Consider the following 115,343-nt stretch of genomic DNA (forward strand, 5'->3'; position numbering starts at 1 on the left):
TGCGCAAAGTATCCTTAATCATATTGAAAAGTATCACTCAGATGATTCTATCCTAGATGAATCTAGATAATCTTGATTCGACAAGTATTGTTCAATATTGATCAAAATTTCCCTGAGATAGCGAATCGTCTGGTTTTTGATTTTCAATAACTCATCTGCGCTTTTGCTTTTTCCTATTTCTGCAAAGGATTTAAAACCATGTGCTAAATCATTCCGATTTGATTTTATTATTAACAAATCAGTGCCGTTACCAGTCTTTTGAGGGTTTGTTCTCCATGAAAATCCATATTCTTCTGCTGTTGATTTAACTTTCTTTCCATCCAGATTACCGGAGAATAAACTCTGTTTATCAAAACCAGCATTAATAATATCTAGAGAAATGGCTTTTATACTTGAAAAAATTTTATCGGGGTTGCGCTTTTTCAAGTTGCTAAGAACTATTTTTTTTAGTTCAGGTCTAATGTTATCATAGGATACTTGCTTAATTTTTAATTCATCAAAAATCGTTTCAATGGCATTGCGCATAGTCGCTTCTACGAGATTATATAGTAAGAGAAAATCACTTGCTTTTAGGGTTTTTAATAACTCTAAATCAATGGTTCTAGTCTTAGCTTTGTTCTGATATCCGTACATGGTTAATTGAGTCGTTTTCTGTTCCAGATTTTTCAAAAACATAAAATACTTGCTAACTTCTCTAGACCGTTCGTTGAAATCTTGGAATAACAAGCTAGTCATAATAAAAAATGGTGAACTGAAAAGACAATGAAAATAATTCAGTCTCTACCCAGTAGTTGATCACGCACATATTCAATGCGTTTAATCACTTTCGGCCGAGAGTTGCTTGCATCTGAAGTCGTATATTCTTTAAATTCTGGGGATTCTAGCCAGTCAACTGTTTTCACGTCAAGATTAGGATTTTCCCTGAGTGCTAGTGCAACGCCGACGGAAATTGCTTCAAAACGAATCCTGGGCGTTTTAACATGACCTTTAGCTTTACTAAATCCATTGGGAAAATATTTTTCAACAAAATCCAACATTCTGTTAAATTCCATCCTCATCTCCTGTTGATCAAGGTTAGAATTGTTGTTTTGTTCTAGGTATTCATTGAGAAATAAATTAACCTGCCTCTGAAAATTTTTATAGTTATTCAAATAAGCAAAAAAACGCAGAACAAATTCTTCAGGTTCTCGTTTACGAACCAGTGTTTCTGAAATGGGACATAATTCAATAAATTTTGGTGTCTTCGCTAATTTTTCAATAAGTTTCATCAAAGGGCCATCAGATATTCCTCTACGTTTCTCCATATCATTCAGTTGAACACTTCCAGTGTTAATCCGTTCAAACATATCTCGCCTTGTCTCTTCATCGGCTTTTTCTGTTAATACAATCATGCGGATGGTAGCACGTTTGAAACGCCTTTGTCTGGCTAAGGGTAAGTCGCTGAATTTGAAGTTATTAAGCCGGGTTAGCTTTTGCAGTCCACAGAGGGTTAACTTATTATTCAAAAATCTGTGTATTGTCCGAATTCGTTGAGTACCATCAATAATTTCTAATCGTCCCAAATCTTCTTGATCCTCTTCTTGTTTAGGGGCTAAATCAGCTACAAAAATATAGGGAATGGGCAATCCTAAAAACAGAGACTCAATAAACTTAGATTGTCGAACGTCTTCCCAGACTAAATCCCTTTGGTAATCTGGGATGTATAACTCGTTAATATCATTTTCTAAGCCTTCTTGATATTTACTCACTAATACTTCTACGGGATATTCTTTAGTATCATAGTCAACGACTTTTTGTTTTTCTCGAATTTGTATTTCTGCGGCTTCCCGCCACTCATCGGTAATTTCTTCTGACGTAAGCGGCTTAGAGACTTCTGTTGTAGAATTGTTAACCATTGTCGCCTCTGATTAAATTTAAACTTTACTACTTATTCTGTAGTACCCCATTAACGCCTAATATAGATCGGAAAGATTGCCCTGTAAATTCCCGTAAAATAACCCTAGGGACCATTTTGAGCCTGTGGAGTGAGATTCAATGCCTCTCTCGAAAGTAGGGCTTATTTCTTGACATCTGCCCCACCGTAAACGGACGGGGATTCCATCTATCTTTGGGAAAGTTCCTTAATATTAGGTTTTTTGTTACCTGCACGGTATTGTTCCCCAAAATTTCCGATAAATTCTCAGCCTCCTGTTTTATGATGATGGGAGGTCTTTTAACAAAACTTTACATCACGATGGTTGCTATACAAAAAACGAACACCCTCGGGACTTTAGAAAAACATCCTTGGATTTGGCAGGGATACAAGACTTGCTACACGGTCCAAGGGGAGGGACAACCGTTAGTATTGATTCATGGCTTTGGGGCCTCGGTGGGACATTGGCGGAAAAATATTCCGGTGTTGGCCGCCCAAGGATATCGGGTGTTTGCTGTGGATTTGTTGGGGTTTGGGGATTCGGAAAAACCTGTGCTGGACTATAGCCTAGAGTTGTGGGAAGAACAACTGCGGGATTTTTGGCAGGAGTTTATTCAGGTGCCGACGGTGTGGGTGGGGAATTCTATTGGGGGATTACTCAGCCTGATGTTGTTAACCCATCATCCTGAAATGGGACGGGGAGGGGTTTTAATTAATTGTGCCGGAGGCCTCAATCATCGCCCGGATGAGTTGAATTTTCCCTTACGGGTGATTATGGGAACCTTTACTAAGGTTGTGAATTCTCAAATCACTGGGCCGTTTTTGTTTAATATGATTCGCCAAAAGTCAAGGATTCGTAATACTTTGTATCAAGTCTATTGCGATCGCGCCGCCGTCACCGATGAGTTAGTAGAAATGCTCTATTATCCCTCCTGTGACCCCAATGCACAAAAGGTTTTCGCCTCTATCCTCAGCGCCCCCCCTGGCCCCTCTCCCCAGGACTTACTCCCCCACCTGACTCACCCCTTGCTGGTGTTGTGGGGGGAAAATGACCCCTGGACTCCCATTCAAGGGGCGAAAATCTATCAACAGTTGGCAGAACGTCAAGATTCTGTGACATTCCGCAGCATTCCCCGAGCCGGCCACTGTCCCCATGATGAAAAACCAGAACAGGTGAATCATTTTATTAGCCAATGGCTTCAGGAATTGCCAGAAAGTTAGATTTTGTTGGCCAAATCTTGATCCCCAAGGGTTGAGGGCGTGGTGTTGTGGAAAAATTCCCCAGTTTTTCCACAGCTTTTCCACAAACTCAACCACAATTGTTAAATTTTGCTAAAGTGGATCAAAGCGTAATACTTTGAAACATTTTTGGCGCTCGGCGCGACTGTTGCACTAGCGTTAAAAAGAAGGAACTAACGATCACTTGAGGATTTATGGCACTCTATACGGCTTCAGCCTTGGCTTTTACGCCGCTAGCGTCTCAAGACCGCCTAGCGATTAAACAAGCTTGGCAAACGATTGGGCCCGATAGTTGCCCTCACGTTTACAACTTCCATATGCACACCACCTCCTCGGACGGGAAGTTACAACCGGAGCAGGTGATGGAACAAGCGGTGCAAATTGGTTTAAAGGGCATGGCGATCACCGATCACCATACCGTGCGGGGCTACTATGGGGCTCAAGATTGGCTGAATCGAATGATTTGTAGTGATCACCCTTTAACCTTACCCCATTTGTGGACGGGGATTGAAATTACAGCGCAATTGTTAGGGACGGATGTACATATCTTAGGCTATGCCTTTGATCCCACGGATCCCCGCCTCAACCCCTACTTGCAAGGCAGCGCACCGACGGGAGAAATGGCGGAAGCGGGGCGGGTGATTGGGGCGATTCAACAGGCCGGGGGATTAGTGGTGTTGGCGCACCCGGAACGCTATCGGTTGAGTGGGGATCAACTGATTCCGGCGGCGGTAGAATTGGGCATTGATGGGGTAGAAACCTATTATGCTTATCGGTCTACTAACCCTTGGCAACCGACACCGGACACGACGGAACGGGTTAAGGGGTTAAGCGATCGCTATGGTTTATTTAATACCTGTGGCACGGATACCCACGGGACGAATCTACTCCTACGGATTTAAAGTCAACCATCAAGAGTTCTGAATGAGTTTAGAGGATCGGGCGTTGGGTTGTGTGTTGGGGGCTTTGGTGGGGGATGCGGCCGGGGCAACCTTGGAGTTTTTGGGACATCAGCCCTCGGTTGAGGAGTGCGATCGCGCCCTCACGTTGCCCGGTGGTGGGGTTTTAAGTCTCGCCCCCGGACAGATTACCGATGATGGGGAACTCACCCTCTGTTTAGCCCAAGGATTAGCCACTAGCCCCCATTTTGACCTCGCGACTATTATTCAAGAGTATCTACGCTGGTATGATTCCCACCCCTTCGATATTGGATACACCACAGCCACCGCTTTAAGGGCTTATCAGGGGGTAGCGCTGGAAGATTATCCCCGTATCCGGGCGGAAGTGGTCGCTCAGGTCTGTTCTGAGTCCAAAGCCAATGGTAGCCTAATGCGGGCGACTCCTTTGGCGGTTTGGGGGTATAGTTTAGAGGATGAAGTGTTAGCCGATTATGCGATCGCCGATTCCGCCATTACCCACCCCCATCCTAGCTGTGGTTATGGAGTCGCTTGTTATTGTTTGGCGATCGCCCACTTGCTAAAACAAGACGGAGATCCCCAGGGAGCCTTCCACCGTGCGAAACAATGGCTAAACACCCCCAAACCCCACCCCAACGCCCAACAAGAAGTTCTAAGCTGGCTCAACGATGCCCAAAATAATCACAACATCCCCTATTCCCCCCAGATTGGTTTTATTAAAATTGCCTTTACCCATGCCTTCCGTCACCTTCTCCATAGCCACAGCTATCTAGAAGCCATCCGTGAAACCTTACAAGGAGGCGGAGACACCGACACTAACGCCTGTATTGTTGGGGGAATGATGGGGGCATTATACGGCGCATCTTCCATTCCTGAGCCTCTAAAATATGGGGTTTTAACCAGTGATTCACGTCAGGGAAATTCTCCGCGCCCCTCATTTTTACATCCCCAACAAATCCACGACTTAGTAACTCAATTACTCACCATTCATTGTGCATCTACTTGATCATGACTCCCGCAGAAATCCGTGACCGTATCCACCAAGCCGCCGCCGCTTGTATAGCCCAAGATGGGCAAGCCTTCGCCGCCCTCTTTCACCCCCACGGAGAGTTAATTTTACCCGGTTCTCGCATTGTGGGCAAAGAAGCAATCGAGCAAGTAACAACCAAATATTTAGGCACTTGTGAAAACATTAAAATTCAGATTCAGCGTGTGATAGTAGAGGGTCTGCAAGCAGTGGTTGAATGGTTATGGTTAGATGAGAAAAAATCCGGTCAATTTAGTTATGCTGAAAATGCTATTGTTGTAGATTTTAAAGCAGGTTTAATTGTCCGTTGGCGGGAATACACCGATACAAAAACCCAGTTTTGTCCTTTAGAAAACATTTCCTAGAGTAATTTGGGGGGAAAAGTGTAACCCAACATTGATGATATTTTATTGGGTTTCCTGCTCCACTGCACCCAACCTAGGACTAACTATGTTTATAATGAAATCTGAATGTGACTCATTGAGAGAGGTTTCCGCTTTGATTGCTGCTGCTGCCTTATCCTCCCCCACTACATCTCAGACCCAATGGCACTGGAAAACTTGGGAAGGTTTACCTTACCTGACCTGTGAACTGTTAAAAGACTGGTCACATGGTTTTTTTACCCAAGGCTTTTATCCCCATACACCTGAAACCTTAGTCGGTATTTTACAACCCGAAGCTACCCCTTATCGACTCAAACAAGTTCACGGTAATCGAGTGTTAACACCTAGTGAAATTGAACGGGAAAAACAACAATTAACTGAGCAAGAATTCCCCTCCGCCGATGGGAGTTTAACGGAAAGGGAAAACCAAGCGGTTTGGGTGGCCAGCGCCGATTGTACTCCGGTGTTAATTGGGGATGTGGCCACAGGACGGACGGCGGCACTCCATGCGGGATGGCGGGGAACCGCGCAAAAGATTGTCCCTGAAGCTGTCTCCCGTTTTCTCGCCTCGGGGAGCCAGTTAGATGATTTGCGAGTGGCACTGGGGCCAGCCATTGCTGGGGAAGTTTATCAGGTGACGGAAGGGGTGGCGGCAGAGGTTGGCTCTAGTTTAATCAAAAATGGGGAAACAGAGGCATTAGAGGGGATTATAGAGCAGTTACAGAGCCTTTCTAGCCCCCCCATCCATCCCGATCCTGAGCCGGGACGGGTGCGTTTAGATGTGCGGCGGGTCAATGCCTTGCAATTAGAGCAGTTAGGGTTCACTCCGGAGCAAGTGGCGATCGCACCCTGTTGTACCTATCAACAACCCGATTACTTTTTCTCCTACCGTCGCACGAACCAGAAAAAGGTGCAGTGGTCAGGCATTGTCAGCCGTTAGCCCCGAGACGGGAAGCCCCGCGCTCTATAGGTAGGGCTTGCTGAATAAGTCCGAGAGTTGGGGAATCGGGAGTCGGGAGTCGGGAGTCGGGAGTCGGGAGTCGGGAATCGGGAGATTGCCTCTCCCCTGCTCCCCTGCTCCCCCTCCCCCGTTCCCTGTTTTCCACCCAGAGTCGAGTTATTCAGCAAGCCCTAGGTAACTCATGAGCGTCGGGGGTACGTCCCAAGATTAGAACAAATGGTCAAACTATGTTTAGAAATGTGTCAGATTTGAGAGAGGATGCAGAGGATTAAGGGAAAACGTGATACCTTCTAGGGCAGTTGGTTTATCATTCAATCTTAGGAGGACAAAGACCTTGGCTGCGAATGTTTCTGAAAACACTCCCGATATGTTCCAAGAGGATCTGAGTGAGTATGTGGCTCATCTACAACTTCACATGGCGTTACAAGCACGCAACTTAGTTCCTTCCTTGAATCCCTCTCTCCATTCCCTAGAAGATAGTCGCCAGCAATTACTCCACGAAACTCAAGCCAATTTTGAGAAACTCATCTCTCGTCAAACTGCCTAGTAATCCCGTTTTGTTGATCCCGGTTTGTCAAGCTCTCTGAATTGGACAAGATTGGGAGATAACCTACAATCAAACTAGATTTTGTAAGTTTTGAGCAGCTTCGTTGAGTTGCTGTGTGCTAATTTTTGTTTGTGCGATGCCACTGACGGTCTGGACAGTGGCTTCATTAATGCTGTTGGTTGCCTTAACCACTTGTTGAATAGCAATAGACTGTTGAACGGTAGTTGAGGAAATATGTTGATTGCTCACCACAATATTTTCCACCGCGTCTGCTACTTTAATAAAAACGGTAGCGGTTTCTTCCCCCAAATCAACCCCAGTGTCGATTGTTTGTACTCCTTGATTCATCACAATAATGGTTGAACTGATGGATCCTTGAATCTTTGTGGCAAGGGTATTAATTTTAGCGGCCGACTGCTTACTTTGATCCGCCAGTTTGCGAATTTCTGAAGCCACCACATTAAAGCCTTTGCCATACTCCCCAGCGCGCACAGCTTCCACCGAAGCATTTAAGGCTAACATATTGGTTTGAGCGGCGATATTTGTCACCACTCCGGCTATATTACTGATTTGATCCGTGTTCTCTTTTAATTGTTCAATTTGTGCAGTAATCGTAGCAATTTGTTGTTGTAATTGACTCATACTCAGGCGGTTTTTTTGTACTACTTCTTTCCCTTGTGCGGCAAGGTTAAGGGTTTGTTTTGCTTCACTTAAGGCATTGTCGGCTTGTTCGGCACATTTGCGCGCTGAAGCGCTTAACTCATCAATAGTCGCTGTAGTTTCGTGAATAGAACTCGCTTGGTGATTGGCGAGGGATTCATGTTGAGCGGCGGCTGTAGCGATTTCGGCCGATGAACTGGCGATCGCACCTGTTACCTCTTCAATAGGTCGCATAATTACCTTACTCACAGTCCAAGATACCCAAGAACCCACCCCAATAGTTAAAAACATCCCAAACCAATTCATGAAGTTAATCCAGAATTCTATTCGTTTTACGGTTTCTTCTCGCTGGGCTAAAAGTTCGTCTTCAACGGTTGCCATTTCTGCAATTTTTGCCCGAATCTGTTCCATAATTTGGTTGCCTATTCCAGAGGAAATATGATTAATCAGCACGTCTTCCTGACCAGCTTGTTTGAATTGAATTGTTTTTCTTAGATCCTCAAATTTAGAGTTTTGTAGCACTCGTAACTCTGATAATCGCTGCACCTGATCCGGAATAGTTGCCATGTTACTTTCGAGGTTTCTAAAATATTCTGGAGCCAGCACTTGAGCTTGATAGTAAGGTTCAAGAAAGCTTTCGTTTCCCGTTAATAAAAAACCCCGTTCCCCCGTTTGCGCATCTACCAGATTTTTTTCAAGCAATCTTAAGTTCAATTTAACTTCATAGGTATGAATAACCCAATCTCTCGCTTCTTTAGAAATCCTGTTTCCCCATTCCTCCGCGATGGCGTTGATGCTGACTAAGACAAACACTAAGCTAAAGCCTAAAGGGACAACCTGTTTAATTTTCATGGTGCATTATTCCAATATATTGGAGTTTGGTCATGTTTTAAGCTCATGACCTTTAAATCGTAGTATAAGACTCTTTACTAAATGAGAAATTAAATATGCTTTTTTTTTAAGTTTCTTCTGGCTTTAAAAAAACTTTTAACAAGTGCGTCAAGCTTTACGAAAAATTGATTGAGTGTTTTCTCTGAGTTTTTGTAAAGATTAAACGATCCCAAATCTAGTAAAAATACTGTTTAACCGACTCATCAGATCAAATTTTTTAGGTCACGAATTATAATCAAATGATGGAGAGAAGTGTTATGAGAAATGGCTCATTTTTCTCAGACAATTGACTTAAGTTGCCCTTTTGTTCACCAAGTCCTAAGCTAAAATGGGGACTAGACCATTCTTTTCTTGATCTATATATTAACGGTGATCCAAACCTTCCTAAAACGCCAGCAAGGTCTGCAATTTATCGCTTTTATATTTTTTGGGCTATGTTTAGCATTAGGGCTGTTCCTGCTTCAAATAGCCGCCTCTAGTACAACAATTAACAGCCCCTTCACCCCCAAAATTCATCCCCTACCGCCCTCCTTAGCGCAATGGTCAGATCCCGAGGGCAGTGGGGATTATTTTGAGGAAATCGAACGAACTCCGGCCGGGTATTTGGTCTGGTCACGGTTTCCTGTCAGGGTGTATCTTGAACCTGTACCGGAGAAGGGGGATGATCAAGGTCAAAAGTGGATTGATGCCATTCATCAGGCAATGGAGGAGTGGGGGGAATACTTGCCTTTAGTGGAGGTGGAGGAGCGGGACCAGGCGGATATTGTTTGGTTGCGATCGCGCCCTCCCATTCGCCCCACCCTTGACCGAGACAACCGCCGTCTAATCATCCCCCACAGCCGGAACGCCGAGGCTACCTATGAATTCGACTTTCAGGACAACACCCTGATTCATCGCTTCATCATCCAACTCACCCCCCACCAAAGCCCCCATCTCACCCTTGGCACGGCCCGTCATGAATTAGGCCACGCCCTGGGCATTTGGGGTCACAGTCCCCTCGAAGGGGATGCTCTCTATAGCACCCAAGTCCGCACCCCTCCCCCCATTTCTCCTCGGGATGTGAACACCTTAAAAAAAATCTATCAACAACCCACCTTATTAGGTTGGAGACTGGAAGAATTAGGCTAAGGAATAGGGAATAGACATCTCCCCCTCTCCCCTGCTCCCGACTCCCCCCTCTAGCCTGAATTAATCAGCCTTAGTTCAGACCATATTTTTCAACGACTGGGCCGCCTCATTGAGTTGCTGAGTCCCTAACTTGGTTTGACTAATCCCAGAAGCAGTTTCTTTCGCGCCTTGATTAATGGTGTTCATGGCCTCAATAACCTGTTGAATAGCTACAGACTGCTGCTTGATGTTGAGGGAAATTTGCTGATTGCTTAACACTACATTATTCACCGCTTGGGCAACTCCGGCAAAAGCATCGGCGGTGCTTTGGGTGATTTGTACCCCACTTTCTACGGTGCGAGTGCCTTCGTCGGTGACTATGACGGTGGAGTTGATGGAATTTTGAATCTCTCGCACTAAATCATTAATTTTTCCGGCGGATTGCTTACTCTGATCCGCTAGTTTACGGATTTCTGTGGCCACGACGGAAAATCCTCGACCATGTTCTCCCGCACGCACAGCCTCTACTGCCGCGTTGAGGGCTAACATATTGGTCTGATTGGCTAAATCCGATACCAGTTGGGAAATTGAGCCAATTTGGGTGGTCTGTTCACTCAGACGAAGAATTTGCTCCGCGATCGCTTCTACTTTTGTCCGCAACAAGTGCATCCGTTCTAAAGTCTGATCCACAGCTTGGGTTCCCCCATCCGACAACTGCAACGCCTGACGAGCCGCACTGGTAGCGGCTTCCGCCTGTTCAGAAGACTGGCGAGCCGATACCCCTAATTCATCCATCGTGGTAGTGGTTTGATTTACTGAGGCCGCCTGTTGACTAGCGGTTCTTTCTTGTTGCTCAATGGTTGAAGCAATTTCACTGGTGGAACTAGCCAGACTGTTGGCGGTGGAGTTCATCCTTTGGGAAATAGTATGAATGACCCACCCCGCAACCCCAACAGCAATCACAACCGATAAAATCGTGGCCGCTAGAACGATAGTCACCAGTAAATTTAAACTTTGTTCACTAGAGCGAGCATTTTCTTGAAGAATCTCCTGTTCACGAGCTTTTAAACGATTCAAGAGGTTCGTAATGGCTTCTGATTGGCTGCGTCCCTGGTCAGTACGCCAGCGTTCAATGGCTTCTGGGGTTCTCCCCTGATCGACTAAAACAATTAAATTATTGTTAATCTGTTCTAAAGCTGTGAGTTCTGCGCGAATTTGAGCAAAGGTTTGTTGTTGCTGAGGATCTAGCATGATGCGATTTAGGGTTTGTATCTCCTGTTGCGCCAAACTTTGAGCCGTTCGGTAGGAACTGAGGGAAATACTATTGCGATCCAATAAATATCCCCGCACGGCTCTAGACATGACTTGTACATTAAAGCCAAAATTGCCAATGGCTGATTCGATCTGAGTTCGCGCTACAAGGTCATTAGAATTTCTCTGGACAACTTGTGCTTGTGCCACAATCAGAATCGCTGAAATAATCCAGAGAAACAATGGAATGGAATAGCCTAGAATAATCCAATTGCGTAGTCGGAAGTCGGAAAAGTTTTGTGACAGTATAAAACTACTGGGTAAATTGAGATGATGAGATTTATCTTGCATTTTTAACTCCTATGGTTGCCGTTTCCCCTGAATCGAATTTTGGCAACGACTTATAACTGTTTATTGAATTCTGATTCGAGTTTTGGCAGAATTACTGAATGGTTTCATCAACGACTAAGTTTCCTTTGAGTAACATTTTTTCTAGGTCTAAAATGCTCATCATTTTGTCTTGATATACCGCAGCACCTAGCAGATATTCGTCATTGATGGAGTGAATGGCTGTGGGAACTGTAGTAATATTACGGGGATCGAGTAATAAGACATCATAAATCCCTTCGACTAACACACCAATCACTAATTCCCCGGCTTCAATCACCATAGCTTGTTTCGCGTCTTCCCAAGGAATGGCTGGTAAATTGAGAACTTGTGCCACATCGAGTAAGGTGACAATTTCCCCTCTCAGGTTGATATTCCCGACGAAATAAGGCGGACAACAAGGAATGGGGGTAACTTGATCAATTTCTGTAAACTCACGCACAATTTTCAAGTCAATACCAAAGAATTCTTTACCGAAACTAATCACCGCTAAAGGTTTAAATCCTTTAAGATTTTCGGTGGTAGCAACTTGTCTTAAGTGTTCTGCCCTCTCCTGAAAAATTTGGCGTATTTCAGGGGTGGCACTAGGACAGAAAACCCGCCATTCTAAGAGTCTGCCTTCTTGATCTCGTCCTGCCATTTCGTCGAGTTCTTCGGCATTAAGGGACAAGGTTTTTTGTATAACTTGAGTGGGATGAGCTTCTAAGCTATGCACCAATATCTCGACATTGAGTAAACTAATAATGTCATTTCTGCTATGAGCAATGCCTTTATATAAAGGGATACTTTCTTCTGCTAAATCTTCAGTAGAGTAGCTCAATTTTTGGGTGATTTCTGCCGGAGGAATCGCCCGAACTTCTAGGACTTGATTAACAATAATCCCTAAACGTAATTTATGAAATTTTAAGATGATTAAACTGTCCGTGAGTTGGTACTCTGGGGGATGATACCCAAAGCGTAAATGAAGATCCATCACGGGAATAATATCTTCGCGCAAATTAATCACCCCGACAATTTCTCTGGGAGTATCGGTAATCGGGGTTAATTCTGGCAAGAAAAAAATCTCTTCAACAAGACTTGTTTCAATTCCATATAAAGATTGATTCAAACGAAAGAGTAAATAACTTTGTTCGAGGAGATCGACTGGTACAGATTCTAAGGTGTTAATCATGGCTACTTAAGGGTAATGATTACAGACCAACTGTTTTGGCTATCCATCCATTAAGGATGAGGGTTCAGGATTGAGAGGATCAAGATTAGCTGACCAATTTGTTAAAAAGGTATCGGTCAAAAAGTCAGATGAGGACATCTGGTTAAGATCGGAGTCTAAGGAATGGGAGGGGGAGGTGAGAGGAGTGGAGAACTGTTTTTGTAAGTTCAATGCGGTTTTATACATTTTTCGCGCCCGTTTTTGATCTCCCTCTTGTTGATAGAGATGACTAAGTTGATAATAGGCATTGATGGCGTTTGGATCCAAATAGATAATCCGTTTATATAAATACTTTGCTTCTTCAGTATCCCCTTTTTCTTCAGAGATGTGGGATAGGAGGTAATAAAATGCAACAGAAAGGGGATCTTTTTCTAAGGCTTGTTGACAAAAGTAACAAGCTTGATCATATTGCCCCGTATTAGCATGAATATGGGCTAAAAGATAATAAGCGAGGAGGTTATCTGGATATTTTTCCAAGACTTGATTGGCTTTTTCTATGGCCAGAGGATACTGTTTTTCTTGGAAAAGTTGATGGGCTTGTTGAAGGAGTTCCTGGGGTGAAATGATGGGGGGTTGGGTTGGAGGGGGTGGGTTAACGGGATTCACCACATAGCCATTGGGTGGGGTGGGATTAGTAATGGGGGTGATGAGGGGAGGCGGTAAGAGGGGAGGGATCAGGATTTCTTCCCTTGGGCTGTGGCTGTAGGGTTGTTTCTGGTAGAGGATGGATTCGGAGAAAATGTGGCTCTGAAATCCGGTCATGTTTTGACCATAGAGTTCTGCATGACCTGTAAGCAGGTATCCCCCGGGTTTCAGGGCTTTGTGGAATCGTTTCAGGACTTGGGCGATCGCATCGGGCTGAAAATAAATAAAAACATTGCGACAAATAATCAGATCAATATCTCCAGAAAATTCAAGCTTGTTATTGGGACTGGTTTGCAGCAGATTCAAAAATTCAAATCTGACGAAAGCACGGATATCCTCACGAATTTGATAGCCTTGTTGATGGAGAGCAAAATACTCTTGTTGGATGTGAGGTTTAATCATGCGGAAAGACCAAGAGCTATACAGTCCTTCTCTCGCTCGATGCAACGCTTGATAATTAATATCTGTCCCCAAAACAAGGGCGTTCCATTGGTGGCGGTTGGGTAATAGTTGATCCAAAAGGATGGCGAGGGAGTAGGGTTCTTCTCCGGTAGAACACCCAGCACTCCAAATTTTCAGGGTTCGGTTGTGGTGATTCTGTCGAAGGAGTTGGGGGATAATTTGCTTTTCTAGCAGGGAAAATTGACCCTGATCTCGAAAAAAATAACTTTCAGTGTTGGTTAATAAAACAGCGAGTTCTTGCCATTCCTGAAACGCATTGACGTTGTGTTCTAACAAGAAATGATAGTAGTCTTCCAAAAAATAAATTTTCAACTGTTCCATTCGTTGAAACAGTTTTCGGGTAAAATTGGTTTTGTCTTCGGATCTGACTTTGATTCCTGTGTAATGGGAAACTAAGTCCGTGAATTTGGTAAATAAGTCAGAACTGATGTCGCTAGAAAACGGCATTGAAACTCCTTGGATGGTCTACTTCAGTTAGGTTAGCTTAATCTATAAATTTCCTTCGCTTGGATTTCAGCTTTTACGATGGCTAAGAGGGGGTTGTATGGGAATCTGAATGACAAACTGAGTGCCTTCGTTTGGTTTAGAAATACATTCAATTCTGCCGTGATGTTTTTCTACTACAATCTGATAACTAATGGCTAGTCCTAATCCGGTTCCTTTGCCTACAGGTTTGGTCGTAAAGAAGGGATCAAAAATATGATGCACTGTTTCAGGAGACATTCCAACGCCGTTGTCGGTAATGCGGATTAAAACATCTCCGCACATTAGACCTGTTTTTAGGTCAGGATGGGGATGTTGGGGGTGGGGTATTACTTCTGTACTAATAGTAATACAATGGGGTTCAGGGCTATTTTCTAGGGCATCAATGCTATTACTGAGGATATTCATGAAGACTTGGTTTAACTGCCCGGCATAACATTCAACTTGAGGCAATTTTGCGTATTTTTTAACGACTTGGATTTCGGCTTTTTCTCCTTTGGCTTTTAATCGATTGTGTAAGATTAAGAGGGTGCTATCAATGCCTTCATGAATATCAACGGGTTTCATGTCGGCTTGATCTAAACGGGAGAAGTTCCGCAGAGAAAGCACAATCTGCCGGATGCGTTCGGCTCCAATTTGCATGGAGGCGAGGGTTTTGGGTAGGTCTTCGATGATGAATTCTAGGTCAATTTCATCGGCGAGTTCTTCGATAGTTTCATTGGGTGTAGGGTAGGTTTCTTGGTAGAGACTGACCAGTTTCAGTAAGTCTTCTACATATTCACTGGTATAGCTTAAATTCCCGGAAATGAAGTTTACGGGATTGTTAATTTCGTGGGCAATGCCTGCGATCATTTGACCCAAACTGGACATTTTTTCGGTTTGGATGAGTTGGGATTGGGTGCGTTTGAGTTCTTGGATGGTGAGTTCGAGTTGTTGGGCTTGGGTTTGGGCGGCGAGGGCGGCGGCGCGGGTTTGGGCGAAGAGTTCGGCTTGATCAATGGCGAGGGCGAGTTGATCGACGACGGCTTGTAGGAGTTCGATGTCGGGCTCACTCCAATGGCGGGAGCCGAGGTCGTTCATACAGGCGATCGCACCCAGATGATTCGACCGGGTTTTGAGGGGAATCAGCAGGATGGACTGAATATGAAAGCTTTGCAGTAGTTCGAGAAAGTCCGCGCTTTGGGTGGTGTTTTCGCCGAGCAAGAGGGGTTGATGGATGTCGTCAATCCTCAGTAGGTTAAGGCTTTCGATTTGTTGGGCAAGCCAGAGTAGTTTTTCTGGGGGACAGTTGGCGATCGCACTGGCGGGTTTATTTGTGCCTCGGGCTTCGTGGCTAACGGTGAGGCTGAGTTGATTTCCTTGACTCCAACACCAGAGATAACTACACCAGTCTACTTGTAGGAGATGGCGAATTTCCTGCACGGCCGTCCCCAAAATGGTGTCTAAATCTAAGGAGTTGCGGATTTGATTCGCTAGACGGAAGAGCAGGGCTTCCCGTCGAGAGAGCAAGGCTTGACGGGCCCAGCATCGGTCAATGGCAATGGCTAAATAGTCGGCAATGGTGGCAATGGCTTCATGGGTGATTTTATCAAGGGCTTGGTAACACCACAGGGCAATCACCCCCACGAGGCGATCTTCTACCACTAAAGGATACCCCACCAGATGGAGTTTAGCCTTAGCGTTATTCCGTCGCCCGTCCATTTGGCAAAATAGGGGGTCTGCTTTAATATCAACGTTGATTGAGGGGGTTTTAGAGTTAGTTTCCCCAAAAGGGGCAAACACCAGATCATGAATGGGCTGCCGTGACAAGGCCAGAGAACCCAGAATTGAGTTACTGGTGGGCAGGTAGGTAACGGTCAGTAGTTCATTTTGAGCCAGGGAAGGTTCTGCATCGGGGTGAAGGGTGACGGCCTGAAGTTCGAGGCTTTCCACTTGGCTGTTATAGCTCCAGATGGCCGCTCCGGCGGCGTTTAACTGCTCTACTAAGACCTCGCTGCTGAGGGTGAGGCTCTCTTTGATCGAGTGGGCATGAACCAGGGCGCGACCAATTTCGGCTTCTAAGGTGGCTAGGCGCGATCGCTCAAATAACATCGCCTCCACTTGACGGCGCTCTGTAGTATCCCGCAAACACACCGAAATCCCGTCCAAATAGGGAGCAAGCTGCACCTCCACCCAACGCCGCCCCACCGGGAAAAAAGCCTCAAAATGAGTCCCTTGATGGGTTTGAACCACTTGCCGATATTCCTGTTCAAAGGTGGTTTCTAATAATTCCGGGAAGACTTCCCAAATACACTGATTTAATAAATCTCGCTTAGTTTTGCCTAATAGTTTTTCGGCGGCACTATTTAAGGAAATAAATCGCCATGCGCCATCCAACACAAAAAAGGCATCACTAATGGTTTCTAAAATTTGGATATTCATGAAGCTTACAACCATCCCACATACTCCCGCAATTGACTGTCCCTCTGACCCCAAGTTTTTTCCCCTTGGGCGAGGAGATTAGCTACCTTAAAAATGAAATTTGGCAGATGACTCCGAATTGATTCCGACTACACATCCTGTGAATGACCCAGTTTACAAGAACCCCATCGAACACTAGCATTAAAACCCTACAATCAGAGATTACAAGTTTACCCGGCAAGATTCCCCAAAATAATAACTGTCAGTTACTATTGAACCTTGATTTACTCTCCTGAATTGTTGCATTTTATTAAGATTAGTTGACGTTGTGGTAGATTAATAGTAATGGATTAACCTAACAGGAAGAGAGAGAAAGTATAAGTTGAAGAAATTAAACGAAAGTTTAAGCCTAAGACTCAAGACAACAAGATGTGCTTTGCTCAACCAAGCGTGATCCCCTTTTGATCCTATACTTCCTATTATTCCTCATCTGCGACATGATCTCCAGCCTGATCCGAGTAGCTTAATTGAATCTTTCAGAACCTCCTAAGAAACGCCAAAAAAGTTATCCATTTTTTCATCTTGTCAGAGATAAAACCTATTGATTTGCCCAAACTGTCACAAAAAGTTACATCCCGAAGCTAAAAATAAAGTCTTGTACCTTTTTTTACAGAGAGGGGATAGAGTCATGAGACATTTGGGACAATAGAGTTATCCCCAAAAACGGATTACGAATCATAATGCAAGATCATCCTGGCTGGAGGGATTGAGATGTCTGGAACTGCAAGTTATGCTCTAACCATTTTGGCTGTTGATGACAGCCCCATTATGCGCAAAATGTTACAACAGATTCTACAAACGCAATACAACGTCGTGGTGGCAGATAATGCGGTAGATGCCCTATCTGTGATTTACCATCAAGCCGTAGATTTACTCTTGTTGGATGTCACCATGCCGGGGGTAGATGGCTTAGAACTCTGCCGTACAGTGCGCAGTTTGCCCCAATTTCAGGCTTTACCCATTATTATGCTGACAGCTAGAGACGGGACTTTTGATAAAGTACAAGGGCGTTTAGCGGGAGCAACGGAATATTTAACAAAACCTTTTGATGAGCAGGAATTGCTGAGTACCTTAAAAAAGTTTCTGGGAGAGGATAAGGAGCAAACTTAACGCCAATGAATCACACTGATGGCGTGGACATCTGACTTCATGGGGGAATGCCTGAGCTTGGACGGGTATTCTGGTTTTGGTCTTACCCAAGATTTTGGGGCTAAAGCCCCGTCCTTCCGACGATGAGCTAACTGGGGGAACGGGTGGGAGATGTGGTAGAAACAGAAGAACTACTGGGCTGATTTTTTTGGGAGAGGAGTTCTAAAATCGAGGCTTTTTCGACTAGCCCTAAAACAGTTCCTTCTGGACTGATAACAGCGAGTTGTAAGGTTTTCTGTTCTTCAATGCGCTTGACTACTTCTAGGAGCGATTCGTTGGCGAAGACCGTTTGACTCATATCGGTTGGCTGCATTAAGTCCCGGACTTGGGTTTCTGTCCAGAGGGAGGTGGGGACTGTTTTGAGTTGGTCAACGGCCAATTCTCCCATGAGTTCTCCTGCTTCGTTCGTGACGAGAAAACGACTCCAAGGATTATGACCAATGACATAGTTATTGACAAACTCCCGCAGGCTTAAGTCCGCAGAAACGACGGGACTATTGGGGGTAATGGCATCTTCGGCGGTGTAGTGGTCGAGGGTTTCTTGCACTTGGGCAGATTGGGCAGAGAGTCCGGCATTTTGCAGCAGGAATAGCCCGATTAAGAGGGTCCAGAAACTGCCATAGGAGCTAATGCCTAAAATGCCGAGTAGCCCTAAGAGGATGCCGAACATCCCCACCCCTTGACCGACGCGACTGGCGTAGAGTAGACCTTTATTGGGGTTGCCTGTGACTTGCCAGACGAGGGCTTTGAGGATGTTTCCCCCGTCGAGGGGTAGGCCGGGGATGAGGTTGAAAATCCCCAGGACGAGGTTAATACTAGCCAGAAGGGAGAGGAGTCCGGTGAGGGGGAGGGGGAGGGGTAAATAAACGCCGAGGAGGGTAAAAACCACGCACAGGAGAAAACTAACGGCGGGGCCGGCGATGGCGATGAGGAAGGCTTTCAAGGGGGTGTCGGATTCTTTTTCCAACATGGCTAAACCCCCAAAGAGGAACAGGGTAATGGAGCGCACCTGAATTCCTTGGGAGAGGGCGGCGATACTATGGCCTAATTCGTGGGCCAGGACGGAGGCGAAGAGTAAAAGGGCGGTGCTTAAACCTAAGAGCGCGGCCACTAAGCCGTTGATTTGAGGAAAGTTGGCGAATTGTTGTCCGAATAACCAAGTGCCGAGGGCAAGGACAATAAACCACGAGGGATTGATAAAGAAGGGAATCCCTAGGATGCTGCCGACTTGGATGTTGTTACTGGTGCGATTCATGCTGGTTGTTGCCTCTTTTAACGTCCCACTTCTATAGTAGCGCAAAGCTTGAGGTTGCTTTTTGCGGGATTTTGTGCTAATCAGGTTAGGAAATCACGAAAATGGCGAAAAAACGGTGAATCTTGGCAGAAATTTGGGCGGGTGTTTGGGAGTGATGGCCTCTACGGTGGTGTTGGGAGGTCCGGTGTGGGCAGAATCTCAATTATTTTTAGCCTACCCTCCCCGGCAACATCAAACCAGTGCGGCTCAAATCTTTTTTATTGGTTCCGCGCCGCCTGAAGGGACGGTGACGATTAATGGGCAAGGGGTGGAACGGAGTCCGGGAGGGCATTTTGCGCCGAGTTTCCCCTTGCGGGTGGGGGAAAATCAGTTTACGTTGCGCTACGGAAATGAAACGGTTGGGGTGACGATTACCCGGGTGCCGAGTCAGCCTGTGTTGAGTCCGGGGAGTCCTTGGGTGTCGGAGTCGTTGCGTCCGAATCAAGACCTCGCCCGTTTGCCGGGGGAGCGGGTTTGTTTGGGGGTTTTGGCTCAACCAGATTCGACGGTAGGGGCGCGTTTGGGGGGAGAAAGGTTAATTTTGACCCCCCAACCGGTTCAAAAGGATTTACCGCCTAATGCGGCGGCTCTGGTGGCACAAAATGAACCGACTCCTCTGGTGTTAACTCAGTATCAGGGCTGTTTGGAAGGCGATCGCCCGGGTTTGTTAGGTGTGCCTGTATTTGAGATTACGGTGAATGGCACCCCTACGGTACAGGAGGGGGCGGGGACGATTCGCATTTTAGACCCGGAACAGTTGCAGGTGGTGGAGGTGACGGTTCCCCAAGGGGTGGCGCGCACGGGGCCCGGAACCGATTATTCTCGCCTAACGCCCCTCCCCCAAGGCACAAGGGCGGAAGTGACGGGACAGGAGGGGGAATGGTTGCGCTTGGATTACGGGGCCTGGATTCGGGGGAGTGAGACGCGGGTGCTACCGGGGGCGATGCCGCCTCAGTCGCGGATTCGCAGTGTACGTTCTCGCCCTCTCAATGGGACCACGGAAATCCGCTTTCCCCTACAGGTGCCGGTTCCGGTTTCCGTGCAACAAGGCGATCGCACTTTCACCCTCACCCTCCACAATACCATCGCCCAAACCGACACCATCGCCGTTGATCATGACCCCCTCATCCAGCGTCTAGACTGGCAACAAATCACCCCTACCCAAGTCGCCTACACCTTCCACCTGAGAACTGACCAGCAATGGGGTTATGATTTACGCTACGAAGGCAGCACCTTAATCCTCTCCCTCCGCCATCCCCCCCAAGTCGGGGAACAACTCCAAGGAATGCGCATTCTGTTAGATCCCGGTCATGGCGGCGAAGAATTAGGCGCCCGCGGCCCCAATGGCTACCCGGAAAAATCAGTCAATCTCACCGTTTCCCTCCTCTTGCGCGAGGCCTTAGAACGGCGGGGCGCTACTGTTTATTTAACCCGAGATCAGGATGTTTTTTTAGGACTCGCCGAACGAGTGACCATGATTAACCAACTCAAACCCGATCTCGCCCTCTCCGTCCACTACAACGCCCTCCCCGATGGCGGAGATGCCCTCAATACGGCGGGGGTGGGGATGTTTTGGTATCACCCCCAAGCCCATGATCTATCGGTTTTTTTACACGACTATCTCGTTGAAACCCTAGATCGTCCCTCCTACGGCGTATTTTGGAATAACCTCGCCCTGACTCGCCCCCATACGGCCCCCTCCATCCTCTTAGAATTGGGGTTTATGATTAACCCCATCGAGTTTGAATGGATTATGGACAGTCGGGAACAGCGCCGATTAGCGGATACCTTGGCCGAAGGGATTATGACCTGGTTTCACTCTCTCGGGTCAGGGGAGGAGACTAACACAAGTCCTCAATAACTTGACGATATTCGCTTTTTGGTTTGACTCCCCGTAACTCCACCAACATTTCCTTATCCTGAAAAAACTGGACAATGGGGGTGCCGATAATCTGGGCATCATCGGCAATTTCCGGATCTACATCCACATCAATCTCGACAAAGTGGATTTTGTCCTCAAACTCATCCACGACTGAATCTAGAATCGGTTTGAGGGTACGACAGGGGCTACAGTGGGCGGCCATGTATTTGACCACTAAAAGGCGATCGCTTTCATGGAATAATCTCCGTAAAGCATAGCCCCCCACGTGCCTTGTCGCTTCCAGAGAAAAGGTGACTTGAGATGGATCAATCCCCTTTTCCTCCTCCGATTTAACATTAGATTGACTCATGCTTTCTACCTAAATCATAATAAATCTATATTGTCAGCATAGCATTTCCCGGTTTTTCCGCCTAACCTTTTGCAAACCTCAATAAACCCGATAGGATAGAAAAGGAGTTTTCAGGGGTTAATCCACCACAATGAGTGAAAATCAATCTCAACCCATAGAGCAAGAATTGCTTGATCAAGAATTAGTTGATCAGGGATTAATGGATAAAATTCGCCAACAATTTGATTTCGGTCCTTATCCCAGAGTCCCTGTAGAAGTTGACCCTAAACGTTTTCCAGAACGGCTTTATACCCACAATCTCACCACCGCTTATTATTTGCGCAATCAGCAAGTTATTTCTCCCGAAAATCAGACCATTTTAGACGTAGGCTGCGGCACAGGTTTCACCTCATTAATCCTTGCCGAAGCTAACCCCAGAGCCAAAGTCATCGGCATAGATATTTCCCCTAAATCTATTGAATTAGCGCAAAAAAGAATTGAATATCACAGCAAGCAAGACCAGTGTGAATTTCATGTTTTATCCGTCGATGAACTCGGTCAATTGCCCTATGAATTTGATTATATTAACTGTGACGAAGTTCTTTATATACTCCCTGACCAAGTAGCCGCACTAAACCAGCTAAAAGCTCAACTCAAACCCACTGGAATTATACGGTCTAACTTACACAGTAAAGCCCAGCGCTTCAGAATTTTTCAAGTGCAGAAAATGTTTAATATGATGGGCTTTATGGATAAAGAAGTAGACGACACTGATATTGATACAGTCATCGACATTATGCAATCCTTGAAAGACAATGTAATTATTAAAAATGCTACTTGGTCAGAGGACTATGCAGACGAAAGCAAAAGAAAAGAATTAGTCATCGAAAATTATCTATTTAAAGGAGATAAAGGCTATGAAATTACGGATATGTTCAACTTTTTAGAACAAGCCAATCTAGAGTTTATCAGTATGATCAACTGGCGACAATGGCAACTGAACGACCTATTTAAAGAACCGGATAACTTGCCTATATTCCTGGCATTGAGTTTACCAGAAATCACGATTCAGGAACAACTACAACTCTTTGAGGTGCTGCAACCTATTCATCGACTTTTAGACTTTTGGTGTGGTCATCCGGGGGCAGGGATTGAGTTCTTGCCTGTTTCAGAATGGAGTGACCCAGACTGGTATAATTGCCGGGTACATCTCCATCCTCAACTGAGGCGAACCGACGTTAAAGACGCTTTAAATATCTGCTGCCAAAATCAACAATCCTTTCCCCTGCATTCTCATCTTCCCATTGCAGGAAGTCAACCCATTTCCCTTGAAATTACCTTAGCCACTTGTTTATTTTCTCAACTGCTTACTGCACCCCAATCTCTCCCGGTACTCCTTGAGCAGTGGAAACGACTCCATCCCGTTGATTTAGAAACATTAGAACCCACATCCGACGAGGATAGTTTTAGCTTGATGAAAAAGACACTCACCACCTTAGAAGCTTGTGGTTATATTTTACTAGAACGAGCTTAAATAGAACTAAACCATTATATTGCAACCCCAAAAATTAGGTAAATATTCCATGACTGAAAATGATGCCAAATTGCTAGAACAACTGCGTGAACAGTTTGATTTTGGTCCCTATCCCAAAACCCCCTTAGATGTTGACCCGAAAACATTTCCCGGAAGACTGTACACCAACCATTTGACAACAGCCTATTATCTCCGCAATCAAAAGGTCATCAACTCACAAAATAAAACCATCTTAGATGTAGGATGTGGTTCAGGATTTACCTCCTTAATTTTAGCTGAAGCTAACCCAGAAGCCAAAATTATTGGCATTGATATTTCCGAAAAATCTATAGAACTTGCTAAAAAGAGAGCGGAATATTTTAATAAACAGGATCAATGCGAATTTTTCCTTGTTTCTGTGGATGATATCCCTTCCTTATCTTGGGACTTTGACTATATTAATTGTGATGAGGTTTTGTATCTTTTGCCAAACCCTTTGCAAGCTTTGAAAATATTTAAGAAAAAATTAAAACCATCAGGAATTATACGCACTAATCTACACAGTGCCGCCCAAAGAGTAGGTATGTACAACTTCCAGAAATTTTTTTCAATGCTTGGGCTTATGGATAAAAATACTAATGATGACGATATCAAATTTGCTTTAGAAATCGTTCATTGTTTGAAGGATAATGTGCCAACTAAAACAAAAACTTGGTCGCCTGACTATGATAAAGATCCGGCTTCTAGGAAAGAATTTTTTCTCTGTAACTATTTGCTGAAAGGGGATAAAGGATACAATGTTCAGGATATGTTTAACCTGTTGCACCAGTCCAATTTAGAGTTTATTAGTATGGTAAACTGGCGACAGTGGCAATGGTTGGATTTATTTAAAGAGCCGGATAATTTACCTGTTGCTTTAGGAGAGCATTTTGCTCAAAGCAGTCCAGAGGAAAAACTGAGGGTTTTCGAGTTATTAAGTCCTATCCACCGACTGTTAGATTTTTGGTGCGGACATCCGGGGGAAGGAGAACCATTTTTACCCGTTAGTCAGTGGTTAGATGAGGATTGGCAAGGGGCTAAAATTTACTTACACCCTCAATTGAATACTGAAAAAGTACGCACAGGATTAAAGAATGCTTGTCGCAGCTTACAGGATTTTACGATTAGTGAGTATCTGCCGATTGCTGGGGGTGTACCCACCTCAATTGATGTGACAATTGCGGCTTGTGTATTACCTCCTTTGTGGGAAGCACCCCAGAGTTTAAACCAACTGATTCAACGTTGGAAAACCTTAAGACCGATTAACTTAGCTACTTTAGAACCTACCACGGATTCGGAAGCGTTGACGGTGTTAAAAAGTACGTTAACGGGCTTAGAAGCCTATGGTTATGTGTTGTTAGAACGAGGATAAAAGCGAGGTGCATTTCATGGAAAATCAAGATAAAGAGCTATTGGAACGGGTACGGGAACAGTTTAATAGTTTACCCTATCCCTCTAATTCAATTGAGGCCAGTCATGAACAAGATATTCCCTTTTTATATATTCATAGCTTGGTGACGGCTTTTTATGTGCGCAATAAACAGGTGATTAATCCGGCAGATAAGGTTATTTTGGATGCTGGATGTGGTAGTGGATACAAGGCCCTGGGACTCGCACAAGCGAATCCGGGGGCGCAAATTGTGGGGGTGGATATTTCGGAACGCTCGGTAGAATTAGCGGAAAAACGCTTGCGATATCATGGCATTGATAACGCGGAGTTTGTGGCTTTGGCGTTGGAAGATTTGCCGAAGTTAGGGCGGCAGTTTGATTATATTAATTGTGATGAGACGTTCTATTTAGTCAAAGATCAAGTAGCGGCGTTAAAAGCTATGAAAGCGGTTTTAAAACCTGATGGCATTTTGCGAATTAATTTACATAGTTTGCATGGTCGAACCGTGGTTTTTCGGGCGCAGGAAGTGTTTAAGGAAATGGGGTTATTTGCAGAAAACCCGGAAGAGTTCGCCCTAGGGGTAGTGCGGGATATGATGAACGCTTTAAAGGATGATGTTTTATTGAAAAAAATTAGCTGGAAGGAGAATAGTGAGGCTATTTATGATGACTGTTCTATTATGGTCAATTATTTGTTAGTGGGCGATCGCGGTTTCACCATTCCAGAGTTGTTCAGCTTCCTGCGGGCGGCGGATTTGGAGTTTATCGAAATGGTGCGCTGGCGGGATTGGAATTTTAACGCCCTGTTCAAGGAACCGCATAATTTACCTGTGTCTCTGGAGTTGATTTTCTCGGAGGCGAGCCTTGAGGATAAACTGCATCTGTTTGAATTACTCCATCCCATAAACCGTTTACTAGATATTTGGTGTGGTCATCCCCAATCTCAGCCTCCCGTGCCACCTGTGACGGAATGGATGAGGGAAGACTGGCAAGGGGTGATAGTGCATTTACACCCCCTATTAAAGCGGGAGAGTTTCAAACAGGCACTGTTCGAGAGTATCCAGAAAATGCAGCCTTTTGATATCTATAGCCATTTCCCCCTCGGACAGCCCGAAAGTTTTATTGATAGTACCATTGCCGCTTGTGTGTTTCCGGCCTTATTAGAACAGCCTCAATCCTTAAGTGGTTTAGTCCAGCGTTGGCAAGTGCTGCACCCTGTACATCCAGCCACCCTTCAGCCAATGGGTACAGAGGAGGCAAGGGAGTTATTACAGCAGGTGTTAATCACCCTCGAAAGTGGGGGATATGTGCTACTACAACAGGGAGGCGATTGATACTGAATAAAGTATTACCAGCAACATGGGGAAAAAAGTTTGCCGGGGGGTGATAGGAAAGAGGACAAAGCTGGGTAACTTACGGTCATAAGCGGAGAAATCCAGCTAAGTCAATTGATAGGAGAGAGTCATCATGAGACCGGAATTTCAAGCGAAGTTCTTGATGCACCTGAATGGGAATAAAAAAGGGGATGAAGGTTTCACCCTGATTGAACTACTGGTTGTAATCATTATTATTGGTATTCTGGCGGCTATTGCCCTGCCTTCTTTGTTAGGCCAAGCCAACAAAGCGAAACAGTCCGAAGCCCGCCAAAACGTCGGTTCTGTGAACCGCGCTCAACAAGCCTTTGCCTTGGGGAGAACAGAATTTACCTCCAACTTAGCTGAGTTGGGCATTGGGATTAAGAGTCAAACAGATAACTACATCTATGTGCTGAAAGCCAGTACAAACAGAGATGGTGCGGCTAACTATGGTGCGGCTTACAAACCTGCACTGAAGAGTTATGTTGGGTTGAACGTTACCGCTCAAGGCGACACAGATACAGGGGAAGTTTTAACCTTAACGGGAACTTGCGAAACCATCAAACCGGCTAAAGTGACTGGTCCGACTGATGCGGCTCTTGCTGTTCCCACTAAATTGGGTCCTGATGGTGCGAAATGCGAAGAAGCTCCTAAATCTGGCGCTTTCAATGGTGGTTGGAAAGATTTGTCGGGCGGCTAATATTCAGGATGGGGTACTGGTTCAAACCGACCCCAATTATATTTAACAAAAATGTTGCTATCCATCCCCTTCCTCGCTTGCAGGGAGGGAATGGATAGCAACCCCGTAATATACTGAGCGACAGCGAATCCTTAGATAAAATCCTTAGATAATTGGTTATACTGTTATCGGCAACACTGGTTCTCGATAATGTATAAGGCTTACAAGTATCGTATCTATCCTACTGACGAGCAAAAAGTATCCCTGGCTAAGGCGTTCGGATGCTGTCGTTGGTATTGGAATTTTGCCTTAGACTTGTGCCAAAAAACCTATATCGAGACGGGGAAAGGATTGTCTCGTGGATACATTCAAAGCCTGTTACCTAAACTAAAAAAGGAATATCCTTGGCTAACAGATGCCTACTCCCAATCCTTACAGGTGGTTGCACTTAATCTTTCTACTGCCTACAAAAACTTTTTTGAGAAACGGGCGCTGTCACCCCGTTTCAAGTCAAAGCATGGTCGGCAGTCTTTAAGTTATCCTGCTAACGTTAAGTTGGAGGGGGATTACATCAAAATACCGGGAAAAATTGGGTTAGTGTATTGCCGTCGTCATCGGGAACTTGAAGGGACAATCAAAGCAGTTACTCTCTCCAAAAATCCTGACGGCAAATACTATGCTTCGGTGTTAGTGGATGACGGTAAAGATGCCATTAGCCCATCGGTTGAGGGTAAAGCTATTGGCATTGATGTTGGACTAACTCATTTTGCGATTACTAGCGATGGGTCTAAGTACGATAATCCCCGCCATTTTGCCAAACACCAAAATAACCTCAAGCGCAAACAAAAAAAGCTATCGCGTAAACAAAAAGGTAGTAAAAATCGAGCTAAGGCGAAACAAAAAGTCGCCAAAGTTCATAGTAAGATAGCCCGATGTCGTGAGGACTTTCTCCACAAAATATCCCGCAAGATAGTTAACGAAAACCAAGTGATTGCTGTAGAGAATCTGAACGTCAAAGGGATGGCAAAAAACCCTAAACTAGCCAAGGAAATTAGTGATGTGGGTTGGGGAATATTTACCACAATGCTGAAATACAAAGCCGAGTGGGAAGGCAAAACTTATATTGAAGTTGACCGCTATTTTGCGTCTTCAAAAACCTGTCACGTTTGCCTTAATCGAGTGGATAGCTTACCGTTAGAAGTGCGGCAATGGGAATGTCAAAATTGTGGCACTCACCACGACCGTGATATTAATGCAGCACAAAACATTAAAAATGAAGCCTTGCGGATATTGTCGTTGGGAACCAGCGATACGGCCTGGGGAGGGAACGTAAGACAACCTGGTAAAACTTCGGTTTTGCTAGATGCTTTTCCCGTTGAATCAGGAAGCCCCATCCTCGCCAACGGCAGGGTGGGGTAGTTCACTCCTGTCAGGGGTAGTGTAGGGAACTGCACTACTTCTTTATCGAGAATGTCGGGGTGAAGACCCTCGGGGACAGCTGCGCAACGTTTCACGAACACCGACGGGATGAAACCCCGACCCGTATAGAAACAGCACTTCGACAGGCTCAGTGACACGAAGCACGACTCAAATCTTGACAATTTGTGCTATATGGTATAGCATACAAATAGTTGTTTGGGGTCGAGAAACAATGATTGTCTTAGAGATGAAAGCTGTGCTTAAGCCTTATCAGTCATTGGCTATAGACGAAGCTATTCGTACAGTCCAATTCATCAGAAACAAAGCGTTAAAGCTTTGGATGGATGCCAAGAGAGAAGACAAAGTAGACAAATATTCTCTCAATAAATACTGTGCAGTTCTCGCCAAACAGTTCAAGTTTGTTGATACTCTAAATTCTACGGCCAGACAAGCATCTGCTGAACGAGCATGGTCTGCTATTGCTCGTTTCTATGACAATTGTAAGAAAAAGGTTAAAGGGAAAAAAGGTTATCCTAAATTCCAAAAGAATAACCGTTCTGTAGAATATAAACACTCTGGTTGGAAACTATCGGAAGACCGGAAAAAAATCACTTTCACAGATAAGAAAAACATCGGTACGGTTAAACTGAAAGGAACTAGGGACCTAAACTTTTATCCTTTAGACCAAATTAAACGAGTTAGGATTATTAAACGAGCGGATGGTTACTATGTCCAATTCTGTCTAAACGTTGATATTCGGGAATACGCTAAACCGCTAGAACCGACTAAAAGATGTGTAGGATTGGATGTAGGCTTAAAAGTGTTCTATGGGAACAGTGATGGTGAAACAGTAGAGATACCACAATACTATCGCCAGGCCGAAAAAAGATTAAACCGTCTGAATCGGCAGAAATCCAAAAAGTTTAAGAAGGGTCAACCCCAATCAAACAACTATCAAAAAGCTAGAAAGAGATATGCGAGAAAACATTTAAGAATAAGTAGGCAACGTAGAGGCTTTGCCGAAAAAGAGGCATTGCGCGTCATTAAATCTAACGATTTCATCGCCTACGAAAACTTAAATGTCGAAGGCATGGTAAAAAACTCTAGACTAGCTAAATCTATTCATGATGCGGCTTGGTCAACGTTTCGTCAATGGCTAGAGTATTTTGGCTTTAAATATGGTAAGGCTACGGTAGCAGTGCCGCCCCATAACACGAGTCAAAATTGTTCTAACTGTGGTCAAAAAGTGCCTAAATCCCTATCTACAAGAACCCATGTTTGTCCCCATTGTGGTTATACCGAAGATAGAGATGTTAATGCTGCTATCAACATTTTGAAAAGAGGACTAAGTACCGTGGGACACACGGAAACTAATACGCTTGGGGAGAGATTCCCTCTGGCTTGGTTGGATACGTCCTGTCAAGTTAAGGAAACTCGGTGAACCAAGAATCCCTCGCTTTTAGCGACAGGAGTGTCAATTTGTGTTGATTTCAAAGCAGGTTATCCCATCAAACATGGCAACTCTAGAACAGTGGCAAGAGCAAGCACAACAGGCCTATTTAGCGGGGGATTATGTTCAAGGGGCTTTTGCCTATGAACAGGCGCTACAGATTGCCCCGGAGCAGGTCACTTTGTACTGGCATTTGGGCTTAATGTTGCTGTTACAGGGAAAATCCTCAGAAGCTCAAACCACTTGGCTAATGGTGATGTTGGAGGGGGATGAGGAGACAGTAGAACGTTGGACGCTGGAGTTGGTGGGGATTTTGACTCAGGAGGCGGTGCGTCAGGAATGGTTGGGGGAGAAGGAGCAAACTTGGAGGATTCGGGAGGAAATTCGGGAGTTGGCACCGAGGGATCTCCAGAATCTCTTTGAGTTGTTGCGGTTGGCGATTCCTGATCGTTACAATGGCTCGGAACTCGAAGAGTGGGGCGTAATCCCCCTGTTACAATCGGGGCTACCCTTGGATTTTGCCCTGCTGTTAACGGTGCTACAAGCACTCTTTAGCCATGATGCCCGCAATCCGGCTTTAATCCCGCTCATGGAGGCCAGTCTTGCCTATGCTCAAGAGGACAGCCAAAAGGTGGCGGTGTTGAACTTTTGTTTAAAGGTTGGGGTAGCTTTGGGGCATTCTCAACGCCAGCCCGGAATTGCCGCCCAACTCTGTGAACTGGGGTTACGCCTCGATCCCCGTACTCCTGAACTGGTCAACCTGCTCGCCCGGTTATACCAAAACTCTAACCAATTTGATCAAGGTTTAGAAATGGCGCGCTTTTACGCCACACTGGTGGAGAACTTACCCGATCAGGTTTTTGCCAGTAAGGGGGTTTTGCGTGCCTTGATGAGTACGGGGGGGCATTGGCAAGAAGGGTTTGAGCAGTTTCTCTGTCATGAGCAGTTGATTGAACGGTTGATGACGGAACAACCGGAACTCACGCCCCTGCAAGTTTCCCGTCTGTATAGTACCTACTTCTTCGCCCCCTATTTTCGCGATCGCGCCCCAGAAAACCGCCGTCTCCAGAACCAAATCGCCCAACTCTGCCAACACAACGCCCAAATTCATCACCGGGAGTTAGTGGAAAAATACCACAACGCCAACCAAAACCCTCGCCCTCGGAATCAGCCCTTACGGATTGGCTACCTTTCCCACTGTTTGCGGACTCACTCCGTTGGCTGGTTAGCGCGATCGCTGATCAAACACCACAACCAGGAAAACTTCCAACTCTACGCCTATTTCATCACCACTGCCAACACCTACGATCCCCTTGAACAGTGGTACAGCCAACAAGTCCATCAAACCTACAAATCTACCCAAGCCCTCGAAATCACCGAACAAATCCACCACGATCAAATTGATATCCTAGTAGATTTAGACAGCCTCACCCTCGATGTTAGCTGTGCCGTCACCGCCCTAAAACCCGCCCCCATCCAAATCACTTGGTTAGGGTGGGATGCCTCGGGAATCCCCGCCATAGATTACTTTATCGCCGATCCCTACGTTTTACCCGACAACGCCCAAGACTACTATCAGGAGAAAATCTGGCGCTTACCCCATACCTACATCGCCACAGATGGCTTTGAAGTGGGGATTCCTACCCTGAATCGTCACCAGTTAAACATCCCCCCCGATGCCGTCATTTACTACAGCGTGCAACACGGTTATAAACGCCATCTCCACACGATTAACCTCCAACTGGAAATTCTCAAAGCCGTGCCGAATAGTTATTTTTTAGTCAAAGGTGCCGCCGACTCCGAAGCCGTCAAACGGGTATTTTTAACGATGGCCGAACAAACCGGAGTCGAGGCCGAACGCTTCCGCTTTCTCGACATTGACGACAGCGAAATGACCCACCGTGCTAACCTCGGCATGGCGGATATTGTTCTAGATACCTACCCCTACAACGGAGCCACCACTACCCTAGAAACCCTCTGGATGGGGATTCCTTTAGTGACTAAAGTCGGCCAACAATTTTCAGCCCGCAATAGCTACACCATGTTAAAAAATGCAGGGATTACAGAAGGGATTGCGTGGAGTGATGAGGAATATATTCAATGGGGGATTCGTTTAGGGAAAGATCCCACCTTACGGAGTACCCTTGCCGGGAAACTCAAACAAGCTCGTTATCAGGCTCCGTTATGGAATGGCAAACAGTTCACCGAGGACATGGAGGAAGCTTATCAGGGGATGTGGCAGCGCTTCCAATCTCAAGGGAATTTGGCTTAACTCACCTCACCCATCTTTCCCCCGGCAGAAGTTTTGATGCTCCCCGCGCTAAAGGGACGGGGCTTTAATTTTTCGTTTAAGATGGGTTTACAATGCAAACTGGAGCGGTTTCTCTGCTCTTGCATCCGATTCAAACAGAAGGAGTCATAACTATGGATGTCAAGCTAATTTTACTAATCTTAACCGGGTTGTTCATTGTCGCCACCTTATTTTTTGGCACCCAGAACGGGTTTTATGATTCCGACAACTATCACGGCAATGGATCCGCACATTAGAAAAAAACCGTCAATCTGCAATCTATGGGTTCCCCTCGTCTGATCTCCTCTAGCCACCAACCGGATTTAGTTTGTCTGCCCTATGGTGTTGGTCATGATAGGGAGGGAGTCTGTTTGCTGGTCAAAATGGGAGAATATCGGATTCTGCTCGATTGTGGACTGCCCGATATTTCTCCTTTACTGGAAGAGAAAGACGCTCCCGCCGATTTGGTCTTTTGCAGTCATGCCCACGGAGATCATGCCCGGGGCTTATTAGACTTACATGATTGTTTCCCCGATTTACCGATTTATGGCAGTGAAGCCACGGCGGAATTATTACACCTAAACTGGTTAGAGCAAGAACAGATTAACCCGATTCCGCGCTTTTGCCAAACCTTGCCTTGGCGATCGCCTGTTCATTTTTTCGAGAACCTGCAGGGCCAACTCTTCCCGGCCGGACACCTCCCGGGGGCAGCCGCTTTATTATTAACCTACACCACCCCCCAACGGGCTTATACCCTACTTTATACAGGGGATTTTTTCCTCTCCAACTCCCGCTTAGTGGAAGGATTATCCTTAGAAACCCTGCGGGGATCCTCCCCCGATGTTTTGATTGTGGAGGGGAGTTATGGCACCGCCCGCCATCCTCGTCGCCGCCAACTGGAAAAACAGTTAATGAGCCAAATTGATCGGGCGATCGCGGAGAATTATTCCGTCCTCCTCCCCGTGCCACCCTTGGGACTGGGACAGGAAATCTTAATGTTATTGCGATCGCACCATCAATTCACCGGACGAAACCTCGATATCTGGGTGACAGATCCCGTCGCCACCGTCTGCGATGATTACCTGAACCTCCTCCCCCATCTCCCCACCTCTGTTCAGAACTTCGCCCGTCATCAACCCCTATTTTGGGATGAGCAAGTCCTCCCCCGCGTCCGCCGTTTAGACCCAGATCACTGGCCCGAATTAGGCGAAACCCCCGCCATTGTCTTAGTGGATCAAGGGGCTCCCTGGCCAGACTATGTGAAGGAACTATCTGGCGCTTGGGTGATCTTAGTTCCCGAAAAACTGCGCCCCCATGCGACTTGGTATCAAAGCCTTCCCCCGGATCTAAGCCTTGAAACCTACCTGCTCGCCGAACACAGCGACGGACGCAACACCACCCAACTGATTCACAACATCCGCCCCCAGCACGTTCTTTTCATTCATGGCACTCCTACGGATCTCGCCGACCTCACCAGTTTAGAGGAACTGCAAAACCGTTATCACCTCCACTGTCCCAACCCCGGAACCTTAGTCGAGTTACCTGTAGGCGATCGCTTCATCCAACCTGCCGCCCCCACAGACACCCACTATGAAGGAGAAATCAACGAAATTGGGGCCACCATTAACATTAACCTCCCCGGTTCCATCACCCAAACCCCACGTTGGAACAGCTTCGCCGACACCGGATTAGTCGAGGCACGCTGGCAGGGGGAGGAATTAGTCCTGCGGGGCATTTCTCAACGGGAACTCCTCAGCCAAAGTAATAATGCCAAACTACAAGCCAGTTTAGATTGTTGTCGCAACTGCTTACACCAACGGGGACAACGCTGTTATAACCCCGCCTCCCCCCTCTACGGCTTTAAGGTGACACCGGAGGGCTATTGTCCGGTCTTTGAGACCAAACCGGAGAGCGAGGATCTCAGCACTGAATAACCCTAATTAGGGCTTACTGGTGGGGGGGAATTGGGAGTCGGGAGTCGGGAGTCGGGAATCGGGAGTCGGGAGTCGGGAGATTGCCTCTCCCCTGCCCCCCTGCTCCCCTGCCCCCCTGCCCCCCTGCTCCCCTGCTCCCCTGCTCCCCCTATTCCCCTATTCCCCGTTCCCTGTTTTCCACCCAGAGTAGAGTTATTCAGCAAGCCCTACCTATTACCTCCCCCACTGATACCAAAGATAGAACTCTAGAAATAAAGGGAAACCCCTATGAGAGAATAGAAAGCGACTTAGAACTACGCTAATTTTTTATGCAAACGTTAGAAAGCCCTCAATCTTCTACCTCAGCGGCTCCCTTGGATACCGTCATCCACCGTCGGAAAACCCGTCCTGTTCCCGTGGGTGACATTACCATTGGGGGAGGGTATCCCGTGGTCGTGCAATCCATGATTAATGAAGATACCTTAGATATTAGTGGGTCAGTTGCAGGGATTCGTCGCCTCCATGAAATTGGCTGTGAAATTGTCCGCGTCACCGTCCCCAGTATGGCCCACGCCAAAGCCTTAGCCGAGATTAAAACCCAACTAGCGCGCACCTATCGCCCCGTGCCTTTAGTGGCTGATGTTCACCACAACGGGATGAAAATTGCCCTAGAAGTCGCCAAGCACGTGGATAAAGTGCGGATTAACCCCGGTTTATATGTATTTGAAAAACCCAAAACCAACCGCACGGAATACAGCGAGAGCGAATTCCAAGAAATTGGCGACAAAATCCGGGAAACCTTGGAACCCTTAGTCATTTCCCTACGAGAACAGGGGAAAGCCATGCGGATTGGGGTAAATCATGGCTCTCTGGCGGAACGGATGTTATTTACCTATGGTGACACGCCCGAAGGGATGGTGGAGTCAGCCTTAGAATTTCTGCGCATTTGCGAGTCTTTGGACTTTAGAAACTTGGTGATTTCTCTCAAAGCGTCCCGGGTGCCTGTGATGTTGGCCGCTTACCGTTTGATGGTCAAGCGGATGGATGAATTAGGCATGGACTATCCTCTGCATTTGGGAGTAACGGAAGCGGGAGACGGAGAATATGGGCGAATTAAGTCTACGGCTGGGATTGGGACACTATTAGCGGAGGGCATTGGGGACACAATTCGCGTTTCCTTAACCGAGGCACCAGAGAAGGAAATTCCCGTCTGTTATAGCATTTTGCAGGCGTTGGGACTACGGAAGACGATGGTGGAATATGTGGCCTGTCCTTCCTGTGGTCGGACGCTGTTTAATTTGGAGGAGGTACTGCATAAGGTGCGTGAGGCGACGAAACACCTAACGGGGTTAGATATTGCGGTGATGGGTTGTATTGTCAATGGCCCGGGAGAAATGGCCGACGCGGATTATGGTTATGTGGGCAAACAACCGGGCTATATTTCCCTATATCGTGGCCGGGAGGAAATTAAACGGGTGCCCGAAGATCAGGGGGTGGCGGAGTTGATTAATTTAATTAAGGCGGATGGTCGTTGGGTAGAACCTTGACCATTTAACTTTTGTTATCTCGTCTAGGGCTTGCTGAATACCTCTGCTTCGGGTGGGGAACAGGGAACGGGGAACGGGGGGGGAGGGGGAGCGGGGGAGAATTGATAATTATTCCCTATCACCTATTCCCGACTCCCGACTCCCGATTCCCGACTCCCGATTCCCGACTCCCTCTCTTCAGGGAACAGGGAACAGGGGGGAGGGGGAGCAGGGGAGAGGTTGATTATTTTTCCCGACTCCCTATTCCCTAGTCCCTCCAAAGCCTTACTGTTCAGGCTAAATGGTGGGGGGATGTCAGAGAATCATTCGGTTGGGTGAGGCATAGCTTAGTATAGGGGAAAGTGTGATTGTCATGGGATAATCCTGTCTGCCTCTTTTTTTGACCTGCCCAGACTGGGGCTTTTGGGAATGAAATTTTGGTCAAAAAGCCTGCGAACTCGACTGGTTGCCTATTTTCTGTTGCTGTCACTGCCTACGGTGACAGGGATTGGGGCGTTGACCTTTTGGGGGGCGCGGGTGGTGATTACGCGCTTGGTGTTTGACCGTTTGCGAGTGACGGCGTTTCTCAAGGCGGATGCGTTGGCTTTGTGGTTAGGGAATCAACAGGAGGCGACGTTTTCCATTGCCCAGTTGCCGGAAATTCGGGAGTCTTTGGAAGGGTTATTAACGCAACCGGAGGATTCGGGGGAGTTTCAAGAGGCCTATCGGGTGACACAACGGGCTTTACGGTCGGCGGTGGCGAGTCGGCCGGAGTTGGCGGAGGTGTTTATTTTAAGTCGGACGGGGGGAAAGGTGATGGTTTCCACCCAGACGCTCCATGAGGGACAATATCGGGTGAAGGATACTTATTTTATTGAAGGGTTGAATGGTGCGTATGTGCAGGATGTGTATCCTTCTCCAATGACGGGACGACCGACGATTACGATTGCTACACCGTTGCGGAATGGGACTCAGGAGGTTTTGGGAGTGTTGGCGGTGCATCTGGATTTAAAACAGATGGATCGCATTGTGTCGGATAGGGTGGGATTGGGGGAAAGCGGTAAGACCTATTTGGTGGATCAGTATAATTCTTTTGTTTCGGGGAATCGGTTTGGTATGGATGATTTTCCTCGGGGAATTCATTCTCAGGGGATTAATCGGGCGATTGAAGGAGACTTAGGCGGGGAGTTATATCTGGATTATCGGGGGATTCCGGTGATTGGTTATTATATGTGGCTGGAGAATCTGAATCTGGCGCTGTTGGTGGAAATTGACCAGGTGGAGGCGTTTACTCCGGCGAGAAATTTGGCTTGGGGTATTGTGGCGTTAGGTTTGATCTCAATGGGTTTGTTAACGGGGGGAGTGTATTGGTTGGCGCAGAAAATCACTCGGCCGATTTTGGCGATTAAGGAGGCGGCCATTCAGGTGGCGGAGGGGGATTTTAATCAATTGGCTCCGGTGATGACGGAGGATGAGGTGGGGGTTTTGGCGCGCTCGTTTAACCGCATGACGGAGGAGTTACGGGAGTTATATGCGGGTTTACAGGAGAAGGTGCGACAGTTGGAGACGGCGGAGTTGTCGGTGCGTAAGAGTTTGAAGGAGTTGGAGATTGAACAGGCGAAGTCGGAACGGTTATTGTTGAATACGTTGCCCCAGGCGATCGCACGTCGTTTGAAAATTGGGGAAAGTGTCATTGCGGAGCATTATGATCAGGTGACGGTGTTGTTTGCGGATTTGGTGTCGTTTACTCGTCTCTCGGAAGAGGTTGCCCCCAAGGAGTTGGTGGAACGGTTGAATATGATTTTTTCGGCGTTTGACCAGTTGAGTGAAAAGCATGGTTTGGAGAAAATTAAGACCATTGGGGATGCTTATATGGTGGTGGGGGGACTGCCAAAACCCAAGTCAGATCATGCTGAGGCGATCGCACGGATGGCCTTAGATATGCAGGCGAGTATTACAGAGTACAACCGACGAACGGGGGAATCCTTAAGTTTACGCATCGGAATTCATTCGGGGTCGGTGGTGGCCGGGGTGATCGGAATTCGCAAATTCTCCTATGATCTTTGGGGGGATACGGTTAATGTGGCCTCGCGGATGGAATCCCAAGGTCTACCGGGGGCTATTCAAGTCACGGCCTTGACCTATGAGTTGCTCAAGGAGGATTTCCATCTAGAAAAGCGCGGCATTGTAGATGTGAAGGGCAAAGGAGAAATGATGACTTATTTACTGATTGCACCAATTTGTACTGTAGAACAATGTCAAGTGCAAGCAATGAACGGGAGTCACCAAGAACTTAGCCCGCTTTGGTCAGAGTTCACTTCTTCTGATTGATCCAGTTAACAAGATCCTTGCCCCCTGTCCCAAATTATTTGGCGAAATTGTCCCCTTCCCCCGATAATAAGCACAACCTTACTCTTTTCGTTTAATCACCTGCCATGTCCCGACGTTACTGGCTAGAAACCCTGGAATGGATTTCCCTCACTGGTTCAATTGTGGGGGCTTGTGTGGCTTATTTAACCCAACAAGTCGCTTTTGCTGTGTTCCCGATGATTGTTACATTGGGGTTAAATATGGACAACCGCCATCGGATTAATCGTCTGCGACAACAGCAACAGTTCACGGGGTTAAATCATATTAACCAGTTGGTGAATCCTTTAGAATCTCAAGTGACGGAGTTGGAGGATCTCACCCAGGCACTACAACAACAGGTGGGAGAACAACAGGAAGAGGTTAAGGAGGCTTTAGCCCAAATCCACAAGACGATTAATCCCCTTAAGCAACAGTTGGAACAAATTAAGAGTCAAACGGAAGAAATTCACACTCGTTCCCAACAACAGTTACGGGAGTTAAAGGAAAATCAGCAACAAATGACGGAGGTTTCCCTCTCTCATATTGACCAGTATCTGGAGCGAATTAAAGACCATTTGCGCCGTTTGGAACAGGTTTCCTCGGAAGGGACTCCCCAATGGGTGGAACAACTCCAAAGTACTGGGGAGGCGATCGCACAGGTTCAAGCAACCCTCACCACGGTACAAGACCGTTTAACCACCCTAGAAGCCTCGGGTAGCCCCCAAGATGCCGCCCAAGTTCAAAACGCCCTCGATGCCCTCCAAGTCCGTCTAGGGGCTTTAGAAGGTCAAGGCAGCCCCTCTCTTGATACCCTACAAGACCGTCTCGCGGCTTTAGAGGGGCAAGATGATGTTCAAGAGGCGATCGCACAATTACAAACCGCCCTCGCCACCCTCCAAGACCGTTTTAATAGCTTGTCTTTCCCCCCCTCCCCCGAACAAGGCGAAACTCTCAGCCAACTGCAACAACAACTCGAAGACTATCGCCGCCAAACCCGTGAGGAATTAGAACAGATGCTCACTTCCTTACAACAAACGATTCCCACCCCAGCCCTCCCCCCAGAACTGGCAAATTCTTTAGAAGAATTGGAAACCCTAGCCAGCGAAATCAAAGGGGTGCGAGGGGAAGTAGAACAGCTAAAAACCCTAATCCGTACCCCAGAACAACCCATCCCGGAAAAACGGGAGGAAATCGCCCCGGTGCGTGGGGGGACAACTCCCACCGGGGCAACGGTGGAAGTACCCGCCCCAGTTCTAAAAGCCGTCCCTGTGAGCGCAGTTATTCCCGAAACTCCCGCCCAGAATTGGCGGTGTTTGCACCATCTGAGCGGCCATAAAGGGGGAGTGAATGCGATCGCCATTAATCCCCACGGCAAGACCTTCGCCAGTGGCAGCGACGACAGCACCATTAAAATCTGGCAACTCGGCACCGGGCAGGAAGTCCGCACCTTGGGCAATCCAGACTCTAGCTGGTTGTCCAGGGTCAAATCCTTAGCCATTAGTCCCGACGGGCAAATCCTAGCCAGTGGCAGCGACGACAAGGTAATTCAACTCTGGCAACTCACCACCGGGAACAAATTCCAGCCCCTCACCGGACATTCTGGGGCAATTAAGTCCCTCCTTTTTAGTCCAGATGGGCAACTGTTAATCAGTGGCAGTGACGACAAGACGATTAAAGTCTGGCAATTGCGCTCGGGGACTGTTGTACAAACCTTAAGGGGTCATTCTCCTTGGTTTACCGGGGTAAAATCCCTTGCTATTAGTCCCAATGGTCAACTCCTCGCGAGTGGGAGTGATGATAAAACCATTAAACTCTGGCAACTAAGTACCGGGCAGAGTCTGAGGACGTTTAATGGTCATTTAGGCACCGTGAACGCTTTGTGTTTTACCTCTGATGGACAAACGTTAATTAGTGCCAGTGAAGACAACACCATTAAATTATGGCGGGTGGATACCGGGAGTTTAATCGCCACCTTCTCCGGTCATCAAGGGTCTGTAGATGACATTGCCCTAAGTCCCAACGGGAAAATCTTGGCTAGTGGCAGTTGGGACAGCACCATTAAACTCTGGAATCTCGCCACAGGTCAAGAAGTTAGCACCCTCCGAGGTCATTCGGCGGCGGTTGTTTCTTTAGCGTTTAGTCAAGAACGTTACGGCAACGGTGCCGATCATGTCCTGTTAGTCAGTGGGGGGAGTGATAACACGATTGGGATTTGGCAATGCGGATGATTGGGCAAGAGGGGGAATCGGGAATCTTGACAAGTTAAGATTCCCGATTCCCTATTCCTCCTCTCCCCATCTCTGAGAAGATTCCGCCACTTTCCAAACGGGAGGCGAAGAGGGAACAATTTCCAGTTGTTGGTGTTTCGGGGTGGGGCGAGATTTACGGGTTTTCGGTTTGGGGAGACTTTGCCCTTTCCGTCGTTCTGAGGTGCGTTCCTCGGCAGTGTCTTCTGTCACAACTTCATACAAAATAGCCAGTTTGTTGGCTCCGCTGCCTTTGCGTAACACTCGGCCTAAACGTTGGATATATTCTCGCATAGAGCCAGTTCCTGAGAGAATAACAGCAATCCGGGCATCGGGAACATCTACCCCCTCATTAAGGACGTGGGAGGCGACTAGCGCCTTATAACGCCCCTCTCGGAAAGCGCTTAGGATGGCATGGCGTTCCTTAACGGGGGTTTGATGGGTGAGGGCGGGGATGAGAAACTCTTGAGAGATACGGTAAACGGTGGCGTTGTCGTTGGTGAAGATGAGGAGAGATTCTGGGTAATGTTGGGCGATAAGTTCGGCTAAAACGCGCAATTTTCCCTCAGTACAGAGGGCGATTTCCTTGGCTTGACGGTGGGCTAACATGGCGCGTCTTCCTTCAGGCGATCGCGCCGAAGCTTGAACAAACAACTGCCAACCTTGTAAACTGCTTAGGGCAATCTTCGATTCTCGTAAAAATTGGTTGCGAGTTTGGATAGATTGATCATAGGTTTGTCGCTCTTTGGGGGATAATTTCACCTTAATTTGTACCACCCGATGCTCCGCCAGTGCTTGGCCAGAAAGTTCTTCGGGGGTTTTGCGATAAACTACCCCACCAATGAGACTATCTAACTCTCGGTGGGTGCCATCAGAGCGCTCCGGAGTCGCGGTTAATCCTAAACGATAGGGGGCGATCGCATATTCCGCAATCACCCGAAAAAAATCCGTCGGCAAGTGATGACACTCATCAAAAACCAACAACGCATAACGATTTCCCAAACTCTCCGCCTGAATCGCCGCGCTATTATACGTTGCAATTAAAATCGGCGTGCGATCGCGAGAACCTCCCCCCAATAACCCCAACTCCACATCCGGGAACGCCGCCTCTAGTTGAGCATACCACTGGTGCATCAAATCCAACGTCGGCACCACAATCAACGTGCTGCGCGGTGTAGACTGCATCGCCAACTGAGCCAAATAGGTCTTACCCGCCGCCGTCGGCAACACCACCACCCCCCGACGATTCGCCAACTTCCACGCCTGCAACGCCTCCTCCTGATGAGGATAAGGTTTCATCTCCATACTCGGCGACAATTCCAACGGGCTAAAATCCCGTGCCTCATCAATGAACTCAATCTCCTCCCCCTGCATCGCTTCCACCAAAGCCCGATAATGAATCGCCGGAACTCGAAACTTTTCTACCCGATCATCCCAAGTCGCATAATCAATCCACACCCGCCCTTGGGGAGGAGGATGTAACACCAAAGTCCCTCTATGGTACGTCAGCTTAGGCAAACGGGGCATAAATCGCAGTCCTTTAAGCTTGTGTGCATTTTATCGTGGACTAGGGGAGACGAAAGCCTAAGCGTACTCCAAACACATAGCCATTAATATTAATTAGAGGGTCTGAAGATCCCCCAAAGGAAGGCCCGGTAAAGATTTCGACTCGTCCATTTTCAGTAATGGAGTAGGTGAGACGGGCGAGTAATTGGTGATAGGTGTCTTGGCGATCTTGCCCGGTGAAGGTGGAAAGAACAAATTGATAGTCAAGGGAGGTTTTCCATTGGGGGGCGAAACCATACCCTAAAGACAAACGCAAGGCATTCACGACTTGAGAACGGTTGCTGGGGTTAGCATTACTCCAGCGCAGTTGATAAGAACTGTCTAGGGTGAGGTTGGGGGCTAAGGGATCTTGACGACCTAGTTCTAAATAGAGGGCATGATCATTAAGAAAGCGATCGCCTCCTGATTTACTGTAGAGTTGCTGGTTTAACCAGCCTAACTCCCCATAGGTTCGCGGCCACAGTTGCTGACGCACTCCCACATTAAAGGTCAGTTGGTTGTAATCTATCTCTGAACGTTGGCTGTAACGGATTAAATTGCCCCCCGCAGAGGCAAATACAGCCGTTTGGGGGGTGGAGTAAGGAACGGCCATTACGGTCAGTCTCGCGTTAAATAACCCGTCTTGGACAGGATCAACGAGGGAGAAAATATTGCTGCTGTTGATGTAGTCTATTCCCCCTAAGACAAAAAACTTGGGTTGAGAAGTTTTGGGGGTAGGACGTTCTATTTCTTGCAGTAAGAGGGTGCCAAGTTCCGGATCTGGGTCAGGTTGGGCAGGGGTTTGAGTCAGGGGAGAAACTTCAGGAACAATTTCAACGGAAGGATCGTCTAGGAGAAGAACCTGCTTTTTTACGGCAAAATAGGGTGAGATTACACGTTTAGCTAAAGAAGTGACAACAGCTGGATTAATCTCCCTTTGAAAGTCCAATTGTTGCCGTTTTAATGTCTCGACTTCTAGAACAACGTTTTTATTTTTTTCTGGGCGAACAAATCCCGTTGGTTCTCCCAGATGTTTTGCTTTTTCTGTCGGTCTAAGGGCGATAACATAACCCGTTATTTCTACTAAGTCTCGAACCGATGGACTTAAGGAATAACTAGGGGAAAAACCTTTATCCTGAGCGGTTTTCTCTAAATTTTCTGCTAAAGCTGCCCCTTGGGTAATTCCCACTATACCTAAACCTACCTGAACAATAGTCAGGAGTTTTAGAGGAGTTTTAGCAGATTTACAGGTAGCGATTGGTTTCATGTTTGTTGATCTCAAAATAATCTGCGTGTTTTCAACTATTTTTTAAAGATTTTATGAAAGGTTTATTAAACCGAAAAAAACTTTTTTTTGTGTCTTTTTTTGTGTTAAAGTGTAAAAAATAGGATGAATTAACATGGGGGAAAAATGCGTCCTCTTTCAAAGTTTTGTTCAGTTGTCGCCGTTTCGGGATTAACGCTAGTGGGGTTGACTTTGAGTTTAGCCCAACCCGGTCGAACTCAAACGGTTTTAACCCAGGCGGTGGTGGAATCGATGAGTAATCAGGTGCGGGTCGTTTCACAAAGTCAATCCCCGCGCTCGGCTCGGGTTTCAGATGTTATTCGTCCGGGAGATGCGATCGCCACAGCGGCCTCTTCTCGGGCAGATTTGCGCTTTAATGACCAATCCTTGGCAAGATTGGGAGCGCAATCTATTTTCCGCTTTAATCCCGGAACGCGCAATATTGATTTATCTCAAGGCACAGCTTTAGTCTTAATCCGTCCTGGTCAAGGGGGAACCACCATCCGCACCCCCAACGGAGCAGCGGGAGTTAGAGGATCTGCCTTAGTGGTACGCTACGATCCAGCTACAGACACGACCTTAGTCGCCGCGCTGACGAATTCCGGTATTGTTGTTTTTAATCAAGATGGTTCAGAAACCCTACCGATTGCAGCCGGAGAAATGGCCGTATTCATCGAAAATCAACCTGCTAAGGTCTATAAGTTTGATCTAGATACCTTTTATGCGACCAGTCCTTTAGTGGCCGGGTTAGATTTAAACAATCTGGAAGAAACCGATAGTCCCGATGGATTAGACGAAGTGCGGGAAGAAACCACCGAAGCACTGGACAGTCAAACTCCAATTGATGCTGAGGATTCAGAAACGCTCGTGAATCCTGAGTTTATCAGTATGACGGAACTAGACGATGATGGGGAATTTACGGATCTTGAAATCAGCGTGGTGGATGTGGACATTAACGACTTAGACGACGCTGATTTACTGGAGACGTTAGCTGACTCTCGCGGAGCGTTAGATGTGTGGTCTGTGGTAGTCGGTGGGGAAACGCGACAACAACAGATTCTGATGGAAACCATGATGACAGGTGGAGTGTTCCCCGGTGGTGGTGCCACAGGTGGAGTGTTCCCCGGTGGTGGTGCCACAGGTGGAGTGTTCCCCGGTGGTGGGGCTACAGGTGGGGTGTTCCCCGGTGGTGGTGCCACAGGTGGGGTGTTCCCCGGTGGTGGTGCCACAGGTGGGGTGTTCCCCGGTGGTGGTGCCACAGGTGGGGTGTTCCCCGGTGGTGGGGGAAAGCCTTAACAATTTTGACCTGAAGGCTGTGTGCATTTTGTCCAGCCTCATAGTGTGTCCAACCTCATAGGAGGACAATCAATCCCCCAAACTTTGGGGGATATTTTTAATAACATATAAAAAATTTTTTGTCAAGAGATAAAAAAGGGATAAAGTCTTGTATAGTTTTGTATAGTTTTTTAGCGCAAGATTTCCCCGAAGTAATACCTCATCCTTGTGAGTCTATTACTTGAGCGGGGGGAACCGACAAATTGCCCAATTTTGGAACAATCTCGGAAGTTTGCGGATCAAATACCCCTACTGTCTGAACAATGATTCTGAACAACCACTAAAGATTATTGAACTCACCCATGAAAAAAACACTCACACTATTTGCGTTAGGTTTGGGGCTGTCGATGGGAATGTCCCACGTGCCACTGCAAGCCCAACAAGCCCCTCTTACTTGGTCAAATCCCCATCGTCAGGCCCCCAATTTAGCCTTAGATGAGCAATTATGGGGCAGTTTAGGACAACCCGGAGATAAACAGGCGCTGATTCAATCCATTGACCACAGTTTGCGGTATTTAGACACTCCGGCCGCCGTGCGGGCTTATCAAAATTATCCCATTCGTTGGATTACTCGCGATCGCGTCCGTCGGTCCCTGCAACGCTTCCGGCATCTGGTACTCACCAGCAACAGTCCTCAAGAATTACAAGCGGCCGTTAAACGGGAATTTGTCTTTTACAAATCCGTAGGCAGTCCGCGTTACGGTGGGCAAGTCTTTTTTACAGGCTATTACGAACCCACCTATCAAGCCAGTCGTGTTCCGACGGCAGAGTATCGTTATCCCCTCTATCGTCGTCCTAGCAACTTTGAAAGCTGGAAAGCCCCTCATCCCAGTCGCGCTCAACTTGAAGGGAGCGATGGCACCGGGAAAGATAGCATTTTAGCGGGTTATGAATTGGTTTGGTTGCGCGATCGCCTGCAAGCCTTCCTCGTCCAAGTGCAAGGTTCCGCCCGTCTTCAACTAACCGATGGTACCACCATGACCGTTGGTTTTCACGGCAGCACCGATTACCCCTACATCAGCGTAGGACAGGAAATGATTAAAGATGGGCTACATCCGGCCGATGGCTTCACCCTGCCGAAAATGATCAATATTTTTCAACAAAACCCTGACCTGCTCAACGTTTATATTCCCCGGAACAACCGCTTTATTTTCTTCCGAGAAACCAACGGCGCCCCCGCCACTGGGAGCATTAGCGTCCCCGTCACCCCCGATCGTTCCATTGCCACGGATAAATCTCTGATGCCCCCGGGAGCCCTCGCCCTCATCCACACCCGCATTCCCTTCCCCGATGGTCAAGGAGGCATGATGACCCCCGAGGTGAGCCGTTTCGTGTTAGACCAAGACACCGGAAGCGCCATCACAACGCCCGGCCGAGTGGATGTGTTCATGGGAACTGGACCGGTAGCAGGCGATCGCGCTGGTGTGATGGGATATCGTGGAGCCCTATACTATCTGATGTTGAAGGAATAACTCATTGAGGATGCCAGAGGGGAGAGAAAACCGATTCCTCCCCTCCAGAGTCAGAACTCATCCTGGCCTTCCACCGACGAAGTTTTTGGGCGTAAATTTTCCAAGATTAATTGTTTCCGAGAGAATCCCCTACCATTAACATTGAGGGATAAACGGGTGCTACCTGTGAACTGATGCCCAACCAGAGTGAAGCAGCTAATGTGGTAATGCGTGATTCTTACGGTACGCTGCGCGCAAGCGCGTTCCTGTTCCTATTGTTCTCCCTGACTTTGGGAGAAGTAACCCTTGAGGCCAATCGTCTTGGGGGGATTTCTGTTGCTAGGATGGCGATCGCTCAAACCCCCAGCCCAGAAGCCAGTCCTAACCCAGATTCCGCAGAACCGGATGAGCCAAGAATTGAACCGGGGAGCGAAGGGGTAATTGTCCGAGAATTACAACAACACCTCAAAGAGTTAGGCTACTACGAAGAAGAACCCGACGGCGTTTATGGGGCTTCCACAGAAGCCGCCGTGCGAGCCTTCCAAGAAGCAGAAGGCTTGGACCCCACTGGTGTGTTTGATGTTCAAGCTTGGATTCGGATGCAGGAAATCCGCAATCCCAGACCTGAACCCCAACCCCGTCAACGAGGACGCATCAGCCGTCGGGCGTTAGCTGTAATTGCTTTGGGGGGGTTAACGACACTGATCGGGATGGCAATTGGAATTTTCTTGATCCTGAAATTCCTAGCCCAACGCGCTCAAGACCAAGAATTTGCGGTGCCAACGGAGATCGATTCAGCACGTTACCCCGATTATGAAGAGAACTCCGAAAATAATCATTCCAAATTTGTCACCTTACAGCCCGAGTCACCCCCCACTCAACCTTTGAATTTAGATCCTCCCATCCTTTCAGAATCCCTTCTAGAGGATGCTTGGTTAGCAGATTCCGTTCTCCCTGCCCCTCCAGAGAAACCAGAACCCTTAGAAGAAGTGGCCGAGGCAGAATCTCCCTTATCGGCTAATCCTCCCATCAGTGCAGCCCCTCCGGTAATGACCGTTAAACCCACCGGACGTTTAACTAAACTGGATTTAATTGAGGAATTAATCGGAGATTTGCGATCGCCCAATCTCGAAAAACGCCACAAAGCTATCTGGGAACTCGCCCAACGGGCCGACTCTCGGGCGGTTAAGCCTCTTGTGGGCTTGTTAATTGAATCGGACTCCCAACAACAAACCCTAATCCTCGAAGCCCTCTCCCAAATTGGCACCCGCACCCTCAAACCCATGAACCGTGCTTTAGCCTTATCCCTCCAAGACGATAACGCCCAAGTGCGGAAAAACGCCATCCGTGACCTTACCCGAATGTACGAATTAGTCGCTCAACTCAGTCAGTTAGTGTACTATGCCACGGATGATCCCGATCCCGAAGTGCAAGACACGGCAAAATGGGCATTGAAACAACTCAACCAGATTCGAGTTTTACCCGATGATCAACCCTCCAGTTAATTTTGTCCTCTATCGTCATTAATCTATGTCCCTGTCCAGAAAAGCTAGCTACGAACGCCAAGAACTTGATGTTCCCTTTTTCCTTGTTATTTTTGCCGCCCTTGCCCTACTCATTCTCGTTTATCTGTTAGCCTTACCCTTTCAGGATACCTATTTAGGCCGTTTGATTTACGATCGAGGTTTCACCCAACCCCTCACCCTCTTTCTCGCGGGGATGGTTATCAGTGTGGTGATCTTCAAATACCTAAAACTCGCTACAGAATACAGCGCCATCGGCAAAAATTGGATTCCTGATGGCATTGATTTAGAAGATCCTAACGGACGTTCCATTAATAACCTTATTGCCAGTTTAACCAACTCTCGGAAACTCATCGCCGTCCGTTGTTGCCGCGTTCTTTATGCCTATACTCAATCGGGGAGTCGTAAAACGGCCAGCGAATTAGCCTTAGATGATTCCGCCTTTTATCTGAGCGCTTCGGAAAGTTCCTATACTATCCCTCGGATTCTGGTCTGGGCGATTCCTCTATTGGGGTTTATTGGGACGGTAATTGGGATTAGTCAGGCGGTGAGTGGTTTTTCGGGTTTTCTGGAACAAGCCGGGGAAATTGACCAAATTCGTACAGGAATTGGTACCGTCACCAGTGGGTTAGCGGTGGCCTTTGATACCACCTTGTTAGCCTTGTTTTTAAGTGTGGTGGTGATGATTCCCTTGGTGTTGGTGGAACGCTGGGAGTCCCGTTTATTGTTGTCCATTGATGTGTATATCAATGATCGTCTGTTGCCGAAACTTAGAGATCCCGAGGCTTCTAGGGGATTTTTGGATGAAAAGGCGATCGCCCAAGCAGTAGAAAAATCCCTCAAAGAGAACCTACCCCAACCCAAAGACCTCATCGAACCTGCCCATATTTACGCCCAGAAATTAGTGGAAGCCTTAACTCAGAAGTTTGTCCAAGAAATGGGGTCAATTCAAACGGCAAATAATCAACTTATCCAACAAGTAGGTCAAGTTAATCAAGCTACCTTACAAGACCGTCAAAACTTTTTAACCGTTTTTAATCAACAACAAGAACAACAAAAAGATATTGTCCAATTAATTAAAAATACGGTGGAAGAAATTAAGCAAGGCAACTTAATTGTGGCTCACGGTTTAGCCCAACAAGCCCAAGAAATTACTCAACAACTCAATCAGGCCGCCGTTCTCTTAGGGGATCGGGTGGAAGCCTTAGAACAATCCACTTTACAGGTTTCTCAAATTATTGAACTACAAAAAAGTTTAGATCAAATGTTAAACTCTTTAGAAAAAACGGCACAACTAGAGCAATCTTTAGCTGGGTTAAGGGTTGCCTTAACTCAATTACAGCCTATCTTAACTCAGTTACAAAAGCCTCGTAAAATTATGTTATTGGAGCAAGATAATTAAAATTTTTTCCGTTCGTTTTTGGTTCGTTGTTGGGCTTTAGCCCTTAAATTCGCGCTGAAGCGCAACTACAAGCGGTTGTTCGTTCGTTTTTGGTTCGTTGTTGGGCTTTAGCCCTATAAATTCGCGCTGAAGCGCAACTACAAGCGGTTGTTCGTTCGTTTTTGGTTCGTTGTTGGGCTTTAGCCCTATAAATTCGCGCTGAAGCGCAACTACAAACAGAACTATTAATTATTGAAAATGTCCCGTCGCTCAACCTTACACCGAAAATCCTATGAAGTGGAATTATTCCCCTTCTTGTCCGTTTTAGCCTGTACCATTGGCTCCCTGATTTTACTAATTATTGTCATCACGACCCAAACCTTTAGCGAAGACAAAGAAGTAAGAATTATTGCCCGCACCGAAGACGGACAAAATCAACGGAAAATTCCCCGCTATATTGACTGTCGGGGCGATGGCATTGTCTTACATCCCCAAGAAATTTTTATCCCCGCCAGTGAAATTAATCAACGCAATCGTGAAATAGCACAATTATTGTCACAAGTCAAGGCAAATCAAGAACGAGAATATTTAATTGTTGCCGTGCGACCCAGTGGAATTCAAGTCTTTAATCAAGTACGGGATTTAGTAGAAGCACAAGGCATAGATTTAGGCTATGAACCTATCGAAGAAAACTGGACATTACGAATTGAAACACCATGAGACATAGACGCAAATTAGGGACTCGTCAAAGCCCCCAGCAAAACCTAGATTCTTTCTTAGATATCCTCACCAATACCGTTGGCGTGTTGATGTTTATTGGGCTGTTTGTGGCGTTGCTTTCGGTAGAATCAGGCAACATTATTCGCACGCCTTTAGTCTCAGCTAGTGCCAAAAATGCCCAGTTTTTTGAAGTGCGCAATAATCAGGTATTTTATCTGGATAATCCTCGGGTAGAAAATCAACTCACTTGGATGATTGAAAACTTACCGCCCTGTTACGAACCGGATCCCCCTCGCACCATGGACTCGGTAGAATTTGATTTTTATTATCGTCAACTCCAAGAATATGAGCGCTGTCAACGGTCCCGCTTACAACAACTTCAAGGCTATCAAATTAGCACGGATTACTATGAAGCCCATTTTGATATAGAGGGTTTTGTCACCATTTATCAACCCCGTCCCAATGTTACGGGATCTTCCCTCAGCGCCATTGCTAGTGATGAATCGGCATTTAAACGCACTTTAACCCGTTTAAATAGCCAACAGGACTATTTAGCATTTTTAGTGCGGCCAGATAGCTTTGCGGCCTTCCGACAAGCGCGTAAGGTGGCCTGGGAACAGGGGTTTGATGTGGGGTGGGAACCGTTATCGGAACAACGGACGATTGCTTTTGGCTCCCGAGGTCGTTCGATTGGGGTACAGTAGGGAACGGGGAATTATGTCAAAATAAGAACGGTACAGCCCTATTCTCCTGTCCATCGTTCACTCACACAAGGCCGCAGACGGGAAAACGTTGTATCCTCAAACTTGAGACGATTATAGAATCAGCATAAGTAATGGAATCACTGCTTTATGAATACGCTTGGCTCATTCCAGTGTTGCCCTTAGTGGGGGCGACGTTGGTCGGAGTTGGGTTAATTTCTGTCAACAAATTTACTAATCAACTGCGACAGTTGAACGCCGCCTTCATCATCACCCTGTTGGGGGTGTCGATGGCTATGTCTTTCGCGCTGTTGTGGAGCCAAATTCAAGGACATGGTTCCTATACCAGCACCTTTGAATGGGCAGCGGCGGGAAGTTTTCACCTGACGATGGGGTATATTATCGACCCCCTCACCGCCGTCATGTTAGTGATCGTGTGTACAGTGGCCCTTTTGGTCATGATCTACACAGACGGCTACATGGCACATGATCCGGGCTATGTCCGCTTTTATTCCTACCTCAGTATTTTTAGCTCCTCTATGTTGGGGTTAGTGATTAGCCCCAATTTAGTCCAGATTTATATTTTCTGGGAGTTGGTGGGGATGTGTTCCTACCTGTTGATCGGGTTTTGGTATGACCGCAAAGCGGCCGCCGATGCCTGTCAGAAAGCCTTTGTGGTCAACCGTGTGGGGGACTTCGGGCTGTTGTTGGGGATGTTGGGGCTCTATTGGGCGACGGGTAGCTTTGAATTTGAAATTATGGGCGATCGCCTCGCGGAATTAGTTTCCTCGGGAGCCTTGGCCGGAGGACTCGCCGCCCTATTTGGGGTTCTGGTTTTCCTCGGCCCGGTGGCCAAGTCCGCCCAGTTTCCCCTCCATGTCTGGCTACCGGACGCTATGGAAGGCCCTACCCCCATTTCTGCCCTGATTCACGCGGCCACCATGGTGGCGGCCGGGGTGTTCCTGATTGCCCGGATGTACCCGGTGTTTGAACATATCCCCGTGGCGATGGATACCATCGCTTGGACGGGGGCTTTTACGGCCTTTCTGGGGGCTTCCATTGCCATTACCCAAAACGACATCAAAAAAGGTCTGGCCTACTCCACCGTGTCCCAGTTGGGCTATATGGTGATGGCGATGGGCTGTGGCGCCTACAGTGCAGGACTCTTCCACCTGATGACCCATGCTTACTTTAAGGCGATGTTGTTCCTCTGTTCTGGGTCTGTGATTCACGGGATGGAGGGAGTCGTCGGCCATGACCCCGTATTAGCCCAAGATATGCGCCTAATGGGGGGGTTACGGAAATATATGCCCATCACGGCCTTTACGTTTTTAGTGGGCAATTTAGCCATTTGTGGGATTCCTCCCTTTGCTGGATTCTGGTCAAAAGATGAAATTTTAGGGTTAGCCTTTCAAGCCAATCCTGCCCTCTGGGGGGTAGGTTGGTTAACGGCGGGGATTACGGCCTTTTATATGTTCCGGATGTATTTCCTCACCTTTGAGGGCGAGTTCCGAGGCATGAATCAAACCATTATCGCCCAACTGAAAGCGGCGGCGGCGGGTTTAGAGGAAGAGGTGGCGCTTGGGCCGGCTTTTGGACCCGGAGCAATGGATCCCCATGAATTAGACCACGATGAGGATCATCACCACAGCAGCGAACCTCATGAGTCCCCTTGGACTATGACGTTCCCTCTGTTGGTTTTGGCGGTGCCATCTTTCCTTTTAGGTTGGATTGGGCGGCCCTGGGCGAACTCCTTTGAGGCGCTGGTTCACGCTCCGGGGGAAACGAGGGCCCAAGTGCTGGAACACGCGGCTCATTTTAACTGGACGGAGTTTGCCATCATGGGGGGAAATTCCGTCGGGATTGCCCTGATTGGGATTACAGTAGCCTCTCTGATGTATTTACAGCAAAAAATCGATGTGGGGGCGATCGCACAAAAAATTCAACCCCTCTATAATCTCTCCCTCAATAAGTGGTACTTCGACGAGATCTATGACCGTGTATTTGTCATGGGGTGCCGTCGTTTAGCCCGACAAATGCTAGAGATTGACTACCGCGTAGTAGATGGGGCGGTAAACTTCACCGGATTAGTCACTGTGGTGACAGGTCAAGGGCTGAAGTATTTTGAAAATGGGCGCGCTCAATTCTACGCCCTGATTATTTTCGCCGCCGTCCTTGGGTTTGTGGTCTTATCCAGTCTCGGATAACCCCCCACCCCCGACAATTCAAAGATTAAAGTTAAAAGGGGAAGGTCAAGGCAACTTTCCCCTTTTAATTAATAAGGATGGCACATGGGGCCTCCCCTGTGTTCCATCTTCTGATTCATGATTCAATTTGATATGACCAATTTTCCTTGGCTGACAACCGTTATTTTGTTACCCATCGTCGCCAGTCTTTTAATCCCCATTATCCCGGATAAAGACGGTAAAACCGTGCGATGGTATGCCCTGATCGTCGGGCTAATTGATTTTGTCTTGATTGTTTATGCGTTTTATAGTGGCTATGACTTAGGAAATCCTGAATTGCAACTGGTGGAAAGTTATGCCTGGATTCCCGATTTAGACCTGAAATGGTCTGTCGGGGCCGATGGTTTATCCATGCCTCTGATTCTCCTGACGGGATTTATCACCACCCTAGCGATTATGGCCGCTTGGCCCGTCACCCTGAAACCCAAACTGTTCTATTTCCTGATGTTGGCGATGTATGGCGGACAAATCGCCGTCTTTGCCGTTCAGGATATGTTACTGTTCTTTCTGGTTTGGGAATTGGAATTGGTTCCGGTCTACCTCATTCTCTCCATTTGGGGCGGGAAAAAGCGACTCTATGCGGCCACGAAGTTTATTCTCTACACCGCCGGGGGTTCTCTCTTTATTTTGGTCGCGGCCTTGACTATGGCCTTTTATGGCGATACGGTCACATTTGATATGAGTGCGATCGCCGCCAAAGATTACGCCTTTAATCTTCAACTCCTCCTCTATGCGGGCCTCCTCATTGCCTATGGCGTAAAACTGCCCATTTTCCCCCTCCATACTTGGCTCCCTGATGCCCACGGAGAAGCCACCGCCCCCGCCCATATGTTACTGGCAGGAATCCTCCTGAAAATGGGGGGTTATGCCCTAATTCGCATGAATTTGGGGATGTTACCCGATGCCCATGTGTTCTTCGCCCCCATCCTCGTAATTTTGGGCGTGGTGAACATTGTTTACGCGGCGCTCACCTCCTTTGCGCAACGCAATCTGAAGCGGAAAATCGCCTATTCTTCCATCTCCCACATGGGCTTTGTCCTGATTGGCTTAGGCTCTTTTACCAATTTAGGCCTAAGTGGGGCGGTGTTACAGATGATTTCTCATGGTTTAATCGGGGCCAGTCTCTTCTTTATGGTGGGGGCAACCTACGACCGCACCCATACCCTCATGTTGGACGAAATGGGGGGAGTGGGCAAGCAGATGAAGAAAATCTTCGCCATGTGGACTTCTTGTTCCTTGGCCTCCCTGGCCTTGCCGGGGATGAGTGGTTTTGTGGCGGAATTAATGGTCTTTGTCGGTTTTGCCACCAGTGACGCTTTTAATCCCATCTTTAAGGTGGTGGTGGTCTTACTGGCCGCCGTTGGGGTGATTTTAACTCCCATTTACCTGCTCTCAATGTTGCGGGAAATCTTCTATGGGCAGGAAAATAAAGAACTGGTGGAACATGAGGTTTTAGTGGATGCGGAACCGAGAGAAGTGTTTATTATTGCCTCGTTATTGGTGCCGATTATTGGCATTGGGCTATACCCCAAAGTGGCTACCCAGATTTATGATGCAACGGTGACACAAATCACGTCGATGATTCGTTCCCACGTTCCCGCCTTAACGGCCACGGCCCCGGAAGTGGAGAAAGTGGCGTTTTTAAAAGCCCCCGATTTGTAGGAACAGGGGGAAACGGGGAATAGGGAATAGCGAATAGGGAATAAGTCTTAATTCCTCGTCTCCCCTGCTCCCCCTCTCCCCTGCTCCCCTGCTCCCTATGGGGCTTGATTCAGGTTAAATATTTCTCAATCAGCATTAAAAGTTCCGTTTCGTCAAAGGGTTTGGTTAGATAGTCGTTGGATCCCACCAGTTTCGCCCGCACTCGATCAATAAATCCTTCTTTCCCGGTTAACATCAGGATGGGAATTTGCCGGAAAGTGTTGGAACTGCGCAACATGGCACAGAGTTCATAGCCGTCGAGTTGGGGCATAGCGATGTCGCAGAGGATCAGGTCAGGTTTGAGGAGAAAGACTTCTCGCAGGGCTTGTAGGGGATCTGTGAGGGCGGTGACTTGATAGCTGTGGGGGGTGAGCATATACTCTACACTTTTGCCAATGGTGCGGTCGTCGTCTATGCAAACAATATGAGGCTGGGTTTGGGGGGGATTCCAAGAAATGGCGCGGGTTGGGGGGAGGTTGGAGTCAAGGAGTTGAATCCAACCCCGTTGGATGTAAGGGTAGATGGCGCGGGCAATGGTCAGGAAGTCCCGGTTGAGGTAACGGGAAAGTTGGCGCAGGGAGGTTTTGCCATCTGACCAGTGTTTGAGGCTTTTATAGGCCTTGGGGGGGAGGCTGGTTTGAAGGGCTTGGGGGTTGGTAAGGGTGGGGCATTGATCGGGAGATTGAATATGGGGGTGAAATTGTTTCCACTGTTGCACTTGTTTGATGATCCGGGGGCTGAGGGAGGCAATTTCAAGGGTGGTGAGTTGAGGGGCGATCGCAGAACCAATTTCAAAGTTGAAAACCCCTTGGTGCAAGCTGAGAAGATCAAACAGGGTTTCTGTCACCATGCCCTGAATAATATTGCGGCCTTGGGCTGGGGTGAGGATTTGATTTTCTAGCAGTAACCACAAATGAGCATATTCGGGGGTGGTCATACTCATGGAAGGACTCGCAACTTCCGCTAAGGCGTTGTCAACTTTGTAGTGGCGCAAATAGTCCCGCAAACGGCCTAAGTTACTGCTGCGGGAATCGGCCGCATAGGCGATTTTCCCGTTGATAAAAAAAACAAACCAAAATAACTGATCGGGCGGACTGGGTGTGGGGGATAAGTGGGTGATTGGGGAATGGCTGCTAGAGGAAGAGGGAGAGGTGGTTTCAACGAAAAGTTCTCCGGTTCGCTGACCGAGTTCAATCAGTTGTAAGATGCTGCGAATATCAATTTCGTTTAGTGTTCCCTGCATTTGGTGAACCGTTGACTCCTCATAAGGTCGGGGCTAGGGGGGTTAGTCTCATTCTAACGAATCTGGGGTAGCGTTATAGATTGTTTTGGGGAACAGTTAATCGTTAATAATTGTTGGCGCGGAATTTGCTAAACTGGGATTGATTCAACTGGAGTCTGGCGGATCGACATTTTTACTAAGCACACAACACATCACGAGGACGATCAGCGTGTTGTATCTCGCAGAAGTACGCAAGCAGAAAGGCGGGTTCATGGCGAAGGGAGCAACAGAACTCAAGTTGCTGGCCTGCCAACGGAATGACCAGAGTTGGAGCGCTGTCCAGGGGGATGAAGTCATCACCGCAGACGAGGCCAATGCTTTTGAGCAGGGCGCTCTGGTCTTGGTGAACCTCAATAACAATCGACAAGTTCAAAGCCCCCCGGAAGCGGCAGGGGCGCAAATTGTCCGCAATTTGGAACGCCTCTCGAAGTTACAGGAGAAAATCAAAACCCAAGAGGAGGAGATTGAGGCCTGGAAGCAATCCCTGACGTTACAAGCTCAGGAGTTGAATAAGCGCGAGATGGAGTTAATGGCCGAACTCGAACAGCTTGAGGCGGCTCAAGACCAAGCCCCCAGCGCTGCTGTCCCGGAGGCCGGGGTGGGGAGTGAGGAACTCCAGAAGGCGAAGGAAGAGGCGGATCGGATTCGAGAGGAGTTTGAACGCAAAACTCAGGAGTTGGAGCAGGCTTGGGCGCATTTACGGGGAGAACAAGCCCGTTTTGAGGAGCGTAAGGGGGAATTAGCCCAGACTGGGGGTGGGGTTGGTATTGACCCGGCTCAGTTGAATCACTTGCAAGAGTTGGTGAACTATTTGGAAACGACGGTGCTTCCGACGGATGGTTTACGGCAGCAAGTACAGGAGGCGATCGCCTTATTGGACCAACAGAAAAGCACGTTGGGTGAGTATTGGGTGCAGTTGGATGAACAACGTTCTGATGCTCAACGCCAACAGACGGAGGTGGATCAACAAAGTGAGACGCTCGAAACTCGCCAACAAGAACTACAAAGCCAGTTTAATGCTCTAGAAAGCCTGAAAGACCAAGTGAGTCAACAGGAGTATCAAGTCGGTCTGAAGCAAGCCAGTCTGGAGTTATTGCACCAACAGCAAGAGCAGCAAAGGAGTTTAGAGGCCTTGGTGGCTCGTCTGGGTAGCTCGGACAGTGGGGAGAGTGAATCGAGTGGTACGGTGGATGTGGGTGCTTTGGAAACGATGGCCTTGGAGGAATTACAGAGGGTTGTTGAGGGTTTAGAACAAGACCTAGCTAAGTTGGTGCGGTTTGTGGAAGACCAAGAAGAGGAGCTAAATCTCCAACGGGAAGCGGTCGAGGAAATTCAAGAGAAACTGAAAAACGCTAATGTATATGAGGCTTCAGCTTTAGAACAGGAGTTAGCCGATGAACAGGAACAGAAAAAACTCTTGGATCAAACCTTAATCGGTCAACGGCGGACTCTGGCCGAACGTCGCTCGGTGTTGCGGCAACATTTACGAGTGTTGCGCCGCCGTCAAGGGATTCCCGATGAGGAGGTTGGAGAAACGGGTCTGGATTTAACTCCCCTGCTGGGTGAGTTGACCACTCAACAAGAGACGACGGTGAATCTGGTGCAAGCGCTGGAAGGGGAGTTAAAGGATTGTCAAGGGGCATTGGAACAGTCTCAAGGAGAATTAAACGATCAACAAGCGGCCTATGATGCTCTAAAACATGAGGTGGAGGAGTTGGAGGTTAATCTAGAGGAAACCCATGCCTCGACGGCGTTGTTGTGGGGACGGGTGAATTTGTATGAGGAAATCCTGAAACCTATGCAGGATGGTCTAGAGGGAGTCCAACAGCAGTTAGAGGCGATCGCCGCTTTACTCGACCAAACCCAAGAAACCGCCCAGTATCAACAAGAGGCGGTGGGCAATTTGCAGCAAGCTGTTAGTGAATTGGCGGGCTAAGAAGAAGCAGTCAGTTGAATATAACTCCCTTCCACTTCTGCCCACAGCCCCCCCGTTAAGCTGGATGTCCGGCTGCGGTTGGGGGCGTGAATTAACCCGGTCACGGCTTCGATCTGCTCAAAGGTGGGATGATGGGGGAGGTATTGCTGTAAAAAACGCCGTACAACCCGCCGTTTTAAGGCGAGGGGGAGTTTTTGCAGGGTTAAACGATTCAAACGGGGTAATGGGTCGTCAACGGCGGTTTTACAGGCTTCTGTGGTGAGTTGTTCGAGGTAGTCTAACTCCCCTTGTAGGATCTCGGCGGTTTGGGCAAGGGTGGTTTCTACTTGGGGGTTAAAGTGGGTTTGTAGGGCGGGGATAATCTCCTGTCGAAGCCGATTGCGGGCATATTTGAGGTTTTGGTTATAGGGATCTGACCACACCGGGAGAGCATGATGTTGGCAGAATTGCCCGGTTTCAGCGCGAGAAATATTGAGCAGGGGGCGGACTAACTGCACGAGGGGGGAAAGGGGGCGTTGCCAAGTCAGGGCGGTGAGTCCAGCCGTGCCGGACCCGCGAATGAGATTATAGAGGAGAGTTTCAGCGCGATCGCTCTGAGTATGTCCTGTCACAATCACCGGACACCCTTCCTCTTGGGCAATCTCCAATAACACCCGATAGCGCCAAGCCCTAGCCGCCGCTTCTGTTTGGGGCAAGGCCACGGCCACCGGACAAAACAGAGGCAACGGGTACTGATTCACCCAAGCCCGGACATGATCCGCCAAGCCTTGATCCCCTGGCCAACCATGATCACAATGGGCAACCCTTAACTCCCAGTGCCATTTGCGCCCCAAATCCCAGAGCAACTGTAACAAACAAAGGGAATCCTGCCCCCCCGACAGTGCCACCAGAATTTTCTGCTGGGGGGGGAGGAGAGAACGTTGTCGTAACGTTTGGTGGAAACGGGCATGGAGGGGAGTCCAGAGGGGCGAAACCATGACCGGGCTTATAGTTCCTCAATATCTTGCCAAATATCGGCAAAATCTCCGCTTTTCTTGGTTTCCCCATCCCCATCATCCAGGATTAACTGATCATCATCACTGGAAACCCCCCAATCCAAATCTTCATCAATGCTATTAAACATTTCCTCATCATCGCCTAGGGTACCGCCAAACAGATCATCGTCCTCCTCTCCAAAGGCCGCCCCTAACTCTAATTCTCCCTCCCCTTCCGACGTAAACAGAGCATCATCCGCTTCCTCTAGTTCTAGTTCACCTTCCCCCCCAAACAGGTCATCCTCAGAGGTGTCTAACTCAACGTCTCCGAGGGAATCCTCCGTGAGAAATTCTTCCGATAAATCCAATTCCGAGGCCTCATCCTCCTCCGATAAAAGATCCGGTGCATCACTAAACACCTCTTCCACCGTTTCCTCACCGAGATTTAACTCCACCTCGTCCTCATCGCCAAAATCCGGCGCATCGGCAAAGACATCCTCAACATCGGCTTCTTCGTCTAAGTCCAATTCTTCTACCGCAAAATCTACACTGGCAGAGGGTTCTTCTGTTTCCAAGTCCCCAAAGAATTCATCTTGACCCTCTGAGGTCAGGTCAGCGCCAAACATCTCCGCATCGGCGGTTTCTGCTTCTCCTAGGTCTAATTCCCCCTCATCAAACATTTCGTCGTCGGCGGTTTCTGTTTCCCCTAGGTCTAATTCTCCCTCGCCAAACATCTCCTCATCGGCGGCATCTTCTGAGGTTGTGTCCCCGAATACATCCTCAACGAGGGCGACATCTTCCTCTTCTAAGCTTTCCTCCTCGAGATCCTCAAAGAAAACGTCATCCTCTTGAGACTCAGAGGCTTCTGGGGCTAGATCAAAGGACTCAAAGGATTCTTCTTCTAGGAGTAAGTCTTCCTCCATCTCAGGAGAGGCGGCCGTTTCTTCCGCTAAGAAAGTGTCGCTCTCGTCTTCCTCGGCCAAGTCTAAGAGATCCTCATCCTCAGTAACGAGGATCTCTTCCTCTTCCTCCAGCACAGGGGGAGCAACAGGGGGCGGTGATTTCGCCACTTTAGGCTGGGCGGTCTGCTTTGGGGCGGGGGCGTCCTCCGCCTCGACAGGGCAGAATTCGAGATGGATTCTCACCTTGCCTTTTTGCCAGCCTAAAGCCCCAAAGCGTAAGACTTCACATTGAATTCCGTCATCTTCCAGCCAGCCTTCTTTGTCCGGGGTGAGTCCTCCAATCCCTTGTTTAATCAGTTCGGCTTTGAGGGCATCCCCCAATTCACTCACCCGAAAGGTACTATGGCCGATCAAAATCTGGATCGAGGGATCAACTGAGATTACTTCACCGCCCGAAAGTGGTTCAAATTTTTTATCCACGTCTGTTTTACCCCATTCGCTAGTCATGATTATGGTGAAAACTGCTGGTTCATCAAGTGTGCAGGTACAGGTTATTCTCTCGCAAAAGCTAAAGAAGAGGCGATTTTTTTAGAAATAGGATGGATTTGGGTGAGGGAAGGCTCTCTAGGGGGGGAAGGAGTGGAAATCGCCTAGGTTTAGTCTGGTCAGATCCGACCTTTAAGAATAAGCCTTAAAAAAACCACCCATAGGAGTGTAACCCTTTGCCTAATAAATTCACACCTAAATAACAAATCCAAACCACACAGAAACCTGTGGCGGCAAGAATGGCGGGTTTTCGACCTTGCCAGCCTTTGGTAATGCGGGCGTGTAGGTAGGCGGCAAAGACTAACCAAGTAATCAGCGCCCAGGTTTCTTTCGGGTCCCAACTCCAGTAAGATCCCCAAGCTTCGTTCGCCCAAACTCCTCCGGCAATAATTCCAATAGTCAGGAGGGGGAAGCCCAGACCAATAATCCGGTAACTGATGTTATCGAGGGTTTCGGCAAGGGTGAGGCGTTGGGGGGAGAGACGGGGGGCGGTGGTGAGGTTGACGGTTTGTAAAACGGTGGTGTTGCCCGAGGGGAGATCAGGGGTAGAAGCTAGGGCAACATTGGGTTCTAAGGTGAGGGAAGATTTGAGCCGATAACTGCCCGTGCCAAGGGAACTGCCTTGCAGTTGGATCTCTTGGCCGCGAGTGATGACTAAAAAGGCAATGGCTAAGAGGGAGCCGACTAATAGGGTGGCGTAACTGAGCATCATGACGCTAACGTGCATCATCAGCCAGTTGGATTTGAGGGCGGGTACGAGGGGGGCGGAGTTCTGCATTTCTGGGGGCAGGGAGAGGGCTGCAAAGGCGGTGATGCCCATAGCGAGGGGGGAGGTAAAGACTCCGGTGAGACGGGAACGACTCATGGCCTCGGCGATTAGGTGGATGGTGGTGACTCCCCAAGCGAGGAAAAAGAGGGATTCGTAAAGATTGCTCAGGGGAAAGTAGCCCGCTTCTAGCCAGCGCGCTCCTAGAAGGGCGGCCATACAGAAATTTGCGATCGCCATCCCCAAGGTGCCACAAAAGGCTAAATAGGGCAGATTGGGAAACGCCGCCCCAGACCAATAGACCAACATAGTCAAAAACAAGACGGCAAAGGACAGATTATCTAGATTGTGCTGAAGAGCAACTAAATCCATAATGATTAATGTAAGCTTCTCAAAAGGTGGGTTCCCTTGATGTCCCTAACGGTTGATCTCTAATCATGGATCTATTCTCGGGGGGGAATCCAAGGGAACAATAATATCCTACCCAGTTTAAGGCCGTTTTTGGGCAAGGACTTCCTGAGCGTTACTAATTGTAAAAAATACTTGATTTTTATTCCAATTTATGTCTAATTTAACCCTAGCCTCAGCCCGTGAAATTTTAGATCAGTACAGTTGTAAGGAAACCAAATTAGTCACTTCTAGAGAACAGAAAGCCGAATTACAGGGGGCGTTATTATTATTAGTTGAACAATCAGAGGCGGAAAATTTGGGCGTTTGTGCCGATAATTTATCTCAAGGATATCAAGCCCTAGCCAGCTATTTAAAAGCCTTTGGTTATCGAGTTCCCTTTGAAGTTGAAGAGTGTCAGTCTGAAGATGAAGCGGTTTATATTAAGTTTAATACCGGAAAAATGAGCCATTATGCAGAGAGTTATACAGGAGCTTATCGTGGGGTTTTAGTGGCTTGTCAAGCGGAAGATCAACAAGTGAACGGGATTTATGGACACCTCCCCTTAGATTTATTTGCCTAAACCCAGTAGGTAAAAAGATTTTGTAATCTTACGCACTATCTATATTTACAAATTGATACGATACCATTTTTCACGTCTCATTGAAAATCGCTATATAATTAAGATTATCTCGAATCCTAATATTTCTTCGGACATACAGAAGCCCCGGGATCAAGTAAACTCTAAACTTCAAACACAATCCGCTAGTCATGACTACAAAAGTTTCGTCAGAATCTCCTTCTAACTCAGGAGTTACGCCACAAGTTCCTAAGTATTCTAGGGTTTTGATTGCTATCTTCGTGATTTGGACTATCATCCTAGCTACCTATACCCTAGTCCAGCAACATGGCTGTAGTGCCATTATCTGGTGGCAACAGGTTGATCAGGTAAGATGTTGGCAAACCTCAGTCACACCCACATCCTTAGAACTTAGATATGAGGAAAGCGCCACAGTAAAAGCTAAAGTGACCGAGACAGGCTACTATACTCCAGAAATTCACTGGACATCGAAAAATGAAAAGATCGCCTCTTTAGATAAAGAGGAGGGAAAAGAGGTTTTAGTTACAGCAAAAAGTGCGGGGAAAACAGAAATATCCGCCAGAATTGGCTTAGAAAATAAGATGTCTGCCGAGAACTCTGTCCAGTTTCAAGTTCCCATTGAAGTTTTGCCGACTTTAAGCATTAACCCCCCAGAATTACGAATTAAAGAAGGTAGCGATAAACAAGTTGAGGTTGACTTAATCGGTATTGACAAGCCCAAGAATAAGTCTATTGATTGGCAAGCCGCCAATCCTAACCTAATCCAAGTTGATGGAAACAATCGAGTTAAAGCTCTGAAAACTGGAACCACAACCCTAAAAGCCGTTTGGACACAAGACCCTCGTGTGAGTCAGACCATTGAGGTTTCTGTGCTTGAGAATCCACCTCGAATTACCGGGATAGAATTTCTATCTAATCCCAAATCATTATCACTCTATGTTGGCGAGACGGCTCATCTGGACGCACAAGCAAGTTGTCAGGGCAATTGTACGATAGAAGATACCCGAGTTTACTGGTCTTCCAATCATCCTGATCTGGCGATGATTTCCTCTGATGGAGATATCAGAACCTTAAACGCGGGAGAAGTAACCCTAACCGCGACTTCAATTATTGATAATAGTCAGTCCCGCTCGACTAATATGAAGGTTCTCCATCCTATCGTCACTAATATTTCCGTTAAACCCTCTTCATTAAAATTTGGAGTAAATAGCCAGACCAAGCTTCAGGCAATACTTGATGGACGAGGTGATTTCAACAAAGGTGTGTCTTGGAGTTCAGAGAATGCCAACATTGCTCAAGTGGATGATGAACAGGGTATTCTGACTGGGGTGAAGAAAGGGAAAACTAAGGTTGAGGCTCGCTCAATCAGTAATCCCAATCAGGTGGCTTCGGTTAACGTGACTGTCAACTCTGGGGGATGTTCTCCTGGTGCTGCGGCGGCGATTGGGGCGGTGGTTACTGTCGGAAGCGCTGCCTTATTGGTTCCTCCTCCCATAGCGGTAGTAGCGGGAAGTGCTGCTGCTAGTGGAATTTGTTGGGTATATGATCAGGTAAATTAGAAACCTTCCTATAAATTATTGGAGCAGAACTCATGAATGGCTCAGATAAAATCTTCGGCATTCCTAAAAGTTTGGCAAAAATTATAGCGGGGTTAGCGGTATTTTTGCTAATTGCTTTTTTTCTCTCTAGCCAAGTTTGTATTTTCTCAACTTGCACAACTACTACTTCTGGAATTGTTACCCCAGAACTGGCGATTGGTGGAGTAGTGGTGTTGATTTTAATGACTATGTTTCCAGTTCCCCTGCCTTTGGCTTTATTGTCAGGTTGTGGGGTGTGGTTTTTGCTTCATAATCTAGGTTGGTTTCAGATGCCTTGATCTCATTTATCTCCTTGCTTATTGTAGGATTTATGTCATGGAAAATGCTATCAAGATTCGGAATTTGTCAAAAACTTACGTGATCAACCAACAAAAACAAAAGGTTTTAGATAACGTGAGTCTCGACATTTTATCCGGCGAGTTTATTTTGCTACGGGGTGATAATGGTTCCGGCAAAACAACGCTAGTCAACCTAATTTGTGGCTTGCAGCCTCCTGATGAGGGGTTGATTGAAATTTTTGGCAAATCTCCCGAAGACCCTCAAGCACATCTTAAACTCGGAACGATGTTGCAACGAGCGAAACCTGTGGAAGGGTTGACCGTAAAAGAGACAATTCGTCTGTTTCAAAGTTATTATCCTGAGCCATTGGGTTTAGCTGAAACTATAGAGCGATCGCGCCTAACAGGTAAGCAAAATGATTTCGCCACAACTCTGGCGGGAGGTCAGGCTCAATCCCTCTATTTTGCCCTAGCTATTGTCGGAAATCCTGATATTTTGATTCTCGACGAGCCAACTAACAATCTTAGTGTGGAAGCGCGGGCGAATTTCTGGAAACAAGTGCGGGAGTTTGAACAGCAAGGAAAAACGATTTTGGCGATTAGTCACAGTGAACAGGATTGTCAGGAAATTGCCGACTTGGTGACGCGGGAATTGCGCTTGAGTAACGAGAATGGAGATGTGGAGATCCGAGAATTTCCACGCTATCAGGAGTTCCTAAACTCTCGCACTGAATTAGAGGAGGCAGCACAACTCAAATCTGACTCAAGTTCTGAAACGGAAACGTCTTCAAAGTCTAAATCTGCTTCTAACCCCCCAAGCTTTAGTTTCAAAGCCTTTTGGGGACAACTCTATGTTGAACTGCTGCAAACCTATCGTAAAATCGACACCATTGTTATTGGCCTAGGATTGGCAATTTTTGCAGGAGTCTCCATTGAACAGAATACCCCAGACCAGTTTCAATCCCTCTTGGCGGCTTCTCTAGCGGGGTTGGTGGTTTTTCTCTGTGTGAGTCAGTTTGGGGTTAAGATTGCCTCAGAACGCGATCGCGGCTGGTTGAAGTTATTACGCATCACTCCCCTGTCCTTTACGACCTATGTCGCAGCCAAAGTGGGAAACTTCCTAGTCTTAGCCTCCTTAATGACGGGATTAGCCTTTGTGAGTGGTTGGGTTACCAGTCAGTTTAGCGAAACCAGTTTCTTTATCTGGGAACCTTGGATGTTTTACCTCAGCTTTGTCCTGGTTTTAGGGGTGATTCCCTTCGCGATTTTTAGCTTCAGCCTGGGATATCTCTTCAAAACGGAATCCTTGTCCTGGGCCGTTGTAGCCCTCCTGGTTGTGATGTTACTTGGCTCTGGCTTCAATATCTCCCCCTTACTTCCCCAACCTTGGGTTGCAGATTTAATTCTCTTCCTACCCACCTATCACTACGGCCAACTGGTGGCTTGGATGGGAGAGGTGGAACTAGAGGGGATATTCCGTTTTGATGGCTACCAGATGATTCACATTCTGTGGCTGTTGTGGTGGACAATTGTGGCGGCGATGTTGGCGCGGTGGGCGTATCGTCGGGAAAAACTATCGGGGTAGGGGGTGATTTTTCGGGGCGATATTTAGAACAATGCCATGCTGAACGCCAAGCCTATCAGATTTTATCCCGACCCGATATCCGTAATTTACGATCATCGCATCATAGCCAGGGGAATTTGTAGTACAGAAGAGGAGGCCATAGAACGCGCTCTGACCATTCTGATAACTCAAAGTTGAGTGGAGAAAAGAAACCGGGTTTCTTAATCAGATTTGGGTGAGGATGCAGAGATTGTCGCAGAAACCCGGTTTCTGGGATGATCGGTGGGTGATACGTTAATGGATGGGCTAAAATCTTGATTAGATAGCCATTAGAAACAAACCATGAAAATTAAAGCAATGATTTGGCAAGAAGATGATGTTTGGTGCGGTTCAGTTCCTGCCCTTCCGGGTTGTCACACCTGGGCATCGAGTTATGAAGAGTTGTTAGAAATGCTTGCTGATGCGGTTCAGGGTTGGCTAGAAGTAGCCAGTGAACAACAAGAAGTCACCCCAGAAAAACAGTTAATTGAGTTGTCTTTATGAAATCGATTTCGGGGAAAGCACTCTGCAAAATTGTGGAGCAACAGGGTTGGCAACTCAAACGAATCACAGGTAGCCATCATATTTATGCCAAAGAGGGTGTGGCAGTTATTCTGTCGATTCCAGTACATAGCAATCGAGATTTACCGACTGGAACCTTAAGAGGCATTCTTAAAGATGCTGGGATGACAGAGGACGACTTGCAATAAACCTCGTTCGCGGCAAGAAACCGGGTTTCTGCGATAGATTGCGGTTAGGAAGCAGAGATTTTGTTAGAAACCCGGTTTCTGAGGATTCCTGGGATGTGGGTGGGGGCTAGAAACCGGGTTTCTGTCCCTCGACAACAGCCGATTTAAAGTCATTTCAGGGAAAGAGAGTCAAACCTATAATAGAGAAGCACATTCCCCGGAGCCCACTCTATGTTACTCAGCGAACTGTTACCTACCGTTGATCAGTTATCTCATCAAGATAAACTTCGACTGATCCACTTTCTCCTCTTGGCAGTCGCTAAGGAGGAAGGGTGTAGCCTAGAACTAACCGGAGAAGTTGACTCAGCCCATGAATTGCTCCAGCAGCTTGCATCCACTCAGGCAGTGGTATGGTCGCCTCAAACAGATAGGGCATCTGTTCAGGCTTTGTCGGATCTTCTGGTGGCTGCAAAGGAAGGTAGCATCTAATGCTTGATGGACAACGATATTCATTCACTGAACGCATTGATAGTTTTGGGCGATCCTACTGCGACTATTTACCCTTGACGCTCACGTTAGGCGATCGCTCTGTGGAAGTAACCGCGTTGCTAGATACAGGCGCGAGTGTCAATGTTTTGCCCTACGAAATCGGTTTACAACTAGGAGCAATCTGGGAAAATCAGACGGTTTCAATCCCCTTAAGCGGGAATTTGGGTCGGAGCGATTCACGAGGTTTGGTTGTATCGGGTGCGATCGCTCAATTTCCTCCCGTGCTACTGGGGTTGGCTTGGACTGAATCGCGAGATGTCCCGGTTATTCTTGGACAAATGAACTTCTTTGCAGAGTTCAAGGTGTGTTTTTATCGATATGAGTCGGCTTTTGAAATTTGCCCGAAGGATAGATGAAATCAATCAACTTATATTAAGTTTAATACCGGAAAAATGAGCCATTATGCAGAGAGTTATACAGGAGCTTATCGTGGGGTTTTAGTGGCTTGTCAAGCGGAAAATGAACAAGTAAATGGGATTTATGGACACTTACCCTTAGATTTATTTGCGTGACATCAGATTTCTAGCCAGTCAAGTAATTCTTTTTCTTGACTGGCATCTGGATAAATTCTGTAGCAATAGTTGAGGTTTAACACGAATAGCAGCTTATTGACATGAACCTATTATACAATATCTAGGGATAAATCGTCACTCCCTAGTAAATGGTTGTTAGTTAATTTTCGGGGCATCGAACCCCTCAATTAACCGTCTTTCATCCCGACACTGACATTTGCTACGCAACGCTTTGCGTTCGCGAAGCGTCACGAAGTGAACGCGAACGTACAGTGCGGGGCTTCCCGACGATGAGCTAAACCCAATAGGTGGAAACTAGCCCCCCCACTCCACAGCAACCGACCCATCACTCCTCCCCACCCACGAAGGGATGGGGAGTTTCTGGCCAACTTGTTAGAAGGGAATCTCATCTAAATCCGGTTCATCGTCACTAGAGGCAAAATCCGAGGGGACTGTTACTGATTCCGGGGAGGGAGCAACCGGGGCCGGGTTAGGGGCTTTGTTATAGTTGAGAGGGACGACGTTACTAGGACGAGGAGAGGCCGCAGGGGTGGAAGGAGAGGAGGAGACGGAGGTCGAAAACCCGCCATCTTGTTTATAAATCCGAGAGACAGAGAATTCTGCGCGCTTTTCTTTATAGCCTTCGGGACGTTCAATGGTGTTCATTCTCAGGCTGCCTTGGAGAATTACGCGATCGCCCACTTGATAACCTTGTTGAATATCTGTGGCTAAATTCCCCCACCCCACCACTTTTAAAGTCATCGGGGGATCTTCCTCCCGTCCCGCCTCAAACTCCACAATCATCGAAGCGACGGGGGTTTGATTATCTTGGGTATACCGCAATTCTGGGGCTTGCACAATCCGTGCCATCAAAATACAAGTATTCATAGTTTTCGGGGTAGTTTCTAAGCCATAGACCTAGTGTAGGGTTTTTGTATTACTATCGCAACCTCTTGTTCAAGCAAGAAGCCAGAGAGAATAGGGAGTCAGGAATCGGGAAAATGCGGTTGTATGCCAAATTGAAAACAAAAAACCCCAGTTTTTAAAACCGGAGTTGAGCCAAAATCTAGACTGGCCACCGCCTAACCCAGCACAGCCAAGCACAAAAGGGGGAATTCCGCCCGACATTAAGTTAAGACAAACCTAACCAAGCGAGTACCCCTTGACCCGTTAACGCTTCAATGAGTAACGTCAGGGCAAAGCCAATCATCGCAGCACGACCATTGAGGCGTTCAGAATAATCATTAAAACCAAACTTGGGTTCTTCTAGGGTCGGGGTAATAGTGGGTTCTGCGTTTTCCATTATCCTATTTCTCTTTTTGTCCAGCGTTTTTTACAATTCTTTACCATTTATGACACATTAATCAGCAAACAGCAACAGACATCTCCCATAATTTAGGGCTTGCCGAATAAGTCCGAGCGTCGGGAGTCGGGAATGGGGAGTTGGGGTCAGGATGATGGCCCAAAGCACCCCGGGGGTTCGATACCCCCGAATTGCCCAAATCAGGAGAGTCTTGCGACTCAAGGGGTTTTAGTTAATCCGCCGAGAAGCTTACAATCCACTGGAATCGCGACTCTTCGCCTCGCCCAAACTTTGAGGCAAATGTAACCCACACTCCTGTTTAAGCCCATGAAAGCGCGTGTCTCGCTCATCTTGGTCATCCGCCGTCAGAGGACGGCTCGAATGCCAATCCCCCACCGTCACATAACCCTGATCAAACAAAGGATGGTAGGGTAGATCATGCTTCATCAAATACTCATAAATATCGCGGGAATGCCAAGTCAAAATAGGCAACACCTTAAATAATTCCCCTTGTTGACTCACCACATCCAACTGCTTGCGGTGTTCCGTCTGATTCCGCCGCAGCCCCGCCAGCCAAGCCGTCGCCCCTAACTCCTGTAACGCCCGTTGCATCGGCTCCACCTTACGAATCCGATCATAACGGTTTAGCGCCTCAATATCCCGTTGTTCCCACAGACGACCATGGAGCGCCTCCATCCGGGCTGGACTCATCGGCGACTGATACACCTGCAAATTCAGATTCAGCCGTTGGGTTAACTCCTCCGCAAACAAATAGGTTTCCGTCGGCAAATACCCCGTATCAATCCAAATCACTGGGATATCCGGCACCACACGAGTCACCAAATGGAGCATCACCGCCGCTTGAATGCCAAAACTGGTACTCATGACCAATCCTGAACCAAAGGTATCCGCCGCCCACTGGACAATCTCCACCGACTTCGCCTCTGCCAATTGTTGGTTAATGTGGGGTAAATCGAGACTTAAAACTTGAGAATTCATGCTGCAAGAAGCCATTGACCCTTGAGGAGATGTGTCAGTGCCTGTAAGAGGTGTCAGTTGGCGAGTCGGCATTCTAGATAAAGCTCCTAATCAGAAAAATAGAGTGGTGCGCGTTTAGGCGCTCAGTCCCCTGTGAGTACGTCTTATCTGAGAGAACAGAGAACATCTCATCCTATTAGACCCTGAAACTGGGCAGAAAACCCCTTTTCTTCATCAAGTTTTAGTGAAAAAAGAGTCAATCCCTTGAACCAGTTGGGGGGAATGGGGACGGGAGAAAGAAAACAGCAAATATTAATCGAGGCACATTGTACCATAAAGCCTAGCCCAAACTCTGGTAGAGTGAAGGACTGGGGTAGAATTAAATATTGCCCCTTTTTTTGCTGAATACACTAGGATCTTACCCTCCCATGCTCAGAGCCGGAATTGTCGGATTACCGAACGTTGGCAAATCTACCCTCTTTAACGCCTTAGTCGCCAACGCTAAAGCCGATGCAGCGAACTTTCCCTTTTGTACCATTGAACCCAACGTGGGAGTTGTTGCCGTTCCAGACCCTCGCCTAGACGTTCTCGCCAAACTCTCCAAATCTCAGCAAATTGTCCCGACGCGCATTGAATTTGTAGATATTGCTGGATTAGTCAAAGGAGCCAGCCAAGGGGAAGGACTGGGGAATCAGTTTCTCGCCAATATTCGGGAAGTCGATGCCATTGTTCATGTAGTCCGTTGTTTCGACAATGACGACATCATCCACGTGGCCGGCTCTGTGGACCCCGTGCGAGATATCGAAGTGATTAACTTAGAACTCGCCCTAGCCGATTTAGCCCAAGTCGAGCGCCGCATTGAACGAGTCCGCAAACAGGCTAGAGCGAATAAAGAAGCCCAAGAAGAATTAGCCATCCTCGAACGCCTACAAACGGCGCTAGATGCCGGAAAACCCGCCCGACAAGTCCCGTTAACCCCAGAAGAAGAGTTAATCATTAAAGCCCTTGGTTTATTAACCCGAAAACCCGTTATTTACGCGACCAATGTTTCCGAAGATGACCTAGCCGAGGGGAATCAATGGGTGGATACTGTGCGCCCCGTTGCCGAGGCAGAACAGGCGAAAGTGGTGATTATTTCGGCTCAGGTAGAATCGGAATTAGTGGAACTCTCCGAAGAGGAACGGGTGGACTTTTTGGCGGCTTTGGGAGTAGAAGAAGGGGGCTTAAAATCCCTCATTCGTGCCACCTATGAGTTATTAGGTTTACGAACTTATCTCACCACCGGAGAGAAAGAAACCCGCGCCTGGACAATTTTAGCGGGGATGACAGCACCCCAAGCGGCCGGGGTGATTCACTCGGACTTTGAACGGGGATTCATTCGGGCGGAAACGGTGTCTTATGAGGATTTAGTGGCCTGTGGTTCTATGAATGGCGCAAAGGAAAAGGGCTTAGTGCGCAGTGAGGGGAAAGAGTACATTGTCAAAGAAGGAGATGTCTTGTTATTCCGCTTTAATGTTTAATCGACTGGCTCCCTTTCTCCAAGATTATATTTATCGGGAAGGTTGGACAGAACTCCGTCCTGTTCAACAGGCCGCTTGTGAGGTGATTTTTAACAGTCCATCCCATCTCCTCCTGGCCACAGGAACGGCTTCAGGCAAAACAGAAGCCGCTTTTCTGCCTATTTTGACGGTTTTAGACCAAAACCCCTCTAAAACCGTCAGCGTGCTTTATATCAGCCCCATAAAAGCTCTGATTAATGACCAATTTGAACGGCTAAATGAACTGTTAAAACAAACCCATACCCCAGTTTTTGCTTGGCATGGGGATATTGCCAGCCGTCGTAAACAAAAGCTTTTAAATCAGCCCCAAGGTATCTTACAAATTACGCCAGAATCTTTGGAAAGTTTGCTGATTAATCACTTTAATAAATTACCGGATTTATTCGGTGATTTACGTTTTGTGATTATTGATGAGATTCACAGCTTTATGGAGTCTCAACGGGGGGCGCAAATTATTTGTCAACTGTCCCGTTTAAGTCGTTGTATTCACTATCACCCTAGACGGATTGGACTATCGGCAACGTTGGGGGATTTAGGGGCAGCGAAACGATGGTTAGAACAGGGAACAAATCAGGTCACTATTGCGCCGGAAATTGCTTCAGAACAGCGTCAAGTTAGATTAGCAGTTGAACATTTTTATGTTCAAGAAAATCAGACCGATTTAGCGGCCGAAATTAAGGAGTTTGAAGCGTTCCATCATTATATTTTTGAAATTACCCAAAATAGTCAAGCCCTGATTTTTACTAATAGCAGAACGGAGGCGGAATCAATTATTGGCAATCTGCGCCAACTGGCTAAACGGTTAAACCAACCGGATATTTATTATGTGCATCATGGCAGTATTTCGAGCAGCTTAAGATTGGATGCAGAACAGGCGATGCGCAATGATTCTCCGGCGGTGACGGCGGCGACGGTTACGTTAGAATTGGGGATTGATTTAGGGCAATTAGAACGGGTGGTTCAACTTAATGCGCCGTTATCTGTTTCTAGTTTTTTACAACGTTTGGGACGGACGGGGAGACGGGATAATCCGGCAGATATGCGGTTTGTTTGTACGGAACTTGAACCAACGACGGACATAGAGTTATTTGACCAAATCCCTTGGCAGTTTTTACAGGCAATTGCGATTATTCAATTGTATGTAGAGGAACGTTGGATTGAGCCGATTGAGTGGGGGAAATATCCCTATAGTTTACTCTATCAACAGACGTTAAGTATTATCGGTTCTTATGGTGAAATTTCTCCGGCTTCTTTGGCGGAAATCGTGTTAACGATTCCGATTTTTCAGGCTATCACGGGGGAAGAGTTTAAGGAGTTATTAAGGTATTGGTTGGGGATTAAACATATTGAATGCACGGAACAGGGGACTCTCCTTTTGGGGGAATTTGGGGAGAAATGGGTGCATAATTTCCGCTTTTATGCGGTGTTTGAGGATGTTACAGAATATACGGTTTATAGTGAAGGTGGCGAGATTGGCAGTATTTTTGCGCCGCCTCCGTTGTTGGGTTCTTTTTCGTTGGCGGGTCAAAGTTGGCAGGTTTTGGAGATTGACGAACCACGAAAGCGGTTATTTGTCAAGGCGATTGAGGGAATTTCTCCGGTATCTTGGCGACGGGGAGGGCGGGGACAAATTCACGTTAAAGTTTTGCAAAAAATGCGGCAAGTGTTGGGGGAAAAAAGGGTTTATCCCTATTTGTTGGAGGGGGCGCGCCAACGGTTGGAAACGGTGCGATTGTTGGGGGAGAGATGGGGGTTTAATCGGGATTATTTTGTGGAGTTGGAGGAGAATCTCTATTGTTTTTTCCCTTGGTTGGGGAGTCGGGAGTTTATGACGTTGGAACGGGTGATTCATCGGTTGATGCAGTCGGGTTTGGGGGTGCGGGTGTTAAGGTCTTATGCGCCTTATTATGTATTATTCAAGTTAGGGCAGGGGGTAAGTTTGGAGGATTTTCAAGTGGGATTAAGGGGGTATTTGGAGGGAAGTTGGACTGGGGAGGATTTGGTGGTTGCTCCTGAGAGTCCCCGGTGTTATAAGTATGATTCGTTTATTCCTGATCATTTATTGCGCAAGGCGTTGGCTCATGATGGTTTGAATTTTGAGTCGTTTCGAGAAAGAAACTTTGTTAAAACCAGGGAGTCGCCCTAACTCTCGCTTGAAAGACGAGGGTTTGCGGACATTCCCTTGTTATTTTCGTCAAAAAATTCTCTACTTTCGTTCAGGGTGATTACTTTCTGGTAATAATGCTCCCAATTCGTTAATCTGTCGGATCATTTGCCCTAGACGGGCGGCACTTTTTTGATTAAACTCAAACACTAAACGGGGTAAATTCTCCGTGTCGTCTCCTTTTTCTGCGGGAAGGGCGGCGCTTTTTTCGATACGACCTTTCACTAATAAATCGGCATAGTCTCTGTTTAACTGTTCGACTGTTTGATCAGACAGTTCTGAGTTTAGACGCATGACGAACAAATGATTGACATAACGGCTGGAATGGTATACCCGGTAAAAATTGCTGATGGTGGAACAAGCTTGGTCTAAATCGTCCGTAATCGTGTAAATACTGGGGTCGTTCGGACTTACTAAACCGTTGGTAATCAAATGATCTCGAATATGTCGGTCGAGGGATTGCCAATAGTCTCCTCCGGGATTGTCAATAAATACAATGGGAGCGGGTCCATATTTCCCGGTTTGGGAGAGGGTGAGACTCTCGAAGGCTTCGTCAAGGGTGCCAAATCCGCCGGGGAAAAGGGCGATCGCATCACTTTCCCGCAAGAAAAATAATTTACGGGTGAAAAAATACTTAAACTGGACTAATTTGGTATCCCCTTCAATGTAGCGATTCGATCCCTGTTCAAAGGGCAAGTTAATATTTAAACCAAAAGAATTGTCGCGGCCTGCCCCTTCATTCCCGGCGGCCATAATGCCCTCTCCTGCCCCTGTGATGACCATAAAGCCCTGTTCGGTCATCCGGCGAGAAAAGTCTACAGCCATCTGGTAAATGGGCTTATCCACGGGTGTACGGGCTGATCCGAAAACACTGACTTTGCGGATGTGACGGTAGGGGTAAAAAGTCTGAAAGCCCCCTTCTAAGTCCTGCATGGCCGCACTGAGGATTTTCCAGTCTAAGCGGTCTACTTCTTCCCCTGTCAAACGCATCAAGACAGTTAAAGCCCGTTGAATATATTTGCCATGTTTGAGGTCTGGTAAGCGGTTCGCCAGATCATGCAGGGCGGCAGCAAAGGATTCTGAATCGGAATAAGATGAAGGTGACACAGCCATGAAGTCTATTATTTCGGCGAATCCCCATTATACCTGAATTTTGGGTAGAGGGGAGCAATCAAAATCCAAGTCAACCGCCCCAAATAAAAATGCGCCCCAAATAAAAATGCGCCCCAAATAAAAATGCGACCCAAATAAAAATGCGACCCAAATAAAAATGCTTAGTCTGAAAACAGCCCAAGCACTTTTAACAAAACTTAAGATGAAAAACCGGGGGATGAGAATAACTGACCATTCCCCCTAAAATGCGCTCGCGAAGCGTCTCGGAAGGAGAATCGCGAAGCGTCTCGGAACGAAAATCGCTTTTTTCCTCTAAAGATGTTTTTCCAAAGTATTGGAGAGTGTCGTTTTCGGAACAGCACCTACCACCATATCGACCCGTTGACCGCCTTTGAAAATCATCAAGGTGGGAATACTGCGAATTCCGTACTGGCTGGCAACATTGGGGTTTTCGTCAGTGTTGAGTTTGACAACTTTGACTTGACCTTCGTATTGATCCGCTATTTCATCCACAACCGGTGCAACCATCCGACAAGGACCGCACCAAGGGGCCCAAAAATCGACTAGCACCGGAATCTCACTATCTAGAACGACTTCCTTAAAGGTGCTATCTGTAACTGAATCTGCCATAACACAGGATTCCTTGCCTATCTTCTAGCTTTTTGACTTGTAGGAAATTCTACCATAGCAATCCTTGTCCACTTTGGGTCAATAAAGTATACAATCAACATAATTTAATAATAATTCGTCTGCCTATCACAAAACTTCAGCTTTGTCAAGGGCAAATGGACTCGGAACCGGAAGGGTGTAAAAAGAGTAAGGAGAAGGGTTAATCCCCTAAAGGAGCTAACTCCCAAAAGAAACCGCCCGAACTCTGTCCGGGCGGATAAGTGGTGTGAGGAGTGAACGGAAACATTCGTCTCCGCTTCTTCTATTGTAAGCGACAGGTTGGTTTTTTCCATCAATTTAAGGAAAAAACCAATTAGTTTTGCTTACTGTGAGGATCAAAATAGCTTAGAGTTGAGATGCGATCGCCTTAACCCTCACCTCGGGCCAATGATCCTCACGGTTTAAAACGACCAGTAAGGCGGCCATGCGATCGCGCCGAAACACCAAAACCTCCCCCGTAAACCGTTGATTCACAAGGTTTAGAGAGACATTCATTCCTGTTGAGCGATCGCCCACCCCCCCCAAATCCCGCCGATACTCATAGCCCTCCCAACTCAGCCGTTCCCCCCCCATCTTCCCTTGCAGCTTCCTTAAAAAATCCCCCCGTTGCGCCGGATTCTCAAACTCAGACAAATAGTCATCAAACCGCCCCACATCCTCCACCCCTCCCACCATCCCTAACACCAACTCCAGCGTCCGAGGATGGAAATAAACAAACACCTCCTCCCCCTGCCATCCCCCCTCCTCCAGCACCTCCCCCAACTGCTCCACCCGTCCCTCCACCCGACCCAACAGCACCCCCGGCAACAGCTGAAACCCCTCCGGTAACACATCTAAACCTAACCGAGAAACCCTTTCCCCCCCGATCGGGACAGCAGAGAATAAGGGTAGACTATAGGCAGGGGTGCCATAGCCATTGATCAACACCACCAAACAGAACACCAGTAGGGTTTTCATAAGGGCAAACAGGGGTATGGACAGGGAAGCTTTATTACAAAACTATCAGACTGGAGAAACCGATTTTCACGGTCTAGACCTCGCAGGCATCGACCTAAGTTTTCTCATCCTCACCGGAGTAGACTTGAGCGAAGTCAACCTCTTTCAAGCCAACCTCAGAGGCAGCGACCTGAGCAACGCCACCCTGATGAGTGCCTCCTGTATTGAAGCCGACTTTGAAGGCAGCAACCTAAACCGTGCCGACCTCAGTATGGCCGAACTTCTGCGCGTCAACCTCAGTGGTGCTCGACTCAACCTTGCCTTCTGTTCCGGAACAGACCTTAGCCAAGCCGACTTAATGATGGCGCGACTCATCGGCACCGAATTAGTGGGAGCGAATCTCCACCATGCCAACCTCGTCGGAGCCAGTTTAATGGGAGCCAACCTCACCGCCGCCATTTTAACCGAAGCCAACTTTAGCCGAACCTATCTCTACGAAGCCGATTTTAGAGAAACCGACCTCAGCCAGACCCACCTCAAAGAAGCCCTCTTTGACCATCAAACCCTCTTCCCCAATGACTTCAACCCCATCGCCGCCGGAGCCTGTTTAATTGCCCCCGGCGTTAACCTAGCCGGAAAAATCCTCAGTGGAATGCGACTCACCGGAGCCAACCTTACCGGAGCCAACCTCAGCGAAGCCGACTTAAGTCAAGTGGAATTCACCCAAGGCAACCTAGCCCGAGCCAACCTTGTCGGAGCCAACCTCGCCGGGGCCGTCTTAAGAGGAGCGAATCTAGAAGGAGCCAATCTAGAGGGAGCGAATCTAGAAGGAGCCAATTTAGCCGGAGCCATCATGCCCAACGGGCGAATCCATAATGAGTAATCAAAACCAATTTTATAAAATTTGGATAAAAAACTTAACATTTGTTTACAAAGGAAGTATAATTACCCTCATAACACTCTCATGGTTTACAAATCATTATGATCGTGGCTCAATTTCCTTGGCTTACCGCGATTATCCTACTTCCCCTTATCGCGTCCTTAGCAATCCCAGTCCTACCCGACAAAACAGGCAAACGGGTACGCTGGTACGCCCTCGGGGTTGGTATCGCGGACTTTGTGTTAATGTGTTACGCCTTTTGGCAAAATTACGATACAAACCTAGCAGGCTTTCAACTCGCCGAAAAATACGACTGGTTGCCCGCACTGGGTTTAAGCTGGGCGGTTTCCGTTGATGGCATCTCCATGCCCCTTGTCCTCCTAGCCGGACTGGTGACAACCCTTGCCATCCTCGCCTCTTGGCAGGTTGACCACAAACCCCGCCTCTTCTACTTCCTGATGCTGGTGCTGTATTCTGCCCAGGTGGGGGTTTTCGTCGCCCAAGACCTATTACTGCTCTTCATCATGTGGGAACTGGAATTAGTTCCCGTTTATTTGCTCGTTTCCATCTGGGGCGGACAAAAGCGCCGTTACGCCGCCACCAAGTTTCTGCTTTACACGGCCGCCGCTTCCGTCTTTATCCTAGTGGCAGGCCTCGGCCTCGCCCTCTACGGTGGTGGAACCCCTACCTTCGACATGGTAGAACTCGCCCTGAAAGACTATCCCCTAGCTTTAGAATTGCCCCTGTACGCCGGATTATTAATCGCCTTTGGTGTAAAACTCGCCATCTTCCCCCTCCATACCTGGCTCCCCGATGCTCACGGTGAAGCCTCTGCCCCCGTCTCCATGATTTTGGCTGGGGTACTCTTGAAAATGGGCGGTTATGGCTTACTCCGTCTCAACTTAGGTCTGTTATCCGACGCTCACGTTTATTTTGCCCCCGTCTTAATTATCCTTGGCGTAGTTAACATTATTTACGGTGGTTTTGCCTCCTTTGGACAAACCAACATGAAACGCCGCCTCGCCTACTCCTCCGTCGCTCACATGGGCTTTGTCCTCCTCGGCATTGCCTCCTACACCGACTTAGGGATTAGTGGGGCGATGTTACAGATGATTTCCCACGGTCTGATTGCCGCCGTCCTCTTCTTCCTCGCAGGTGTCACCTACGACCGCACCCACACCCTCGCCCTCCATGAGATGAGCGACATCGGCAAAGTAATGCCCAAAGTCTTCGCCCTGTTCACGGCCGGGGCAATGGCTTCCCTCGCCCTGCCCGGGATGAGTGGTTTTGCCAGTGAATTAGCCGTCTTCCTCGGTGTCACCGGGAGTGACCTCTATAACCTCAACTTCCGCGCCGTAATCGCTCTCTTAGCCGCCGTTGGTTTAATCATTACCCCCATCTATCTGCTCTCCATGTTACGGCAACTGTTCTATGGGGCTGCTTTACCCCCCTCCTGTGTGATGGGCAATAGCAGCTTACAGAATCAAGAAAATGAGCCGGCGGTTTGTTTTGGCACCAGTTGCGTCTTACCAGCCCAAGCCAAATACACCGACGCTCAACCACGAGAAATTTTTATTGCCGCTTCCTTCTTGGTGTTGATTGTGGGGATTGGGTTATATCCCAAGTTGGCGACTCAACTCTATGATGTGCAAACGGTGGCGATTAATGCCCAAGTTCGTCAATCTTTCACCAAGATTGCGGAAGCACACCCTCAAATTTATGCCCAAGGCTTATTAGCCCCGGATTTAATTGAATCTGAAGTGGCTTCTGTGGTGGGTGTCCTGAAGTAAAACCTTCAACTGATTGGATTAATCAAGACCCTGTTTCCTCTGGCGGGAACAGGGTTTTTGAATGTTTATTTTTTTCAGTATTTATACGGATTTGCCTATTTGTTTAGGCTCGGTTACAAAAGGGAAATTTTCTTAACAGAATTTAGTCAAGGTCAGTATTTTTTAATATTATTTTAAACTTTTTTAAACAAGACTCCCAAATTGACTCAAGACCTCCTAGGCTGGAAGGTAAAACAACAATAGAGCAAGATCCACAATAAACAGAGGACAACTAACTCAGAAGCTGTTTCCGTTCTTTGGCTTGCCCAGTTAAGGAGGGTTGTACAAGATGGATGTTCGTCATTTACTCAGAGCCTACGAACAGGGGGTTCGCGATTTCGCCGGGGTTGATCTCAGTGGTTTAGACCTCAAATGTGTCACATTAATTGGGGTGAATTTTCGCAACGCCAACTTAACTGGGGCGAATTTTAACCGGGCTTTTCTCACCAAGGCTGACCTGAGCGGTGCGAATTTGAACTGGGCAAATTTAAGTTGTTCTAAGTTAAGTAATGCGAGGTTAATTGAAACGGATTTAACGAAGGCGAATTTAACTGGGGCGTTTATGGTGAAGGCGAAGTTCCCCCGGGCGAAGTTAAGCGGAGCTATCTTAACTCATGCGAATTTGCGGGGAGCGAATTTGTGGGGGGCTAATCTGTGTGGGGCGAATTTACAACGGGTGAATTTGCGTCAGGCGAATTTAAGCGGTGCGAATTTAAACTGGGCGAATCTGACGGAGGGGCGTTTATCCCATGCGGAACTTTACGGTACTTCGTTGAATGGGGCGATTTTAAGTAGGGCTTTTTTGAAAGAGGTGGATTTGAGTGGGGTAGATTTGGAAGGGGTTAATCTCAGTGAAGCTCGTTTAGGTGGGGCGAATTTGGAGGGGGCGAATTTAACGCGGGCGAATTTACGGGCTGCCCAGTTGCAACAGGCGAATCTTAAGGGGGTGAATTTGACGGGGGCGGATTTATCGGAGGCACTGTTACGCAATGCGAATTTGATGGCGGCGATTTTGCGGGGTACGAATTTAACGGGGGCGAAGTTGGAGGGGGTGCTTGGTCAAAATTCTCAGGTGGGGGTGTTCGAGTTGCCGGATTCGTGTTTAATGGATGCGGTTGGCTAAGGGGAGCAGGGGGGCAGGGGAGCAGGGGAGCATTGATAATTATTCCCTATTACCTCTTCCCCGATTCCCGATTCCCGACTCCCGACTCCCGACTCCCGACTCCCGATTCCCAATCCCCGTTCCCGATTCCCCGACTCCCGACCCAATTCACCCGGCCGCTAGGAGGCCGCTATGACGCAATAGGGGTTCTGTGTTGGGTTCACGACCTCGGAAGGCTTTAAATACTTCCATGGGGTGTAAACTGCCGCCTAGGGCTAATACGGTGTCACGGAAACGCTGTCCGGTGGTAATAACGGCTTCTTCGTTGTCGAGTCCGGCTTCTTCAAAGGCAGCAAAGGCATCAGCGCTCAAGACTTCAGCCCATTTATAACTGTAGTAGCCGGCGGCATAGCCTCCGGCGAAGATATGACCGAAACTACAGAGGAAGGAGTCCTCGGGGAGGGGGGGGAGGATGGTGGTGGTTTGGGCGAGGCGATCGCGCACTTGACTAGGAGTTTCCTCGCCTTGGGGTTGATAGCGGTGATGTAACTCAATATCCAACAAACTAAAATGCACCTGGCGCAACATGGCGGAACCACTCATATAGTTGCGGGCTGCCCGTAACTTCTGATAATAATGCTCCGGCAAAACCTCCCCCGTTTCGTAGTGTTTCGCCATCCCTAACAAGGTTTTGCGGTCATAACACCAATTTTCCATAAACTGACTGGGTAACTCCACCGCATCCCATTCCACATTGTTAATCCCGGAAGCCCCCACATAGTCCACCGTGGTTAACATATGCTGTAAACCATGCCCAAACTCATGGAACAGGGTTTCTACCTCCTCAAAGGTCATTAGACTGGGTTTCCCATCCACCGGGGGCGACTGATTACAGATTAAATAGGCTACAGGTAAACGGGTGATGGTTTTCCCTTCTGTGGTCATTTTTGCCCGTCCGATGCAGTCATTCATCCAAGCGCCGCCGCGCTTTTGGGCTGGGCGACTGTAGGGATCGAGGTAGAAATAGGCGATCGCCTCCCCCCCCTGATCTTGAATCTCAAAATACCGGACATCCTCATGCCACACCGGAGCCCGACCATCAGCCGCCACAATCTTAACCCCAAAAATCCGCCGCGCTAACCCAAATAACCCTTCCAACACTTGGGGTAACGGGAAATAAGGCCGCAACTCCTCCGCATTAAACGCAAACTTCGCCTCGCGCTGACGTTCCGCCCAAAACGATACATCCCAATGCCTTAAATCCGGTCGTCCCGCAAAACCCTTCAGTTCCTCAAACTCCCGTTTAGCCGCCTCATAACTCGCACCCCGCAACTCCTCCAGTAATGTCTCCACCGCTTCCACAGTAGGAGCCATCTTGCGCGCTAAACTCATCTCCCCATAGCTCTTATAGCCCAAAATCTCCGCTTCTTCTTGCCGTAAGGTCAAAATCCGGTCAATCAAGGGGTTATTATCCCATTCCCCCTCCGCCGCCCGACGAATATAAGCCCGATAGACCTTTGCCCGTAAATCCTCCCGGCGGCTATGCTGCATAAAAGGGTAATAACTGGGAAAATCCAACGTCACCACCCAAGGCCCCGTTTCCGGTGTCGCCCCCTCTTCCCCCGCCGTGCGTGCCGTTTGTGCCGCCAAACCTAACCAACTCGGAGGCAATCCTTCCACCTCTTCGGGTGTCGTCAGTTTCAACTGAAAGGCCTTCGTAGCATCTAGGACATGATTAGAAAACTTAGTCGAAAGTTCGGCCATTTCCAACTGAATGGCATTGAACCGTTCTTTCGTTTCCCCCTGCAACCCCACACCAGAAAGCTCTGCGTCGCGGATAGCCGCCTCAATAATACGTTTCTGGGCAGGTTCAAGGCTGTTATACCCTTCCGAGGCCGCTAACGCCTTAAAGGCCTCATAAATAGGCTGACTTTGCGCCATTTCACTACTAAATTTAACCAGTTCCGGCTCCACCTGTTCGTAGGCTTGGCGCAATTCTGGGCTATTCTTCACACTCATTAAATGGCCAATCACCCCCCAAGTCCAACCTAAACGTTCTTGAAGTTCTGTTAGTGGTACAACGAGGCTTTCCCAGGTGGGGGTTAGGCTAGTTTCAAGCGCCTGTAGTCTTCCCCGCAAGTCTTTGAGGAGTTCCGTCACGGCGGGGATCACATGATCTGGGGTAATTTCGGGGAAAGGGGGTAATCCGTAACCAATCAGTAAAGGATTTTGAGTCACTGTTGCTTCTACCATGTTGTCTGTATTGAAATATGGGGTTCTATCAAGGGGATATTTTAACTCAAGGGGGACTTCCTTCCGGTTCTAACACATTCTCTTGAGTTCAGCCTGAAACAAGCTGTAATTTTGTTGATTTTCTTCCCACTGACAGAGCAAAATATAAAGTTGAGTCTGTCTAAAATAGGCGACTTCATAGGCAAGGCGTAAACTGCGCTCTAGACAGTTTGGTTCAACATCTGAGGCTTTTGTTGAACCTAGAGCTTTCCGAAAGCTGAGGGAGAGAATAGCCACTAAATCATGACCACAACACACTTGCCAAGGATAAGGAATTCTCTCATGATTGAATTCCTTTTAATTCTACGGTTAAATCCCAATGATTTTGAATCAGATCGGGGGAATGGGTCGCCATCAAAATATCTAAGTTAGCCAGTTTAGTAATTTCTTGCAAGTCGCCTAAAAATTGTGCTTGCCAACCCACATGAAGGGACAATTCAGGTTCATCAATTAAAACAAGAGAATTCGGTTCAACTTTAAATAACAATTCATAGAGCATCACTAATTCATGTTGTTCTCCAGAGGAGAGGTCTGTAGGAGCAATGATGTCCGACTCAGAAGCCGTAAGATTTGCAACTCTTTTAAAGACAAATCCTTTTTGTTTATTAAATCTCATTTCTTTATAAGAGTAAGCAAATTTTTGATTAATAATCTTTTGCAATAGTTCAATTTTTGTGGCAACATCTCTCAAGACATCAAGCTTTTGTTCCACGTCATTGACATAAACAGATAGAATGTTTTTTGTATTTTAATCCATCGTTGGGGGCTGAATTTGTAGATTGGCGTTTTCATCGTTTTCTAATAGACCAATATCAATTAAACGAGTGTGTTTTTTTTCTAAATCCTCCAGTTTTTGCCGCAGTTGCTCGTCCGTTAGTTTTGGGCAAGGTTGTTGTTGGACTAATCGAACGGGAAAGGTTCGATCGAGTGATTGAGAGATGGTGCCGTATAGGGCAAGTTTGGATTGAATGAGCTTGGCTGTTTCTTCGGAGTAGGCAGAAACAGTGTGTAACATTGAGGGAATTCTAGGATAAACCCTTGAGGAAGGACTAAAACTGAAGTTTAGCAGTCGCTGAGACTCAATCAAGCGGATATGAATTTCCTGTTTTAAGTCTTTAAACCATTGAGGTTCTAAATGGGATTGAGTCTGAATGCTGAAGGGTAAAATATCTTCAAATCGCTCAATTAGTTCTCGTAAGGACAGGGTTTCACCTGTGGGCAAATAAAGCCATTCGCTAGGGGCTATTCGTTCCAATCCGGGAATGATATCATCCAGAGCGCTGATGGGAAAATTAAGTTCTGGTGGTTCTTGGCTGTGCTTGAGGTCATGGGTCTGTTTTTTTGAGTTTTTGCTATAAAAATCAAGGCTGATTTTTCCTTTGTGTTCTTTGGTTTTACCGTGAGATGTTTTGACGACTTCAAGCCTAGTATGATTGTCAAATTCAATCTTAAGTCGGTTAAAGGGAATACTCCGCAATCTAGAATATTGAGCGTTAAATAAACCGTTGAGCATTCGGAGAATTGCTGTTTTACCGAAGCCGTTGGGTCCGTGAATGATGGTGATTCGCTCGTCGGTATTTAACGGAATCTGATGTTGGAAAATGCCAAATAGTCCATCAACGGATATGGTTTTAATTTTCATGAGTATTGAGGCTTAAAATTTGTGGTTTAGCGAGTTTTTTTAGAGATAATAATTCCCCTAAATCCCCCTTTCAAAGGGAGATTTTCGGATGTATTTCTTTTTAGTTTACCTCAGAGAGGAGAATCCCTCTAAAGCCCCCTTTGCAAGTAGGGTGTTTTCAAAGTCCAAACAAAAAAGGAAAAATTTGGTTTAAATTTGGAGAATGAAAACGCTTTGGATAGAATGTAGGGGTTTATTGAATAAACCCTATTAAGTGGACTCGATGAGCCAAGAATTTCCGCGTTTTTAGGGCAGGGGGTGGGGTGTCAATGGTCTTCAAAAATCCCCGCTCTTAAAGGAATGGTGATCATAAAATCCGTCCCCTTCCCTAACTCTGACGTACATTCTAACTTGCCATGATGTTGTTCAACAATGATTTTATAACTGGTTGATAAGCCTAGACCTGTACCAGCACCGACGGGTTTTGTAGTATAAAAAGGGTCAAAAATACGAGATAAAGCTTCCGGAGAAATGCCTATCCCATTATCATGAATGGTGATTTGAACCCAGCGACGGTATTTTAACTCTGTCTTAATTTCTAAAATGCTGGGATGTTTCACTAGCTCAGGAAAATGACGGTTTTTATCTCGTTCATTCAACGCGTCAATAGCATTAGATAGTAAATTCATAAACACTTGATTTAATTGCCCTACATAACATTGTACTGGGGGAATAAAACCATAATTTTTGATCACTTGAATGACTGTATTTCCCTCGGTCCCATTTAAACGACTGTTGAGGATCATCAAGGTACTATCTAAGTTTTGATGAAGATCAACCTCCTTCATTTCGGCTTCGTCTAACCGGGAAAATGTGCGTAAAGATTTTACAATTTCTTGAATGCGGTCTGCGCCCATTTGCATAGACTGATAAAGCCGGGGTAAATCTTCAACAAGAAACTCTAGATCAATTTCGTTTATCCAATCTAGAACTTGAGGAGGGGTAACGGGGCAGTATTGACGATAACGTTCGATCAGAACCAGTAAATCATTGGTGTATTCTTGGGCATGAATCACATTGCCATAAATGAAACTAACGGGATTATTAATTTCGTGGGCAATCCCTGCAACTAATTGCCCTAAACTGGACATTTTTTCCGCTTGAATTAATTGGGATTGAGCCTGTTGGAGTTGTTTTAAGGCCACTTCGAGGGCTTCACTTTTAGCGGTGGCCAGGCGAGCGGATTCTGTGGCTTGGGTGTAGAGATCCGCTTGATTAATCGCGATCGCCATTTGATTAACAATTTCCTGACTTAACTCCAAATCCCTGTCACTCCAAGGTGTTGGGGCTTCCCGTAACAGCACTAAAGCCCCCAATTTCCGGCTATGAGTTGGGACAGCTAAGAGTAATACACCATCATAGCCCAGTCGAGAAAAATAGGCTTTAACTTGGGGATCACTCCACTCCACAGTACAATCAAGTTGTAAATTGATCCCCCTCAATAGCGATTCTGTAAAACAGTTTTCTCCCTCATCCCAATGTTGCCCCAAAAAGCTGGGATCTTCGTCCTGTTTCGCCTCTTGCACCACTTCCCAATAAGAAGCGAGACTCGTCGCGCCACCCTTAAGCAATTCTCCGCTAGAATGGCGCTGTTTTCGGTGCTTGCGGCGCTGGACTTCCCCCCGAAACCAGAGAAAACAACATCGATCGGCCTTTAAATAACGCTGAAGTTCTTGGACCGTAGTCTGAATAACCGTTTCACTATCGAGGGAATTACGAATCAACATCGAGATATGATGCTGCATAGATTCCCACTCCGCAAACTCTCTTAAAATCGCCTCAGACCGTTTTAAGGCTTCTTCTGCCTCTTTGCGTCGGGTAATATCTAAAAAAATCCCATCCCAGACTAAGGATAAATCCGCTTGAATTTCTAAACTCGCTTCGGCTTGTAACCATTTCACCTGACCCGAGGGGGTAATGATACGATATTCATGATGCCAAGGGGTCTGTTGAGCCGCCGCCAGTTGGGTAGAATAGAGAAACTCATCGATATCTTGAGGATGAATTAAAGACCACATTTTTTCAGGATCTTGGATAATCATTGCTGGGGTGAGTTCCAGTAAATCCAGTGCATTGCGGCTAATATAAGTGAAAAATCCTGTGGGATTATCGGCGGATTTTTGATATTGGTAGGTGACACCCGGTAAATGATCGGCGAGGCGTTTAAAGCGGGCTTGGGATTCTTGGAGGGCGATTTCTGTAGTTTTGCGATCGCTAATATCAATCGCCGTGCCAATAATCCGGTAAAATGCCCCCGTCTCATCCCGAAGCGGTGTTAACGTCGTTAAAGTATAAATTCGTCGCCCTGAAAAATCCCGATACTCTTCATAACGGATACTATCTCCAACCAGTAAACACCGATCATAATTCGCTGTAATCTCCGCCGCCTCCTCCGGGCTAAACAACTCACAAGGCGTTTTTCCCTCCACCTCCTCCGAAGCATAACCCGTGAAGCGACTCGATACCCCATTCCAGCCCAAAAACTCGTAACGATAAGGAGATCCCCCCCTTGTTTTCTCCTCTTTCGTCTTCAGCGTAACCCCTACTACAAAAATGGCTTGATCTACTCCCTCATAGATCAAACGTAAAAATTTCTCCTGCGCTTGTAACGTTTCTTCAACCAAGCCAATCCGATTGTTTATTCTACACTCTACAGAAACCACGTCTTGATCCTCCCCAGCCTTCATGATGTTGATTCACCCAGAAAAAAATGGCTAGCCTAGAACATGATCCCTCCTATTGTTTCCCTACCCATCAGCAACCTGTAAAATTTATAAACTTTTGTTGCTGTCAAATCTTCTGTTGATCCCACTTTCTGCCCTTGGTTAGCTCTGTGTTCAGATTCATTTTAGCATTTTGCCCTAGGCAGAATATCAGGAGAAACAAGAAGAAAAGTTTTATTGCGAAATATAAAATCTAGAGCAAAAATGCAACAAATCTTCAAAACTGTAGGGGAAAATACTGAAAATTGATTTCGTAATAGATTGTTGCATTTTGTGAAAGACCGAATCCACTTTTGATAAAATACAGATGTCTTTGAACAATCTACAATCCTTCACTCGGATCAAAGTCCATCATGAACCTCCCTTGAACGGGAAGACAACGGACGAAGACTCTTGAGTTATGTTGAAGCCGGAGATACCGAGTGAATCCCTCTCGCAAATCCCACAAGAGAGATACAACAGGCTACACCATTCCCAATCCTCCCCCCAATAGGAGGTATTCATGAGTCATTCGTAAGCCATCCAGTATAGGGGTTGAACCGTTAAATTTAGACCAGTCATCTAAGTTGTATGAGTGGGATTGTGAGAAGGGAATTAAACAAGTTTGCCAGACCTTGAAATAATCTCCCGAGAAAAACTGGTATTTCCTTGTAAAGCCGTCTAGTTAGGCTTGTCTTGAACTAGCCCAAAAGACGGGATTTTTAACCCCAAATTTTCGATGAAACGTATCTTAGTAGTCGATGACTCAGCCACTATGCGAAAAATGGTAATTGCCTCTTTAAGAGACTTACCGGGCTTCACATTTAGTGAAGCAGCCAACGGTTTAGAAGCCATTGAGCAAATGCAGAACTCCCCCTTTGATCTCATGGTTTTAGACCTCAATATGCCCGATATGCACGGTTTAGATGTGTTGCGATTTGTCCTCAGCCATCCCGATTATCAAGCTACCCCCATTGTTATCTTAACGACTAAGGGCGATCCAGAAAGTAAAAGTGAAGCCCTATCGGCTGGAGCATCTTGTTACTTAACGAAACCTTTTCAACCCAAATCTTTGGCTGAACAAATTCAAGAACTGGTTAACCTTAAATTAGGCTTCAATGTAAGCTAAAATTTAGGCAAAAAATACCTAAAAGTAGGAAGATTATCTTAGAGATTTATGATCTAAAATAAAAGTTAAACAGATCATTTTTTGCCCTGAACTCAACTTTTATTATTAGACCGATAAGCCCAACAAAATTAAACATTGCCAAAATTAAACCTTAGAGGTGAGATGGATTAGAGGTAAACAGACAATCTCCTAATTTTGACGGAGAAAAATTTTCCCTAGCCCCTGCTACTTCTAATCTATTCAATTCGGCGCAATCGTAATGTTTTTTTAAAAAAGCTTGTCAAAATCTCGTACTCGTGCAGGGAGTTAAAATAGTGGTGTCTAAGACTTCAGAAGACAATAGCTTTTTTACAGAATTTCTAGAGGATTATTTCGCCGAATGTGAGGAACATCTCGCGGCCATTCGTCAGAACCTTTTGGTCTTAGAATCGTTCCTCGACCAACCCCATGTAGAACTGGAAGTATTACAAGCCCTATTTCGGAGTTTTCACACCTTAAAAGGGTTATCCGGCATGGTGGGGATTAAAGAAGCTGAAGCACTAGCCCATCAGATGGAAAGCTATTTACGTCTGTTGCGAGAAGAACATCCTGCCCTATCTGCATCCGGTTTTGATGCCTTAATGGAAGGAACAAAAACCCTAGAGCAAGTCATTAATTGTCAGCACCAAAACGCTCCTTTGCCCGATATTGAACCCATTGTCGAAAAACTGAAGGTCTTACTGCCCACAGAAACTAAACCAAGCCAAAAAACGCAAGGGATTATTACCCCCATTCATCTCGCACTGCCCAGCACCGCTCAAGACCACCTGAAAGGGGTTCAGGAAGAAGGTCAAAAAGTCTGGCATTTTGTGTTTTCTCCCAACTCCCAACGGGCCCAAGCAGGCATTAATGTCAATGTGATTCGCAGTCGTTTGGAAAGTATTGGGCAAGTCATTCATGCGGCACCTCGTCTTAATCCTGACCATCAGATTGTTTTTGATTTTGTCGTGGGAACAACAGCCGAAGAGAGCCTTTTTTCCCCTTGGTCCCAAGAGGGAGTTACTTGGACTCCCTATGAAACCCCAGAAACAACCCCTCCGAATGAACCCCTGAAACCTGTAGAAGCGGCAGTGAAGCCAGTGGCAACAGTCCCAGAAAGCGGGGACACCAAACCAACCCAAGAGTCAACACCCGGCTCTGATGACGACGAAACCACTCCTGCGCCCCTTTTATCCGGGGTGGATGCCCCCCCGGCCTTGCCCTTGTTGGGCAACGCTGCGCGAACAGAACCCATGACCAAGGCTGCACCCCTGATTTCTCAACCCTCTACTGTTGTGCGAGTAGAGTTGCCCAAACTGGATGCTCTGATGCGAATGGTGGGGGATTTAGTCATTAGTCGGGCGAGATTAGATGATTATATTCATCAACTGAAAAGCATCTTACCCGACGCTCAACTGCGACCCTTACAGGAACTAAACTTAACCTTAGAACGACAGATGCGGGACTTGCGGGAAGGGGTGATGCGGGTGCGACTGGTGCCGATTGGGGAGATATTCGCTCGGATGCAGTTTGTGGTGAGGGATTTAGTGCGGGAAAGTGATAAGGAGGTGGTGTTAAAAATTAGTGGACAGGAAACCGAGATTGATAAGTTTGTGGTGGAACGGATGATGGACCCGATGCTGCATCTTGTCCGCAATGCTGTAAGTCATGGCATTGAAAGCCAAGAGCAACGGTTAGCCGCCCAGAAAAGCCCTGTGGGTCAGATTCACCTGCGCGCTCAAACCTCGGGGGAAATGGTGATGATTGAAATTGAGGATGATGGGCGAGGGGTGGACGGGAAAAAGGTCATAGAGCAGGCGAGAGAGCGTCAGTTAATCTCTTCTGGAGTCGGAGAAGACCATTATGATGGCATGAGTTTGTTAGAGATTTTATGCGCCCCCGGCTTTTCGACTAAAGAACAGGCCGATTTGGCCAGTGGTCGGGGTGTGGGGATGGCTATTGTGAAGAACACTGTGCGGGAGTTAGGGGGGCTGCTTGATTTGACGACGGAAGTGGGTCAGGGGACTTGTTTTCGGATTCAATTGCCGCTTACTTTGGCGATCGCAGATGCTTTAATTACCAATGTAGGAACCGATACTTTCGCCATTCCTCAATCCTCCGTCCGCGAAGTGATTGAAGTCTCCCCCAGTCAAGTCATCCACTTTGAAAACAACGAAATTATTCCCTATCGCGGTCAAGTCTTACCCCTCGTTCATTTAAACCACTTATTCCATCTCACCCCAAGTTTAGACCCCATCCATCCAGACACCCGCTTAAAAATCGTCGTAGCAGGCAGTAGCCTAAACACCGTTGGTTTAGTCGTAGAGCGCATTATTGGGCTGCGGGAAATCGTCGTCCAAGCCCTCACAGACCCCCTAGTGCGCGTCCTAGGAGTCGCCGGAGCCACGGAATTGGGAGATGGGCGCGTCGTCCTCATCTTAGACGTGGGGGCCCTCGTGCGCATGGCAGCCGCCCGTAAATCCATCAGTCAAGGGAGCAGGGGGGGAGGGGGAGAGGGGGAGCAGGGGAGCAGGGGAGCAGGGGGGCAGGGGAGCAGGGGGGCAGGGGAGAATTGATAATTATTCCCTATTACCTCTTCCCCGACTCCCGACTCCCGACTCCCGATTCCCTATTCCCCATTCCCTATTCCCCATTCCCAACTCCCGACACCTTATTCACAACCAATTATGTCCAACTCATCCAACCCAAACGAAGCCTTTATCATCTTTGAACTGGCCGACACCTTATATGGAATTTCGTCCCAATCCGTACAGCAAATGGAAATGGTGGATAGAATTACCCCCGTTCCCAATGCACCCCACTTTGTCGAAGGAGTGGTATTTTCCCGAGGACAAGTGATTCCCGTGATTAACCTCCGCGCCCGCTTTGGCTTTGAAAAAATTCCCTACAACCTACGCACCCGGTTAATCGTCACCCAAAGTCAAAACCGCACCATCGGATTAATTGTAGACACCGCCCGAGAATTTATCGTGATTCCCGAGAATGCCATTCAACCTCCCAACGAGGAAATTTCTGGGTTAAGTGGGCGCTACCTAGCCGGAATTGCCACCCTTGAAAAACGAATTATTCTCATTCTGAAAGTCGAGGAAGTCTTTCAAATGCCAGATTCTAGCCTCTCGGTTTTGTCTTAAATCCTGTCCTTTCCCTACAGCCTATTTAATTAATCAAGGAGTTTTTTCTCATGGCTAAAAATCGCCAGGCTGCCAAAGCCCCCAAACCCAACAACGGCAAAGGATTAGCCTCCTCCCCAGACCTAAACCCCCTGATGGCCGCGACAGCCGCCCAAATGACTCAAGGGGTACAAGACTTGAGTAGCGTACTCACCCAACTTGACCAAGATAACCACAAACAAACCCAAACCCTTGAAGAAGCAACAACCAGTATTGTTGAAATTGCTACCTCCTTAAAAGACACAGCCAATCAAGCCCAATCCGTGGCTGATTCCACCGAGCAGATGGTGTCCTCCATCAACGAAATTGCGGCCTCCGTGGAACAAGTAACAGGCAGTAGCACAGAACTGGCTACCGCTATCCGACAGGTCAGCACCTCGATCACAGAAAGCAGTACCAACACCAAAAACGTCGCCGAAACCTCCCAAGACATGGCAGCCTCAGCCCAACAGGTGACGGCTTCTATGACCGAAATCGCGGCCTCGATTAAAAGCGTCAGCAACGACACGGAAAACCTCGCCTCGGCGGTGAATCAAACGGCGGCCTCGGTGGAAGAAATGAATAGTTCTATCCAAGGGGTGGCGCAAAATGCCGATGATATGACGGCGGCCTCGGAAGAAACGACCTCCTCGATTAATGAAATGGCGGCCTCGATTGAACAGGTTTCCGCCAGTACCGAGAATTTAACCGCGACGGTGGAAGATGTAGCCAGTTCCATTGAAGAAATGGCGCAGTCTATCCAAGGGGTAGCCCAAAATAGCGAAAGAATCACCGAAGCGGCAACCAATGCGGCTACCAGTGCCGAACAACTGGACCGTTCCATTCGCTCGGTGTCTACCTTAACCCAAAAGGCTGATGAACTGACCCAACGCATGGCGCGGGATGCGGAAGTGGGAGGCGCAACGGTTGAAAAGGCGATTCAAGGTTTAGGACGAGTGCGCCAGTCCATGGTGCAGTCGGCTGATGTGATTCGGGATATGGGGAAGCGGACGACGGAAATTAGTTCCATTGTGGACACGATTAATTTAATCGCTGAACGGACGAATTTATTGTCTCTCAATGCTTCCATTGAAGCGGCCCGGGCTGGAGAGGCAGGGCGGGGCTTTGCGGTGGTGGCGGAGGAAATTCGCAATCTGGCAGACCGGGCGGCTCAAGCGACTTCTGATATTGGGATGATTATTAAGGGGTTACAAAATGTGGTGCAGGAGGCGGTGAATACATCTAGCGAGGGGGTGCGAGTTGCTGAAGATAGTGGGCGTTTGGCAGAAGATGGGGCGCAGGGGTTGAAAAAAATCCTGGATGGGGTGGAAGAAACGACGAAGTTGGTGGGTCAAATTTCTAGTGCTTCGGAAGAGCAGTTAGTGGCCGGGCAAACGGTGGTGACGGCGATTAATGCTACTGTCGCCCAAGCGAAAGAAGTAAGCAGGGCAACGATTGAACAGGCGAAGGCGTCGGAACGGATTGTTCAATCGACCCAACAAATGCGTCAGATTAGCCAACAGGTGAATCAGGCGATGCGGGAACAGTCCCGGGCGGCGCGAGATGTGATTAAGGCGGCGCAAAATACAAATAATTTGGCGGGACAAGTGCGCAAGGCGGCTAATGAGCAGGCGAAGGGGGCGACCCAAATTATGCAGGCCATTGAGATGATGCGTCGGGGTATTGGGACGACTTCCCGAGCCTTGCAGGAACAGTCTGTGGCGGGGGATCAAATTTCTCAGGAGGCGGAACGCTTGGTGCGGTTAATTAATACGGTGACGCAATCGATGCAGGAACAGACGACGAGCGCGCTACAACTGAATAAGGCGACGGATAGTATGCGGGTGCAGTCGGAACAGGTGGCGAAGGCGATGAGGGAACAAAACCGCGCTATTCAGGACATGATGTTGTCAAGTCAAAATATTGTTAAACAAATTCGCTTGATTTCGGCGAGCAATTTGGAACATTCGGCGGTGGCGAGTCGAGTTCAGCAGTTGGTGCGTGATGTACAATTGTTTTCTTCTCGGGGAAGTCAAGGTTTACAAGAGTCTAAGACGTTGGTAAATCAGCAGTTATCCATGATTCGTAATGTGGGAAATCAATAAGTTGGGGGAATAGGGAATAGGGGGAGAGGGGGAGAGGGGGAGCAGGGGAGCAGGGGAGCAGGGGAGCAGGGGAGCAGGGGAGAGGGGGAGTTGATAATTATTAACTATTCCCGATTCCCGACTCCCGATTCCCGATTCCCGACTCCCGACTCCCGACTCCCGACTCCCGACTCTCCCCCGTTCCCTTATTCAACAAACGCTAGCTACTGGCATCGACTTACTATCCACTATCCTCTGTCCACAATCCACTATGACTATTAGTATTTTCACTACGGATGCTCATTTACTCATTCGATCTTGGGATGCAACGCTGGTTGCTATGACGGGATTGAAAGGGGAACAAGTGTATGGCAAGCCTTTAATGGATTTGATTCCGGATTTAGCGTCTCGGGGGCTGTTGGAGCGGTTTCAACGGGTGCTGAGGGAGGGGGTGATTGAAACGTTGGCCCCGGCTTTGCATCACTATCTGATTCCTTGTCCTCCTGAACGATCTTCTCCCTATTTTGATAAGATGCAGCAACGGGTGACGATTGCTCCGTTACGCGATCGCGATGAGGTGATTGGGACGATTGTCACCCTAGAGGATGTGACGGAACGGTTGATTGAGGAACGGGTGTTAGCCCAAAAGTTGGCGGAACCTCAAAAAATCCCGGATTCTATCGAAGAGGCTTTATCGCTGTTGGATCAAAATCATCCTCAAGTGCGATCGCAAATTGTCAATCATTGGGCGAAGTCTTCTCAACCCCAAATTACCCAAGAGTTATTAACTCTCCTACGCCGAGAACACCGCAATCCCAATGTGTTAAATAGTGTGTTGCAGGTGCTGGTTTTGAGTCATGTAGATCCCATTCCCGCCCTGATTGACTGTTTACAGGATCCGGATGTGGATCTGCGCATTTATGCGGCCTTGGCTTTGGGTGAACGCCACGATGGACGAGCAATCCCCGCGTTGCGGGAGGCGTTAAAGGATCAGGATACAAATGTTCGGTATCATGTGATTGAAGCCTTGGGTCATCTCCAAGCCACGGAGACGATTGATGAGTTGTGCGAAATTGCCCGAGGAGGGGATTTTTTCTTGGCATTTCCGGCACTGGAAGCCTTGATGCGGATTGGGGATAGTACGGTGGCCAGTCGTTTGTTGCCTCTGTTGGAGGATGAGTTACTGGTGGATCAGGTGACGGAGGTGTTGGGGCAGTTGGGGGATGCGGATGTGGTGGTGGCAATGGCAGAACAGTTGAATCTGCCTAATACCCAGGTGTTAAGTATTGCGGGGGCGATCGCCAAAATTTCCCAACGCTATCAAAAGATTTACGGTGAAGGGGATGTTATCGCTGATTTAGCCTGTCAAGGGATTCAGGAGGAAGGCGTTGATAATATTTTAGCGGTTCTCCCAGAAGCCTCTGATGAGCAACTGACGGCTTTAGTGGTTCTGTTAGGGTCTTTGGAAGGTGAAAAGATAGAACGGGCTTTAGCCGGCCTGTTAGAGTCTTCTGCGGTGCGAGAATTAGTCCAATCGGCCATGATCCGCTATGGGCGGAATACTCGTTCTCGGGCGAGGGTGACAGATTTATTAATTCAACAGTTGGATTCTCCGGATTTGGAAACTCGCAAATTAGCGGCCGATGCTTTGGGACGCATTGGCAGCCCTCGGGCAGTTGAGGCGTTGACTCAACTGCTGAGTGAAGATCCAGAACTGGTGATGGTCACGGCGGCGGCCTTAGCCCAAATTGGGGATCAAAAGGCGTTTGACTCTCTGTTAAGTTTAATGGGACATCCAGAATCGGCTGTGCGTTTGGCGGCGATCGCTGCCCTCAATTCCTTGGGTCATCCGGCGATGTCTCAGCGTATCCTGCCCATGCTCAAAGATGAGAATCCTTGGGTGCGAGAATCGGCTGTTAAAATCGCGGGCTATTTTGCCTTTCGCGAATGTATTGATCCCCTGTTTGATTGTTTAGAAGACCCGGAAGAGCGAGTGCGGCGGGCGGTGATTGAACATTTGCCCTATTTGGAAGATGACCGAGTGTTTGGGGTTTTAGTGCGATCGCTCACTCAAGAAACCCCCGGAGTCCGGGCAGTGGCCGCCCACGCTTTGGGCGAGTTGGGGACTTTAACCCCCTCAGCGCTCACCCCGGAACTGTTCGAGCATTTACGCCAAGCCTTAGAAGATTCAGAACCCTGGGTCCGCTATCAAGCGGTGCGTTCTCTCGGCCGTTGGCTGGGAGAAATGGGCAACACCCCAGCCACGGAGACGATGATTGACCAACTGCTCCCCCGGATTAAAACCCTGATTGAGGAAGATCCAGCCAATCCCGTGCGGGCTGCCGCCGCTAAAACCTTGGGGCAACTGGGTCATGAGGAAATGATCCCCCTCTTAATCCAACTCAGTGAAGATGAGAACAGCGATCCCGATATTGCTCGGGCTGCCCTCTTAGCGTTGGGTCAAATTGACCACCCCAACGCGGTTTCCGCCCTGATGACTGGGTTAAATTCCCCCAATCCAGAACGGCGACTCGATGCCATCCAAGCCTTCCGGGAACGGGGGGATACTGATGCAGGCCTCGCTTTACAATGGATGGTAGCGGCGGATCCTGAAACCAAGGTCGTTCATGCCGCCATTGACTCCCTCTCCCGCATGGCCACCCCTGATGCGATCGCCGCCCTCCTAGAACTCACCCTCGACCCCAGCAATCGAGAAGCCTGTATCAACGCCCTCGCCCAACGGGGCAACCACCCCAACACGGCCAAACTCGAATATATTGAGGCGATCGCTAAGGGGCTCAATCATGTTCACACCACTATCCGGTGTGCCGTGGTCGAAATCCTCAAACGGCTCAAACATCCCTATGCCTCAGAATTTCTCATCGCCGCCCTCCACGATCGGGAATCCGGCGTGCGTTTAGCCGCCGTCAGCGCCCTCATTGCCCTAGGGAATCGTTCCTGTATCGAACAATTAGCCATGCTGACCCGAACCGACCCCTCCCCGGCTGTCCGTCGTGCGGCACAACGACTCTTACACTTTTCGTGAACGACCTGACGCTGAATCGAAGATCACAGCGCGCCAGCGTGGAGTAGATTTCTTTTATCCTCTACTATCCCGTCTTACCGTTTGGCGATAGACAATGCTGAAGCGTCCCCCAGCTAAAGAAGGTCACGCTTCCTCTGATTACCCTTGTACCTGACGATTACTCATTACAGTAGGACCGACGGATGACTCATGATAAATGGCAAGATATCAATAAACTTCGTTTAACAAGTTGGAAAGAACCCGTTGAATTGAATGAAAGTACTTTTACTATTTTGCGAGATTTAATCCATGAAAAATCAGGTCTTTATTATGAGTTAAACAAACGAGAAATGTTGGGGGATAAACTAACTCCTCGCTTACAAGAATGTGGTCTAACTTCCTTCCTAGATTACTATTATTTCCTCAAATATGACCCTAGTGCCTATGAAGAATGGGGTCATTTGATGAATGCTTTAGCGGTTCCAGAAACCTTTTTTTGGCGAGAGATTGATCCCATTCAAACCCTAGTTCAGATCATTTTACCAAAATGGTTTGCCTTGAATAGCCAAGATACCTTTCGCATTTGGAGTGCGGCTTGTTCCACAGGAGAAGAACCTCTGACCATCGCGATGGCTTTAAATGAAGCAGGTTGGTTTCAAAAATGTAATATTCAAATTTTTGCCAGCGATGCTTCATCCAAGGCGATTCGGACTGCCCGTGAAGGCATTTATCGAGAACGATCATTTCGCGTTCTTTCTCCTCTCCTAAAATCTAAGTATTTTGTGGAAATTGTCGATCCCATAAGGAAAGACCAAAAAGCTTGGAAAATTGATGAATTGATCCACAAAAGAATCAAGTGGTCTGTGGCAAACTTAATGAACGTTTGGGAGTTTAGCTCCTTAGCTCGGGCTAACTTTATCTTTTGTCGCAATGTCTTTATCTATTTTTCTGAACAAGCCATTGAAAACACCGTCAATCATTTTTATGACTTTATGCCTTCCCCGGGTTATCTATCCATCAGTACATCAGAGTCTCTCTTAAAACTCAAAACTCCATTTCAGTTAAAAGAAATTGGGGGTGCATTTATTTATCTCAAATCTAAAGAGCAAGCAAGGAGTATCTAGTGAGTAAAGTTATTCGGGTCTTAATTGTGGATGATTCCGCCTATGTGCGGAAAGTGGTTCGCCAAATGCTCTCCCGCAGTCCCTTTATAGAAGTAGTGGGGACAGCCCACGATGGGAAAGATGCCCTAGAACAAATTGAAAAGCTCAACCCAGATGTTGTCACCCTCGATTTAATCATGCCAGAAATGGAAGGGGTGGAGTTTTTAAAACACCAAATGGCTAAACATCCTATTCCAGTGGTGGTGGTGAGTATTGCCGATGAGGGGGGGGAACGAGTGCTGGCGGCCTTAGATGCGGGGGCCGTGGATTTTGTCCAAAAACCCACCGCTTTAGCCACCGATAAAATGTATGACATTAGCGACGAGTTAATTGACAAGGTAAAGGCCGCCGCCCATGTTCCCCTCAATCGTCTTCCGGTTCAAGCCCCCAGTCCTCTAGTCTTGGTGGAAAAACCCATGACTCCTTCTCCTGTCTCATCCCAAGCTTTAGAAATGATTGTGATTGGTATTTCCACCGGAGGCCCCCAAGCCTTGGCCTATGCCATCCCCCAACTCCCGGCCGATTTCCCTCTCCCCATCGCCGTTGTGCTTCATATGCCCATTGGCTACACCAAAATGTACGCCGAACGCCTCAATGGTCTTTCCGCTTTAGAAGTCATCGAAGCGGCCGAGGGGGATGAGGTGCGCCCCGGACGGGTGATGATTGCCCCGGCGGGTCGCCATTTAACCTTTGTTCGGCAGCCCAACGGTCAGGTGTTGGCTCATTTGGAAGCCCGCCCCTTTGATATGCTCCATCGTCCTAGTGTGGATGTTCTCTTTCAATCGGCGGCGGAGGTCTATGGTTCCCATTTATTGGGAGTGGTGATGACGGGGATGGGGTCCGATGGGAAACAAGGCTCTGCTTGGATTAAGTCCCACGGGGGGCTAGTCTACACCGAAGATGAATCCAGTTGTGTGGTCTATGGGATGCCTCGTTCGGTGGTCGAGGCGGGATTAAGCGATCGCCGAATTTCCCTCCAGTATCTCCCCAGTACCTTGATTCATCTAGCAACGTCAGGGGTTTAATCGCTTACCGTTTACATTCTCCATTGCTGCGCAACTCTACGCAAACGTCATTTAAGGGATTCTGACTATGCTACTGACCGATAAACAACAGGATGTTTTAACCCGTTTTATTAAAATTGCGTTATCCCGTCGGACGGCGGCTTCACTCTCCCACTTAATTGGTTCTCCGGTTGTCTTAGAGGTGGCAGAAGTCGCATTATACCCCCTGAGTTTTCTCCATACGGAGTTTACAAAAAACTTACTGGATGAGGTGGCGGTGATTCGTCATAGTTTTGAGGGGGGAATTAATGGGGACGCTTTACTCTCCTTGGATTATCATGCTGCGGTTCAGTTAACCAATCTCCTCCAGTCTCATGGCATGATCTACCCCCTCGATCAGTTAAATCTCTCCGCCTGTGAGGTTTTAACGGAGGTGGGCAATATTCTATTAACCGCCTATTTACGGATGTTAGATCAACTGCTCGGTCAGCCCATCACCTTTGGGGTACCCTCCTTTGAGATGAATTCGATGCAGGGGATTCTCAATCATTTGGTTCTGAGTCGTCATGAAGTCCGTTATGTATTACTGGTCAAAACCACCTTTCGCCTTTGTGATACAGCCGTGGACAGTTATATGATGTTGGTGTCTGGTGTTGCCTCCCTTTCTAGTTTAATTCGGGGGATTGAGGCATCTTTTTGTCTCCCTTCACCTTAACAAAAATGTTGCGGAATTCCCCTTCCTCGCCAACGGCAGGGTCGGGTAGTTCACAACGGTCACTGAGCAAAGTCGAAGTGATGATTATTACCCTCAGTCTTTTGGCAGGTTATAGCAATCAAACTGTCCAGCAATGGCAGTTTAGAGATCAAGCCCGGATTCGTATTGGTCGAGCTCCAGATAATGATGTCGTCCTAACTGACCCGGTGGAAGTGTCGCGCTACCATCTCGAATTGCGTCGTCAGTCCCCGGATTGTTGGGTTTTAATCAATCACGGGGCCAATGGGACTTTTCTCAATGGGATGCCTGTCTCTCAAGTCGCCCTTGCCCATAATGTAATCGTTCAATTGGCCAAAGGCGGCCCCCGTTTTCATATTGCCCTACAAATGCCCCCCCAACTCCAATGTACCCACGGCAATAATCCCCCAAACACCCTCTTTTGTATCCACTGCGGCGAACCTCGGGTAGACCAAGAGGAATTCATCCGCCAGTATCAGGTGTTACGGGTTCTGGGTCAAGGGGGCATGGGAACCACTTACCTCGCTTGGGATAAACAAGGCACGATTACCGGAAAACCCATCCTGTTGGTTCTCAAAGAAATGAACGCGGACATGGCGCAGAATGCCAAGGCCCAGGAACTCTTTGAACGAGAGGCGCGGGTGTTACAATCCCTCAACCATGAGGGCATCCCCCGTTACTATGATTTTTTCTTGGAGCGGAATAAAAAATATTTAGCCATGGAACTGGTTCACGGGGACAATTTAGAGCAACGCATCTATCAAAAAGGGGTGATCCCCCCCGCCGTGGCTATTTCTTGGATGATTCAAACCTGTGAAATTTTGCAATATCTGCACGGCCTCAACCCTCCCCTCATCCATCGTGATGTCAAACCCGCCAACTTAATGCTCCGTCAACGGGATCAACGCATTGTCCTGCTGGATTTTGGCGCGGTCAAGGAAATTGGAACCCCCCTCGGTACTCGTATCGGTGCAGAAGGGTATAGCGCCCCAGAGCAAGACCGGGGGCAACCTTGCCCCCAGTCTGATTTATTCGCGATCGCCCCGACCTTGATTTTCCTCCTCACAGGTCAATCCCCTTTGCACTTTTATCAACATCAGGGCCACGAATACCGTCTAGAGGTTAGCCATTTGCCAACCCTTACCCCGCAACTGTGCGAAGTCGTCCATAAAATCGCCGAACCTCAGCTAAAGAACCGTTATCAGACGGCTCAAGATGTTGCAAAGGCTCTTCGGACTTGTTTGTGAGCTTGTGAAAACAAACTCTAGTCAAAAACTCTATCTCGTCATGTTCATCATCCAGATTAGTGATAATCAAGATTGCACATTTCCAGAAGTTCGATTGACAATTTGGATGAATGGCTAGGGAGTCGAAGGAGAATCATCCCATGATTCACGGCTCTGATCTCTTCTATCAACTAAGTCCTGAGCAAATCAGAACCTAGTCACAGCCTAGATCTCAAACCCACCGGATTATTCTTCATCCCATTCTTCAACCACCAGAACATCATGGACCGGATCTTGCATGGAAAAACCAAACTCCATCAACTCATTTTTCCAGTACGACCAATCATTGCCATAAAGGAACGCAATTTTCCAGATACTATCATGGGGTTTCAGGATTTTGGAATCCACCAAGGAGCGCACCTTACGCTGAAACTTCACCATGGGGTGAGCAACTTTTTGAGTCATATCCTCAACTTACTAAAAATCAGTTTTACTAATATTCCTGTACTTGTTCCTCAGCTTTAACGGTAGACCATAGTGAGGAGGTTAAGGGGCCGAAGAAAAAGTACTTAGACAATTTGTAACGCATAACAAGGGGTTTCGGCAAGTCCTTGGCACAAATTTTTACGGACTTCCGCGACTTTTGGCGATTTTTTTGAGGCGGGGATCATGATTCCATAAGCATTTTAGCCTATTTGACCTCTGGGAAAAAAAATAGAGGGAGAGTCAACCCTCTCCCCAGAATCAAACGGGGCTGAGAATTGTCCAAACCCTTTAATGCCAAGCCGTTTCCCCTGAATCTTAAAAAAAATTTACACAAAACGTTACAAAATCCCATTCTTTCCATAAAATAAAGTGAACAAGTGTTAAGAAATGCCACTTATATTGCAAAATTCGTTCACATTAGAGAAATTTTAGGTAGCCTCGCAATGCCAAACCGTTTGATCCAACGTCTTTTTACTGCTCTCCTTGTAGCTTGCGTTGCCTTGTCCACTTGGTCTATTGCCTCTCCAGCCAAGGCCGTCGATAACCCTGAACTCTTACCTGATATTGAAACTCCCGTCATTGATCTGGCTAACTTCCTGCCTACCTTGCAAGAAGAATCCCTCATTAAACAAATTGATAGCTTTGAAAAAGAAACAGGTTGGAAACTGCGAGTTCTGACTCAATATGACCAAACCCCCGGTCGTTCCGTTAAAGAATACTGGGGACTAGATGATCGCAGTGTGCTGCTGGTGGCTGATGCCCGAGGGGGTAATCTGTTAGCCTTTAATGTAGGGGATGAGCTTTACAACTTTTTGCCCCGTACTTTTTGGGTAGAATTACAAACTCGCTTCGGCAACCTTTACTATGTGCGGGAAAATGGGGAAAATAACTCTATTGTCAATGCTTTAGATGCGGTTTCCTCTTGTTTGAGGGAGGGAGGCTGTAATGTTGTCCCCGGACTGCCCAGAGAACAGTGGATTTTAACCCTAATCACCTCAATTTTAGGCGGGGTGATTTGCGGGTTAGCGTCGGTTCCCCGTCAGAAAGATCAAGTGATTGCTTGGCAGTGGGCGTTAATTTTTTCTCCCCTGTGGGGGATTTTGTTTATTGCCTTCGGTTTAGGTCCGGTGGTTACACGGACGGCTGATTGGTTACCTGTTTTCCGGAATGTTTTAGGGTTTACCCTCGGTTTTCTGGTGGCCTATCTTTCCCCGATGATGAACCGTTCCCTTTCCTCTGAACCGGAAATGGATTAACCCCCGAAAAGGCTTAATAATTAAGTTCAAGCCTCACGAGACTTAACCTGAGCTAGATTATGGGTTAAGTCTCGTGAGGTTGTATCATGATTCATTCCAAATTGCAAACCCTGCTTTGGTTCTTAGAACGGCCTCAACTCTATCGCGAGTTGATGGGTCGGATTGTCAAGCAAGTTTTCCCGAGGAGCTTCAAACCCCAAGATCGTCAACAGGAGATGTTGCTTTGGTGTGGGGAGCGTTATCTGGATACCTCTAGAGTGCTACAACAATTAACGGGACTGGAAAGCGTCACTCCCTTAGCCGATTTGTTCCCAGACACTTGGCAAAACGCTACTCAGCGGCAGGAGAGTTGTCCGGTGAATATGGGGGGGGCGGGGAATTTGGAATTGCTCTACGGGTGTGCTGAGTATCTTCAGGCTTTACGAGTGATTGAGACGGGGGTAGCTTACGGTTGGTCTTCTTTCGCGCTGCTGCTGTCTTTGCATAACCGTCCGGGGGGTCAGTTAATTAGTACAGATATGCCCTATCCCAAACGCAATAATGATCCCTATGTGGGCTGTGTGGTGCCTGAATCCTTAAGGTCAAACTGGCATCTGATTCGCTGTGCGGATCGCCAAGGACTGCCCCAAGCCCTTAAGTTAGTTGAACAGATTGATTTATGTCACTACGATAGTGACAAAAGTTATGAGGGCCGAATGTGGGCTTATCCTTTGTTATGGGAGGCGTTGCGACCGGGTGGATTTTTCATCTCCGATGATATTGGAGATAATGTGGCGTTCCGAGATTTTGCGGCGCAGGTGCAAGGCGATCCCATTGTGGTGGGTCAAGATGGTAAATATATGGGAATTTTGGTTAAACCTTAAGCTCTACCCCCTATTCCCTTCGATGACGGGTTACAGGGGAAGGGCGCATTTCAGCTAATCTAGAATTGGTGACTCCCCCCAAAGATTATGCCTCTCTTCCTCATGCTTACGGTTTTAGTCGTGGTGAACTGGTTGGTTTCCCAAATTATGGCGATCGCACCCCTTGCCCTCCTGAAACTCCTCGTTCCCCAAGTGGGAGGCTGGGTGGTGCTGATTTTGGTCGCCCTGTTTATTAGTTGGTGCTTTGGGGACTAATCAGGGAACATCCGCGTTGTACAATACAGGGGAGAGCATCAAAGCTACAGGGAAAGCAGAGTTAGCTTTCCTCCCCTGCTCAAAACAGGGGCTTTAGCGCTCCCGTCATTTCTTCGTAAACGTCTTCGTAAACGGTAAGGGTTGATTGGAGAAAACGTAGCTTAAACTGACGAAAGGAAGCGAAGTTGGACATAACACTATGAATTCTACGGATCTCTGGCAACGTTATCAGGATTGGCTCTATTACGACGCAAATTTGGACTTTTACTTAGACATCAGCCGCATTGGGTTTGATGATTTTTTTCTTAAGGCCATGTTGCCCAAATTTGAGCAAGCCTTTGAAAAAATGGCCGCCCTTGAAGGGGGTGCGATCGCCAATCCCGACGAAGATCGGATGGTGGGTCACTACTGGCTGCGTAACCCCGACCTCGCCCCCAACCCCGACTTAAAACAGGAAATCGTCGAAACCCTCGCCCAAATTGACCGCTTCACCCAACAAATTCACTCCGGCAGCATCCACCCCCCTAACGCAGAACGCTTTACCGATCTCCTTGTGATTGGCATTGGAGGATCTGCCCTCGGCCCCCAATTTGTCGCCGATGCTCTCGCCTCCCAAAACGCCCCCCTCGCCATTCATTTCATCGACAACACCGACCCCACCGGGATTGACCGCACCTTGGGCAGAATTGGCGATCGCCTCTCTAGCACCCTCGTCCTCGTGATCTCCAAATCCGGCGGCACCCCCGAAACCCGCAACGGGATGCTGGAAGCCCAAGCCGCCTACGAAAAACGCGGTCTGAAATTTGGCGACTACGCCGTAGCCATTACCGGCCACGACAGCCACCTAGAAAAAATTGCCCACAGCGAAAACTGGATCACCACCTTTCCCATGCACGACTGGGTAGGGGGGCGCACCTCGGAAATGTCCGCCGTGGGTCTAGTCCCGGCCGCCCTCCAAGGGATTGATATCCATGCCCTCCTCGAAGGGGCCAAACTGATGGATCTCGCCACCCGTCGCCCCGACCTTGCCACCAATCCCGCCGCCCTCCTCGCCTTCGCTTGGTACTATGCCGGGAATGGCAAAGGCGCTAAAGATATGGTCATCCTGCCCTACAAAGATAGTTTGTTACTCTTTAGCCGCTATCTTCAGCAACTAGTCATGGAATCCTTGGGCAAAGAAAAAGACCTTGATGGCAATATTGTTCATCAAGGGATTGCCGTTTACGGCAACAAGGGATCCACCGACCAACACGCCTACGTTCAACAACTGCGGGAAGGAGTCCCCAACTTCTTTATCACCTTTATTGAAGTGTTAAACGATCGTCAAGGGGAATCCATCGAAGTTGAGGCCGGAATCACCAGTGGGGATTATCTCTCCGGCTTACTCCAAGGCACTCGTCAAGCCCTCTACGAGAATAAACGAGAGTCAATCACCCTGTCCGTCTCAGACGTTAACCCACGCACTGTCGGCGCACTGATTGCCCTTTACGACCGAGCCGTTGGCTTATATGGCTATTTAGTTAATGTCAATGCTTACCATCAGCCCGGTGTAGAAGCCGGGAAAAAAGCCGCCGCTTCCGTCTTAGAGTTACAGCGCCAAATGGTGCAAGTGGTCCAACAAAGTCCCCAACCCATTTCACTGGTCGATCTCGCCCAGCAAATGGGGGTTCCCGAGCAGATCGAAACGATTTATAAGATTGTCCGTCATTTGCACAGCAATCAACGGGAAATTGTCCTCCAAGGTGACTTCAGTCAGCCCACAACCTTAACGGTTGCCCGATTATAACGGGGGTTTGTATTCAGCAGTTTTCTCAGAACCTCGGATTGGGGAATCCGTTTCCCCCTGATGTCCCGATGGGCTCTGAGCATGAACACCTAAGACTCGCCTGTACTCCCTCTGCTATGCCTTTATTAATTTTGGTTGCAGATGACAACCCCGGCATCCGTCTAGCGATTAGTGATTATCTGGAATTGTCAGGATATTCCGTCATTACGGCTGAGGATGGTCAAGAGGCCTTGTTATTACTGGAAACCTATCATCCCCATTTAATGGTGGCGGATATCAAAATGCCCCGGAAAGATGGCTATGAATTAGTGAAACAAGTACGCCATCGTCCTGAATTTCGCTTACTCCCGGTGATTTTTCTCACCGAACGCAATAGTACAGAGGAACGGATTCGCGGCTATCAAGTCGGCTGTGATCTATACTTACCAAAACCCTTTGAAATGGAGGAATTAGGCGCGGTGATTCGCAGTTTATTGGAGCGATCGCAAATCGTGCAATCGGAACTGCGCTTTTCCAGCACCGACAGCACCACAGAGGGAATTTCTGTCTCCGTCGTAGAAAGTCTCCCCTCACCGGAAACCGAAACCCCCACCCTCACCAAGCGAGAGCAAGAAGTCCTAGAACTCCTCACCACAGGACTCTCCAACGTTGAAATTGGCAATCAACTGCACTTGAGTCCCCGCACCATCGAAAAATATGTTAGTAGTTTGTTGCGGAAAACCGAAACCAACAACCGGGCCGAATTAGTGCGCTTTGCCCTCAAACATTATCTCGTCGATTAGGGCGTTCCCTGAAAACCCTGTGTCTCCATAATTTGTTTGAGTAGCTCCTCACAGGCATCCAACAGCAGATCAATGACATAATTAAAGCCTTCCGATCCCCCATAATAGGGATCCGGCACTTCCCGATCTGGGTGGGCTTGAGCAAAATCACACATTAAATGTACCTTATCCCGATATTTCCCCTCACGATCTAGGGCGAGAATGTCCTGATAGTTGGAGAGATCCATGGCTAAAATCAGGTCGAACTGCTCAAAATCGTCAGGAGTGAAGCGACGGGCTGATCCGGTGAGAGTAATCCCCCGTTGCTTGGCCGCTAACTGCATTCGTCGATCCGGTGGTGAACCAATATGATAACTGGATGTTCCTGCTGAATCACAGAGAATCTGGTCGCTTAAATTGGCTTGAGCCACCAAGTGTTTCATAATATTTTCAGCCGAGGGAGAGCGGCAAATATTGCCCAAACAAACAAATAGGACTTGATATGGCATGGATCACTAATCAGATGCTCAACGAAAAGAAATTAGGAGATTGGGGCAACGAACCGTTAAACTAATCCCGTAACCCCCATCATTCATCTTAGTGGTAGTCTGAGGTGCATGGGAAGTTAACAACCAAGTTCCTAGTCTAAGACCGATCTGAACAACTCCAAACCTGCGAGATTGAGCCAAAACAGCACCCCAAGGATAGCTTTGGCCGGATTGGGATTTATCCGTTATCGAATTGAGGAAGCCACTGAATGTTTAAATCCTATAAAAACCCCTATTACAATAGACGCAGACAGCGTTTCGCCTTTCCTTGGAAACTGATCGCCTTTATTATCGTTGGGTTAATTGTTCTAGAATTACTAACCCGCCTGTTTCTGGGGCTAACGACTCCCCGTGAAACCTCCCCAGAAATCCTGAACGCCTATCAATATCAGGTGGTGAACCGAGAGCAAGAACCCATTGCCGGACTACCCCAAAAAGGTGAACTGGCGATTCAACCAAGTCTCGGGGTGGGTTATCAATTGGTGGGGGATCAAGAAAGTGCCTATTGGACGATTAATCAAGATCGGTTTAGGGATGAGCGGGAGATCCCCCGCGATAAACCCGCTAATGAAATTCGCATTTTCCTTTTAGGAGGATCGGCGGCTTTTGGTCAGTGGCTTAGTTCCCAAAATGACACCCTCAGCCATTATCTGGAACGACGGATTAATGAGAGGCTGGAACAACAACAACGTTCGCCGGAAAAATACCGTCCCCCCAGCTTGCCTTTTGATGCCACAGGCCGCGCCAATGCCTTAGCGTTACCCCCCAGAATTCGCAGTGGGGAGTATCGGGTGATTAATGCGGCGGTGCCGGGGTATGCGTCGGGGAATGAGTTAGCGCAACTGGCGTTAAAAATTCTGCCCTATAAGCCGGATGTGGTGGTGTTGTTGGATGGTTATGAGGATATTATGCTGCCCCATGAACAGGAGGCGGTACAAATTCCCCAGATGGAGGCCTTTCTCAATGATCCTCCGGCTCACTTTTGGGCTTACTTAACTCAGCCTGTGAAGCGGTTTTTCGGCAATACAACCTTGTTGCAGGCGATCGCGAACTTGTTCGGTCAACCCCCATCCGCCTACGAACAACGGAGTTTAGTCCTCGTGGGCGATGATTCCCAGCCTTTAGTTGAGCATCTCCCGGGCAATGAAGAGGAATTAGAACAACGACTCGCTCGTTATCGGCAGAACATTATCCAGATGGTTCAACTCTGTGCTGGAGCCAATGTCCCCTTAGTGGTGGCACTCCAGCCCGAAATTACAGGCATTTCCGAGGAACAGTTAAATCTGGAGGTCAAAGCACCGGAAAGAGCGATTGTCGAACAATTGGGGACAGACTACGTTGAACAAGCTCGACAGGCTTTTAGACGTTTGGGAGAGGTCAATGATCAAATTGGTGCCGCCTTCCCCCGTAATGTGAAAATTCTCAATTATTATCAATTGTTTGATCGACTTTCCGATGTGGCTTTTCAGGATGCGGTTCACTTAAACGCCAAGGGCAACAGCACCCTCGCTGAACGGTTCTACAATGCCATTAGCACCCTACCCCGGATTCAAGTGCAAATCGAAGATCCCCTAGCCCGATAAGTCAAGGGAACGGGGAGCAGGGGAGCAGGGGAGAATTGATAATTATTCCCTATCACCTATTCCCTATTCCCTATTCCCTATTACCTATCACCTATTACCTATTACCTATTACCTATTACCTATTACCTATTACCTATTACCTTGATTAACCTAACCCAAAGGTTGATAAACCTTGTAATTAATATTGGGGAAAATATTGTCAATTTTTTCCACCTTTTCCAACCAACCGGAGTCAACTTTACCCGCTTGGATATCGTCATAAATCTTATTAAAACGCATTAAATGGGAGCGAGTCCGTCGCACCGCATAAGGAACCATCGTTCCTGTGCGCATAATAAACGCCCAGTCGGAGGATTGCGCTAACAATAACTCCCGCGCCGCTTGGTTTAAAGCCCGTCGTTGGAGTTCATCACTGGCTTCTAAACGACCTAACTCAATCATCCGTTCCGCCGACTTGTGTAAATGGGGATAAATCCAAGCGTTGGTTTCATTTAACCAATACTCATGGAATCCTTTATAACCCCAACTTGACTGAGCCGGACGACAAATTTGTTGGGTCGGATATTGATGTAAATAATCCGCCAAATGAGTCATGGCATAGGTTTGTTGATCAAACCACGTTTTGCGGAATAAGTAATCTAAGAACCAAGGCCCTTCATACCACCAATGACCGAATAACTCCGCATCATAGGGCGAGACAATAATAGGCGGACGCTGCATAATTTCCGCCAGATGACGGATTTGGTGTTCTCGATTAAACATGAAATTGGCCGCGTGTTCGGCCGCCTTTTCCCTCGCCCAATAGGGATCATAGAGGGCTTTATCCCCCAGACCGGCAAAACGACTGGTGATTTTATGGTATTTAATCCCGGTATTTTTGCGCTGACCATTGGGCATGATGTAGGGTTTGATGTACTCATACTCCGCTTCCCAGCCCAAGTCTTTGTAGAATTCCCGATATTCGGGATCTCCGGGGTAGCCCACTTGAGAAGACCAAACTTGTTGGGAAGATTCATGATCTCGCCCAAAAACCGCCGCCCCCGTTTCAGTGAAAATGGGGGCGTAGGTGCCGAAACGAGGACGAGGACGAGCGTAGAGCAGACCATGACCATCGGTGAGAAAGTAGCGTAGACCGGAGTCTACAATGAGGCGTTCGAGTCCGTCGTAGTAGGCACATTCAGGCAACCACATCCCTTTCGGGGGGCGACCAAAATTTTCCTCGTAATGTTCACAGGCTACTTTAATTTGCGCCCAGACGGCCTGGGGATACATTTTCATTAGGGGGAAGTAGCCATGAGTTGCCCCGCAGGTAATAATTTCGAGGTTATTACTATCTAAAAACTGTTTAAACGCTTTGACTAAATCGCGATCGTAACGCTCCCAAGTCTCGCGCACCATTTGGAATTCTTGGACGTAGTGTTCCGCGAGGTAGCGCAAATGACCATTATGTTGATTATGGTCTACTTCCTTTTCTGCCAGTTCTTGCAGTTGGGCGAGGTGAGCATCATAACGGTCTTGGAGGAGAGGATCCCGCAACATGGCCACCAAGGGGGGGGTCATGCTCATGGTCATCTTAAAGTCTACGCCGTCTCGCTTTAAGCCCTCAAAGGAGTGGAGAAGCGGGACGTAGGTTTCTGTAATGGCTTCAAAGAGCCATTCTTCTTCGAGGACGTAATCACTTTCGGGATGACGAACAAAGGGGAGATGTGCGTGCAGAACAAAGGCAAGGTAGCCGACAGCCATAATATCTCTGGGAGTTAGTAGGGATGGGCGGATCGAATAGGAATGAGCGGATAGGAGAACCATTTAGGAAGCTTGACCTTCCTAAACGAGGAAATGGAATTTATATCCCCTTGTGAAAACTTTATACTATTTTAAGATCGACAGACAAAATTTCTGACCCAAGAGAGCAAATCTAGGAGGAAACATTAAAATAAAGTTAACTTGGCTCGATTTCCCTTCAAACCGAATGCACCCCCTTGTTTAGAAAGGGTTGTTTTGCAGTCCCCTTGACTTGCCCCAATAGACTCCCTTGATCCTTCATGACGGGGGGGTAAGGAAAAGGAAAGTCTCAGTCCCGCTCATGTGCATCCTTGAGATGAGCGCAGTCCATTCATGCAGATTGGTATTTAGACCCAGTGCTAGAATCTAACGGCCGGCAATCAAATCAAGCGGAGGAGTTACAGTCCTCGTCAGTTCTTCAATTTTTGCTATTTATTGATGAACGTCCCACGTCTCAGGAGTCTACCCGCGCTCTTCAGGAGTATTTGGGGGATTTACAGTCTGAGTTTCCGTTTGAATTGGAGGTGATTCGGGTGGGACAACGGCCGGATCTTGTGGAGTATTTTCGCTTGATGGCTACGCCTTCTTTGGTGAAAATCCACCCGGAGCCCCGTCATGTTTTGGCGGGGAGTGATTTGATTGAGCAGTTGGGTCGTTGGTGGAAGCGTTGGAAGCAGGAGGGTCTGGAGTCTCAGGGGCAAGGGGAAGGGGAGCAAGGGGTTGATCCTTCTCAGGGGTCTGGGTCTTCGGTGGGGTGTTCTCTGGAGCAAGTTCGCCTGACGGATGAGATTTTCCGCTTGAAACGGGAAAATGAGGAGTTGTTAGACCAGTTGCAGTTTAAGGATCAGGTGATTGCGATGTTGGCTCATGATTTACGCAGTCCTCTGACGGCGGCGGCGATCGCTGTGGAAACCCTAGAATTGGCTCAAAACCAGCCAGACTCGGAGCGTTCGGCTTATCTCTCGGCTCAGTTATACCGTCAAGCGCGATCGCAGTTCCGGATTATGAATCGCATGATTACTGATATTTTACAGGCGGCTAAGGGGCAAAGTGGAGAGTTGAATCTACAGTTAAAAGCGCTCTCTCTCCCCCCCCTGTGTGAGGAGGTTTTAACTCAGCTAAAAGACCGCTTTCGGGCGAAATCCCTCCACTTTACTAAGGATTTACCCCAAGATTTCCCCTCGGTCTATGCGGATGAGGAATTAATTCGGCAGGTATTGACAAATTTACTGGAAAATGCTATCAAATACACTCCAGCCGGGGGGAGGATTAACCTCTCGTTACTCCATCGCACTTCCCAAAAGGTGCAGGTGAGTGTTTCGGATACGGGGCCGGGGATTCCCAAGGAAAAGCGAGAACGGATTTTTGAGGGTCATTTTCGCTTGAAGCGCGATCGCGAAACGGAAGGCTATGGCATTGGTTTATCCCTCTGTCAGAATATAGTACGGGCGCATTATGGACAGATTTGGGTGGATAGCGTGTTAAATGAAGGCAGTTGTTTTCATTTCACGCTTCCGGTCTATCGGTGATCTATGGCCGTTTTATTTTCCTGGACTGAAGAATTCCAACCGCGCAATCTGTTATCCAGTTTTTTGGCTGGGTGGGTGACAGGGATTATCGGGGTGATTCGGGGGATTTCCTACGCGGCCTTGATTTTTTCAGGCAGTTTAGCGGAACATCTCAATCTGGGGGTGGGGATTGCGGTCTATAGCACCGCAGCGATTAGTATTATCGTCGCCTTGATGAGTTCTCTCCCCGGAATGATTGCTACCCCCTTGGCGGCCCCAACGGCGGTTTTAGCGGTACTAGCGGCGGCGATCGCGCAACAAATGCAGAATGACCCTACGGAGGTCATGTTACTTACGGTGATAGCGGCGATCGCCTTGGGGTCCCTCTGTACGGGTTTATTCCTGTTTCTGTTGGGGATTTGCCAACTGGGGAAAGTGATTAGTATTATCCCCTACCCGGTGGTGGGGGGATTTATGGCTGGCACGGGATGGTTATTAGTACGCGGGGGGGTGCAGGTGACTTGTGAACATCCCCTAACTTGGCAGGAACTCCCCAGTTTGTTGGATTGGTCTATTTTGAGTCATTGGGGGGTGGGATTGGTGTTCGCCTTGCTGTTGCTGTGGTTAACTCAACGCTATCGTCACTACTTGATTATGCCCGGGACTTTAATCAGTGCGATCGCCTTATTTTACCTGACTCTCCTCCTCACCCACACCCCCCTAGACCTAGCGCGCACCCAAGGCTGGTTACTCGGCCCCTTCCCCGCAGGAGGACTCTGGCATCCCCTCACCTTCTCCCAACTCCCCACCATTCACTGGGGTCTTTTAGGTCAACAATGGGGAACCGTTGCCACCTTAATGTTTATTAGTCTAGTGTCCCTCGTCCTCACCAATAGCGGTATCGAACTAGCCGTAGAACGAGAAATTGACCTCAACCAAGAATTACAGGCCGTCGGCATGGCCAACATTGCCGCCGGACTAGGGGGAGGCATGGCCGGGAATCAAGCCTTACCCAGCACAATTTTAGTCCATAAAATGTCCGCCGCCCATCGTTTAGCCGGAGTCTTTAAAACCATTCCCTGTGCTACGGTTTTAATTTTAGGCGCGCACTTTTTAGAATTCTTCCCCAAACCCATTTTAGGCGCATTACTCTTTTATTTAGGCTTAGATTTACTCCTGCAATGGGTCTATCAAGCGGCCTTTAAATTTCCCCTCTGGGATTACGGCATTATCCTGTTAATTTTAATTATTATTAACACTGTCGGGTTTTTACAAGGCGTTCTCGTAGGAATTGCCCTCTCCCTATTACTCTTTGTCATTCAATACAGTCAAGTTAATATTATCCGTCCAGACTGCTCTCTTTCCCCCTCAACCCCTCCCCAAAATACCAGCCTCCTAGAGCTAGAGGAATCCGTCACTAATCATTTATATTATTTACCCTTACAAGGCTTTATTTTTTTCGCCACCGCCAACCAACTTTTAGACACCGTGCAACATGAAGTCATGGCAGCGCGTCCCCATCCCTTGAGATTTATATTACTGGACTTTCAGCACGTGACTGGAATTGATTCCTCTACGGTGTTAAACCTCTCTAAAATTAAGAAGATTGCGGCAAATCATCAAATTATATTAGGTTTTATTGGGCTAAATATTCAGGTTAAAGCCCTATTAATTCGGGGACAAATTTTAGAAGAGAATAACTCAAGGATTAAGGAATTTTCCGATCTCAAATCGGGACTAACTTGGTGTACGTCTTGTTCCCCCCTTCCAAAGGGGGGCTAGGGGGGATAATTAGGGCCTGCTGAATAAGTCCGAGAGTTGGGGAATCGGGAGTCGGGAGTCGGGAATCGGGAGTCGGGAATCGGGAGTCGGGAATCGGGAGTCGGGAGTCGGGAGTCGGGAATCGGGAGTCGGGAGTCGGGAGATTGCCTCTCCCCTGCTCCCCTGCTCCCTTGTTCCCCCTCTCCCTTCCCTAACCCCACAAGACTTATTCAGCAAGCCCTAATTAGTTCCTTCAGATAATCCCAAAAACCCGGTTTCTTTCACCCAACCGATGAGATACTATTAAATATTGGCAAATGTTCTTTTAATTGACCGAAGGGGATTTGTTGCCGCATGGCTAAACCCAGCGCCTCGATTATCTCTCCCCCCTGAAAACTGAGGAAATGAGCGCCTAAAATTTGACCCTTGGGTTGGAGGATAATTTTACTAAAGCCCCGGGTTTGGTTCCCAATTAAGGAAGCAATATCATGATGAAAAGCGGGTTTTAAAATGACTAAATCTTCCCCATAATTTCCTCGGGCTTGCTTTTCTGTTAAGCCAATCCTAACGAGAGGAGGATACAGATTCACTTGATAAGAAACGGTGGTATAGTTAACCGAATGGTAAGGAAAAAAGAGGGCATTCTTAACGGCGATGGTTGCCTCATATTGCGCAATGTGGGGGCTAGGATATCCCCCTAAACTGTTGCCAATGGCGTAGATTTGGGGGTGGCTGGTTTGGAGTTTGCGATTAACAGGAATGCCCTTGTCGGTGGGGGTGACACCGACTGATTCTAGATGAAGGTTGGCGGTTTGGGGGCTGTATCCAGTCGCCCAGATAATCTCATCAGCACAGAGGGCTTTATTGCCCGCTTGAACCCATTTTTTAGGGGGAATATAGCGCAGTTGGCTAATAGGACTTTGGGGGATAATTTCTACACCCAAGGCCGCTAATTGACCGTGGAGGTGTTGGCTAATTTCTGGGTCTTCACTGGGTAGGAGTCGGCCGGGGAGGACGAGGGTGATCTGTTTGCCGAGACGTTGCAGCGCTTGGGCAAGGGAGAGGGCGAGGGGGGAGCCGCCCACCATGAGCAGATGGGGGGGGAGGTCGCTGTGCCAGAGGGTTTGAGGGGTGAGGTAGGGGGTGGAGTCGGGATCTTCGAGATCCGGGGGTGGGGTTTGGGGGGTGCTGGGGAGGGCGAGGAGGTAACGGCGCGATCGCAGGGTTCGATGGTTGACAATAATTGCAGGTTGTGGTAAGGGGAAAAATTCCGCCTCTCCGACGAGATAATCCACCCCCAAGGCGCTGAGGGCGCCTGGGCTGAGGTGGGGGGCGTGGGATTGTTCCACCGCTTGCCCCCAGGCGAGGGCTTGGGGCAGGTTTAGGCCTTGGGCTGGGGTGAGGAGATGGGCGGCGCTGACTTCTTGGCTTTGTTGGATGAATTGGGCCCAGTAGCCCAAGGTTTGGAGGGCGAGGGGGAGGGGATCAAGTTGGGGCTGGGGTTCAATCAGGGCGACGCGCCGCCGATGACGGGCGGCGAGGGCGGCGGCATAACGGCCTTCTAAACTGCCTCCCAGAATGACCAGATCATAGTCAACAGCCATGTTCTAATGCCTCTAGTAAACGCTGATTTTCGGCGGGGGTACGGACGGCTAGGCGAAAGTAGCGATCGCCTAATTCGGGAAAACTCAAACAATCTCGAATGAACAGGCGATGATCTTTTAATAGCTGGTGTTGCCATTGGCTGGCGGATTGGTCACTCTGCACTAACACAAAGTTGGCCGCCCCCGGTAAGGGGTGGAATTGACCCAGTTGTTGTAATCCTTCAATGAGGGCTTGACGGGTGGGTTTTAACCAGTTCCAGGTCAGGTTTTGAAAGCTAATATCATCTAACACCGCTTGCCCAGCCAAAACGGCCAGATTGTTCACTGACCAAGGATCTCGGAGTCCTTGCCACCGTTGCAACTGTTGGGGGTGGGCCAGGGCATAACCTAACCGTAACCCGGGCAAGCTGTAAAATTTGGTGAGCGATCGCAAGATGACAAGGTTAGGATACTGGGGGAGGACGGCGGTTAGGCTGGCTTGCTCAGAGGGGCCTAGGAAGTCCATAAAGGCCTCATCCACTACCACCCGGTCAAATTGTTCCAGTAGGGGTAAAATCTCCTCCCTCGGCCACAATTTCCCCGTAGGATTGTGGGGGTTGTTGAGGAGTAGGCCGCGGGCTTGGGGGGGGAAGGTCTGGGGGAGGTGACAGGAGGGCAGCGTTAAGGGACAAGGGGCAATGACTCCCCCGAAAGCTTGAATCGCCCGTTGATAGTCCCCAAAGGCGGGAGTCAGGATAGCCGTTGCTCCCCCTTGGGCGAACTCCCACCCCACCCAAGTTAATAATTCCGCCGCCCCATTGCCCGGTAAAATCCAGTCTGGAGGTAGGTGGTGTTTTCGACCTAAAGCCGCCCGTAGAGCGAGATATTGGGGGTCTGGGTAGTGGCGCAGACTCTCCAGACCCCCTTGAATAGCCGCGATCGCACTTTCCGGCGGCCCCAAAGGGTTAATACTGGCGGAAAAATCCACAAGTTGATCCGTTGGGCAACCGGCGACACGGGCTGCCCAGACTAAGTTTCCCCCGTGAATTGGCCGCTGCATCCGGACGCCAAGGGGGAATAACTACTCACTCGGGGGCGCGACTTTCTCTTTGAAGAGTTTTCCGGCAGAGAAAGCAGGGACTTTTGTTGCTTTAATCTCCATCTTTTCGCCCGTTTTAGGATTACGCCCTTCTCTGGCTTTGCGATCGCGGGATTCAAAGGAGCCAAAACCCACCAACGTGACCTTATCATCCTCGGCCACAGCATCCATAATCGTGTCCACTGTGGCACTAATCACCGCATCGATTTGTTTTTTGGTGAGCGAAGTTTTCTTAGCCACTTCGTCCACTAATTCACCTTTATTCATGCAAAATCTCCTATTTGTCTGCCGTTTGTGCGTCAATAATCCGGATTATGACCCAAGCTTTGAACGTTACAGGGCGTGATTTCAGTCCGGAGTTTGGATCTCAACTCCTGAAATACCCATCCGCTCAAAGTTTCACTGAATCATTCTACGCTCTACCCGGCCGATCTGGATCGCTGAAAGTGCTAATTTCTTGTAGTTTTTCGGATTTCTTTATAAATCTTCATCCCCTCGGGAGTGAAATAGGGGAAATTCTATCCCAAGGCAAGGGCTAAAACCCTTACCTGCTCTAGGTTTAGCTAAAAGGGAACTTGGAGGAACCGTCTGGCTCGGAAAAAAACAGGCGGTTTAAGAAACTGCTAAGAAAAGATAGGACAAAAGAACCGAATAGGGCGGGGAAGAATCCAGACACCGTGAAACCGGGGGTGAGATAACCGACTAAACCAAAGGCGATCGCATTCACCACCAGCAAGAATAAGCCCAAGGTGAGAATCGTGAGGGGGAGAGTGAAGAGCGTTAGAACAGGTTTAACAATACTATTAACCACCCCAAACACCACCGCCGCAATAGCTGCCGAGGTAAAACCCGTAATCGTTAGACCCGGAACGATATAAGCGGTTAGCAAAACGGCGATCGCCGAGACAAACCAAGTTAAGAGAAATTGCACCATCGTCTTATCACCTTTTTTTGTTGCTACTCTATCCAGAGAGGCTGACAGATAGTAGACCCATCCTATCCATCCCACTACTGCCACTATAGCCAGTTTGCCCATCCTTTACCCAGTCTTGCCTGATGTTCTCTTCCCTTAACCCTTGGGTGATTGCCCTTGCACTGAACACGCTGTTAATTGCGATCGCCTTCCTCTCCCCCAAAAAACTCCTAACCCCCATCGGCTACCTCCACGCTTGGGTTTTAGGCGTTCTCCTCTGGGGAACCCTACAAGCCCCCGGCTATCTTGTCGTCCTGTTTTACTTCCTCGTCGGTTCCGGCGTAACCCGCCTTGGCATGGCCGAAAAAGAAGCCGCCGGAATCGCCGAAAAACGTTCCGGTTTACGCGGCCCCGAAAACGTTTGGGGATCCGCCGGAATCGCCACCCTCTGCGCCCTAGGAACCCTCTGGGCAACCCCCCTGTGGTCTAGTCTCCTGCAATTAGGCTACGTCGCCAGTTTCAGCA

96 protein-coding genes and 3 pseudogenes (2 of these 99 only partly in view) are annotated in these 115,343 nt (G+C 47.9%); 65 read left to right on the forward strand and 34 right to left on the reverse strand.

Going from position 1 to position 115,343, the window contains the following annotated elements; genetic code table 11:
• Nucleotides 1–70 carry the 3' end of a DNA cytosine methyltransferase gene (locus SPI9445_RS25720; RefSeq protein ID WP_017305544.1) on the forward strand. Its footprint begins 1,007 nt before the window's first position, so only the last 70 of its 1,077 coding nucleotides appear in the window; the start codon falls outside the window, past its left edge; its stop codon occupies nt 68–70.
• Here the strand turns inward: SPI9445_RS25720 and SPI9445_RS0114795 are convergent.
• Both SPI9445_RS0114795 and SPI9445_RS0114800 read right to left on the reverse strand, forming a co-directional pair.
• Entirely contained in the window at nt 34–735 is a 702-nt protein-coding gene (locus SPI9445_RS0114795) for an MAE_28990/MAE_18760 family HEPN-like nuclease (protein ID WP_026079813.1), read from the reverse strand. The genes SPI9445_RS25720 and SPI9445_RS0114795 overlap by 37 nt on opposite strands.
• A gap of 38 nt (nt 736–773) precedes the next feature.
• On the reverse strand, nt 774–1,895 hold the full coding sequence (locus SPI9445_RS0114800) for a DUF262 domain-containing protein (protein WP_017305546.1): 1,122 nt from the start codon (nt 1,893–1,895) through the stop codon (nt 774–776).
• 338 nt (nt 1,896–2,233) lie between these two features.
• Between SPI9445_RS0114800 and SPI9445_RS0114805 the strand changes: the two genes are divergently transcribed.
• The 7 genes from SPI9445_RS0114805 (at nt 2,234) to SPI9445_RS0114830 (ending at nt 6,986) form a co-directional block, all read left to right on the forward strand.
• On the forward strand, nt 2,234–3,133 hold the full coding sequence (locus SPI9445_RS0114805; protein ID WP_017305547.1) for an alpha/beta fold hydrolase: 900 nt from the start codon (nt 2,234–2,236) through the stop codon (nt 3,131–3,133).
• A gap of 212 nt (nt 3,134–3,345) precedes the next feature.
• Nucleotides 3,346–4,053, forward strand: a complete 708-nt coding sequence (locus tag SPI9445_RS0114810; protein WP_017305548.1) for a PHP domain-containing protein — start codon at nt 3,346–3,348, stop codon at nt 4,051–4,053.
• A 22-nt stretch (nt 4,054–4,075) separates the two neighbouring features.
• A complete protein-coding gene (locus tag SPI9445_RS0114815; protein WP_017305549.1) occupies nt 4,076–5,074 on the forward strand; it encodes an ADP-ribosylglycohydrolase family protein in 999 nt (332 codons plus the stop codon).
• 2 nt (nt 5,075–5,076) lie between these two features.
• Nucleotides 5,077–5,460, forward strand: coding sequence for a nuclear transport factor 2 family protein (locus SPI9445_RS0114820; RefSeq protein ID WP_017305550.1), 384 nt, complete (start codon nt 5,077–5,079; stop codon nt 5,458–5,460).
• A gap of 133 nt (nt 5,461–5,593) precedes the next feature.
• A complete protein-coding gene (pgeF, locus tag SPI9445_RS0114825; protein ID WP_017305551.1) occupies nt 5,594–6,418 on the forward strand; it encodes a peptidoglycan editing factor PgeF in 825 nt (274 codons plus the stop codon).
• A 57-nt stretch (nt 6,419–6,475) separates the two neighbouring features.
• On the forward strand, nt 6,476–6,613 hold the full coding sequence (locus SPI9445_RS30635) for a hypothetical protein (RefSeq protein WP_164674528.1): 138 nt from the start codon (nt 6,476–6,478) through the stop codon (nt 6,611–6,613).
• Nucleotides 6,614–6,806: 193 nt separating this feature from the next.
• Nucleotides 6,807–6,986 (forward strand): hypothetical protein, encoded by a 180-nt coding sequence (locus SPI9445_RS0114830; protein ID WP_017305552.1) that lies wholly within the window; start codon nt 6,807–6,809, stop codon nt 6,984–6,986.
• A gap of 69 nt (nt 6,987–7,055) precedes the next feature.
• Here the strand turns inward: SPI9445_RS0114830 and SPI9445_RS0114835 are convergent, their stop codons facing one another.
• Nucleotides 7,056–8,498, reverse strand: coding sequence for a methyl-accepting chemotaxis protein (locus tag SPI9445_RS0114835; protein ID WP_017305553.1), 1,443 nt, complete (start codon nt 8,496–8,498; stop codon nt 7,056–7,058).
• A 408-nt stretch (nt 8,499–8,906) separates the two neighbouring features.
• On the opposite strand from SPI9445_RS0114835, the gene SPI9445_RS0114840 reads away from it, so the two are divergent.
• Nucleotides 8,907–9,665 (forward strand): hypothetical protein, encoded by a 759-nt coding sequence (locus tag SPI9445_RS0114840; protein WP_017305554.1) that lies wholly within the window; start codon nt 8,907–8,909, stop codon nt 9,663–9,665.
• A 75-nt stretch (nt 9,666–9,740) separates the two neighbouring features.
• Here SPI9445_RS0114840 and SPI9445_RS0114845 read toward each other — a convergent pair whose 3' ends face one another.
• The 4 genes from SPI9445_RS0114845 to SPI9445_RS0114860 form a co-directional block, all read right to left on the reverse strand.
• On the reverse strand, nt 9,741–11,246 hold the full coding sequence (locus SPI9445_RS0114845; protein WP_017305555.1) for a methyl-accepting chemotaxis protein: 1,506 nt from the start codon (nt 11,244–11,246) through the stop codon (nt 9,741–9,743).
• 91 nt (nt 11,247–11,337) lie between these two features.
• Nucleotides 11,338–12,453 (reverse strand): chemotaxis protein CheW, encoded by a 1,116-nt coding sequence (locus tag SPI9445_RS0114850; RefSeq protein ID WP_017305556.1) that lies wholly within the window; start codon nt 12,451–12,453, stop codon nt 11,338–11,340.
• Between the two features lie 39 nt (nt 12,454–12,492).
• Nucleotides 12,493–14,046 carry a CheR family methyltransferase gene (locus SPI9445_RS27675; protein ID WP_017305557.1) on the reverse strand — a complete coding sequence of 518 codons (1,554 nt, stop codon included), beginning with the start codon at nt 14,044–14,046 and terminating at the stop codon, nt 12,493–12,495.
• Between the two features lie 66 nt (nt 14,047–14,112).
• Nucleotides 14,113–16,503, reverse strand: a complete 2,391-nt coding sequence (locus SPI9445_RS0114860; protein ID WP_017305558.1) for an ATP-binding protein — start codon at nt 16,501–16,503, stop codon at nt 14,113–14,115.
• 750 nt (nt 16,504–17,253) lie between these two features.
• Between SPI9445_RS0114860 and SPI9445_RS0114865 the strand changes: the two genes are divergently transcribed.
• Entirely contained in the window at nt 17,254–17,652 is a 399-nt protein-coding gene (locus SPI9445_RS0114865; RefSeq protein ID WP_017305559.1) for a response regulator, read from the forward strand.
• A 127-nt stretch (nt 17,653–17,779) separates the two neighbouring features.
• Here SPI9445_RS0114865 and SPI9445_RS0114870 read toward each other — a convergent pair whose 3' ends face one another.
• Complete coding sequence (locus SPI9445_RS0114870; protein ID WP_017305560.1) at nt 17,780–18,946, reverse strand: site-2 protease family protein; 1,167 nt, start codon at nt 18,944–18,946, stop codon at nt 17,780–17,782.
• A gap of 154 nt (nt 18,947–19,100) precedes the next feature.
• Between SPI9445_RS0114870 and SPI9445_RS0114875 the strand changes: the two genes are divergently transcribed.
• The gene (locus tag SPI9445_RS0114875) at nt 19,101–20,846 is read left to right on the forward strand and encodes an N-acetylmuramoyl-L-alanine amidase family protein (protein ID WP_052646677.1); all 1,746 of its coding nucleotides are present in this window, start codon (nt 19,101–19,103) and stop codon (nt 20,844–20,846) included.
• On the opposite strand, the pseudogene SPI9445_RS0114880 reads toward SPI9445_RS0114875, so the two are convergent.
• A pseudogene (locus SPI9445_RS0114880) lies at nt 20,827–21,159 on the reverse strand (thioredoxin domain-containing protein); the annotation flags it as partial. The gene SPI9445_RS0114875 and the pseudogene SPI9445_RS0114880 sit on opposite strands and share 20 nt — an antisense overlap.
• Nucleotides 21,160–21,346: 187 nt before the next feature.
• On the opposite strand from SPI9445_RS0114880, the gene SPI9445_RS0114885 reads away from it, so the two are divergent.
• From SPI9445_RS0114885 to SPI9445_RS27680, 12 genes are all read left to right on the forward strand, one after another.
• Complete coding sequence (locus SPI9445_RS0114885; RefSeq protein WP_017305563.1) at nt 21,347–22,729, forward strand: class I SAM-dependent methyltransferase; 1,383 nt, start codon at nt 21,347–21,349, stop codon at nt 22,727–22,729.
• Between the two features lie 49 nt (nt 22,730–22,778).
• Entirely contained in the window at nt 22,779–24,119 is a 1,341-nt protein-coding gene (locus tag SPI9445_RS0114890; RefSeq protein ID WP_017305564.1) for a class I SAM-dependent methyltransferase, read from the forward strand.
• Between the two features lie 16 nt (nt 24,120–24,135).
• A complete protein-coding gene (locus SPI9445_RS0114895; RefSeq protein WP_026079818.1) occupies nt 24,136–25,470 on the forward strand; it encodes a class I SAM-dependent methyltransferase in 1,335 nt (444 codons plus the stop codon).
• 133 nt (nt 25,471–25,603) lie between these two features.
• Nucleotides 25,604–26,191 carry a type IV pilin-like G/H family protein gene (locus SPI9445_RS25730; protein WP_017305566.1) on the forward strand — a complete coding sequence of 196 codons (588 nt, stop codon included), beginning with the start codon at nt 25,604–25,606 and terminating at the stop codon, nt 26,189–26,191.
• A gap of 189 nt (nt 26,192–26,380) precedes the next feature.
• Nucleotides 26,381–27,589: an RNA-guided endonuclease InsQ/TnpB family protein gene (locus SPI9445_RS0114905; RefSeq protein ID WP_017305567.1), complete on the forward strand. Its 1,209-nt coding sequence runs from the start codon at nt 26,381–26,383 to the stop codon at nt 27,587–27,589.
• Nucleotides 27,590–27,821: 232 nt separating this feature from the next.
• Nucleotides 27,822–29,030, forward strand: coding sequence for an RNA-guided endonuclease InsQ/TnpB family protein (locus SPI9445_RS0114910; protein WP_026079819.1), 1,209 nt, complete (start codon nt 27,822–27,824; stop codon nt 29,028–29,030).
• A gap of 73 nt (nt 29,031–29,103) precedes the next feature.
• A complete protein-coding gene (locus tag SPI9445_RS0114915) occupies nt 29,104–31,311 on the forward strand; it encodes an O-linked N-acetylglucosamine transferase, SPINDLY family protein (protein ID WP_017305568.1) in 2,208 nt (735 codons plus the stop codon).
• Nucleotides 31,312–31,610: 299 nt separating this feature from the next.
• Nucleotides 31,611–33,263: an MBL fold metallo-hydrolase gene (locus SPI9445_RS0114925; RefSeq protein WP_017305570.1), complete on the forward strand. Its 1,653-nt coding sequence runs from the start codon at nt 31,611–31,613 to the stop codon at nt 33,261–33,263.
• Between the two features lie 19 nt (nt 33,264–33,282).
• Nucleotides 33,283–33,453, forward strand: coding sequence for a hypothetical protein (locus SPI9445_RS30640; RefSeq protein WP_017305571.1), 171 nt, complete (start codon nt 33,283–33,285; stop codon nt 33,451–33,453).
• Between the two features lie 118 nt (nt 33,454–33,571).
• Nucleotides 33,572–34,789, forward strand: coding sequence for a (E)-4-hydroxy-3-methylbut-2-enyl-diphosphate synthase (ispG, locus tag SPI9445_RS0114935; protein WP_017305572.1), 1,218 nt, complete (start codon nt 33,572–33,574; stop codon nt 34,787–34,789).
• A 408-nt stretch (nt 34,790–35,197) separates the two neighbouring features.
• Nucleotides 35,198–37,099 (forward strand): adenylate/guanylate cyclase domain-containing protein, encoded by a 1,902-nt coding sequence (locus SPI9445_RS0114940; protein WP_017305573.1) that lies wholly within the window; start codon nt 35,198–35,200, stop codon nt 37,097–37,099.
• A 104-nt stretch (nt 37,100–37,203) separates the two neighbouring features.
• Complete coding sequence (locus tag SPI9445_RS27680; protein WP_017305574.1) at nt 37,204–39,345, forward strand: WD40 repeat domain-containing protein; 2,142 nt, start codon at nt 37,204–37,206, stop codon at nt 39,343–39,345.
• Between the two features lie 51 nt (nt 39,346–39,396).
• Here SPI9445_RS27680 and SPI9445_RS0114950 read toward each other — a convergent pair whose 3' ends face one another.
• Both SPI9445_RS0114950 and SPI9445_RS27685 read right to left on the reverse strand, forming a co-directional pair.
• Nucleotides 39,397–40,890, reverse strand: a complete 1,494-nt coding sequence (locus tag SPI9445_RS0114950; RefSeq protein WP_026079821.1) for a DEAD/DEAH box helicase — start codon at nt 40,888–40,890, stop codon at nt 39,397–39,399.
• Between the two features lie 40 nt (nt 40,891–40,930).
• Nucleotides 40,931–42,175: a hypothetical protein gene (locus tag SPI9445_RS27685; RefSeq protein ID WP_017305576.1), complete on the reverse strand. Its 1,245-nt coding sequence runs from the start codon at nt 42,173–42,175 to the stop codon at nt 40,931–40,933.
• 144 nt (nt 42,176–42,319) lie between these two features.
• Here SPI9445_RS27685 and SPI9445_RS27690 point away from each other — a divergent pair, with 144 nt between their 5' ends.
• The 8 genes from SPI9445_RS27690 (at nt 42,320) to SPI9445_RS0114995 (ending at nt 53,212) form a co-directional block, all read left to right on the forward strand.
• Nucleotides 42,320–43,489: a FecR family protein gene (locus SPI9445_RS27690; RefSeq protein WP_017305577.1), complete on the forward strand. Its 1,170-nt coding sequence runs from the start codon at nt 42,320–42,322 to the stop codon at nt 43,487–43,489.
• 341 nt (nt 43,490–43,830) lie between these two features.
• Entirely contained in the window at nt 43,831–45,000 is a 1,170-nt protein-coding gene (mltA, locus tag SPI9445_RS0114965) for a murein transglycosylase A (RefSeq protein WP_017305578.1), read from the forward strand.
• A 173-nt stretch (nt 45,001–45,173) separates the two neighbouring features.
• Nucleotides 45,174–46,484: a peptidoglycan-binding protein gene (locus tag SPI9445_RS27695; protein WP_017305579.1), complete on the forward strand. Its 1,311-nt coding sequence runs from the start codon at nt 45,174–45,176 to the stop codon at nt 46,482–46,484.
• 25 nt (nt 46,485–46,509) lie between these two features.
• On the forward strand, nt 46,510–47,904 hold the full coding sequence (locus SPI9445_RS0114975) for a MotA/TolQ/ExbB proton channel family protein (RefSeq protein WP_017305580.1): 1,395 nt from the start codon (nt 46,510–46,512) through the stop codon (nt 47,902–47,904).
• Nucleotides 47,905–48,141: 237 nt separating this feature from the next.
• A complete protein-coding gene (locus tag SPI9445_RS0114980) occupies nt 48,142–48,603 on the forward strand; it encodes a hypothetical protein (protein WP_017305581.1) in 462 nt (153 codons plus the stop codon).
• Complete coding sequence (locus tag SPI9445_RS0114985; RefSeq protein ID WP_017305582.1) at nt 48,600–49,307, forward strand: hypothetical protein; 708 nt, start codon at nt 48,600–48,602, stop codon at nt 49,305–49,307. Before SPI9445_RS0114980 ends, SPI9445_RS0114985 begins: the two co-directional genes overlap by 4 nt.
• 131 nt (nt 49,308–49,438) lie before the next feature.
• Nucleotides 49,439–51,511: an NAD(P)H-quinone oxidoreductase subunit 5 gene (locus tag SPI9445_RS0114990; RefSeq protein WP_017305583.1), complete on the forward strand. Its 2,073-nt coding sequence runs from the start codon at nt 49,439–49,441 to the stop codon at nt 51,509–51,511.
• A 132-nt stretch (nt 51,512–51,643) separates the two neighbouring features.
• A complete protein-coding gene (locus tag SPI9445_RS0114995) occupies nt 51,644–53,212 on the forward strand; it encodes an NAD(P)H-quinone oxidoreductase subunit 4 (protein ID WP_026079822.1) in 1,569 nt (522 codons plus the stop codon).
• Between the two features lie 109 nt (nt 53,213–53,321).
• Here SPI9445_RS0114995 and SPI9445_RS0115000 read toward each other — a convergent pair whose 3' ends face one another.
• Nucleotides 53,322–54,494 (reverse strand): response regulator, encoded by a 1,173-nt coding sequence (locus SPI9445_RS0115000; protein WP_017305585.1) that lies wholly within the window; start codon nt 54,492–54,494, stop codon nt 53,322–53,324.
• A gap of 208 nt (nt 54,495–54,702) precedes the next feature.
• Here SPI9445_RS0115000 and hmpF point away from each other — a divergent pair, with 208 nt between their 5' ends.
• Nucleotides 54,703–56,469, forward strand: a complete 1,767-nt coding sequence (hmpF, locus tag SPI9445_RS0115005; RefSeq protein WP_026079823.1) for a pilus motility taxis protein HmpF — start codon at nt 54,703–54,705, stop codon at nt 56,467–56,469.
• Here hmpF and tilS read toward each other — a convergent pair.
• From tilS to ccsB, 3 genes are all read right to left on the reverse strand, one after another.
• On the reverse strand, nt 56,466–57,446 hold the full coding sequence (tilS, locus tag SPI9445_RS0115010; RefSeq protein WP_017305587.1) for a tRNA lysidine(34) synthetase TilS: 981 nt from the start codon (nt 57,444–57,446) through the stop codon (nt 56,466–56,468). The genes hmpF and tilS overlap by 4 nt on opposite strands.
• A gap of 8 nt (nt 57,447–57,454) precedes the next feature.
• Entirely contained in the window at nt 57,455–58,852 is a 1,398-nt protein-coding gene (locus SPI9445_RS30645; RefSeq protein WP_017305588.1) for a KGK domain-containing protein, read from the reverse strand.
• Nucleotides 58,853–59,036: 184 nt separating this feature from the next.
• Nucleotides 59,037–60,029, reverse strand: coding sequence for a c-type cytochrome biogenesis protein CcsB (gene ccsB / locus SPI9445_RS0115020; RefSeq protein WP_017305589.1), 993 nt, complete (start codon nt 60,027–60,029; stop codon nt 59,037–59,039).
• A gap of 190 nt (nt 60,030–60,219) precedes the next feature.
• Between ccsB and SPI9445_RS0115025 the strand changes: the two genes are divergently transcribed.
• From SPI9445_RS0115025 to SPI9445_RS28640, 9 genes and pseudogenes are all read left to right on the forward strand, one after another.
• The gene (locus tag SPI9445_RS0115025) at nt 60,220–60,627 is read left to right on the forward strand and encodes a DUF1824 family protein (RefSeq protein WP_017305590.1); all 408 of its coding nucleotides are present in this window, start codon (nt 60,220–60,222) and stop codon (nt 60,625–60,627) included.
• Between the two features lie 188 nt (nt 60,628–60,815).
• Entirely contained in the window at nt 60,816–62,204 is a 1,389-nt protein-coding gene (locus tag SPI9445_RS0115030) for an Ig-like domain-containing protein (RefSeq protein WP_083883548.1), read from the forward strand.
• A 32-nt stretch (nt 62,205–62,236) separates the two neighbouring features.
• Nucleotides 62,237–62,521 (forward strand): hypothetical protein, encoded by a 285-nt coding sequence (locus SPI9445_RS0115035; RefSeq protein ID WP_017305592.1) that lies wholly within the window; start codon nt 62,237–62,239, stop codon nt 62,519–62,521.
• Between the two features lie 37 nt (nt 62,522–62,558).
• On the forward strand, nt 62,559–64,106 hold the full coding sequence (locus tag SPI9445_RS27700; protein ID WP_017305593.1) for an ABC transporter ATP-binding protein/permease: 1,548 nt from the start codon (nt 62,559–62,561) through the stop codon (nt 64,104–64,106).
• A 321-nt stretch (nt 64,107–64,427) separates the two neighbouring features.
• Nucleotides 64,428–64,628, forward strand: a complete 201-nt coding sequence (locus tag SPI9445_RS0115045; protein WP_026079824.1) for a type II toxin-antitoxin system HicB family antitoxin — start codon at nt 64,428–64,430, stop codon at nt 64,626–64,628.
• Nucleotides 64,625–64,834: a type II toxin-antitoxin system HicA family toxin gene (locus SPI9445_RS0115050; RefSeq protein ID WP_017305595.1), complete on the forward strand. Its 210-nt coding sequence runs from the start codon at nt 64,625–64,627 to the stop codon at nt 64,832–64,834. Before SPI9445_RS0115045 ends, SPI9445_RS0115050 begins: the two co-directional genes overlap by 4 nt.
• Before the next feature lie 210 nt (nt 64,835–65,044).
• Nucleotides 65,045–65,302 carry a hypothetical protein gene (locus SPI9445_RS32155; protein WP_017305596.1) on the forward strand — a complete coding sequence of 86 codons (258 nt, stop codon included), beginning with the start codon at nt 65,045–65,047 and terminating at the stop codon, nt 65,300–65,302.
• The gene (locus tag SPI9445_RS0115060; RefSeq protein ID WP_017305597.1) at nt 65,302–65,718 is read left to right on the forward strand and encodes a pepsin/retropepsin-like aspartic protease family protein; all 417 of its coding nucleotides are present in this window, start codon (nt 65,302–65,304) and stop codon (nt 65,716–65,718) included. Before SPI9445_RS32155 ends, SPI9445_RS0115060 begins: the two co-directional genes overlap by 1 nt.
• 6 nt (nt 65,719–65,724) lie before the next feature.
• Nucleotides 65,725–65,874 (forward strand): annotated as a pseudogene (locus SPI9445_RS28640) (DUF1824 family protein); the annotation flags it as partial.
• Nucleotides 65,875–65,879: 5 nt separating this feature from the next.
• Here SPI9445_RS28640 and SPI9445_RS32160 read toward each other — a convergent pair.
• The 4 genes and pseudogenes from SPI9445_RS32160 to cysH form a co-directional block, all read right to left on the reverse strand.
• Nucleotides 65,880–65,957: pseudogene (locus SPI9445_RS32160) on the reverse strand (helix-turn-helix domain-containing protein); the annotation flags it as partial.
• A gap of 310 nt (nt 65,958–66,267) precedes the next feature.
• The gene (locus tag SPI9445_RS0115070; RefSeq protein WP_026079825.1) at nt 66,268–66,762 is read right to left on the reverse strand and encodes a single-stranded DNA-binding protein; all 495 of its coding nucleotides are present in this window, start codon (nt 66,760–66,762) and stop codon (nt 66,268–66,270) included.
• 244 nt (nt 66,763–67,006) lie between these two features.
• On the reverse strand, nt 67,007–67,177 hold the full coding sequence (locus SPI9445_RS29625; RefSeq protein WP_017305600.1) for a hypothetical protein: 171 nt from the start codon (nt 67,175–67,177) through the stop codon (nt 67,007–67,009).
• A gap of 249 nt (nt 67,178–67,426) precedes the next feature.
• Nucleotides 67,427–68,176: a phosphoadenosine phosphosulfate reductase gene (cysH, locus tag SPI9445_RS0115080; RefSeq protein WP_017305601.1), complete on the reverse strand. Its 750-nt coding sequence runs from the start codon at nt 68,174–68,176 to the stop codon at nt 67,427–67,429.
• Between the two features lie 407 nt (nt 68,177–68,583).
• On the opposite strand from cysH, the gene ychF reads away from it, so the two are divergent.
• On the forward strand, nt 68,584–69,675 hold the full coding sequence (ychF, locus tag SPI9445_RS0115085; protein ID WP_017305602.1) for a redox-regulated ATPase YchF: 1,092 nt from the start codon (nt 68,584–68,586) through the stop codon (nt 69,673–69,675).
• A complete protein-coding gene (locus SPI9445_RS0115090; RefSeq protein ID WP_017305603.1) occupies nt 69,647–71,860 on the forward strand; it encodes a DEAD/DEAH box helicase in 2,214 nt (737 codons plus the stop codon). The genes ychF and SPI9445_RS0115090 overlap by 29 nt, the downstream gene beginning before the upstream one ends.
• Nucleotides 71,861–71,920: 60 nt before the next feature.
• On the opposite strand, the gene SPI9445_RS0115095 is transcribed toward SPI9445_RS0115090, so the two are convergent.
• The 3 genes from SPI9445_RS0115095 to SPI9445_RS30650 all read right to left on the reverse strand — a co-directional run bounded on the left by SPI9445_RS0115095 (nt 71,921) and on the right by SPI9445_RS30650 (nt 74,617).
• Nucleotides 71,921–72,991: an LOG family protein gene (locus tag SPI9445_RS0115095; protein WP_017305604.1), complete on the reverse strand. Its 1,071-nt coding sequence runs from the start codon at nt 72,989–72,991 to the stop codon at nt 71,921–71,923.
• Nucleotides 72,992–73,303: 312 nt separating this feature from the next.
• Nucleotides 73,304–73,621 (reverse strand): thioredoxin, encoded by a 318-nt coding sequence (gene trxA / locus SPI9445_RS0115100; protein WP_017305605.1) that lies wholly within the window; start codon nt 73,619–73,621, stop codon nt 73,304–73,306.
• Between the two features lie 384 nt (nt 73,622–74,005).
• A complete protein-coding gene (locus SPI9445_RS30650) occupies nt 74,006–74,617 on the reverse strand; it encodes a hypothetical protein (protein ID WP_017305606.1) in 612 nt (203 codons plus the stop codon).
• Nucleotides 74,618–74,633: 16 nt separating this feature from the next.
• Here SPI9445_RS30650 and SPI9445_RS25765 point away from each other — a divergent pair, with 16 nt between their 5' ends.
• The 3 genes from SPI9445_RS25765 (at nt 74,634) to SPI9445_RS0115120 (ending at nt 78,428) form a co-directional block, all read left to right on the forward strand.
• Nucleotides 74,634–75,479: a pentapeptide repeat-containing protein gene (locus SPI9445_RS25765; RefSeq protein ID WP_017305607.1), complete on the forward strand. Its 846-nt coding sequence runs from the start codon at nt 74,634–74,636 to the stop codon at nt 75,477–75,479.
• 98 nt (nt 75,480–75,577) lie between these two features.
• Nucleotides 75,578–77,266, forward strand: coding sequence for an NAD(P)H-quinone oxidoreductase subunit 4 (locus SPI9445_RS0115115; protein ID WP_017305608.1), 1,689 nt, complete (start codon nt 75,578–75,580; stop codon nt 77,264–77,266).
• Nucleotides 77,267–77,594: 328 nt separating this feature from the next.
• Entirely contained in the window at nt 77,595–78,428 is an 834-nt protein-coding gene (locus SPI9445_RS0115120; protein WP_017305609.1) for a pentapeptide repeat-containing protein, read from the forward strand.
• A gap of 147 nt (nt 78,429–78,575) precedes the next feature.
• Here SPI9445_RS0115120 and SPI9445_RS0115125 read toward each other — a convergent pair whose 3' ends face one another.
• The 5 genes from SPI9445_RS0115125 to SPI9445_RS25775 form a co-directional block, all read right to left on the reverse strand.
• Nucleotides 78,576–80,660 carry a M3 family metallopeptidase gene (locus SPI9445_RS0115125; RefSeq protein ID WP_017305610.1) on the reverse strand — a complete coding sequence of 695 codons (2,085 nt, stop codon included), beginning with the start codon at nt 80,658–80,660 and terminating at the stop codon, nt 78,576–78,578.
• A 69-nt stretch (nt 80,661–80,729) separates the two neighbouring features.
• A complete protein-coding gene (locus tag SPI9445_RS0115130) occupies nt 80,730–80,936 on the reverse strand; it encodes a hypothetical protein (RefSeq protein ID WP_202803704.1) in 207 nt (68 codons plus the stop codon).
• A 43-nt stretch (nt 80,937–80,979) separates the two neighbouring features.
• On the reverse strand, nt 80,980–81,411 hold the full coding sequence (locus tag SPI9445_RS31150; protein WP_017305612.1) for an AAA family ATPase: 432 nt from the start codon (nt 81,409–81,411) through the stop codon (nt 80,980–80,982).
• A gap of 36 nt (nt 81,412–81,447) precedes the next feature.
• Nucleotides 81,448–82,341, reverse strand: coding sequence for an AAA family ATPase (locus SPI9445_RS27045; protein WP_017305613.1), 894 nt, complete (start codon nt 82,339–82,341; stop codon nt 81,448–81,450).
• A 305-nt stretch (nt 82,342–82,646) separates the two neighbouring features.
• Nucleotides 82,647–85,004 (reverse strand): ATP-binding protein, encoded by a 2,358-nt coding sequence (locus SPI9445_RS25775; RefSeq protein WP_164674529.1) that lies wholly within the window; start codon nt 85,002–85,004, stop codon nt 82,647–82,649.
• Nucleotides 85,005–85,821: 817 nt separating this feature from the next.
• Here SPI9445_RS25775 and SPI9445_RS0115145 point away from each other — a divergent pair.
• The 9 genes from SPI9445_RS0115145 (at nt 85,822) to SPI9445_RS0115185 (ending at nt 98,655) form a co-directional block, all read left to right on the forward strand.
• Nucleotides 85,822–86,211, forward strand: a complete 390-nt coding sequence (locus tag SPI9445_RS0115145; RefSeq protein ID WP_017305615.1) for a response regulator — start codon at nt 85,822–85,824, stop codon at nt 86,209–86,211.
• 317 nt (nt 86,212–86,528) lie between these two features.
• Nucleotides 86,529–88,805, forward strand: coding sequence for a chemotaxis protein CheA (locus tag SPI9445_RS25780; RefSeq protein ID WP_100227159.1), 2,277 nt, complete (start codon nt 86,529–86,531; stop codon nt 88,803–88,805).
• 111 nt (nt 88,806–88,916) lie between these two features.
• Nucleotides 88,917–89,381, forward strand: coding sequence for a chemotaxis protein CheW (locus tag SPI9445_RS0115155; RefSeq protein WP_017305617.1), 465 nt, complete (start codon nt 88,917–88,919; stop codon nt 89,379–89,381).
• Between the two features lie 50 nt (nt 89,382–89,431).
• Complete coding sequence (locus SPI9445_RS0115160) at nt 89,432–91,504, forward strand: methyl-accepting chemotaxis protein (protein WP_017305618.1); 2,073 nt, start codon at nt 89,432–89,434, stop codon at nt 91,502–91,504.
• Nucleotides 91,505–91,754: 250 nt separating this feature from the next.
• Entirely contained in the window at nt 91,755–94,529 is a 2,775-nt protein-coding gene (locus tag SPI9445_RS0115165; protein WP_017305619.1) for a HEAT repeat domain-containing protein, read from the forward strand.
• A gap of 182 nt (nt 94,530–94,711) precedes the next feature.
• Nucleotides 94,712–95,632, forward strand: a complete 921-nt coding sequence (locus SPI9445_RS0115170) for a CheR family methyltransferase (protein ID WP_017305620.1) — start codon at nt 94,712–94,714, stop codon at nt 95,630–95,632.
• Nucleotides 95,632–96,696: a protein-glutamate methylesterase/protein-glutamine glutaminase gene (locus tag SPI9445_RS0115175; RefSeq protein WP_017305621.1), complete on the forward strand. Its 1,065-nt coding sequence runs from the start codon at nt 95,632–95,634 to the stop codon at nt 96,694–96,696. The genes SPI9445_RS0115170 and SPI9445_RS0115175 overlap by 1 nt, the downstream gene beginning before the upstream one ends.
• 67 nt (nt 96,697–96,763) lie before the next feature.
• Entirely contained in the window at nt 96,764–97,390 is a 627-nt protein-coding gene (locus tag SPI9445_RS0115180; RefSeq protein WP_017305622.1) for a hypothetical protein, read from the forward strand.
• Nucleotides 97,391–97,470: 80 nt separating this feature from the next.
• On the forward strand, nt 97,471–98,655 hold the full coding sequence (locus SPI9445_RS0115185; RefSeq protein ID WP_017305623.1) for a protein kinase domain-containing protein: 1,185 nt from the start codon (nt 97,471–97,473) through the stop codon (nt 98,653–98,655).
• A 225-nt stretch (nt 98,656–98,880) separates the two neighbouring features.
• On the opposite strand, the gene SPI9445_RS0115190 is transcribed toward SPI9445_RS0115185, so the two are convergent.
• Nucleotides 98,881–99,099 (reverse strand): DUF4327 family protein, encoded by a 219-nt coding sequence (locus SPI9445_RS0115190; RefSeq protein WP_017305624.1) that lies wholly within the window; start codon nt 99,097–99,099, stop codon nt 98,881–98,883.
• 464 nt (nt 99,100–99,563) lie between these two features.
• On the opposite strand from SPI9445_RS0115190, the gene SPI9445_RS0115195 reads away from it, so the two are divergent.
• From SPI9445_RS0115195 to SPI9445_RS0115215, 5 genes are all read left to right on the forward strand, one after another.
• Complete coding sequence (locus tag SPI9445_RS0115195; RefSeq protein ID WP_017305625.1) at nt 99,564–100,376, forward strand: TPM domain-containing protein; 813 nt, start codon at nt 99,564–99,566, stop codon at nt 100,374–100,376.
• Nucleotides 100,377–100,462: 86 nt separating this feature from the next.
• On the forward strand, nt 100,463–101,239 hold the full coding sequence (locus tag SPI9445_RS0115200; RefSeq protein WP_017305626.1) for a class I SAM-dependent methyltransferase: 777 nt from the start codon (nt 100,463–100,465) through the stop codon (nt 101,237–101,239).
• An 87-nt stretch (nt 101,240–101,326) separates the two neighbouring features.
• Nucleotides 101,327–101,494 carry a hypothetical protein gene (locus tag SPI9445_RS30655; RefSeq protein WP_017305627.1) on the forward strand — a complete coding sequence of 56 codons (168 nt, stop codon included), beginning with the start codon at nt 101,327–101,329 and terminating at the stop codon, nt 101,492–101,494.
• Between the two features lie 199 nt (nt 101,495–101,693).
• A complete protein-coding gene (locus SPI9445_RS0115210) occupies nt 101,694–103,280 on the forward strand; it encodes a glucose-6-phosphate isomerase (protein WP_017305628.1) in 1,587 nt (528 codons plus the stop codon).
• A 116-nt stretch (nt 103,281–103,396) separates the two neighbouring features.
• Nucleotides 103,397–104,062, forward strand: a complete 666-nt coding sequence (locus tag SPI9445_RS0115215; protein WP_017305629.1) for a response regulator transcription factor — start codon at nt 103,397–103,399, stop codon at nt 104,060–104,062.
• On the opposite strand, the gene SPI9445_RS0115220 is transcribed toward SPI9445_RS0115215, so the two are convergent.
• The gene (locus SPI9445_RS0115220; RefSeq protein ID WP_017305630.1) at nt 104,059–104,550 is read right to left on the reverse strand and encodes a low molecular weight protein-tyrosine-phosphatase; all 492 of its coding nucleotides are present in this window, start codon (nt 104,548–104,550) and stop codon (nt 104,059–104,061) included. The two genes, SPI9445_RS0115215 and SPI9445_RS0115220, sit on opposite strands and share 4 nt — an antisense overlap.
• Nucleotides 104,551–104,798: 248 nt before the next feature.
• On the opposite strand from SPI9445_RS0115220, the gene SPI9445_RS0115225 reads away from it, so the two are divergent.
• Nucleotides 104,799–106,172 (forward strand): SGNH/GDSL hydrolase family protein, encoded by a 1,374-nt coding sequence (locus tag SPI9445_RS0115225; RefSeq protein WP_017305631.1) that lies wholly within the window; start codon nt 104,799–104,801, stop codon nt 106,170–106,172.
• A gap of 150 nt (nt 106,173–106,322) precedes the next feature.
• Here the strand turns inward: SPI9445_RS0115225 and SPI9445_RS0115230 are convergent, their stop codons facing one another.
• The gene (locus tag SPI9445_RS0115230; RefSeq protein WP_017305632.1) at nt 106,323–107,915 is read right to left on the reverse strand and encodes a glycoside hydrolase family 57 protein; all 1,593 of its coding nucleotides are present in this window, start codon (nt 107,913–107,915) and stop codon (nt 106,323–106,325) included.
• Between the two features lie 395 nt (nt 107,916–108,310).
• On the opposite strand from SPI9445_RS0115230, the gene SPI9445_RS0115235 reads away from it, so the two are divergent.
• From SPI9445_RS0115235 to SPI9445_RS28655, 3 genes are read left to right on the forward strand one after another with little or no spacing between them, the layout of a single operon-like run.
• Nucleotides 108,311–109,483, forward strand: a complete 1,173-nt coding sequence (locus SPI9445_RS0115235) for a histidine kinase (RefSeq protein WP_017305633.1) — start codon at nt 108,311–108,313, stop codon at nt 109,481–109,483.
• Nucleotides 109,484–109,486: 3 nt separating this feature from the next.
• Nucleotides 109,487–111,244 (forward strand): SulP family inorganic anion transporter, encoded by a 1,758-nt coding sequence (locus tag SPI9445_RS25785; protein WP_017305634.1) that lies wholly within the window; start codon nt 109,487–109,489, stop codon nt 111,242–111,244.
• Nucleotides 111,245–111,280: 36 nt separating this feature from the next.
• Entirely contained in the window at nt 111,281–111,484 is a 204-nt protein-coding gene (locus tag SPI9445_RS28655) for a hypothetical protein (protein ID WP_164674530.1), read from the forward strand.
• 20 nt (nt 111,485–111,504) lie between these two features.
• On the opposite strand, the gene SPI9445_RS25795 is transcribed toward SPI9445_RS28655, so the two are convergent.
• From SPI9445_RS25795 to SPI9445_RS0115265, 4 genes are all read right to left on the reverse strand, one after another.
• Entirely contained in the window at nt 111,505–112,827 is a 1,323-nt protein-coding gene (locus SPI9445_RS25795) for an FAD-dependent oxidoreductase (protein WP_017305636.1), read from the reverse strand.
• Nucleotides 112,817–113,866 (reverse strand): threonine-phosphate decarboxylase CobD, encoded by a 1,050-nt coding sequence (cobD, locus tag SPI9445_RS0115255; protein WP_017305637.1) that lies wholly within the window; start codon nt 113,864–113,866, stop codon nt 112,817–112,819. Before cobD ends, SPI9445_RS25795 begins: the two co-directional genes overlap by 11 nt.
• Before the next feature lie 21 nt (nt 113,867–113,887).
• Nucleotides 113,888–114,172, reverse strand: a complete 285-nt coding sequence (locus SPI9445_RS25800; protein ID WP_017305638.1) for an HU family DNA-binding protein — start codon at nt 114,170–114,172, stop codon at nt 113,888–113,890.
• Nucleotides 114,173–114,464: 292 nt separating this feature from the next.
• Entirely contained in the window at nt 114,465–114,839 is a 375-nt protein-coding gene (locus tag SPI9445_RS0115265) for a phage holin family protein (RefSeq protein ID WP_017305639.1), read from the reverse strand.
• Nucleotides 114,840–114,961: 122 nt separating this feature from the next.
• On the opposite strand from SPI9445_RS0115265, the gene SPI9445_RS0115270 reads away from it, so the two are divergent.
• Nucleotides 114,962–115,343, forward strand: the 5' portion of a protein-coding gene (locus SPI9445_RS0115270) for a TIGR00297 family protein (protein ID WP_017305640.1). The gene runs 362 nt beyond the window's last position; only the first 382 of its 744 coding nucleotides appear in the window; it begins with the start codon at nt 114,962–114,964; its stop codon lies beyond the right edge, outside the window.

This window comes from Spirulina subsalsa PCC 9445, from assembly GCF_000314005.1.
GTDB lineage: Bacteria > Cyanobacteriota > Cyanobacteriia > Cyanobacteriales > Spirulinaceae > Spirulina_A > Spirulina_A subsalsa.

What these genes read in the sequence shown, in the direction of transcription:
- SPI9445_RS0115000 (WP_017305585.1), bottom strand. Translation starts at nt 54,494, where the DNA reads ATGCAGGGAACACTAAACGAAATTGATATTCGCAGCATCTTACAACTG.
- SPI9445_RS27685 (WP_017305576.1), bottom strand. Translation starts at nt 42,175, where the DNA reads ATGAAACCAATCGCTACCTGTAAATCTGCTAAAACTCCTCTAAAACTC.
- SPI9445_RS0114910 (WP_026079819.1), top strand. Translation starts at nt 27,822, where the DNA reads ATGATTGTCTTAGAGATGAAAGCTGTGCTTAAGCCTTATCAGTCATTG.
- SPI9445_RS0115155 (WP_017305617.1), top strand. Translation starts at nt 88,917, where the DNA reads ATGTCCAACTCATCCAACCCAAACGAAGCCTTTATCATCTTTGAACTG.
- SPI9445_RS0115200 (WP_017305626.1), top strand. Translation starts at nt 100,463, where the DNA reads ATGATTCATTCCAAATTGCAAACCCTGCTTTGGTTCTTAGAACGGCCT.
- cysH (WP_017305601.1), bottom strand. Translation starts at nt 68,176, where the DNA reads ATGAATTCTCAAGTTTTAAGTCTCGATTTACCCCACATTAACCAACAA.
- SPI9445_RS25795 (WP_017305636.1), bottom strand. Translation starts at nt 112,827, where the DNA reads ATGGCTGTTGACTATGATCTGGTCATTCTGGGAGGCAGTTTAGAAGGC.
- SPI9445_RS0114980 (WP_017305581.1), top strand. Translation starts at nt 48,142, where the DNA reads ATGTCCCGTCGCTCAACCTTACACCGAAAATCCTATGAAGTGGAATTA.
- SPI9445_RS0114830 (WP_017305552.1), top strand. Translation starts at nt 6,807, where the DNA reads ATGTTCCAAGAGGATCTGAGTGAGTATGTGGCTCATCTACAACTTCAC.
- SPI9445_RS0115190 (WP_017305624.1), bottom strand. Translation starts at nt 99,099, where the DNA reads ATGACTCAAAAAGTTGCTCACCCCATGGTGAAGTTTCAGCGTAAGGTG.
- SPI9445_RS0114835 (WP_017305553.1), bottom strand. Translation starts at nt 8,498, where the DNA reads ATGAAAATTAAACAGGTTGTCCCTTTAGGCTTTAGCTTAGTGTTTGTC.
- SPI9445_RS0114815 (WP_017305549.1), top strand. Translation starts at nt 4,076, where the DNA reads ATGAGTTTAGAGGATCGGGCGTTGGGTTGTGTGTTGGGGGCTTTGGTG.
- SPI9445_RS0114995 (WP_026079822.1), top strand. Translation starts at nt 51,644, where the DNA reads ATGACCAATTTTCCTTGGCTGACAACCGTTATTTTGTTACCCATCGTC.
- SPI9445_RS0115195 (WP_017305625.1), top strand. Translation starts at nt 99,564, where the DNA reads ATGCCAAACCGTTTGATCCAACGTCTTTTTACTGCTCTCCTTGTAGCT.
- SPI9445_RS0114805 (WP_017305547.1), top strand. Translation starts at nt 2,234, where the DNA reads ATGGTTGCTATACAAAAAACGAACACCCTCGGGACTTTAGAAAAACAT.
- SPI9445_RS0115170 (WP_017305620.1), top strand. Translation starts at nt 94,712, where the DNA reads ATGACTCATGATAAATGGCAAGATATCAATAAACTTCGTTTAACAAGT.
- SPI9445_RS0114850 (WP_017305556.1), bottom strand. Translation starts at nt 12,453, where the DNA reads ATGATTAACACCTTAGAATCTGTACCAGTCGATCTCCTCGAACAAAGT.
- SPI9445_RS0115070 (WP_026079825.1), bottom strand. Translation starts at nt 66,762, where the DNA reads ATGAATACTTGTATTTTGATGGCACGGATTGTGCAAGCCCCAGAATTG.
- SPI9445_RS30650 (WP_017305606.1), bottom strand. Translation starts at nt 74,617, where the DNA reads ATGAAAACCCTACTGGTGTTCTGTTTGGTGGTGTTGATCAATGGCTAT.
- SPI9445_RS0115120 (WP_017305609.1), top strand. Translation starts at nt 77,595, where the DNA reads ATGGATGTTCGTCATTTACTCAGAGCCTACGAACAGGGGGTTCGCGAT.
- SPI9445_RS0115165 (WP_017305619.1), top strand. Translation starts at nt 91,755, where the DNA reads ATGACTATTAGTATTTTCACTACGGATGCTCATTTACTCATTCGATCT.
- tilS (WP_017305587.1), bottom strand. Translation starts at nt 57,446, where the DNA reads ATGGTTTCGCCCCTCTGGACTCCCCTCCATGCCCGTTTCCACCAAACG.
- SPI9445_RS27045 (WP_017305613.1), bottom strand. Translation starts at nt 82,341, where the DNA reads ATGAAAATTAAAACCATATCCGTTGATGGACTATTTGGCATTTTCCAA.
- SPI9445_RS0114895 (WP_026079818.1), top strand. Translation starts at nt 24,136, where the DNA reads ATGGAAAATCAAGATAAAGAGCTATTGGAACGGGTACGGGAACAGTTT.
- trxA (WP_017305605.1), bottom strand. Translation starts at nt 73,621, where the DNA reads ATGGCAGATTCAGTTACAGATAGCACCTTTAAGGAAGTCGTTCTAGAT.
- SPI9445_RS0114800 (WP_017305546.1), bottom strand. Translation starts at nt 1,895, where the DNA reads ATGGTTAACAATTCTACAACAGAAGTCTCTAAGCCGCTTACGTCAGAA.
- SPI9445_RS0115090 (WP_017305603.1), top strand. Translation starts at nt 69,647, where the DNA reads ATGTCTTGTTATTCCGCTTTAATGTTTAATCGACTGGCTCCCTTTCTC.
- SPI9445_RS25800 (WP_017305638.1), bottom strand. Translation starts at nt 114,172, where the DNA reads ATGAATAAAGGTGAATTAGTGGACGAAGTGGCTAAGAAAACTTCGCTC.
- SPI9445_RS0115125 (WP_017305610.1), bottom strand. Translation starts at nt 80,660, where the DNA reads ATGGTAGAAGCAACAGTGACTCAAAATCCTTTACTGATTGGTTACGGA.
- SPI9445_RS0114865 (WP_017305559.1), top strand. Translation starts at nt 17,254, where the DNA reads ATGTCTGGAACTGCAAGTTATGCTCTAACCATTTTGGCTGTTGATGAC.
- SPI9445_RS0114975 (WP_017305580.1), top strand. Translation starts at nt 46,510, where the DNA reads ATGTCCCTGTCCAGAAAAGCTAGCTACGAACGCCAAGAACTTGATGTT.
- ispG (WP_017305572.1), top strand. Translation starts at nt 33,572, where the DNA reads ATGCAAACGTTAGAAAGCCCTCAATCTTCTACCTCAGCGGCTCCCTTG.
- SPI9445_RS0114985 (WP_017305582.1), top strand. Translation starts at nt 48,600, where the DNA reads ATGAGACATAGACGCAAATTAGGGACTCGTCAAAGCCCCCAGCAAAAC.
- SPI9445_RS0114810 (WP_017305548.1), top strand. Translation starts at nt 3,346, where the DNA reads ATGGCACTCTATACGGCTTCAGCCTTGGCTTTTACGCCGCTAGCGTCT.
- SPI9445_RS0114875 (WP_052646677.1), top strand. Translation starts at nt 19,101, where the DNA reads ATGGCCTCTACGGTGGTGTTGGGAGGTCCGGTGTGGGCAGAATCTCAA.
- SPI9445_RS0114795 (WP_026079813.1), bottom strand. Translation starts at nt 735, where the DNA reads ATGACTAGCTTGTTATTCCAAGATTTCAACGAACGGTCTAGAGAAGTT.
- SPI9445_RS27695 (WP_017305579.1), top strand. Translation starts at nt 45,174, where the DNA reads ATGCCCAACCAGAGTGAAGCAGCTAATGTGGTAATGCGTGATTCTTAC.
- cobD (WP_017305637.1), bottom strand. Translation starts at nt 113,866, where the DNA reads ATGCAGCGGCCAATTCACGGGGGAAACTTAGTCTGGGCAGCCCGTGTC.
- SPI9445_RS0115115 (WP_017305608.1), top strand. Translation starts at nt 75,578, where the DNA reads ATGATCGTGGCTCAATTTCCTTGGCTTACCGCGATTATCCTACTTCCC.
- SPI9445_RS0114890 (WP_017305564.1), top strand. Translation starts at nt 22,779, where the DNA reads ATGACTGAAAATGATGCCAAATTGCTAGAACAACTGCGTGAACAGTTT.
- SPI9445_RS0115185 (WP_017305623.1), top strand. Translation starts at nt 97,471, where the DNA reads ATGATTATTACCCTCAGTCTTTTGGCAGGTTATAGCAATCAAACTGTC.
- SPI9445_RS0115220 (WP_017305630.1), bottom strand. Translation starts at nt 104,550, where the DNA reads ATGCCATATCAAGTCCTATTTGTTTGTTTGGGCAATATTTGCCGCTCT.
- SPI9445_RS0114845 (WP_017305555.1), bottom strand. Translation starts at nt 11,246, where the DNA reads ATGCAAGATAAATCTCATCATCTCAATTTACCCAGTAGTTTTATACTG.
- SPI9445_RS27690 (WP_017305577.1), top strand. Translation starts at nt 42,320, where the DNA reads ATGCGTCCTCTTTCAAAGTTTTGTTCAGTTGTCGCCGTTTCGGGATTA.
- SPI9445_RS0114990 (WP_017305583.1), top strand. Translation starts at nt 49,439, where the DNA reads ATGGAATCACTGCTTTATGAATACGCTTGGCTCATTCCAGTGTTGCCC.
- SPI9445_RS0115145 (WP_017305615.1), top strand. Translation starts at nt 85,822, where the DNA reads ATGAAACGTATCTTAGTAGTCGATGACTCAGCCACTATGCGAAAAATG.
- SPI9445_RS32155 (WP_017305596.1), top strand. Translation starts at nt 65,045, where the DNA reads ATGTTACTCAGCGAACTGTTACCTACCGTTGATCAGTTATCTCATCAA.
- SPI9445_RS0115230 (WP_017305632.1), bottom strand. Translation starts at nt 107,915, where the DNA reads ATGGCTGTCGGCTACCTTGCCTTTGTTCTGCACGCACATCTCCCCTTT.
- SPI9445_RS0115210 (WP_017305628.1), top strand. Translation starts at nt 101,694, where the DNA reads ATGAATTCTACGGATCTCTGGCAACGTTATCAGGATTGGCTCTATTAC.
- SPI9445_RS0115050 (WP_017305595.1), top strand. Translation starts at nt 64,625, where the DNA reads ATGAAATCGATTTCGGGGAAAGCACTCTGCAAAATTGTGGAGCAACAG.
- SPI9445_RS25785 (WP_017305634.1), top strand. Translation starts at nt 109,487, where the DNA reads ATGGCCGTTTTATTTTCCTGGACTGAAGAATTCCAACCGCGCAATCTG.
- SPI9445_RS0114905 (WP_017305567.1), top strand. Translation starts at nt 26,381, where the DNA reads ATGTATAAGGCTTACAAGTATCGTATCTATCCTACTGACGAGCAAAAA.
- SPI9445_RS0115265 (WP_017305639.1), bottom strand. Translation starts at nt 114,839, where the DNA reads ATGGTGCAATTTCTCTTAACTTGGTTTGTCTCGGCGATCGCCGTTTTG.
- SPI9445_RS0114820 (WP_017305550.1), top strand. Translation starts at nt 5,077, where the DNA reads ATGACTCCCGCAGAAATCCGTGACCGTATCCACCAAGCCGCCGCCGCT.
- SPI9445_RS0115225 (WP_017305631.1), top strand. Translation starts at nt 104,799, where the DNA reads ATGTTTAAATCCTATAAAAACCCCTATTACAATAGACGCAGACAGCGT.
- SPI9445_RS29625 (WP_017305600.1), bottom strand. Translation starts at nt 67,177, where the DNA reads ATGGAAAACGCAGAACCCACTATTACCCCGACCCTAGAAGAACCCAAG.
- SPI9445_RS0114950 (WP_026079821.1), bottom strand. Translation starts at nt 40,890, where the DNA reads ATGCCCCGTTTGCCTAAGCTGACGTACCATAGAGGGACTTTGGTGTTA.
- SPI9445_RS0114870 (WP_017305560.1), bottom strand. Translation starts at nt 18,946, where the DNA reads ATGAATCGCACCAGTAACAACATCCAAGTCGGCAGCATCCTAGGGATT.
- SPI9445_RS0114915 (WP_017305568.1), top strand. Translation starts at nt 29,104, where the DNA reads ATGGCAACTCTAGAACAGTGGCAAGAGCAAGCACAACAGGCCTATTTA.
- SPI9445_RS0115035 (WP_017305592.1), top strand. Translation starts at nt 62,237, where the DNA reads ATGAATGGCTCAGATAAAATCTTCGGCATTCCTAAAAGTTTGGCAAAA.
- SPI9445_RS0114940 (WP_017305573.1), top strand. Translation starts at nt 35,198, where the DNA reads ATGAAATTTTGGTCAAAAAGCCTGCGAACTCGACTGGTTGCCTATTTT.
- SPI9445_RS0114925 (WP_017305570.1), top strand. Translation starts at nt 31,611, where the DNA reads ATGGGTTCCCCTCGTCTGATCTCCTCTAGCCACCAACCGGATTTAGTT.
- SPI9445_RS0115060 (WP_017305597.1), top strand. Translation starts at nt 65,302, where the DNA reads ATGCTTGATGGACAACGATATTCATTCACTGAACGCATTGATAGTTTT.
- SPI9445_RS27680 (WP_017305574.1), top strand. Translation starts at nt 37,204, where the DNA reads ATGTCCCGACGTTACTGGCTAGAAACCCTGGAATGGATTTCCCTCACT.
- SPI9445_RS0115160 (WP_017305618.1), top strand. Translation starts at nt 89,432, where the DNA reads ATGGCTAAAAATCGCCAGGCTGCCAAAGCCCCCAAACCCAACAACGGC.
- SPI9445_RS0114860 (WP_017305558.1), bottom strand. Translation starts at nt 16,503, where the DNA reads ATGAATATCCAAATTTTAGAAACCATTAGTGATGCCTTTTTTGTGTTG.
- mltA (WP_017305578.1), top strand. Translation starts at nt 43,831, where the DNA reads ATGAAAAAAACACTCACACTATTTGCGTTAGGTTTGGGGCTGTCGATG.
- SPI9445_RS0115025 (WP_017305590.1), top strand. Translation starts at nt 60,220, where the DNA reads ATGTCTAATTTAACCCTAGCCTCAGCCCGTGAAATTTTAGATCAGTAC.
- SPI9445_RS27675 (WP_017305557.1), bottom strand. Translation starts at nt 14,046, where the DNA reads ATGCCGTTTTCTAGCGACATCAGTTCTGACTTATTTACCAAATTCACG.
- SPI9445_RS30645 (WP_017305588.1), bottom strand. Translation starts at nt 58,852, where the DNA reads ATGACTAGCGAATGGGGTAAAACAGACGTGGATAAAAAATTTGAACCA.
- SPI9445_RS25730 (WP_017305566.1), top strand. Translation starts at nt 25,604, where the DNA reads ATGAGACCGGAATTTCAAGCGAAGTTCTTGATGCACCTGAATGGGAAT.
- ccsB (WP_017305589.1), bottom strand. Translation starts at nt 60,029, where the DNA reads ATGGATTTAGTTGCTCTTCAGCACAATCTAGATAATCTGTCCTTTGCC.
- SPI9445_RS0114885 (WP_017305563.1), top strand. Translation starts at nt 21,347, where the DNA reads ATGAGTGAAAATCAATCTCAACCCATAGAGCAAGAATTGCTTGATCAA.
- SPI9445_RS0115215 (WP_017305629.1), top strand. Translation starts at nt 103,397, where the DNA reads ATGCCTTTATTAATTTTGGTTGCAGATGACAACCCCGGCATCCGTCTA.
- SPI9445_RS0115180 (WP_017305622.1), top strand. Translation starts at nt 96,764, where the DNA reads ATGCTACTGACCGATAAACAACAGGATGTTTTAACCCGTTTTATTAAA.
- ychF (WP_017305602.1), top strand. Translation starts at nt 68,584, where the DNA reads ATGCTCAGAGCCGGAATTGTCGGATTACCGAACGTTGGCAAATCTACC.
- SPI9445_RS0115045 (WP_026079824.1), top strand. Translation starts at nt 64,428, where the DNA reads ATGAAAATTAAAGCAATGATTTGGCAAGAAGATGATGTTTGGTGCGGT.
- SPI9445_RS0115095 (WP_017305604.1), bottom strand. Translation starts at nt 72,991, where the DNA reads ATGGCTGTGTCACCTTCATCTTATTCCGATTCAGAATCCTTTGCTGCC.
- SPI9445_RS27700 (WP_017305593.1), top strand. Translation starts at nt 62,559, where the DNA reads ATGGAAAATGCTATCAAGATTCGGAATTTGTCAAAAACTTACGTGATC.
- SPI9445_RS25765 (WP_017305607.1), top strand. Translation starts at nt 74,634, where the DNA reads ATGGACAGGGAAGCTTTATTACAAAACTATCAGACTGGAGAAACCGAT.
- SPI9445_RS30655 (WP_017305627.1), top strand. Translation starts at nt 101,327, where the DNA reads ATGCCTCTCTTCCTCATGCTTACGGTTTTAGTCGTGGTGAACTGGTTG.
- SPI9445_RS0115030 (WP_083883548.1), top strand. Translation starts at nt 60,816, where the DNA reads ATGACTACAAAAGTTTCGTCAGAATCTCCTTCTAACTCAGGAGTTACG.